The sequence below is a fragment of the Brachyspira hyodysenteriae ATCC 27164 genome, from assembly GCF_001676785.2.
In the GTDB taxonomy this organism is placed as follows: domain Bacteria; phylum Spirochaetota; class Brachyspiria; order Brachyspirales; family Brachyspiraceae; genus Brachyspira; species Brachyspira hyodysenteriae.
Window position 1 is genome coordinate 2,883,576 of record NZ_CP015910.2, and the last position, 115,343, is coordinate 2,998,918.

Consider the following 115,343-nt stretch of genomic DNA (forward strand, 5'->3'; position numbering starts at 1 on the left):
TTTGGATACTTCTAACCAAGATAATATATATGTTGGAAGAATAAGAGAAGATATCAGTGCTAAAAATTCATTAGTATTCTGGTGTGCAGGAGATCAAATAAGAAAAGGCGCTGCTACAAATGCTGTACAAATAGCTGAGCTTCTTTTACCTGAATTAGATAAAAAATCTGATGATAAAGCAGTAGAAAAAAAAGCTGTAGAAAAGAAATCTGCTAGAAAACCATGCGTAAGAAAATCAACAAAAAAACAATAATAATAAAATTATGAATTAAATATAGAGGTTCTGTATATTACAGAGCCTATTTTTTATTGCAATAATTAAATTAATTAGAATTACGATTTTTTAATTGTAAATCATAAAAAAACAGAGAGATAAAAAATCCCTCTGTTTGTAACATCTAAAAATAATCAATTAATTAAATATAAATTAGCCTAAAAATCCTTGTATTATAGGCATAAGTATTTTAATTAAAAGAAGCGCTGATAATATCCAAGTCAATAATGATATATCTTTACTTTTACCTGAAACAAATTTTAATATAGTAAATGACAATACTCCGAAAGTAATACCCTCAGCTATACTATAAGCAAAAGGCATAAATATTATACATATAAAAGCAGGAATTGCTTCTGTATAATCATTGAAATTAATTTCCAATATAGGAGTCATCATAAATAAACCAACTATAATCAAAGCAGGTGCAGTAGCAGCAGAAGGTATAGCTAAAAATATATGCGATAAGAATAATGAAACAGCGAATAATATAGCAACAACAAGAGAAGTTAATCCTGTTTTACCGCCTTCAGCAACACCAGATGCACTTTCAACATAAGTAGTAACAGTAGAAGTACCTAAACAAGCACCTACAACTGTTCCTACAGCATCAGCAAATAAAGCTTGCTTACATCTAGGAACTTCTCCGTTTTTTGTAAGCATATCTGCTTTAGTACATACTCCAACCAATGTACCTACTGTATCAAACATATCAACAAAAAGGAAAGTAAAGAGTACTATAAACATATTAGGGGTGAATATATTTCCGAAATCAAGTTTGAAGGCTATAGGTTCTAATGAAGGAGGTATAAGACTTGCATCAGGAGACATTTTTGTAAGTCCCATAGGTATTCCTATTATAGTAGTAATAAGTATTCCTAAAAGTATTGCACCTTTTACATTATATGCTAATAAAATTGCTGTTATAAGAAGTCCTATAATAGCAAGTAATGCACTTCCTGAAGTAATATTACCAAGTCCAAGCAAAGTAGCATCATTATTTACTATAATTTTAGAATTCTGAAGTCCTATGAAAGCTATAAATAATCCTATACCTACTGAAATAGCTCTTTTCATATTAACAGGTATGCTATTAACTATAGCCTCTCTCACATTAAAAATAGTAAGAACAACAAATATAATACCTTCTATAAATACGGCTGTTAAAGCTGTTTCCCAACTATAACCCATACCCAATACTACAGTATAAGCAAAAAAAGCATTAAGTCCCATACCAGGTGCTAAAGCAAAAGGAAGATTAGCAAGCAAAGACATTATCAAAGTTGCTATTATTGCAGATACTACTGTAGCTGTGAATACTGCTCCTTTATCCATACCTGTTGCACTAAGTATACCTGGATTTACTGCTAATATATAAGCCATTGTCATAAAAGTAGTAAAGCCTGCTATTATCTCTGTTTTTACATTAGTACCATACTCTTTAAGCTTGAAAAATTTTTCCATAAATATATTCCTTATAACAGTTTTTTTATTCATAACCATTTACTATTATGAAAGCTATAATATATACGAGATTATAATTTTTGCAATATTTTTTATAATAAAATTACTTTACATATTGTAATATATTAAAATATTTTTATTAATTATTTATATTCTTATAAAGAGTGTACTTACCGCCTTTTTTTGACTGCCATATCAATTGAAACTTATTTCCATATTCATCTTCTATAATATAATTCTCATCTTGAACTATATAACTATCATAAAAAAGATATTTATATTTAGAATTATCATTAGTGTAAAATTTATAAAAATCAATATATTCATATCCCCATTTCTGATTTTTAAATATATAATTTAAAGTTCCCTGCGCCATAATACTCATAACAGCTATACTAGCATCATCTTCTATATTAGGGTAATCTGTACTATAGTCATATGATTTAATATTCGTAAAAAAATTAGTTATATTATCTGTTAATAACATAGTTTTCACAATACTTATTAATAATAATGATACTATCAAAAAAGTTTTGATATTCAAAAATATATTTTTAGATTTAAAATATTCATACAATAATGATATAGAAGATATTGATAAAATTAATAAAGGATAAATAAAATATCTATTTTCTCCTTTTGATGGTGTATAACCTAATAATACCAATCTTGTAGTAGCCAAAGTACAAATCATAAAATATATAATACCTATCAAAGATAATTTTTTTAATTCTATATTTAGATTTTTTTTGGTAATCAAAAATAAAGAGATAATTGAAAATACAAAAAGAGGAATTGTAGAATCTCTAAAAAATTTAATAACAATTAAAAAAGCACTCATTATATTGGATAAAGTTAAATTTGATATATTAAATACTACTAAATAATCACTTCCCTCTACATTATTGCTATTAATAAATAAATTTAAAACTAGCTGAAACAATATTATAGATACTATCAATACAGAATAATATTTAATATACGATATTATACTTTTTTTACTGAATAAACTTTTAAAGCTATTATTATACTCCAATAATAATGGTATAAATATTCCTAATGGTAATGCTAAAGAAGATCTAAAGAAATATGCAATGGCCATACATATTGCTGATATAAATATTTTGCTCTCTAAAATAAAGTATATTGATAAAACAATAAACATAAGAAGCCAACCGTCTGTATATGCTTGAACCAAAATATACGATGTTTCAAACGATAATATAACAAATAAAATTAATAAAATAGATACAGATATATTTTTATCAATAAATTTGTTTAATAATTTATATGAAAACACAACAGTCAATACAGTAGGAATTAAACTTATAATAATTAAATAAGATAACTGAGTATTTCCAAATAAAAACATAGTAGTAACGGTAGTTATAATCGAAAATATAGTAGCAGGATATTCAAATAATTCTCTTTTATAGAATATATCTATACCTCTTGATATATAATTAATGGCATCCCATACTAGCAACCCTCTATCAAGAAATATCAGGTATATAAATATAATTATCATAGAAAATATTATAAAGTAATTATTGTATATAAAATCTTTAAACCTATCAAATAAATGAATATTAGTTATGGAAATGAGTATTAATATAATTGCTGCAAATAATGTATATATCTCTTTTTTTATTTTTAAATAATAGTATACATTATCTATTTTACCATCTTTTATTTCATTTGAAGTTACAATTTTACCAAATGGACTGCCATATCCTGTAAATGATATATCTATAACATTATCAGGTAATTTTTTCTTATTTATGTAAACACCATATATATCACTATTTCTAAATATTTTATCATAATATTGTATTCTTACAGAATAAGAATATCTTGTATCATTTATTCTTTCTACTAATTTCATATCACCAAAAGAACATTTTCTATCAATTCTGCCAAGTATATAAAATATTATTAATAATAATGTTAATACAAAAATTATACTATATACAATGTACTTATTAACTTTCATATTTAATCCTATTTTTATAAAATAAATTATAGTTTTTTAAATATTATATATAAATTTTAAAAATTTATAAGTGTTTTAACTTTACAATTTAATTTTTTACAACAAACTATATTATAAAATTATAAAGTCTAAATAAAAAATGAGGCAGAATTCTCTACCTCATTTTATTTATTAATTTTAATTTTTAATTATTATATTACCATTTAAGTATAAATTCAGTATAAATCTCACCATCTTTAATTGACTTTGTAATCTCCATACTAGATCTAATATGAGTAATAGACTCAAGTAAAAGACTAGACCAAGCAAGTATAGCAAGTTCAATAACTTCAGGATCTTCATTAAAGTTTGTAAGATGAACTACTAATAATTTTCTTCTAGCCTTAATTAATTCTATTTTAGCCGGATCAAATAGATCAGGGAATATATGTTCAGCTGCATAGCTTAAAGTAAAATGCTTAGGTATAAAGAATAGTAAATGTGTCAAATATTTAGGTATTATCTGTCTGTAATGATATTCAGAAATCTCTTTAATACCTGTATTAGCACCGGAATAGAATAAATCACATACCAACTTATAAGGCTTATGGAATGAAGTCATATAAGGATACCATTCCTTACTTGATATTTCATTTTTATATATTAAAGCAGATGAAGGCTCCATAGCTGTTACCCATTTTTGATATCCTTCTTCTCCGAATTTTGTCTTTATAAATTCTTTTAATATGATTAATGTTATACCTCTTACTCTTTGAGTAACTGTATCTTTCTTAGTTTTTATATCTCTTATCTTATACTGAGATATTTCTGTTTCAAGTTCTGACAACAACTTATTATTATCATTAGCAAATTTATTCATAACATTTGCAGAAGTAGAAAGATCATTTGAACTATCAGAAATACTTACAACACTTGTATGTATAGACTCAGATATATTTTTGAGTTTATTCATAGTTTTTGATGTAGATATAGAAATATTATGAAGAGATTCAAGACTATTTTTTATATTTCCAAGTTTATCAGCCATATCAATATATTGGGTTTTAATATGATCACTTGACTGAGAGATTTTAGTAATAGAGTCTACTATTTCATTAATAGCCTTTAATTGCTCTACAGAAGATACATGCACTGTGTCCATAATCTCTGTAACTTCCTGTACATCTTTAGTAAGTATATCAAATTGTTCAGTAGATTCTGTTAAGTCATTAGTAGTGATAATGATTTTTTCTTCTATGTTTTGAAGAACTTTATTAGCATTATCAGCCTGTTCGTTAGAAACCTCAGATAATTTACGTATCTCTTCAGCAACTACTGCGAAACCTGAACTGTATTTTCCGGCATGTGCAGCCTCAATAGCAGCATTCATAGCCAAGAGGTTTGTTTGATGCGCTATGTTTCTAATAGAACTTACGAAATTGGAAATGAATCCTAATGCATTTCTCAAATCGCCTGTAGCCATAGAAGTTGCCTGCATCTTCTCTTTACTTTTTACAGAAGCTAATGATAAGTCCTTAGCTTTGTTTGTAGCTTTAGAAATAATAGAGTCTATGTTTTCAATAGTTTTACTCATTTCCTCAACTGAAGCGGCTATCTGTTCTATATTTTCACCTTCTTCAATGATTTTGCTTTGAAGTTCTCTAGTATCTCTTTCAACCGAATCAATATTATTAGTATTGGCAGATATATATTCCTGCATATTTTGGTTGCTGCTTTCTACTATTTCTACCTGATTCAATTCATCATTAACATTATTTTTAATAACTTCTATGTTATTATTAATTCCGTATATTATCTCTAAGTTATCGCTGATTTTCTGAGAAAGCGTATCACTTTGTTTTTTAGAAGTTAAAATAGTTCTTTTTACACTTGAAAGCACCGACTGCAATGAATTATTTAAAAGTCCAACCCATTTAGTCATTTCTCCTATTTCATCACTTCCTGAAATAGCAGGTATTTTAACTGTTAAGTCTTTATTATCAACTGAATTACCTATAGCATCTGATATTTTTGTTATTGAACTAAATAACAATTTAATAAAGAAGATTATAGTAACTATAGCCATTAAGAATGCTATTATAATAGTATAGAATATAGCATTATTCATATCTTTTATCTGTGCTGTATAATATGAATTAGGGATAAGCATTACTATATTTATAAGTCCTGCAATATTAGCAACATAGGATTTATATAATGTATTATTTATTTCTATATCATCAGTTCTGCTGTATCCTGTAGATAAATTATAATTAAATATTTCATAATACTCTGGGAATAAAACATCTATTCTTGAATTTACTATATCAGGATTTTTAGAATTAATAATGGCTGAATTTTTCTTATCAATTACCATTATATCTGCACCTTCTATATCAAGTATATCTTTTATATTTTCTGTAGAATAATTAAAAAGTACTCCTACATTTGCAAGTCCTATAATTCTTTCTTCATTTTGCATATCCGGTATTGTAGATGATATATTAAAAGTTATACCGATATGAGGACCTTCACTAATCATATAAGGCTTTAATATTTGTCTGCGTAATATGCTTTTATAAGTCTGTCCATAAGTATTTGTTAAAGTATCCCACATAGCTTTATTTGTGGTATTTATTTTAGTGAATTCTTTATTGAAAGTGGAATATCTATAAATTGTAAAAGGCTCATTACCATCGCCCATAACTGCAGGGTGAAATAAAACACTAACTATTCTATTAAAATATAATTGAGATTCATTTACAGTAGCTGATAGAAAATTTCTAAAATATTCATCTCTTTCTTCAATTGGATAATTTTTTATATTATTATAATCAACTGAAAGCGTTGTAGATATTTTTGCAGCTTCTTCTCTTGCTGAAATTATATTATATTCAAATTCTTTTTCTATTAATTTAAATCTATAATCCAAACTTCTTTCTATAATAGCAGAAAAAGTTTCAGTATTTAAAGTATTACTCAAAAAGTTGGTACTGAAAGCCACTAAAACCATAACTCCAACTATTATCAAAATTATACGAATCTTTATACCCATTTCAAAATGCTCCTGTTTAATTAATATCGGCATTGGAAGTATATATTTTAAAGAATTATATCTATAATATATTTAAAACTAATAGCTGTAAAGAGATATTAATAAAAAAATTAGTTTTTAAATTTTAAATATAAAAATAGGCGATATCAAAAAATATAGATACCGCCTCAAAAAAAATATATATATTACTTACACACCCATTCTATTTATTACAACATCTAGAAGCTGATCCATAACGCTTACAACCCTAGCGGAAGCATTATAACCATGCTGATACATAGCCATTTGAGCAACTTCTTCATCCAAGTTAACACCAGATACTGACTGTCTTAATTTTTCAAGATATTCCATAACAACTGTCTGTTTTTCAGTTTCAGCATTAGCAGTTTCTGTTCTTGATGCTATTTTTGCCAAACTTCCTGTATAGAAATCATTGAATGTAGATTTGCTGTCTACCATTATCTCTTTAGTTTTCAAATTAGCTATAGCCAATGCATTAGAACCATCGCCTATTCCGTTCCATTTATCATTAAAGCCGTTTCCTGTAGTATCTATACCTTTAGATGCTGCTATGTAATTTATATCGTTTCTAATGATATCATTAACGGCAATTGCTGAAGCAGGATGTCTGTCAGGTGTAACTGTAAAGTTTCTGAAATCACCGGCTAATTGGTTAACTTGATCTATTGTCTGCCAATTATAAGCACCAGCTGCACCAGACTGATTCAATACGCCTGTAATTCCTACAAGGAAATCTCCTGAATCTTCTATATGCTTAATGAAATATGAAGGCCTCATATAATCATCAAAACCTCTTGCTTTAAGAACAAGTCTGTTTTTATCATCTAAATAAGCTGAAACATTAGCCTCGCTTGAATTGATTTTATCTATTAACTCACCTACTTTCATTTGAGCAGTATAATCTATAGCTACATCAGCGCCTTCTCTGGATTTATTACCGAATACTAAAGTTCCGCTGCTTCCTATGCTTGATGTAGAATCTACTGAATTAATACCGCTTACTTTAAACATTATAGTAGAATCTTCCTGTCCGTCATTATTAATATCAAAATTACCTATTACAGAAGGAGTAGTTTTTGTAACTGTAAAGAAATCAATACCTGTTTCCTGATTAAGTCCGAAACCGCTTCTATGTATTTCGTTTACACTGTCAGCCAAATTCATAGCAAAAGTATCTAAATCATTTATAGCATCAACAGTATCAACATCTCTAAGCTCCATTAAAGCCTTTAATTCTCCGCCTTCAAACTGAACCTGAACATGATCTTTTTTCCAATAAATATCATACATTCCTTCATTATTTATATTTCTTTCAACACTTAATTCACTTACAACATTACCTTGAATCAATGCTCTTCCGCCTATATAAATCATAGTTTCATCAGGATCAACAGATTTTATATCAACATTAGCAAGAGAAGAAAGCTCATCAACGAGTAAATCTCTTCTATCTAATAAATCATTAGGGCTTTGTCCTAATGCCTGCTGTTTTACTATTTCTACGTTTAAATCTCTTATAGAATTTGATATATCATTAATTCTCTTAACCTTATTTTCAACTAAGTTATTCAAATTATTACGCATACCGTTCATTTGATTAAACATTTGATTAATAGAATTATTTATTCTGTCGGCTCTCTCTACAAGCACCATTCTAGTGCCTCTTTCAGCCGGATTAGCAGCCATTTCCTGCCAAGAATCCCAGAAAGCATCTAAGTCATTTCTTAAATTAGCATTGCCAGGTTCATTATATATAGCTTCCAACTGCTTTAAATAGTCTGATTTTGTTTTCCAATAACCGTCAGTACCAAGCTCCATCATTATTTTAGAGTCAATGAATTGATCTCTTATTCTTTCTACTGTAGTTATTTCAGCACCCTGTCCTATTTGACCGGCACGTTCAGCTCTATTCAAACTAGGCTGTTCTAAAGGCTTATCAAATGTACGCATTACTACTCTTTGTCTGCTGTATCCTTTAGTTGCAACATTATTTATATTATGACCTGTAACTTCCAAAGCTGTTTTGAAGTTTTGGAGAGATCTTTTACCTAATTCTATACCGAAAAATGAGCTTGTTGACATTATTATGCTCCTTAAAAATAATAATTTTTTATTGTTGCTAGGGATAAACTCGCTAAGACATAGCTGACAACTTCCTTCGTCAGTTATCAGCTGCTCGTTTATCACTTAAAAACATAGTAACTTAATTAATATATAATTTTTATTAGTTAATTAACAACTATAATAAATAATAATTTACTTATTAGAATTATCGTATTTATAAAAAAAATAATTACATTTTTTTTATTATTATTGTAACAAAAGGTAACATAATAATAAAATATTATATATATGCTTTATATTTATTAGAGATTCTCTATTTCTTCTATACTAAGACCAGTATTTTCACTTATTATATTTATGTCTATACCTGCATTTTTTAAATTTTTAGCTATAGTAATCTGCTCAGATTTTTTACCTTTCTCCACACCTTCTTCCATCCCTTTTTTTATACCTTCTTTTATGCCTTCTTCCCGCTCTCTCTTAAGCATAACCTTTTGACCATATAAAAAAGCATCTCTGGCATTATAGACTTCCATTTCATCTTCATTTGATATGAAACGTTCATATTTATTAATTACTTTAGACATTATGCAGTTTGCCTCCTTTAACCTTTCCTTTACTTCATATAAATCTTTTGCTGTAAAAAACTCTATCCAAGATAATATTTCATTTCTCTTTATATCTTCAATACTAGAAACATATAAAATATTTTTAAATCTTGGAACTTCCAATATATGCATCTGTACCATATCTAAAACAACATTAGGATTTTTTATATCTATTAATTTAAAACATCTATGAGGCTTACCTTCATCATTAAAATCCATATTGAAATTAACGAAATTAATACTTATAACCTCACTAATTATATCATATGGTTCTTTTTCATCCACTTCACTTACTATATTTCTAGATATATAATAATATATTCTCTTCAAAAAATCTATATTGCCTGATAATTGTATTTCTATAATTATTTTTTTATTACTTTTTGTAATGGCTTTAACATCAAGTACAGATTCTTTTAAATTAATATTTTCAGGAAGATTATGAGGATTAATGATATGCAAATTATGAACTTCTTCAAATCCTAAATCTTTAAGTACAGAGTTTACTATATTTTCAAGTATGTCCTCATTTCCTTCAGATGCTAACAGGTATCTAATAAAATAATCATTCATTCTGTTTATGTTTCTCATTTTTAATTATATCCCAAAATTATAATATTAAGCAGATAAGATTAAGTTTTAATATTAGTTAAACAAATTCTTTTTATAAAATAAGCCTAAAATAATATATTTTTTAAACATAAATTTTGTTTGATGAAATCATTTTATTAATTGATAAGTTTTTTTGGATGTTGTAATTTTTAAGTATCAAATTCTAAGTTATAATAAGAGTCATAATAAAAAATATGCGGGCAAAAACATATAATTTCTGCCCGCTTTATAAATAATTTTATTTAGTTCTTAAAATCATTCTTGTCATATTCATCATCTGTAATCTTATAAACATAATCATCTTTATTATATTGTCTCTCTCCTAATCCTATATCTGATATCTCCATTTTAGGATAATTCTTCCAATCAGAACCTGCTACTCTCCATTTATAAATTTCAGAAATATAATCATTTGACTCAAGATATACTCTAAAAAGCTTTTTATCTTCAGATAAACTTATAAGTGTATATCCATCTACGAGTTTCTTTCCCTCTCGTATTTTTCTTGTATATACAGCATAGTTATTGTACATACCTATAAAAATTAAATCACCTTGTAGAACAGGCTCATGGTAACGGCTTGCTATATCTCCATTATCCTTAAAATACCCAGCAGGAAATCCTCTTATAGATCTTAAAGGTACAATAGCTTTTCCTTTAACTGCCTTCAAAAACTCATGAGCTTCTTTAGTATTTTTCTCAACTCCAGGTACTGAAACTTGCCCTTTTGCATTTGCAGCGCATGCGGCTATAAAGACAATAGAAAGAATAATTAAAAGTTTTTTCATTTTTACCTCCTAATTTTTTTATAAATAAAAAAACTTTTTCAATGCTACAATACAATATATAACTTGTCAAGTTTTTTAATATACAATACATAGGTATTGTATATTAAAAATATTAATTATTGGCATTAAAAAAATAATAAGCTGCCTTTTTAAAAAGACAGCCTATTATTTTTTATTATAATTTTATATTTTTAAAAATTTATACTTTAAAGAAGCTCATAGCATTAACTAATTCTTCAGCCTGAGTAAGCAAAGAACTAGATGATGCAGAAGTATGCTCTACTAATGCGGCATTTTGCTGAGTTACTGCATCCATATCTGTTATTGCTTTATTAACCTGCTGAACTCCGGATTGCTGTTCTAATGCTGTTGTACTTATATCGTCCATAAGTTTTGAAGTTACATCTATTTTATCTTGAATATCTTTAAATATCTCTTGTGATTCTCTTGCTGATTCTGTAGCTTTAGTAATTTTTTCATATGCACTATCAACTAAGTTAGTGATATCTTTTACTGATGACTGAGTAGTCTGAGCCAAATTCCTAACTTCACTAGCTACAACAGCAAAACCTTTTCCCTGATCTCCGGCACGAGCCGCTTCTACTGCAGCATTCAAAGCAAGTATATTAGTTTGGAATGCTATATCTTCTATTATTTTTGTAATGTTTTTTATTTTTGTACTAGCTTCATTAACTTCTTCTATATTTTGAACTGTATCTAAAATTATACTTCCTGCATGCTCAATAGAAGCTTTTGAGTTAATCATCATTTTATTTCCGTCTACTGATTTATTTGTAGATGATATAATAGTTGAAGCCATCTCTTCCATTGATGAAGCTGTTTCCTGCAAACTAGATGCTTGAGTATCTGTTCTTCTTGATAAGTCTTCACTGTCTTTTGAAAGAGCTCTAGCACTATTAGTTATTTCATCAGCAGACACTCTAACTTTCATAATAATATCAAGAAGTACATCACGCATATTAAAGAAAGAATTTGCAAGCATACCTAATTCATCCTCTCTATTAATATTCTGATGTTCATAAACCAAATTACCCTGTGATATTTCTTTAGCAAATAATACAAGCGAAATTAATGGTTTGGTTATAGTCTTTATATAAAGAGAAACTATAAAGCATGCTAATATTATAAAAAATGGTCCTATTGTAGATGTTCTGAAAATTATACCTGTTATATCTTTATAAATTTGACTATTATAATTTGCAAATATAACAGACCAAGGCATTATAGTTATATTTTTATAAGCAGCAGAACGTTTATTTTTATTATTCCCAAACACATAAGATTCTATAACACCCTCTGATGTAGTCTTTGTTATCTCATAAACTTGAGGTAATGAAGTACCGATTCTGTTATGATCGGACGAAAGCATGATAATACCTTTATCATTTGCTATTGTTATATCGCCGTCAAAATTAATATTATCAATGAAATCTTTATTAACTTTTCCTAAATCTATATTTATATAAACAATACCCATCAAGTTTCCTGCAGAATTGAATAATCCTTTACAAAGAAGTATAGATTGAGAATCTTTTGTAGTAACATCAGCATAAGTACCATTATAATTATTTGCTTTTAATCTTGTAAATAATTGAGGGTCAGAATCAGATATAGATGTACCTTCAAGAGACGGATTATCACTATCAACTATTACCTTTCCATTAACATCTGCTAATCCCATATTAAGGGCATATCTATTTACAGAAGCAAAATCTTTTAATCTATTTATACTTTGCTGTTTCACATTTACATCATTAGTATAAAGAATATTAAATACTGTTGATGATTTAGAATATGTATCAATAGCCAACAGCTGTTCATGCAGCACCATATCTATCATAGAAGCATATCCTGAAACTGTAGATTTAAAACCATTTAAAGTTGCTCTTTTTACAGCCCTTGTAGATGATAATACTGAAAGCGTACCTAATATAAAAATTGTAGCAAAAATAATAATACTTATAATAAAAGGAACTTTAAAAGATAAGCTTTTGAAACTATTCATTTTTCTCATACATAAAAACCTTAATAAAAAAATAATTGTTTTAATATATATTTAATTCGAATAATTTAAATATAAAAATAGAAAAAAATTACAATTTTTTATTAAAAATTAGAATTTAAATATTTTTTATTATATTTATCTAACATAAAAAGTACAAAAAGGGTTACTTCCATTAGGAAATAACCCTTTAACATATGCATTAAAATGAAATATTAAACTTTGAAAAAGCTCATAGCATTTACTAATTCTTCAGCCTGATTAAGTAAAGAAGTAGATGAAGCTGAAGCCTGTTCTACTAAAGCGGCATTCTGCTGAGTTACTGTATCCATATCTGTAACTGCTCTATTAACCTGCTCTACACCTTCATGCTGTTCTACTGCTGTTGAGCTTATATCCTGCATTATTTTTGCTGTATTTTCTATTTTTCCCTGAAGCTCGCTGAATATATCCTGAGAAACTCTAGCAGATTCTGTAGCTTTATTTATCTTTTCATAGGCATTATCTACCAAATGAGTAATATCTTTCACTGATGACTGAGTAGTTTGAGCCAAATTTCTAACTTCACTAGCTACAACCGCAAAACCTTTACCCATATCCCCTGCTCTTGCTGCCTCTACTGCCGCATTCAAAGCAAGTATATTAGTTTGGAAAGCAATATCTTCTATTATTTTAGTAATATCTTTAATTTTAGTGCTGGCATCATAAACTTCTTCTATATTTTTAGTAGTATCAAGTATTATTTCACCGGCATTTTGAATAGCTTCTCTTGAATCTATCATCATTTTATTACCTTCTATTGACTGATCTGCAGATGATTTTATTGTAGAAGCCATTTGTTCCATTGATGAAGCAGTCTCTTCCAAACTTGCAGCCTGCGCCTCTGTACGTTTTGATAAATCAACACTTCCTGAAGAAAGCTCCTTAGCATTTATTCTTATTTCATCCGCTGAAGTTCTTACTTTAATAATAATATCTGAAAGTCTATCTCTCATATCGAAGAACGAGTTAGCTAATACGCCTAATTCATCTTTACGTTTTATATTTCTATGAGTAGATGTTAAATCTCCATTAGAAATTTCTCTTGATATAAGAACTAATTCATCTAAAGGTTTGGTAATACTCTTAATATACATGAATATTAATATAGTACATAATATTATAAAGAGAGGTCCGATTATCACAGTACGAAGAATAGTATATTTTATTTCTTTATATATTTCACTGTCTGATTTTGCAAATATAACAGCCCAAGGCATTAAAGAAACATTTTTATAAGCTGCAGAACGTTTGCCTTCATGACCTTCATAATCAAAAGATTCTATTATTCCTTCATTTGATGTTTTTATTATACTGTAAACATCAGGTAAATTCCCACCTATACGCTTACTATCTGATGATAATATAATGTTTCCATCTCTATTAGCAACTGTTATGCGTCCGTTAATATTTAAATTTCCTATAAAGTCTTTATTTACTTTTCCTAAATCCAAGTTGATATAAACTAAACCTACAAAATCTCCTTGAGAATTTTTCACTCCTCCGCAAAGTAATAAAGCCTGTCCGCCTGTTGTAGATGATATGCTTGTATAATTATCAAAAGAAAATTTATAATTATTAGCCTTCATAAACGAAAATAAATGTTTATGAATTTCTGCTATAGATGCTCCTACAAGTTTAGGATTAGAACTATCAAACAAAACTTTTCCATTCATATCTGCTAATCCTATATTTATGGCATAAGTATTTACTGAAGCAAAATCTTTTAATCTCTTTAAAGCTTCATTTTTTAATACAGGATCATCTATACCTGTTATACCGTTAGCTAATGTACCTGATTGGGCATAAGTTGCTATCGCTAATTTCTGCTCATGAAGCACCATATCTATCATATGTGAATAACCTGAAACTGTAGCAGAAAAACCTTCTAATGCTGCTTTTCTTATAGCTCTTGATGAAGACCAAATTGAAATAGAAGCCAATGTAACTATTGTAATAAAAATGATGGAACTTATTATAATTGGTACTTTAAATGATAAACTATGTATTTTTTTCATTCTTTAAAAAACCTCTATGATTAAAATTATTTAATTGCATTTAATTTAAAAAATATGTTTATTAAGAAATATTGCCAGTATTAATATAACAATAAAAATGACGTTGTCAAATTTTTTTTTTTAAAAAAAGAAAATTTCTTTGATTTTTTTTAAGATTTAACTGATAAATGTATAATAACCAATACATATTATACATTTATATAAATATAAAAATATTATATTTAATAATTTTTTAATTATTCTATTGTCATATAATTAAATATTATATATAATAATACTACTAACAAAATTGCATTAAGTATAAAAATAAGGATTTTTTATGAAAAGTTTTCTAAGTGATAAAGCTAAATCTATAGAACCATATACTCCTGGTGAACAGCCTAAAGATAAAAATTACATAAAATTAAATACAAATGAATCTCCATATCCTCCATCTCCTTATGTGAAAAAAGCTTTAATTGAAAGCAATTTCGATGATTTAAGATTATATCCTGATCCTAATGTATCAGATTTAAAAAAAGAAATTGCTGAATTATACAATATAAATACAAATAATATTTTTATAGGAAACGGATCAGATGAAATATTAGCCTTTTGTTTTATGGCTTTCTTTAATAGAAGTGATAAAATTTATTATCCTAATATTACATACAGTTTTTATTCTGTATATTCTTCTCTTTTTGATCTAAATGAGGTAAAAATACCATTAAAAGATGATTTTACAATAGATATTAATGATTATAAAAATTTAGATTCAGGAATATTTATAGCCAATCCTAATGCTCCTACAGGACTATTACTCACTTTAGATCAGCTGGAAGAAATTATAATAAACAACAAGGATAATATAGTTATAATAGATGAAGCATATATAGATTTTGCTGCAATAGAAAGTGCTTATAAACTTACAAAAAAATATGATAATCTTCTTGTTGTACAAACCTTTTCAAAATCAAGATCATTAGCAGGAATTCGTTTGGGTTTTGCTATAGGAAATGAAAATTTGATTCAGGGGCTTAAAAATATTAAATATTCTTTTAATTCATATACTATTAACAGACTTTCCATAATAGCAGGAATTGAAGCTATAAAAGATAATCAGTATTTCAAAGATACTGTTAATAAAGTGATAAATACAAGAGAAAAAACAAAAATTAAATTAAAAGAATTAGGATTTAATGTTCTTGATTCAAAGTCTAATTTTATATTTATATCACATAAGAACATATTTGCTGAAGATCTTTATTTAAAATTAAAAGATAAAGGTATTTTAGTAAGATATTTTAAGTCTGATCTTATTAATAATTATATAAGAGTAACTATAGGAACAGATGAAGAAATGGATATATTTGTAGAAAAAATAAAATATATAATAAAAAATTAAATAATAATGTGATAATTAATAATCAAAATCAAAAAAATTATTTAAACTTTCTAGTTTTTGTATATACTATTATAGTATAAAAAAATGGGGCGAAAATATGAATAATAGTACATTATATATCATAATAGCGGTAATATTTATTATTATATTAATATCTACAATCATAATGATAAAAAATATATTCAGCAAAAAAGTTCATAAACCTTCAAAAAACACAAAGAAAAAAATGCATGAATTAAGAAAAACAGTTTCTTTAAATCCTAAAGATTTAGATTCTCTATATGAATTAGCTCTCATAGAAGAAGAATATCAGGAATTATCAGGGGCATTGCCAAAATATGAGTTTTTATTAAGCAAAAGATATTTTAAAGATAATGATATAAATGAAATAGAAATATATAAAAAACTAGAAGAAGGATATGATAAACTTGAAAATAAAGAAAATAGCTTTAAATATGCTATGATGATATCTAAGTTAGAACCAAATAATATTGATTATGCTGTAAAAATAGGAAATGTTTTAGGACAGGAAGGAAAATATAAATTAGCATCTGAATATTTTAATAAAGTTATAATAGCAAAAGAAAATCTAAGCATAGAAGAAGCTAGAACAGCTGCTTTATCTTTTTTCATGATTAAAGATTATAAAAAATCTATAATATTTTTAGAAGCACTGTATAAAAAAATATTAAATAATAAAGAAACTGACATATCAGAAATTTATAATATTGAAATATTACTTATTTCTTTATACATATCAGCAGATGAACTTAATAGAGCAATAACATTTTTAGAACAAATATTGTCCAATAAGAACATAAAAGAAGATCATAAGATGTATATTAACAGGATATATATGTATATATTATATAAACTTTCTGATAATGATAAGTTTCTTTCTAAATATAAAGAATTAAAAGCATATTATAAACTAGATGAAGCAAAAGAAGAATATGCTCCATTAATATTTGATTTTGCCTTTTATTCATATTTCTTAAAAGATATAGACACTTCTATAAGCTACTTTAAAAAATTAAATTCATTTCATAAATTGGAATATAGTGTTTATTATTTGGATCAAATACTAGAGTATCTTAATGAGGTTAATAAAGCATTTACTCAATTAACTAAATTAAGAAACGCTATGAAATTAAATGATGAAAAATATAAGAATGAAAATTATGAAAAATACATAGATTCTGAATTAATAGATATTTGGGAATTAGTATTAAGTTTGTGGCAGGGTACATTTATTAAATTTGATTACATTACTTCTAATACTACTCAGAATCCAGAAAATAAAATGGATATAGATAAAATTTTGGCTGAATTAAATAATGCCTCTAATGAAAATGATAATATTAAAAATACTAATCTAAATGAAATAGATAAAATATATTCTTTAAATTTAAATAATTTTAAAAAACTATGTAAGAATTTAATTCAAAACAAATTATCGTATTCTATAATGCAGGAATATACTGATAATGTAATAAGTTATAATTACGGAGATGAAGTTAATTACTTAGCATATCATATAACAAAAAGCAGAAAAGACTTAACATTAATTTCCGTAAAAAGATGGAAAAATACTGAGGTAGGAGAACTTATAATAAGAGATTTTTTACTTATGGTAAATGAATCGGGTGCCAAAAATGGTATATTAATTCTGCCTGTAAGATTATCTAATAGTGCTAAAAGCTATGCCAAACATAATGATAAAATTACAGTTTATACAAGAAGCCAATTTAATTCATTTTTGAAAAGTAATTTTACAAACTAATAAGAAATAGCTCTCATACTTACATATTTATTGAATATTATTATCAATAACAGCTAAAATTATCCGAAATATTATTTTTTATGAACAGAATATATTTAAACTTTTTTAGTTTTTGTATATAATATAATAAATAATATAATAGAAAAGCGGATAAATATATGAGCAATAGTACATTATACATCATAATAGCTGTAATATTCATTGCTATATTAATAGCTACAATTATAATGATAAAAAACATGTTCTCTAAAAACAAAAATATTCCTGAACGAAATACTAGAAGAATGATGGAAGAACTAAAGAAAAAGATAGCAGAAAATGAAAATGATTTTGACTCTCTTTACAAATTAGCAATGTTAGAAGAACAATACGATGATATAAGCAGTGCATTAGGAAAATATGAAAAGCTTATAGCAGAAAGATATTTTTCTGAGCATAATATAAATGAAGTAGAAATATACAAAAAATTAGAGCCGGCATACTATCAATTAGGGGATAAAGAAAAAAGCTTTAAATATTCTCTATTAATTTCAAAAGCCGAGCCTAATAATATTTATTATGCTATAAAATTGGGTACTACATTGGGAAAAGAAGGTAAATACAAACTTGCCTGCGAACATTTCAATAAAGTAATAGTATCAAAAGAAAATATAGATATAGAAGAAGCTAAAACAGCTGCTTTATCTTTTTTTATGATTAAAGATTATAAAAAATCTATAATATTTTTAGAAGAATTATATAAAAAAATATTAAATAATAAAGAAACTGAAGCTTCAGAAATTTATAATCTTGAAATATTGATGATATCTATGTACATATCAGCAGATGAACTTAATAGAGCAATAACATTTATAGAACAAATATTATCCAACAAGTCTATAAGCGAAGATCATAGATTATATATTAATAAAATGTATATGTACACATTGTATAGACTTTCTGATAATGAAAGATTTAGAGAGATGTTTAATAATATAAAAAATTCATATAATTTGGAAGATGCTGGCTATAAATATGCAACTCTTATATTTGATTTTGCTTTTTATTCATATTTCTTGAAAGATATAGATGCTTCTATAAGATTCTTCACAAGATTAAATTCTTTCCATAAATTGGAATATAGTGTTTATTATTTGGATCAAATATTAGAGTACCTTAATGAAGTTAATAAAGCATTTACTCAATTAACTAAATTAAGAAACTCTATGAAATTAAATGATGAAAAATATGTAAATGAAAGATACGATAAATATATAGACGGTGAATTAATAAAAATATGGGAAAAAGTATTAGATTTATGGGAAGGAAATTTCTATAATTTTGAATATATTAATTCTCTAGTTGAAGTTGAAAACACAATCGATGTTGATAAAATATTAAGCGAATATAATATGCAAAAACAACTAGATGATAATAATAAACAAAATAGAAATACAAATATAGATTCTATATATTCATTGAGTATGAGTAATTTTAAAAAACTTTGCCAGAATATAATTCAGAATAAATTATCATATTCTATAATACAGGAATATTCTGACAATATAATAAACTACGAATACGGCGATGATGTTAACTATTTAGCGTATCCTACTGGTAAAAGCAGAAAAGACATAACATTAATCTCTATAAAAAGATGGAAAAACACAGAGGTAGGAGAACTTATAATAAGAGACTTTTTGCTTATGGTTAATGAATCAGGGGCAAAAAATGGAATATTAATTCTTCCTGTAAGACTATCAAATAGTGCAAAAAGCTATGCAAAACATAATGAGAAGATCACAGTCTATACAAGAAGCCAATTTAATTCATTTTTGAAAAGTAATTTTGTAAATTAATTATAAATAGGAAAAAAATATGTTAGATTCTTACATTTATATAATTTTTGTTCCAATATCTATAATAATATTATTAGGTATTATTCTATTTTTTAAAACCGTATCAGGCAGCAGCGGAATATATAAACCAAAAAACATAAAAAAGAAAATAGGAGAACTTGAGAAAAAAATAGAAATAAATCCTAAAGATTATAATTCTATATATGAATTAGCTGTAATAGAAGAACAGTATAACATGCTTGAAAAGGCTTTAGAGAGATATGAAAAATTACTTAATGTTAAATATTTTGAAGGTGAAGAATTAAGCATATATAAAAAGCTTGAAGAAATATACAATAAATTAGACAATAAAGAAGAAAAATTAAAATACACTTTGAAAATAGCACAAATAGATGTTAATAACACATACTATTCTATAAAAGCAGCTACTGAACTAGGAAGAGAGGGTGCTTATAAATTAGCAACTGAATATTTCAACAGAGTTTTGAACAATAAAAGTGATTTTGAAATATATGAACTTAAAATAGCTGCTATATCATATTTCATGAATAAAGAATATAGAAAAGTTATAAGCATGTTAGAAGAACTTCATAAAAGATTAAATAGAAATATAAGTAATATTGAAGAAGACTATGATGAAATGATATTAGTAGAAAAAATACTTATATCATTGTACATTATAACAGATGAAATAAATAGTGCTAGAGATTTCACAGAAACAATATTATCATCAAGAACAATTAGAAATTATCCTGAATTTCATTTCTTTATAAATAGAATATATTTATATATATTATATAAATCTGATGACAATGAAGCATTTATAAATTTATTCAATCAATATTCAAAGCAGTATAAAATAAATGAAATAAAAAAAGAAGAAAGTATTATTATTTTAGATTTTGGCTTTTATAATTATTTTATAAAAGATATTAATAGTGCTATGAGCTATTTTGAACATATAAGATTATTTAATGATCCGGAATTTAACATATATGATTTGGATAATATATTTAATTATTTATCTGAAATTGCAAAAGCTGAAGTACAATTAAAGAAATTAAGAGAAGACATGCAGCTAAACAACAACGATAAATATCTAAAAGAAAATTATGAAAAATATGTAAATGCTCAATGTATAGAATCTTGGGAAACCTCTGTAAGATTATGGGAAGAATCTTTTAATAGTTTAGATAGTATATTAAATTTAATAGAAATAGAAAGAAATGTAGATATTGAAAAAATATTATTAGAATGCAACATAAATGAAAACAATGCTACTATAGACACAGTAAGCAGTAAAAAAGTAGATAAAATATATGATATAAGTTTGGCATCTTTCAAGAGCATATGTCAGGATATAATACAGAAAAAACTTTTATATTCAGCTGTACAGGAGTATAATGAAAAATTAATAGATTATGATTACGGAGATGAAGTTAATTATTTAGCATTTGCTGTAAATAAAAGTAAAAAAGATTTAACATTAATATCTTTCAAACGTTGGAGAAATACAGAAGTAGGAGAACTTGTAATCAGAGACTTTATGCTTCTTATTAATGAAGCTGGAGCAAAAAATGGAATACTAGTTTTACCGCTTGAACTAACAAATAGTGCAAGAAGTTATGCCACTCATAATAATAAAATTAAGGTTTACACAAGAAATCAATTTAATTATATGCTTAGAGACAGCAGAATATAAAAAAATAACTGATAATAAAAATTATCAGCTATTTTTATATAAAAATTTATTCATTTTCTTTGTTAGTATCTTTAGACTCTTTAGTCTCATCTATAAGTCTTATAAGTTCATTTGATCTGGAAGCTATGCTCTCTTTTAAGGCCTGTAATGTATCTTTTCCAGCTTTACTATTAGCCATTTCTCTTTTTAAAAGATCTGCTATATTAAGACAAGCGAGTATGGCTATAGTATCTCTAGGATAATTAGGACCATAATGTTCTGCTATATCATTCATGCTTTCATTAACAAATTCGGCAACCTCTTTTAAATATTCAGCATTACCGTCCTGAGATTTTATGCTTAGCATTCTGCCGTATATATTAACTTCTACAATAGTAACATTATCCATAATTATTTACCTATTATTTCGATTCATTATCAAAGAAAAATTCTTCATCTTCATCATCGCCGAACATATACTGATCATCTTCATTTATATCAAATTCATAATTATCTTCTTTATTACTTTTTGTATTATCATCTTCTTCAATATTTTCTTCTACTGCTTCACTGCTTTTATTTTCTTTTTCTTCGTCCTTTATATCATTATCCCAACTAGCATCAGAAGCATTACTGAAAGGATCCTCATCTTCAGTAACTTTGACATTTGAAACTTCTTTTATTTCCTTTACTTCGCTGCTTTTATTATTAATATTATTTTCAGATTTATATTCTTCATATTCATCACTAGATGAGTTCTCACTGCTGAAAGGATCTTCATCATTAATTTCGAATTCGTCTCCCAAACTCTTTGCTTCTTCTTTGATTTCTTTACTTATCTTTTCTTCAACAGCTTTTTCTTCTGCAATTTTTTCCTCAATAACTTTTTCTTCAGAAGCAATTACATTATCATTAACAGCAGCATCACTATAAACTGTATTATCTGCATTATGAATCATAGCTGAATGATGAGATTTTTTAGACTCAAAACTAGATTTTCTGACACTATCTATTCTTTCTATTAAAATACCTAATTTCTCTTTAAGCTCATTATTTTCTTTACTTAGAGAATCTATAGCTCTTATTGCTTTTTCCAATTCTTTTTTAAGATTATCATTTTCTTCTATTAATGTTACAGAATCTTTCTCTGTATTTTCCAAATTAGATTTAAGAGTATCTCTTTCTATTCTAGTAGCTTCTAATTGTTTTATTAAATTATCTTTATCTTCTTTTATAGAATTATAATTATCTGTAACATTTCTTTTATCAGCCTCAAGTATAGTTTTTTCTTCTTTTAGGAGATTAAAACTATCTTTTACATTTTTCAAAGTATTTATTAATTCTTCTTTTTCTGATTTAAGCTGTTCTATAACTTGATGCAATTCTTTATTATCGAATGAAATTAATTGATATTCATCTAAAAAATCTTTCAATTTTTCTTCTAAAATTGTGAATTCTTTCAAATTGCCCCCCAAAAAAAACGTATATTAAAAATTATATCACATATAAATTCAATTGTCAATTTTTTATTTATATGATACAATATAATTTATAAAACATAATAAAAAACAGGTTTTTATGAAGAATATATTAAAATTAATTGTGCTGAATTGGGTACTAGCCTGTACAATAGTATACGGACAATCCCCATATACAGATAAAGATCAAAAGGTCTTAAAAGGTGCTATAGATGCATGGCCATATATAGGTATAGAATATGAAAGACCTACAGAAAGTTATATGCCTTTTGATTATATACATGAAAGTCATAAAAGAGAAAATAGATTAAAAAAATCATTTCCTTCTAGACTATTATACGAGCTTTCTACTATAGAACTTCATATGAACACATTAATAGGAGTTAATTTAAGAGAAGGACATTTTAGTATGCCTAATATGTATCTCTCTCTTGGAAAAAGTTTTCACTTTGATTGGATTTTTTCAGCTACTCCTTTTGTAACTATGACTTCTAAATTTGATGTATTCAATAAAGATTATGCAACAGGAAGTATAGGTATATATGATGCCGGTATAGAAACAGTTACTTTGACTAGAATATTACTATCTTTCAGAATGAAGGCTGTTAATGATATTAATGGGTCTACGTTTATGCTGCTTCCGTCTGTTATTGACAGTGAATCTGCAAGTTTTGCTCCGCATTGGTATATTCCTAGAGTAAATAATGAAATGGGGTTCAGAGCCGGATTTATAGGTTCTTATTATGAATTATCTTATTCTCAAGGTTTTTCAAAAGATTCTAATCCTTTAGCAGCGGTATTTAAAATTAATGGAGACTATTTCAGGGCTCAATTACTTTATCAATATAATAATAAAAATTCTCTATCTCCTGAAAATTTTATAAGCAGATATAATAAAAATAATATTCATAATAAAAAAGAATATTATACTCATCATTTAGTGCAATTATCTGGTATGGGAAGAATTCCTTTTCTTGACAAGGAGTTATGGCTTAATTTACTTGGTGAATATACTTGGAGAGATAATGATGCTCATTATGTAAGACTTGAACTTGGTCTTGAATGGAAAATGCTTAATATTGCCATACGTCCTTTGTTCTATATACCTGCTAATTATGATGATGATGACGATGACAATATATATGCATTTGATCCTAAGAAAGATTTATTCTGTTTAGAATATTCTGTTTATGTAAAATTTGATCCTATATATTTTGGATTCCAAGGCTCTACTGATGGAAGATATTATATTGCTATGAAGGCTGTATTTTAATTAAAAAAATTAATAACTTAAACGCACGGTAAATAAATTTAAAAAATTAAATTAATTATCAATACAACTTTATTTAAATAATAAAATTGATTAATCGTGCGTTAAATAGATTTTAAATCTAATAAATTTTTGGGCGGGTGTTAACATTTCTAAATAAGCATCAAAAAAAATTCAAATTAAAATTTTCAAAATACACTATATAGAATAAAGGGCGGGATTCATAGTAATTTTTTTATTATTTTTTAACTTAAAATTATTATAAAATAATAAGCATAATTATAAATAAAAATTAAATACTATTAATAAATCTATATATCATAATGTGATAATTAAATAAGTTTATATTTAAAAATTTAATTACACTTCCCTCCCTTTAGATTTATTATCTTATTTTGCAATTTTTATAAAATTTTTATTTTTTATTTATACTGTTATTATAACAACCCACCCAAGCTGTTTTTAAATTAGCAATTAGCACAACGCACGAAAAACGAAATAATGAATATAGTATTAATTATAAATGCATTTTTATTATATTATAGTAAATAATTAACCGTGCGTTATAATATTTAATTATAATCAGTATAAAATCATAATGCTTTTAAATATGATGTATTGACATAAAAATTAAGTAATATATCATTCAAATAAAATATTAGTAATGGGGAATAATAATTGAGAAATTTAAATCTTGATGAATCAATATTGAACGAATATTTATTAGATGATTTTAATATAGAAGATAGCTCTATAATAGGAAATGAATTGGAAAAAAGATTATCAGGTTATGATGTAAGAGAATTAGAAATAGGCTGCGGAAATGGAAAATTTATAGTTGAGCTTGCTATGAATAATAAAGACAAATACTTTATAGGTATAGAATATTCATATAAAGCTGCTAAAAAAGCTGTATCAAAAGCGTATAAAAGAAATATAAAAAATCTTACTATTATATTTGGTGAAGCTAATAATATTATAGATAAATATTTAAATGGAAAATATTACTTTGATAAAATATATTTAAACTTTCCAGATCCTTGGCCAAAAAAGAAACATGCCCATAGAAGAATATTTACAAAAGATTTTTTAAAAAAAATGTATCCTTTATTAAAAGATGAAGGAATATTCTATTCTGTAACAGATGATGATAATTATGCATTGGAAATAATGAATCCTATATATCAAGAAGCAGATAATTTTAAAAATATTTTAGATAATGATTATGTTCATAAATTGGAAGGATACGGAGTTACACTTTATGAGGAGAAAATGAGAGCTATTGGGCATAATATATATTTCTTTGCTCATTCCAAAAATATATGACAATGATTAATCAATTAAAAATTATATTGCTAATATTAACTCTTTTTGCAGTTTCATGCAGCAATGAAGAAAGTTCAAAAAATACCACTATTGTAAGCATAATAAAAGAAAAAAATACAAGAAGATACAATGCTATAGAAAAAGGTCTTTTGGATCAAATACATTCAGATAAAATGGATGTTCAGATTAATTTTTATACATTAGGTAATGATGATTTATCAACTATAAAAACTGCTAATAATGTACGTGATGATAATTCAAGTATAGCTATAGTTATAGGCGAAAATGCAACTTTACTATCTATGAATATAATAGTTCCTCAAACAATAGTGTTTGCAGGATGTTTTGATGACTTATCTTTAAGTAATATAGCCAGAAATAGAATACAAAACAATAATATAACTGGTGTTTATATAAATTTGGATATTACCAAATATGTAAAAATAATTTCTGAAAAAGAAGTTAATAGTATAGGCTATCTTTATACAAAAAATTCTGAAATGTCAGCTAATATCTCTAAATATATAATGAAATATTGCAGTAATGAGAATATGACATATTATCCTTTAGTAATAGGAGAAAATTTAAATACTCTTGATATAGAAAATACCTTAAAATCTAGAAATATAGACTATTTAATTCTTGCAAATGAAGAATATATAAATAACAATATATATTCTATAAACCATTTATGCGATAAGTATTCTATACCATTGATAAATACAGATATATCAGATGCAATAAACACAGCAATATTATTCTCTCTAGACTTTAATTATTATTATATGGGCAGACAATTAGCATTACTTCTTAATGATGTAATAAATAATAATGGAAAAACAGAAGGACTTAATTTTGTACGGTTATCAGATTCATATAAAATTCTGCTTAATGAAGACATTGCTAAGGAATATAATATAAAGTTTACAGAAGAAATACTGGATAAAAGTTCATTATTAATCAAAGATGGTCAGCTAATAAAAAAATAGATTACATATTATGTTAATTCTGCTTGACAAATTTCATTCTTCATAGTATGATAGTTTAAACTTTGTATCGTATAATAGCGATAATTATCTTAATTTTAATAATTATCTTTAATAAATTAAAGGAGAAAAAAATGGCAGTACCAAAGCATAGAAAATCGAAAGCAAAAAAAAGATCAAGACAAGCAGCTAATGATAAAAGATTTTTAGGTTCTTTATCAATCTGTCCACAATGCGGAGCAGAAAGAATGCCTCATAGAATCTGTCCAGAATGCGGTTTTTATAAAGACAGAGTAATAAAAGCTCCAAAAACTCAAAATGCAGGTTAAAAAACAATAAAATAATTTTAGGAAGTTATTATGAACTTAGCCATAGATGTAGCCAGCGGAGAGAAACCTCTCGAAGAATTAGTGTCAGGTGCTATTAGTGCCCTACAAGAAAATAAAGATATTAATTTAATTTTAGTAGGCAATGAAAAAAATATATCAAAAGCCATATCTAAAACTAAATATGATCATAATCGTATAGATATTAGACATACAGATGAGATAATAGATATGAATGAAAGCCCTGCTAATGGTATAAAACATAAGAAGAATGCTTCAGTTTTATTGGCCGCACGTTTGGTTAGGGAAAAAGAAGCCGATGGTTTCTTCTCGCCTGGAAATACAGGAGCTACTTTGGCAGCAGCTCTTACAGAGATAGGACGTTTAAAAGGTGTTATGCGTCCGCCTCTTATATCCACACTTCCAAAATTAAATGGCGAGTTCTGTATGTTGGATATGGGTGCCAATGTAGATTGTACCACAGATTATATAGTTCAATTTGCAGTTATGGGCAGAGTATTTGCCAAAAGATACTTAAAAATAGATAATCCTAGAGTAGGACTCCTTAATATAGGAGAAGAAGACTCTAAAGGAAATGCTAATACCAAAAAATCATTTGAACGTCTCCAAAAAATGAAAAAAATCAATTTTATAGGCAACATAGAACCTAACGATATGTTAAAATCAGATTCTGTTGATGTAGTTGTAGCTGACGGATTTGACGGCAACATAGTATTAAAAACAATAGAAGGAACAGCTTCTTTTGTTGTTAATCTATTAAAAGAAGAAGTAAAAAAGAATCCTGTTAGTGTAATGGGCGGACTTATGATGAAACCTGTATTCAATAATTTAAAATCAAAAATGAGTTCCGATTCTTATGGTTCTGCTATATTATTAGGCTTAAATGGCGGAGCTTTTGTAGGTCATGGTAAAACTAGCGGCGTTGGTATGAAAAATGCCGTATTAAATATGTACAAATTTCTAGATGCCAAAATAAACGAAAAAATAGCTAAAGAACTTTATGATTCAGGAGCTAAAAGAAGAATTTTTTAAAGGAATTTTGTAATGGTATATATTAAATCTTGTAAAGGCACTTATAAAAATAATAAAACAAATATGGCAGCCTCAGATTTAGCCTTACTATCAATAAATGAAGTAATCAAAGATATAGATCCCAATAATATAGATGCTATTCTATGTGCTACAGTTACTAAAGATTATGTTTATCCTTCTACAGCTTGTATATTGGCAGGAAAAATTAAAGCTTCTAATGCTTTCTGCTTTGATATAGAAAGTGATTTCACAGGCTTCTTATCAGCATTAAGATTGGCTTATGCCTTTGTAAAAAGCGGAAGATATAAAAATATTTTAGTAGTTGCCGCAGAATCTTTTTATATATGCGATGATGAAAATAGATTCGATGATGCAAGTGCTGCTGCTTTAGTAACAAATGAAAAATCAGATATTCAAATAGATTTTATAGATTCAGTAACAGACGGAAACGCATTAGAAAATTGTTATATTCCTATGGGCGGAACAGCTAAACCTTATACTAAAGAGGGCGTACTCAATAAAGAACATTTCATTTCTATAAAAGATAATAATATTTTTGAAGAAGAAGCAAAAAAAGCCGGAGTTTATGTTAAAGATATTTTATCTACTAATAATATAAAACCGGATTTATATATACCTTCCTACTCAAGCCCTAATGCATACAATGCCTTTGTTGATGCTTTATCTGTCAGCAAAGATATGGTATACTCTAAAATGGAAAATGCACACTCATCTTTAAGTGCTTCATCAGGAGTGGCATTCTCTATGGCTTTGGAAGATGGTTCTATAAAGAAAAACAGTAAGGTAGCTATATGCAGTTATGGAAGCGGTTATACCAAATCTGTAGCTGTTATTTCTATAAATTAAAATTACAATAATTAAACATTTATGTTTGATTGTTTAATTGAGTGAAGGATTGATAATATGAACTTAGGTAGATTTCGTTTTGGCGGAGTTCATCCGCATGACAGCAAGGATACAGCCGATATCTCTTCATCAGCTCTATCAAATGCCCCTAAAACCGTCCTAATATCTATGGCTCAGCACATTGGTGCTCCAGCTAAAATTTTAAAAAACAAAGGCGATAAAATTGAAAGAGGCGAACTTATTGGAGAGGCAGGCGGTTATGTATCAGGTAATGTTCATTCTTCTGTTACAGGAACAGTTGCATCTGTAGAAATTGCTCCACCTCCTTTGGGAAGGGGAGCTAATGCTTTGCTTATCAATGTAGATAGCAATGCTGACAACTTGGCTTATTTTGAAAGTTCTGATTATATGTCCATGTCGGCAGAAGAAATGTCCAAAAAAATACAGCAAGCCGGTATAGTTGGTATGGGTGGTGCTACTTTCCCTACTCATGTTAAGGTTGATGGCGCAGCTAAAGGAAATGCTGATACCTTAATCATTAATGGTGTAGAGTGCGAACCTTACATCACTAGCGACTACAGACTTATGATCGAGTATGCTCAAGACCTTTTCAAAGGTATTGATATCTTAAGAAAGATCGTACCTTCTGTAAAAAGAACTATTATCGGAATAGAAAATAACAAGCCTAAAGCAATAGAAGAAATGGCTAAAATAGGAAAAGAGCATAATGTTGAAGTTATGGCTTTAAGACTTCGTTATCCTCAGGGTGCTGAAAAAATGCTTATAGAAGCTACTACAGGAAGAATAGTACCTGTAAGTAAGCTGCCTATGGATGTTGGTGTTATAGTTGTTAATATTGCTACTCTATATGCCATATATGAAGCTGTTGCTAAAAATAAGCCTCTTATGGAAAGACTTGTTACAATATCAGGAGATGCTATAAAAGAACATAAAAATGTATGGCTTCCTTTAGGTACTCCTATTTCGCATGTTGTTGAAGAATGCGGCGGAATTACTGCTGAAAATGTACTTATACTTTCCGGCGGTCCTATGATGGGTGCTGCTATCCCTAATCTTGAACAATGTGTTAACAAAGGTACTAACTCACTTCTATTCTTGGATAAAGATAAATTAGCTAAAGAAGTTGAATATCCTTGTATTAAATGCGGAAGATGCGGTAATGCTTGTCCGCTTCATTTATCTCCTACTGAGCTTGCTCATACTGCAAAAGCTAAAATCAAAGATAAATTGAATGATTTAGATATAGCAACTTGTTTTGAATGCGGCTGCTGTACTTATATATGTCCTTCAAAAATTCCTTTGGTTCAGTGGATTAGATTTGGTAAAGATTTATTAAGAAGATAGTTTAAGGAGATAATAATGAAATTTTATACAGAATCATCTCCGCACATAAAAGACGGAGATACTACAAATAAGATAATGTTAAGAGTTATTATAGCTCTTTTACCTGCTGTTATATATAGTATCGTACTATTTGGTGCTAAGGTTATAGTTTTATACTTGGCTGCCATTATTACTTGTATACTTTCTACTGTAATAGTAAAAAAAGTAAGAAAAAAACCTTTGTTGCCTGATTATGCTGTTATTGTTACTGCTATACTTCTAGTTATGACTCTTCCTCCTTCTTCAACTATAACTATGGTTGTTATAGGAAGTGTTATTGCTATAGTATTCGCTAAAGAGGTTTTCGGAGGTTTGGGTTCTAACATATTCAACCCTGCTTTAGTTGGAAGAGCTTTCTTACAAGTAGCTTTCCCTGCTCAGATGACTATATATGCTGCTCCTACAAGAGTGCCTTTCTTGGATTTATTCGCTCCAGGACTTCATAATTTAGTAAATACTGTTACAGGCGGTACTCAGTCTATAGATATGATGAATGCTTTGACTCAGTCTACTCCTTTAACTTTTATGAAATTCACTTACAATGCTAATATAAGCACTTCATTAGCAGAACAAATAGGGTTTGAATCACATTATTATCTTCAAATGTTATTAGGTAGTACTTCAGGTGCTATAGGTGAAACTTCATTCTTACTTCTTTTAATAGGCGGAATATACTTGCTTGTTACTAAGACTATAGATTGGAGAATACCTTTGGGTATGTGTTTATCTTTAATGTTTGTAAGTCTTTTACTTTGTTTAGGAATGCCTGGAAAATTCCCTTCTCCTATATATCAAGTATTAGCAGGTGGTTTCGGTTTAGGTGCTTTCTTTATGGCTACTGATATGGTTACTTGCCCTTCAAGTCATTTAGGTGCTTGGATATATGCTCTTTTAATAGGTGCTGTACTTGCTATATTAAGAGCTTTCGGTTCTTCTCCAGAGTATATGATGTATTCAATACTTATAGGTAATATGTTTATGCCTTTAATTGCTATGCTTACTCGTCCTATGCCTGTTGGTAAAAAAGAGCTTCTTGCTATTAATAAAGCTAATGCTCAGAAAGAAGGAGGTAAATAATTATGAAAAAAGAGGTTGGTTATACTGCCGTTATTTCGGTTACTATTACTGCATTGTTGGCTGGTTTTTTACTTTCATTTGTATATTCTTCTTTTGAAAAAGATATTTTAGCTAACAATGAAAAAACAGTACTTAATGGTGTTAAAACTGTTATTGAAGGTGCTGATGAATTGGAAGGTCCTTTAACTGAAAATTCAACTTATCCTTACTATATTGGTAAAAAAGCTGATGGTACTGTTGTTGGTTATGCTATGCTTTCTTCTGCTGGCGGATATAATGGTGAAAATAAAGTGCTTGTTGGTTTAGATGCCAATGTTGAAACTATTACTGCTATAGTAGTTACTGAACAAGCTGAAACTCCTGGACTTGGTGCTAAAATTACTGAGCCTGCTTTTAGAGATCAATTCAAAGGTCAAAGCACAATCGTTTCTTTATCTGTTGTAAAAGGAATTAAACCTGAAGAAGCAGGTGATGCTCAAATTGCTGCTATAAGCGGTGCTACAATTTCTTCTACTTCTGTTGTTAATGCCGTTAATAGTGCTAAAGATGAAGCTGTTAATTTATTTAAAAATCAATAAATTAATTAAATAATTAGAATATAATAAAAGGCTTATAAATGTTAATCATTTTATAAGCCTTTTTTATTTATAAAATAATAACGCACGGTAAGCAGATTTTTATTTTTTAATTTAAATTATAATTCACAATTCACTCATACTCAAAATTTTACTCTGCGTGCGGTAATAACGATTCAAATTTTTAAAAAAATATTGGGTGGGAAGCAGAAATAACATAAAAAATTAAAAAGAAAAATAGTACAAAAATGTCTGTACTAATAAAAAGTCTAGAGGGCGGGGAGTGAAAATAAATTTTCATTATTTAAAACTTTTATTCTATATGTTATAATCATAAAAAATATTATGGAAGTAATGAATATGCAGGAATTCAAACTTATAGAAAAAATAAAAGAATTAACAAAATCTGATAATACAGATAATTTGAATATAGGCGATGATTGTGCTGTTATAAAAAATATGAGTACAGATAAAGATATTTTAGTAACTGCTGATATATTGGTAGAAAATATACATTTCTCTTTGAATTACTATTCTTTTTATGATATAGGATATAAGTCAGCTCAGGCAAATATTAGTGATATTATATGTAAGGGAGCAAATCCTAAAAATGTTTTTATATCTCTTTCAATACCGAAAAAAATTAATGATGAAAATATTTTAGAATGGTATAGAGGTTTTTTAGAAGCCTGTAAGCCGTACAATATTGAAATATCCGGAGGAGATACCACTTCATCAAATGACTTTTTTTTCATTTCTATAACATTGATTGGTACTATAGAAAAAAATAAAGCAATATTAAGAAGCAATGCTCAAGTTAATGATAATGTATATGTACTTGGTTTTGCGGGTGAAAGTGATTTAGGACTTAAAAAACTTTTATCTGGAAATTATGATTATAATGATGAAAGTATTAAAACTCATTTAAGGCCTAAACTTTTTTATGATAAATGGCAGAAGATAATTAATAAATACAAAATAAACTCATCAATAGATATAAGCGACGGACTTTTACAGGATGCTTCTCATATTGCTGAAAAATCAAATAAAACTATAGAGATATACGAATCTTCTAATTGGAATTTAGTTAATAGATTTTTTTATAAAGATAATAAAGACAATAAAGAAATATTAAAATCTATTCTTACAGGCGGAGAAGATTATGCTATTATTTTTACAAGCACAGATAATATACAAGAAGAAAATAATTTAATAAAAATAGGTAAAGTTAAAGAATATTCAAATACATTTATAAGATTCATAGATATAAATAATAAAGAAATACATTTTGACTCATTAGGATTCGTGCATTCTTAAATTAAGAATCAATTTGATATTTTTTATTAAAACTTATATTTATTAATAATTTTGATTTAAACAATATATAAAAGTATATTTAAAGTATTTTGATTAGTTTAATAGTAAAAAAATTATAAATAAACTTGTAAAAATAATTTTAAATTACTATACTATAATAAAATAGTTCACATTTCAGAAAAATAATCTAAAATAAAAATATTTTTTATAAGGAGAAAATATGAGAGAAATAGTAATAGCAAGTGCTGTTAGAACACCAGTAGGTAAATTTTTAGGTTCATTTTCAAATGTATCTGCTGTAGAATTGGGTACAATAGCTGTAAAAGAGGCTTTAAAAAGAGCAAATATCAAACCTGAACAAGTTGATGAAACTTATTTTGGATGTGTTATACAATCAGCGCTTCTTTCAAACGTAGCAAGACAGATTTCCGTTAATGCCGGAATACCTGTAGAGAAGCCAGCATTAACTATCAATATATTATGCGGTTCTGGACTAAGAGCAGTATCTATGGGAGCACAGATGATTAAAGCAGGCGATGCTGATATAGTAGTTGCAGGAGGTACTGAAAATATGAGTATGGCTCCATATACTTCTTCAGCTATGAGAATGGGGGCTAGAATGGCTGAGACAAAAATGCAGGATACTTTACTTAATGATGCTCTTATATGTGCATTTGAACGTTATCATATGGGTGTTACTGCTGAGAATGTTGCTGAAAAATGGGGCATCACTAGACAAGAACAAGATGAATTTGCATGCAGAAGTCAGAATAGAGCTGAGGCTGCAGTAAAAAGCGGAAGATTTAAAGATGAAATAGTACCTGTTACAATTAAAACTAAAAAAGGTGAAATAGTAGTTGATACAGATGAACACCCTACTTTCGGTACTACTATGGAGTCTTTAGCTAGATTAAAACCTGCATTCAAAAAAGACGGTACTGTTACTGCTGGTAATGCTTCTGGTATCAATGACGCTGCTTCTGCTGTAGTTATTATGTCTAAAGAAAAAGCAGATGAGCTTGGAATTAAACCTATGGCTAAAATTTTAGGATATGCTACACATGGTGTTGAGCCTAGAATAATGGGTATAGGACCTATAGAAGCAAGCAGAAAAGCTTTGAAAATGGCTAATCTTGCAGTTGAAGATATGGACTTAATAGAAAGTAATGAGGCTTTCGCTGCTCAGTCTATTGCTGTTGCTCGTGAATTAAAATTCGATATGGATAAAGTTAATGTTAATGGAGGAGCTATTGCTATAGGACACCCTATAGGAGCTTCTGGAGCTAGAATACTTACTACACTTCTATATGAGATGAAAAAACGAGGTTCTAAAAAAGGACTTGCTACACTTTGTATAGGCGGCGGTATGGGTACTGCTTTAGTTGTAGAAATGTAATTTACAATTAATATTATAAAATATAAGGGGTTAAAGCTTAATACTAAGTTTTAACCCTTTTTTATTATTAATGAATTTTAAACTTAAAAATATATTATCATTATAGCTGTTTATCATAAAATCAAATTCAAGAAAAATATAAAATTAATATATAAATAATAATAGCAATAAATCCTATTAACTGTGTTTAGTATATGCCTAAACAATTATATTTTGTCAAAATAAAGTTGTTACATTGAAAATATTTGGAGGGCTTTTCTCATTTTATTCAACTTTTTGCGTCGGGAAAAAGTTGAATAAAAAAATTGACAAACTTAAAAATTTTCAGTATATATGAAATATTTATTCTTGTTTGTGCATAAAATTATTTATCTATTTATTAAGTCAGTGATTATATAAACAAAAAAATAGTAAATTTTAGTACCTTTTCTATTTGTTAACATTTATAAAAAATATAAAAGAGAAAATACTTGTTAAAATTTCAGCTGTTGGAAAAGAAAGCCATACTCCTGTCATATTAAAAATATTTGATAAAATAAATATAGAAGGCATTATAAATATAAAACCTCTTAATATAGATATTATAAATGATGGTTTGGCTTTATCCATAGCAGAAAAATATACGCAAGTTATAATATTATATCCTACAAATATAAATGCTGTAAAATATATACGAAGTCCATTAATTGATATTTTTTGAAGCTCTTCAATATTATCCCTATTAAAAATTGAAGTTATTTCATTAGCAAATACATAAGTGATTATATAAACCAAAATAGAAATACTAGATGCTGAAATTAAAGCATATTTATATATTTTATTAATATTAACAGCATTATTATAGTTCATACTTATAATAGGCTGCACTCCCTGCCCCATTCCTGTAAATATTGCTATAATTACTAATGCTATATTTGCTGTTATTCCATAAGCAGCAACTCCTACATTGCCTGCTATATTTAATATTATTATATTAAAAGCTATCATAACAAAACCAGATGATAATTCTGTTATCAAAAAAGATATTCCAAGAGAAGATATTTCAAAAAATTTCTTAAAACTAACATTAGGCTTAACAATAAAAAATGTATTTTTCTTTTTTATAAATAATGTTGCCAATACAAGTATGCTTACAATAGGAGAGAAAACTGTTGCAAGTACTGCTCCAAATATTCCCATATTAAAAGGAAATATAAATATATAATCAAAAACTATATTAAATAAACTTCCCATAAGCATAGCAATCATAGCAATCCTTGGATGATTATCATTTCTAACAAATCCTAAAAGTACATTATTAAGCATAAACATAGGTGAAAATAAAAGTATCATCTTTATATAAGTATTTGTCATACTATGTATATCATCTCTGGCACCTAGAATATATGCTATATGCGATGTAAATAAAATACTTACAATAATAAATAAAACAGATATTATTAATATATAAATTAAAGAATTAGTAAATATAATATTAGCTTCATTATTTTTACTTTGAGTTTTTAATATAGCGTATTTAGTAGCAGAACCCATACCAAGCATCAAACCAAGTCCATTAACAAAATTAAAAATAGGTATAGCTATATTCAAAGCAGTTAATCCGTCAGAGCCTATTCCTCTTGCCACAAAAAAAGTATCAGCAAGTATATAGCATGATAATCCTATCATACCTAGTACATTAAGTGATACATATTTAATAAACATATTTAGTACATTCATAAAAAATACACCATAATAAAAAAACGTCTGCGTTCATACTTTCTAAGGCCTACGGTATGAATACAAACGTTTTAAAAAAATTTATCCGGCGACAAATTTTATTATTTTTTCATAGATATTTATGTCTATTATTATATACAAAAAATATTATAAGTCAAATAATAATACTTTAATTACATACCCCGCCCTTTTATATTTTTTACTTATTCTAAAATTTATAATTTAATTTTTCTTTTTTGTTTTTATTTATAAAAGCACACCCGCCCAAGTTTTTATTAAATTTAGAATTTATCCAACGCACGGTTAAAAGGCTTTAATTATAAAATTATTTGCAATTATAATTTTATCAATATTCATAGTTTTACTCACCGTGCGGTATGAGAATAATAAATTTATTTTAAGCTTGGGTGGGAAGCTATAAATTATAGTTCTATAATAAAATAATTGAAAATAAAAATTGCAGATTATAACTAAAAATATAAAGGGCGGGGAATTAGAAAAACATTTTTATATATTATATGATGAATGTATTGAAATATATTCCTGAGTCAAATCAGTGAAATAATAATAATCTTCGTATTTTGTGTTATATCCTAAATCTATAGTTATGTAATTTTCTTTTCTTTCTGTATAATTTTCATTTTTGCTAATTATACCATTTTTATAAATATCTTCATCATTTACTGATAATGATATATTATTTATATTAATATTACAATTTCCTAAAACAGATAAAATCTTTTCAAAATTAGGATTCTTAGAAAGAAATAAAATTTTAACTAAATTTGATGTAGCTATTTTCTTAGCTATATTGAAAGCATCATTTTGGGTCTTTGCTCTTTTCACAGAAACTATTATAGTCTTTGTTATGCCTTCTCCATCAAGTATTATCATTTTAGCAAGATAAGCACATATTTCATCTAATTTATATTTTAAATCTTTAAATAACTTTTTATTTTTTTCTGTGATAATTTTATTATTTAATGCCCCATTAGCCATAATAAGGGCCATATCATTTGTAGAAGTTTCTCCATCTACAGATATTCTATTTAAAGTTTTATCTATTGATTCTCTGAATGCTTTATCCAAAGTTTCTTTTTCTATATTTAAATCAGTAAATATAAAAAGAAGTACTGTAGCCATATTAGGGTGTATAATAGAACTACCCTTTGCAACAGCATAAAAATTAGCAGTCTTTCCTGAAGATACTTCTAATTGGGTAGTATATATTTTATCAAATTTATCTCTAGTTTGAATTGCCTTAGAAATATTATCAAAACTATTATTAAAGTATTTATTGGATATATTAATAGCTTTTTTAATCTTTTCTGTTTCCAGAGGTACACCTACAATTCCTGTAGAAGCCATCAATATATTATCTTTCTTTATATTATAAATTTCACCGGCATATTTAGCTATATCTAAAACATCATCATAGCCTTTTTTTCCGGTTAAGGCATTAGCTATTTTACTATTAACTATTAATAATTCTATATTATTTTTATCATTTTTTTTAGAAAATATAATAGGAGCAGCCTGAAAATTATTTTGAGTATATACAGCAGATACAACACTTGGAGGATCGCTTTTAATTATTGCCAAATCATAATCATTATTTTTAAGCCCTGATTTCATTGCAGCAGAAGAAAATCCCAGCGGCATATCATACATTAAATAAATCCTCCTCTTCCGGATCTGCATCATCCTCTATTCTTTTTACTTTCCTATTTTCATAATTTATTCTCTTTCGTACAAAAAATCTAGTGTTCTTGCCGTTTTGTCTTTCCTGTATAATTCCAAAAGTTCCAGAACCAAGATAAACTATTTTATCTTCTTCTTCCATATCAGCAATATTATTCTCTTTAATTTCATTCAATATACACTCAAAATGAGCTAATTCTCCGCTGGCATTATGTCTTATAGCTTCTTCTATTATATAAATAGGTTCATTACATATAGGACATATAGGTCTTTCAACGTCCTCTTTCATACGTCTTTTAAGATAACTTTTTTCATATTCCTCTATGCTTTTTTCCTGATATTTATATTGGTTATTATATTTTTTCTTATAGAAGTTATTTTTATTTTTTTTATTATTATAAAATTTCTTATTGTTTTCTTTATTGTTGTTATTAAATTTTTTGAATTTCTTCTCTGACATTCATAAACCTTTTTTATATAAAGCAACACTATAATAGTATTGCTTTATATATAAAATATTAATTATTCATCAAAATCATCGTCATAATCATCTTCATCGTCATAATCATCGTCGTAGTCATCATCATCGTCATCGAAGTCGTCATCAAAATCATCATCGAAGTCATCGTCAAAGTCATCTATATCATCATCGTAATCGTCGTCATCGTCAAAGTCATCATCATAATCGTCTTCATCATCATAATCATCGTCAAAATCATCATCATCATCGAAGTCGTCATCGTCGAAGTCATCATCATCATCAAAATCGCCTTCATCGTCATAATCATCTTCATCATCATAGTCATCATCATAATCATCATAATCGTCATCAAAATCATCATCATCAAGTTTTGCAAAATAACCGTTATTTAATATATTGAGTTCGTCTAAAAAATAGATAGATTCTAATTCTTCCATCATTTGCTCCATAATTCGTAATTTTAAAGCTATAATAATACATAAGTTTTTTTTGTCAAGTATAAATGTATTTAATTTTTAAAAATTATTTAATATATAAAATTTACGGATTTTTTCATAATTTCATATCAAATATAGTTAATATATTATATTTGATTTATTATGTAATAAAATATATACTTTAAAAATATAATATTAAGGATAGTATTATGGATGATAAAAAACTATTAAATTTCATAAAAACAACTTCAAATTTACCATTAATAAAAATAGATAGAGATAAATATTTGGCAAAAGAATTCGCTGTAGAGTATCCTAAATTATTGCCATTAGTTTTGGAGAAAGGAGCTTATGATGCTGGAATACCTGATGATTATATAGAAAAAGTATCTAAAAATGCTATTAAATATGAAGTAAGTAAATCTACAACAATGTCTTTCTTATCAGGATTACCTGGAGGACTTGTAGGCATTGGAGCTATACCTGCTGATGTGGCTCAATTTTTAGGACATGCTATAAGAATAGCACAAAAGCTATGTTATATAGCTGGAATGCCTAGCTTTTCTTTTGGTGATGAAATGACAGATGAAGAGGCCTATTTAGTAGCTATATATTTAGGTGTTATGTTTGAAGATAAAGAAGCTATTTTAGCTTTAAACACAATAGGTAAAGTTCTAGGTACTGCTGCTGCTAAAGTTAACTTTGCGGTAACATCTATAATAGGCTATTCTGTGATTACTTCTTTACTTCCTAAATTGGCAGCTAAACTTGGTTCTGGTGTTTTTGCTAAAACTTTTGTGAAGGCTTTTCCTATAATAGGAGGCGCAGTATCCGGAGGAATTACTTATGTCAATTTAAATTCAATGTCATATAAGCTATATAAAAAATTAAAAGAAAGCAAAGCATCTATAGGACAACAATAAAAACTATCTAATATAATAAAAAATATTTTGATAAAGAATTTGATTTAAGTTATTCAAAATTATTTTCTGAGATATTGTATAAAGCTAATTATAATGCAGTAGTTACAATTTAAGTAATAGATAAAAAATTTTTATATATCAATATTATTTACTGCTTATATTGTAATACTGCGATAACAGGAATTCTATTCCTTTTGTTATACAATCAAAATAATTCTCTAAAAACTTTTATCAGAGGCTCACTATTTTGATTTATTATAATATAACTATAAATTATTACTTATCTTGTAATGCTGCGATTCCAGGTAATTCTATTCCTTCTATTATACAATCAAAATAGTTCGATAAAAAACCTCTGACAGCTAAAGCTATCAGAGGCTCACTATTTTGATTTATTATAATATAACTATAAATTATTACTTATCTTGTAATACTGCGATTCCAGGTAATTCTATTCCTTCAAGGAACTCTAAAGAAGCTCCGCCGCCTGTAGATACATGAGTCATCTTATCAGCAACGCCAGATTTATTAACAGCAGATACACTGTCTCCTCCTCCGATGATGCTTACAGCACCAGAATTAGCTATGAATTTAGCTACTTCAAAAGTACCTTTAGCAAAGTTAGCCATTTCAAATACACCTAATGGTCCATTCCAAACAACAGTTTTTGCTTTTTTAAGTATATCTTCAAGTTCTTTCAAAGTTTTAGGTCCAACGTCCATACCCATCCAGCCAGCAGGTATAGCATTAGAATCTACTGTTTTAATATTAGCATCATTGTCAAATTTATCAGCTATAACATTATCAACAGGTAAATATAAAGTTTTATTTAATTCTTTAGCCTTATCCATAATTTCTTTAGCTGTAGCAATATAATCATCTTCGCATAAAGAAGTACCTATTTCTAATCCTTTAGCTTTGAAGAAAGTATAAGCCATACCTCCTACAACGATTAAAGTATCTACTTTGTTAAGTAAGTTTTTAAGTACAGAAATTTTTGAAGAAACTTTAGCTCCTCCGATTATAGCTACAAAAGGACGCTCAGGATTAGCAACAGCATCACCTAAATATTGTATTTCTTTTTCCATTAAGAATCCAGCTACAGCAGGCATACCAGCTTTAGCAGATACTATACCAGCAGTAGAAGCATGTGCTCTGTGAGCAGTACCGAAAGCATCATTAACATAAACATCAGCTAAATCAGCTAATTGTTTAGAGAATGCAGCATCATTTTTCTCTTCTTCAGCATGATATCTTAAATTTTCAAGAAGTAATACATCACCTGCTTTTAATTCAGCAGCTTGTTTTTTTACCTCTTCACCTATACAATCATTAGCAAAAGAAACTTTATTGTTAGGAAGTTTAGTTTTTAAATAATCATAAACAGGTTTTAAAGAGTATTTAGGATTTGCTTCGCCTTTTGGTCTTCCTAAATGGCTCATAAGTATTAAACAAGCACCTTGAGAAAGTATATATTCAATAGTAGGCATAGCAGCATCTACTCTTGTAGTGTCTGTGATTTTAGAGTTTGTTTCTTTATCAAGAGGTACATTGAAGTCAACTCTCATTATGACTTTTTTACCTTTAATGTCTATATCTTTTACTGATTTTTTCATTATGAACTCCTTTATTATTGCTATGCTCGCCTCCACCTATAATTAGCAAATGAATAAATTTATTTACTTGTATGTGCCCCTATGGGGCGGCTTTGGCTCGCTTTTTTTATTATTGCTATTATTAATAAAAATTTAAAGGGTGCTATAATGAAATATAACACCCTTTTATTATAGCTTAACAATTATAATTATTACTAATTATTATTTTTTGTTATACATATATAATAATAAATCAATTACTCTGTTAGAATAACCCCATTCATTATCATACCAAGAAACAATTTTGAAGAATCTTTTTTCATCTTTCAAGTTGTTTTGAGTAGTAGCTAGAGAGTCATATATAGAACTTCTAGAGTCATGTATAAAGTCGCTAGATACTAATTCTTCGTTACAATAACCTAAAATGTCTTTTAAGTAAGTTTCAGAAGCTTTTTTCATTAATACATCGATTTCTTTAATAGAAGTTTCTTTTTCACTTCTGAAAGTTAAGTCTACAACAGATACGTCAGGAGTAGCAACTCTGAAACTCATACCTGTTAATTTACCTTTAGTAGCAGGTAAAACTTCTCCAACAGCTTTAGCAGCACCAGTAGTAGAAGGGATAGTGTTACAAGCAGCAGCACGTCCGCCTCTCCAGTCTTTTTTAGAAGGTCCGTCTACTGTTTTTTGAGTAGCAGTATAAGAGTGAATAGTAGTCATAAGACCTGTTTCTATTCCGATACCTTCTTTAAGAAGTACATGTACTATAGGAGCTAAACAGTTAGTAGTACAAGAAGCATTAGATACTACATGATGATTAGCAGGATCATATTCTTCATGGTTTACACCATATACAAAAGTTCTTAAATCGCCTTTACCAGGAGCTGAAATGATAACTTTTTTAGCACCTGCAGCTATATGACCTTCAGCTTTTTCTTTTTCTGTGAAAAGACCAGTAGATTCTATTACATACTCAACACCTAAAGCTTTCCAAGGAAGATCTTTTAATTCTTTAGTAGCACCTATACATTTAATTTTGTTGCCATTAACTACTAATACATCTTCGCCTTCTGTTGTGATGTCAGCTTTCATTCTGCCATGAACAGAGTCATATTTTAATTGATAAGCAAAATACTTAGCATCAGTACTAACATCTACTACACCAACTACTTCTATTTCTTTACCTAATAAACCGCGTTCTACCAATGCCTGAAAAACTAGACGTCCGATACGTCCGAAACCATTTATTGCTACTTTTACAGCCATAAATATACTCCTAAATTAAAATAATATCCTATACGCGAACATATAAAATTCACCTATTATGCTACCATAAATAAACGATTAAGTCAAGATTTTTTGTTTAATTTACTATTAAATATAAGAAGTTATTAATTATTTTTTTATTATAAATAATATATAATATATACTTTGATAATTAATAAAATAAAAAAACATCATTCTATTGAAAAAAAATCAAAATTCGTATAAAATAAACATAATATTTTAAAAATTACTTTAATAATTAGGATTAATAAATATGGAATATGAAGCAGTCATAGGATTAGAAGTGCATGTTCAGCTTAATACTAAAACTAAAGCATTCTGTTCATGCCCAAACACTTTCGGTGCTCCTGCAAACACTCTTACTTGTCCAAGATGTCAGGCTCACCCTGGTACTTTGCCTATAGTTAATAAAGAAATGGTGCATAAAACTATCAAAGCAGGACTTGCTACTAACTGCACTATTCAAAAGAAAAGCAGATTCGCTAGAAAACATTATTTCTACCCAGATTTGCCTTCTTACTATCAGATTACTCAAATGGACGAACCTATATGTACTGAAGGTCATCTTGATATAACTGTACTTAATGATGATGGTTCTTCTTATAATAAAAGTATAAGAATAAATAGAATACATATGGAAGAAGATGCTGGTAAACTTGTGCATGATGATACAGGAAGACCTTTAAGCTATGTAGATTTAAACCGTGCTGGTTGCTGCTTGATTGAATGCGTAAGTGAGCCGGATATTTCTACTGGTGAAGAAGCTTATCAATATTTAACAGAGCTTAAAAAAATATTCAAATATATTGATGTTTCTGACTGTAATATGGAAGAAGGTTCTTTAAGATGCGATGCTAACGTTTCTATACGTCCAAAAGGAAGTACAGAACTTGGTACTAAAACTGAAGTTAAAAACATGAACAGTTTTAGAAATGTAAGACTTGCTATTGACTATGAGATCAAAAGACAAATTAAAGCTTTAAACAATGGCGAGAAAATCTTACAAGAAACTAGACTTTACGATGCTAAAGAAAACACTACTAAAGGTATGCGTTCAAAAGAGGGTGCTGCAGATTACAGATATTTCCCAGACCCAGATATACCTCTTTTAGTTCTTAAAGATGAAGAGATTGAGCAGGCTAAAAAAGAGCTTCCAGAACTTCCTCAGCAAAAACGTGAAAGACTTAAAAAAGATTATGATTTACCGGATCAGGATATAGTTGTATTAACAGAAGATGCTGCATTAGCTGATTATTATGAAGCTGCAGTTAAAGCTTATCCTAAACAGCCTAAGAAAATAAGCAACTGGATAATGGTTGAAGTTAATGCATACTTAAACAAAAAACTTCAAACTATAAAAGATTTCAAACCTAAAGCAGAACATATTGCTGAAATATTCAAACTTATAGATGAAGGTGTTATAAGCGGTAAAATAGCAAAAGAGATTTTTGAAGATATGTGCGAAACAGGAGAAGCTCCTTCTGCTATAGTTGAGAAAAAAGGTATTAAACAAGTTAGCGATACTGGAGAACTTGAAACAATAATCAGAAAAGTTTTAGAAGAAAATCCTAAATCAGTAGCAGACTTCAAGGCAGGTAAAGAAAAATCATTCGGATTCTTAGTAGGTCAGACAATGAAAGCTACTAAAGGTCAAGGCAACCCTAAACTTGTTAATGAAGTTTTAAGAAAAATTTTAAGCGAATAATAAAAAGTTTTTATATTACAAAACCTCTAACAGATAAAACTATTATAGGTTTTGTAATATTTTCAATTTACTCACTATTTATACTAATAAAGTTTATTATATAAATATTTCATAACATTTATATAATTTTAAGTTATTAATTTTTTGATGAAAAAATAACAACTCTAGCACAACTTAATCTTTTTAAAACTGGAGTTTTTTCAAATATTGGTGCTATAAAATTAAGTAAATGAGCAAACCAATTAGGACAAAACATTGGAACTATATCTATATATTTATAATTTTTAATTTCCATACCTGCATTTTTTATCCATAATCTCAATCTATTCAATGTAAAAGATTTCTCATCATGTTCTCTATGATATTTTGATATTTTTTCTAAAATCTTCAATGCTGGAGCATATCCATTATTTTCTATAATCAATAAATTATCAGAATAATTAGAAGCTATAGAAATAGCTTTTTCCGGATCTGGCAAATGATGTAATACAGAAATTATAACAATACAATCAAATTTACTATTAATTTTCATATCATAAACATTCTGCACATCAAAAGCAATATTATTTATTCCTAAATCATTTTGTAATTTTTTAGCAGCACTAATTGCCTCTTCTGAAGGCTCAGTTGCCAATATGTTAGTTGTAGGATTTCTTTTAGCAAAATCTAATGAGAAAGTTCCATCACCGCACCCAATTTCTAAAATATTCTTACCTTCAAAATTGTACATTGATAACATCGTATCCATATTTTTTTTTTAGTAATAAATTCTGATACAGAACCATTGTTATATAAATAATTTCCACCTGTTTTTTATATCATAATTATATTTATCTATTATTTTTTATTATATATTAATATTCCTTCCGTAATTATACATTAATATAAACAACAGTTAAAATCATCTTATTATACTTCCTAAATAATAAGAATGATCTATATTCTTTTCTTTCTCTATATATTCTATATTTTCTTTTATATTAAAAATATTAATAAAATAATTATATATTTCTTTTGATAAAATACTTTGTAAACATATATTATTACCTTCACATGGAGCTTTTTTAGTCAAATATAAACATGGAGAACAGTAAATATTTGAATTTAATTTTATTTCATTTTTATAATTTGAAGCACCATAATGATTATGAGAACCTGGACCCCATATTGATATTATATTCACATTCTGAGCATAAGCAAAATGAAGCGGTCCTGAATCAGTTGTAATAAATAAATCAAATTTAGAAAGTAAATATATCGAAGCATTTAATGAAAATAATCCGGCTGTTATATATACATTGTTTACAATATTTTTATCCAATTTACTATATATTTCATTTTCTAAATAATTTTTTTCAGATGGGGATCCTATTAAAAATATATAAATATTTTTCTCTTTTATTTTTAAAATATTTTCTATAAGCTCTACAAAATATAAAGGAGGATATCTTCTCTCCAATGCAAGTTCACTAGCATTTGCATTAATACCAATATATATATCATTACTTTTTTTATTCAATTTATTTTCTATAAAATATTTTTCTATTTCCTCTTTATATACATCTTCAAATGAAAAACTAGGTAAAGTTTTATCATATATACTGCTATTAGTAAGATAATTGGAAATTTGCAAATAAATATCAGTTATATTCTTTTGATTATTAAAATAAAGCATATGAGTATATACTCCTATATGCCAATGAATATCATGTCTGAAAAATCCGTATCTGTTTCTTGAACATGACATTAAGGCTATACAGCTAGAATATCTTGAATAAACTTCCAAATCAATAAAAGCATCAACTTTCAATTTTATTAATTTTATAACCAGATTAAAAGTTGATAAAGCCATACTGAATATTCCATTATCATCAATTGTAAATATATCATCAACATTTCTTATTATATCAAATATATTCTTATTTTTTAGAGTTGTTAAATAATAAATCTTAGCATTAGGAAAAGTATTTTTTATATCTTTAATTATTACTTGAGATCTTACAATACTGCCAAGCCCTAGATATTTAGCAATTACAACATTTTTCACATTATCTTCTGTAGTTGTATGATCTCTTTTTAGAAATTTTCCAATAATAAATGATAATCTATCCAATATATATTCTAAACTTCCAAATAATCGCCTATCAACTTTTTGTTTAAAATCCAAAGAAAACATACTAAACCTTTTTAAGTATAACCAAAGATTCACCTAACATAACATTAAATCTAAAATTATTTATAACTGGTATTGAATTTACAATATTAAATATTTGAGTAATTGGAAATAGTTTATATACATTAAATTGATTTCTCATATATTTTATAGTCATAGTTTTAACAGCTGGCTTCATATATATAATTTCAAATCCTGTTTTTTTAGCTATAATTTCCATATTTTTTCTATTAAAATAAAATAGATGCTCTAATTTATATTGGGTCCACTTCTTTTTCATAACATTATGACTAAAAGAAACAGTATCAGGAATAGTAATCAAAATATACCCCCCCCCCGTATAATTTCTTAATAATTTGTTCGAAATTTTTAATATTGAAACAGGATCTTGTACATGTTCTAAAAGATCTGTCATTGTTATAACATCAAAAAAATTGTTCTCAAATGGAGCTGTTTCTAAAGTACCATTATATATTCTATCTTCACCAAATTTTTTCTTTGCTATAGAGCTTGAATATTCTGATATTTCTACACCATATGGCTCAAACCCCATTTCTTTTGCTTCCTCAAGTAAAAAACCGGACGCTGTACCTATATCTAATATATTTCCAGATTTCTTATATGGAAGTATTTTTTTTAACATATTTCTAAATGTAGATTTTTTCATCAATGCTACTTCATTATTTTCACCATCTTCCATACCCCAAGCTTTATAATAATCATTACTGTATATAGATTTTATCTCTTCAAAATTAGGCTGATTATATATAAACTCCAACTTACAATTTGGACAGCAAACAATATCTCTACCATTAACTTTTGATTTTATTTTCATATCACCTTCATAATCACACAAATAACATTTATACATATAACCCTCACAATATATTTTTTAATATTAATACAAAATCACCTGTAAAAAAAGGAAAATTAATTTTATTTATTATTGGTATCATATTAAATAAATAAATTAATTTAGAAATATTATTACCATTTCTATCTAATTGATTATATAAATAATCTAATTTTATGGATTTCATTAATGATGAATAATAAAGTATATCAAACCCTGTCATACTACATATTTTTTTCATACTTTCCAAATTAAAATAAAATAAATGCTCTGTATTATAATGAGGCCATTTCTTACCCATTATTTTATTAGTATATGAATCTGTATTAGGAGTAGTAATTAAAACATACCCATATTTTTTATCATTTTGATGGAGCATTTTTTTTGCTATATTTAGCATATCTATTGGATTTCTAAAATGTTCAATAACATCTATCATAGTAATGACATCAAAATCATTATTAAATTCGCATGTTTCTAAAGTACCATTATATATTCTATCCTCACCAATTCTTTTTTTTGCTATATCACTAGCATATTTTGATATCTCTAACCCATAAACATTAAAACCTAATAATTTTGCTTCTTCCAATAAAATTCCGCTTGAACATCCTATATCCAATAAATTTCCACTGCTGCAATATGGAAGTATTTTTTTTAAGATACCATTAAAAGTTTTTCTTTTCATTTTTATTATAGTATTTTCATCCATACCATTATCAAAACTGCAAGTAGGGTAATTATTACTAGAATATATCTCACTTAATTCTTCATCACTTGTTTGAGGATACATAAATTGTAATTTACAAGAAGGACATAATAATATATTTCTACCATTAACTTTTGATTTTATTTTCATATCACCTTCATAACCGCATAAATAACATTTAAACATATTACTCCCTTGTTAAACATACCTTACATATAGGAAGTTCTGCTATATTATCTTTAAGCAGTTTTACTCTCAAATCATGATAAGAATTCCATATTTCCAATATACTTTTTTCCATTACATTTCCCATAATGTATTTTTTAAAATAATCCTGACAGCAAAGTATAATGTCCCCATCTTTTGAAATGGTCAAACTTCTTATAGACTGGCATGTTTTATAAGGAGCTCTCCTTTTTTCATCTTTTATTTTTACAGCCCCACCTCTATTTTCTAAATAAAGTTCATTTGAAGTTTGAAGACGCATTTTTTCTTTTAATAATTCTTTTACAGGTTTTAATCTTTCTAAATTTCTTTCAGGATTTTTGTCATGTACAGTTATCAAAAATTTATCAACACCAGCATCAGATAATTCTTTTGCATTTTCAAGATTAAGTAAATCCCCATTACTTATTAAAAGCTGAGTTACTTCTGGAAGCTCTGACTTAATATATTTTGTAAATTCTATAAATCTATCATCAAATAGAGGTTCATTATATAATGTTAAATACAATACACCTGAATATTTAATATCTTTTAAATCTGATATTATTTTTTTAAAAATCTCCCATGACATAAATTCCTTAGGTGTTTCATAATCTTTATTTGGACAATAATGACACTTTCTATTACAATAGGTAGATATTTCTATAGCAACATTATGAAAAAAATATCTATCTTTATGTTTTATTAAACTTGAAATTTCTGAAAACTTTTTATAACCATCATAAGTAACCCTCCTATATAAATCAGGACTTATTTTCTCCAACTTTGTCAGAAAATATTTATCTAAAAACATTTTTAATTTTTTCATTATAAGTTTACCTTTTAAATAAAATTTTATTATATAATCTTTTTAGTCCTCCAACACTATATACAAAACTTATAAATGATATCAATGAAATTATTGAAACATATATAATAGGAGCAAAATACCTGCTTATAGGTGCCGGACTAAATAAAGTTACTATAACAAATGTAGCTATTGCTGAAAAAGAAGAACTAAATGCAAGCAAAAGTATTAAATTATTTTTATACTTTACAATATATAAAATACCTGATATTAAAAATAATAGTGAAGATATTAAAATAAAATATATACTATATATATTTGGCAATATATTAAACAATAATGTATAAGTTTTTTCTCTAAATTTAGAAAATGATATACCTTTATCAGTAAAAATGTAATTTTCTGTATTGAATTCATATCTCGTATTTTTTTCTTGAATAGCATTAGAACTAAATTGCCATATAGGCCAATTAACTAATTTATGAGCAAATAAAATATTATGTTTTATATAGTTTAAAGGATATTTAAATATATATTTAATCCATACTTTTTTTACATCTCTTAATTCTTCAAATTTGAAAATCTGAGTTTTATGACTAGGAAAATAAAATCCATCGGCTCCCATATGGTTTGAATAATTATTAGTATAAAATTCTTTCAAATCTTCAAATGTTTTTCCTTCTGCATACCAATCATTAGGTATTAAACTTCCATCATCAGACAGAACAGAGCATGATGCTATATTTGCTATATACATAAAATTTACTGCTTTTTTATAAGGGGATAAATCCTTAATAAAAATTCTAGGAAATATTGTATGTATCAATATAAGCAAAACAGCAAATATAAGCATTATAGAAGAATATGATAATAAATATTTTATAGTGCTTTGAAACTTTCTATTTTTTAGTATCAAATATGTTAAAACTAAAAACGCCGGATAAATTGTTACTATCATATTATGACGCCATAACAAAGCTAATAGCAGCACTATATATATAGCAATATAAAAAGCAATATTGATTTTTTTATTTTTTATATCTGCAAGCAATTTAAAAAATATCATACTATAGGCTAACCATGCATATATACTTGATGTAGCGTCCTTGGTTTGATCTATATTAAAGAAAAATATATTTGCTATAAAAGATAATAAAAACAATAATATAACTCTTTTTTTATTGAATTTTAAATATAGAGAGATTATTATTAAAGATATACCAGTATAGAAGCAAATTAAATTTATAAGTGTAAAGTAAAATGTATGATATCCGAATAAATGATAAAATATATCAGATGCAATATATAAAATTACAGGATGCCAATTACCATATATTCCCTTTGATGCATCACGCATAATCCCAATATGATCTGCTATTTGATAATAACCGGGAAAACAAAGCCAAAAATGAAATGCAAAAATTATGAATGCTAAAGCTATTGTAATTAATATAAATACTTTTTTATTAATGAAATTATCAACTTTTTCTTTATTGCTCAAATAGTAAAGGATATATAATATTATTAAAGCTATGATTAGTATTAAATATATGTGAGGATTTATATTTGTATAATAATAGGCATTATTTATAGAAGTATCTTTACTAATTTTATTATATGATGTAATTATTATGTTGTTAGAATCTTTTATATATAGATTATCTTCTGTTTGTTCTATTTTTATAGATTCAACTTCAATTTCACCATAAGGGAAACGAAAGTCTATGCGTGAATTATAAATATCTGAAGATGTTTCTATATCTGCAACTGCAGAATATATATTATAATCTTCTGATATATTATCAGTATTAGGTATTACATAGTATCCATTAACACTATCCAAGGCAAAATATATTTTCTTCCCATTTCCGTTAATATTTTTAATATTTAAATCTACTTTGTATTTCTCTCCTTTTGATGTCTGTAAATTATAATCAAAGATATTTTGTTCTGTAGAATTTGAATATATAACATTGTCGTTGCTTGATGAATAGACTTTTGCTAATATAAAATTACTTCCTGTATATATATCTTCTTTATAAGAAATTGGTTTATTTTTTATTTCAACAGAATAGCCATAATTTTTTATAAAATTAGGTTTTTCTTGCAATATTATTGGCTTTTCAGATATGTAAGACATAAAATTATCATAAAATATACTTTCTGAATATAATTTTGCCTTATAAACATATCCTAAGCTACTTTCATCAACTAATGTAAAATCTGATATATACCCTTTATGTTTTTGCATTCCAATAATATAAAATACTATAAATGCAACTATAAGAAATATTAATACTATACTATAAGATATAAATATTATTTTTTTGTTTTTGTCTGATAGATAATTTATAAAAAATAATAATGATATAATCAATAAAATTAATGAATACTTAATTATATCAGATTTAATTTTTAATATATAATTAACATTATCAATTTTTTCTTCAGTTATAATTTTATCAGAAATCAAATTACCAAAAGGGCTTCCATTATCATCAATTTTTATTTCTTTAATAAAATTATTATCTTCTAAAATTTTATTTATATCTAAATAAACACCATATATATCACTATTTCTAAATATTTTATCATAATATTTTATTCTAAATCCATAACTATAATTTGTAATAGAATCATTTGTAAATATAAATTGCTTTATAGATTCCTTGTCCAACTCTCCATCCAGCATAAATTTTTCTTTAATATCTAACAAACCATTTAATTTAAGAGTATAATTTATTTGATATTCATCAAATACAAAATCACCTAAATATCCAATTCTATTTTTATTGCCTAGTACTGAAAGAATTATTAGACTAAAAATACAAAGTATTAATAAAAATAAATATATTTTAAGGAATAATTCTTTAATTTTCATAAACTACTCCATAAAATACAAATATTGTATTTAAATTTATTAAAATATTTTTTGCAACAAATATAAACTGACTTAAGAAAGTAAAACTTGAGAATGTATAGTGTTTGTTTGTTTGTTTGTTTGTTTGTTTGTTTGTTTGTTTGTTTGTTTGTTTGTTTGTTTGTTTGTTTGTTTGTTTGTTTGTTTGTTTGTTTGTTTGTTTGTTTGTTTGTTTGTTTGTTCATAAGAATATCCATATTTTGTATATATTATATAATAATATAATAAATAATCAAGTATAAATAAATTATTACAAATATTCAAAAATTATGTTATATGAATTTAATTATTATTTAATGGAATTGTATTTAAATCTTCTATTTTCTGATATTACTCTTCCTACAGCATTCATTATCAAACCTGTAATTATGCATATACCAGATAATAATATTAAGCCTGTAGCAAGAACTGATGTAGCAACTGGAACAACACCAATATTTATAAATTGAATAATAAGCGGTATGCCATAATAAAAACCGCATAATGCAAATATAAAGGCTATTATCCACCAAAAAATGATAGGCTTTTCTGTCATAAGAAGATAAATCATAAGCCCCAATATTCTAAAACCATCTCTAAATGTATTAAGTTTAGAAAAAGAACCTTCCGGTCTGCTTTTATATTCTGCTTCCATCTCTCCTATTTGCAAACGCATCTGCATAGCAAATATAGTAAGTTCTGCCTCTATCTCAAAACCTTTTGAAGAACATGGAAATGTCTTTACAAATTTATTTGAAAAAACTCTATAGCCGCTCAATATATCATTTACATTATTCCCAAATAAAAACTTTGCAAATGATGTTATCATTTTATTTCCAAATGAATGACCTTTTCTGTATTTTCCAGCCTTACGAACCACTGTTACCATATCTAAATCATTGTCAATTAAATAATTAACTAATTTTGGTATAGCAGAAGCATCACATTCATTATCCCCATCTATAAGTATATAAATATCAGAATCAACTATAGAAAAAGCCTGCCTTACTACTTCACCCTTACCCTGATACATTACTTTTTTTACAATAGCTCCTGCCTCTTTTGCTATATTGTATGAATTATCTGTAGAATTATTATCAAATACATATATTTCACATTCAGGAGAATATTTTTTTATATCTTCAATAACTTGTTTTATAGTAAGCTCTTCATTATAGCATGGAATGATAGCAGAAACTTTCATTTATTTTTTACCTAATTATATTTGTATGAATTATACCATAACAACCTTAATAGTCAATTATACATTAATAATGTATAGTTTATTTAATATATAATATTTTTTAATTATTCATATCCGCTCTTTCAAATATACCCATAAATTGATCACCTATATTTTTGAATGAAAAATACCTTAATAATATATAAACTATATTATTTTTTTGTTTTATAGAGAATTTCCATAAAGAGCTTTCATTATGCAGTGTAAAATTTTTATTAAGCCAATCTCTGCCTAAATGAGAATAAAATGGAAAACCAGCATAAAAAGTTTTTAGTGTTTTAAATCCATTATCATTCATAAATTTTTTCAATTTGACCTTTTTGAAATTTCCTTAAATGTACAATATGAACTTTATAATCTCTTATTTTTCCTGTAGACACTGATATTAATATAATTATTACCATTTTATATCTATATTAAGCTTATTAATTAAAAAAAGATAAAACATTAAAAATAATTTGAACATTCCAATTTTATACAAAAGACGGCATCCCCAAAGTCCTAACCCTTTTATACCATGTTTAGAAAAAGCATGAAATAAGTTTAAATATTTCAGCTTCTTCCAATTACTAAAGTTATTATCAAAATATTCTTTTGTTAGTTTTATATATTCATTAATATTACATAATTTATTTCTGTACACTCTGAAAGGCATAGATATTCCTATATGTATAAATACGAATAGAGTAAGAATATCAATATCAATTAAATTATTTTTTAAATAATCTTGTTTAATATTTACAAGCTCATCTCTGAATTTTTTCATCTCATCAAGTACTAAATGAACATTTATTGTAGAAGAATTATAAACTCTATATCTTATTAATATGTCATTAGTAAATGCTAATTTTTTAGTATACTGATAAATGTCTATCATAAATAAAGGATCATCTACTCCGCATACATTTTTAAATCTAAAATCTTTTATAAAATCATATCTAATTAATTTGTTCCAAAATGCTGTATTAAAAAAAGCTAAATCATCATTAAAGTCTTTTTTTTCTAAATATTGATATTTGTTATTAGTCATTTCTTTGCAGTATACTTTTAATGTTTCTGCATCGAATCTTTCATAACCGCAAAATGTAATATCTGCATTATTATTCTCAGCTGTGATGAATAATTTTTCTAAAAAATTATTTTCTATATCATCATCTCCATCCAAAAATATTATATATTTTCCTGTAATAAGTCCGCTCTCTAATGCTTTGTTTCTAGTATTAGCAGGAGCCCCTGTATTTTGAGGCATAAATATATATTTTATTTTTTCACTAAATTTATCAGCATATTCAAGTATTATTTTTTGAGTATTATCTTTAGAGCAATCATCTACAATAATTATATCAAAATCTTGAAATGTCTGATTGATAAGAGAATCTAAACATCTAGCTATATATTTTTCTGTATTATATGTAGTTACTATTACTGTTATCATATAAAAAATTTATCAAAAATTGTATTTAGCATTGATAATATTATAAATATTATTTTATTATCTAACTCGACTTTAAAATTTATACGTTTAAAATAATATAAATACTAAAAATATAATAGGAAAAAATATCTTCCTTGAACACAACTTATATAATATGAATTAATAGGAGTCAAAGTTAAATATAATCCTGTTAATATTAATGTATAAATTATAAAAGATATTATTTTTAAATCAAGTTTGATTTTTATGCAATAATAATCAACATAGAATAATTCTAACTTTTTGAATTTCTTTTATTTTTCAAGGCATAAAAATACCAATGCAGATATTTAGGCAGCCATGAAAATAGTTTAAACCTAGATTCTCCGCTGGTTCTATCTCTCCAAGTAGATGGTATTTCTGCGATTTTACATCCCATAGCATATGCTTTTACAGTTATCTCCATTCCAAGTTCAAAGCCGCCATTACTTTCAATTGTGATGCTGTCTAAAACTTTTCTGGAATACATTTTAAAACTATTAGATATATCATGAGTATTTATACCTGTTAATATATGAAGGCTTATACCTGCGGTTCTTGACATTAAACCTTTGAAAAATGGTCCACCTATTTGTCTGCCACCTTTCATATACCTAGATCCGCATACTAAATCATAACCTTCCTCTGTTATTTTTTTATACATATTATCAACGATTTCCAAACTATCAGATAAATCAGCCATTATTACTAAAACAGGATTATTATTTTCTAAATATAATCCTGTTTTAATGGCATTTAAAACACCTCTTCCATATTTATTTTTTAATAAATTTATATCAAAATTATACAATTCTTTTATTTTATTAACTTCTTCTAAAGTATTATCTTCATCAAAGTCATATATTATAAATACAGATATAGGTACTTTGATATTATTTTTTATTTCATCAAATAGTTTTTTTATATTATCTTTTTCATTATAAACCGGAACAATAACATTTAACATTTTTATATATTTCCAAATTTAATTTGCTCTTTGATCCAAGGGATAACTTCATCTAACATTTCAGATAAAGTAGTAGTAGCTTCAAAACCTAATATTCTTTTAGCTTTTTCAACAGATGGTACTCTTTTTTGAACATCATATTGATAAGGTTCATCAGATACAAAATTTAAAGGCTTATCCCCATTAATCTTTTTCCATATAACAGCAGCTAATTCTTTAACTGTAGTAGATTGAGCTGTAGATATATTGAAATCTTCATTAATAGCTTTATCACTTTCAATACAAGTAACTATTCCTCTAGCTAAATCTCCTCCATAAGTATAATGTCTTATTTGATTTCCGCTTCCTAATATATGTAAAGGATCTTGTCCTTTTAATACCTTCTGTACTAAATCTGGTACAACATGGCTCATAGCTAATTTCACATTACCTGAATTTATCTCTTTTTCATTTTTAGCTCTTCTTTCACCTATTCCTACACAATTAAATGGTCTTATTATCGTATATGGAAGTTTATACTGTTCATAAGCACCTTTAGTAAAATATTCACAGGCTAACTTTTGAAAACCATAAGTAGATAAAGGAGGAGGACATTTAAATTGCTCGCCTTCTTCTGTAGGGTAAGTAGAAGTGGATTCAAATACCATAGAAGATGATAAAACATTAATTTTCTTTAGTTTTTTATTTTTGAATGCCCATATAGCACTGTCAAAAGTAGAAGCTATAATTTTTTCATTTTCAGCAAGCAAATCATAAGCATACTCATGAAAATAAGTTATACCTCCTATCATAGCGGCTATTGCCACAACTTGATCGCAATCCTCAATTAAATTTTTCATCAAGTTTATATCTTTTACATCACCATCAACTTTTGTAAATTTAGGGTGATTATCATAACTTTTCTCTAAATAACCATATTTACTATAATTGTCTATACCAATAACCTCATGGCCTCTTTCTAAAAGCTGATCAACTAAATATCCGGATATAAATCCAGCTGAACCTGTAATTAAAATTTTCATATTTTATTCCTTTATAATTAATTTTTTTTGCTACAATAAAAAATTGTTTTCCAAATATTTTCCAAAATATTGGAAGTTTTAAATATAGCCATATTAAAAATGTATTCTTGTGCAGTTTAATTTTGGTAGAAAAAGATAAAAATCTATCAACCGCTTTTTAAATAAATTATATAATTCCTCCATTACCTAATAAATTCCAAACATCTACTATTTTTTTATCAGTCTTTATATCCTTATATATCTTATGCGGTGCACCAATTATAAATATATCTGATTTTTCTATAATTTCTTCTAAAGATATTAAATCATTATCTTTAACATAAGGATCTGAACATAATACTTTTTTAGATGAAATAGACAAAATCTTTTTTAATTTGTAACTTAAAGATTCTCTTATATCATCAGATTCTGATTTAAATGCCATACCTAATATTCCAACCGTTAATTCTTTTAAATTATGTTTTAAAGATAAAGATTTAACTATATAATTAGGAAGCCCCTCATTTATAAGCATTGCAGTGTGTCCTAAATAAAAATTACCGTTATTAAAAGCTCCAAGCTGCATTGAGTCTTTAAAAAGACATGGACCTGCTGCAAATCCTGCCTTTGGAAAATCTTTAGTACGAGGATAATTAAATGTCATAGCATCGTAAATCTTATAAAAATCTAAGCCATAATCATTAGCTATCATATAAAATTGATTAGATACCGAGAACTTTATATATCTCCATACATTAGTAAATAATTTAGTAACTTCCGCTTCCATAGGTTCTAAAACTATTATATCTTTTGTCAATAAAGAAAATAATTCCCTGGCTCTTTCCAATCCTTTATCTGTAAATGAAGATATTATTTGCGGAAGATTATATAATTCTTCCATAGCTTTACCTTCAAGAATTCTCTCAGGGCAAAATGCTATATCAGGAGTCAAATTATGCTCTAAAAACCAATCTCTTATTTTTGATGATATACCAGGATAAACAGTGGAACGAAGTATTATTAATTGATCATTATTAATATAAGGTACTAATTCATCTATCATTCTTTTTATATTAGAAAAAGTAGGATTTAAATGCTCATCAACAGGAGTACCAACTATAATTATTACTATTTTTGAATCTTTAATTACATCAGGTTTCAAACTCAAACTTAAAGTCCTATCTTTAAGAACTTTTTTAAGCATATCTTCCATATTTTCCTCATAAAAAGGAATTATACCATTAATAACATCATTATATACTTTTTCATTAATATCATAAATGCAAACTTTTTTACCTTCATTTGCTAATGCTATTGATAATGGAAGTCCCACATGGCCAAGCCCGCCTATTACTGATACATCATACATAATATACTATTCTCCTTTTTCATTATTGTCTTTTAGATAATCATATTTACTGTAAAACACATTAAAGTTATATTTTTCTAATACTGAAAATCTATTTTTTAGATCATTCAAAGTTCCCCATGGATATATTCCTGAAAGATAGTCTCTATTTTGAAAATTTTTATAATTTACAAGTCTATACTGCAGTATTTTTCTTACTCTATATTCATTATATAAACTATTTAATGCCGGTATTGAATTATTCATAAAAATAATGACTGATATAACAAATATAAAATTTTTATATTTATAAAATATATTTGTAAAATTATTGAAATAAAGAATAAATAGTGCTATAGGAAGCAAATTAGTAAATGTTACATATCTTGAAGCTACACCATAAGATGATCTAGAAATTGTTATTGACAATATAAATCCGTATGAAAATATTAATAATAATAAAGGAAATATATTATCAACTATTTTTTTATTAATAATTAAATAAATAGTTATAAAAATACTTAAAAGAAATAATACTATACCTAAAAATAAATTTTTATATATAGAAGATGATATTGCTATAAAAAAAGTATTAGTTATTTGTGATGAAAAAGAGAATTCCTCATTTGATGGTTTATGATAACCATAAAAATATAATATAAAACAACTTATTCCAAATAATAATATCATTATTAATGACTTTTTATTGATATTACTTATTTCTTTAGATAGGAAAAATAATACTAATAAAATCAAAAAAGACATCCATATTATTAAACCTTGAGCAGATGAAAATGATGCTATTATGCCAAATATAATAGTAAATATAATATAAACTTTTTTATTATTTATGGTATAAAGATAATAAAAATAAAAACTTAAAACCGTTGCAGTAAATATTATATACCAAGCTATTTGAAATGACCATATTGTATTTTCTCTTTGTCTTAGAGAAAATAAAATTACAAATAAAAATGACATTAAAATGCTGATATATCTATTATCTTTTTTATAAAAATATTTTATGATAAAAAAACATCCTACTATATATATAATAAAAGATATATATGTTATTACAGTTGTATTCCATTTAGTTAATTCAAGTATAGGAAGAGAAATTATTCTTGAAAAAAATATTCTATGTTCATTATGCTGATTAAATAAAAATGATAAAAGTTCAAATATATTTTTATTAGAATTTTTAATGATATCATAATAATTTACTAATTCCCATTCATCTGCCACAACAATATTTACAGATCCTACTATTAAATATATTAGATAAATTAATATAGATGAAGCAAATATAACATATAAAGAGGCATTTATATTGACTAACAACAATATGATAAATATAGATATTACAGCAATAGTTATTAATTTTTTATCGGGATTAAGATTATAACTAATTTCTAAACTACTATCTTCTAAAGAATTATTAGAAGTAAATACTATATAATCATTTTCCAAATTTAAATTATTATTTAAATTTTCAAGCAATATAGACTTTATTTCTGTAATTCCTTTGGGCATAATAAAACGTAATGAATATGAATTATCAGTATTATAATTAATTTCTCTTGTATCTGTTAATACTATATAATCATTGGAAGAATTTTCTTTAATTGTATTTCTAAATAAATTATTTCCATTAAGACTCCACTTTATTATACTGCTTTCAGGTATTTGCTTTGCTAATATAGTTATTTTATATTTGTCTCCAATAGAGAAATTTGGAAACTCTATATTATAATAATAAATATTATTATCCGCTTCATTGTATATTATAAAACTATTATTATCTGTATAATAAATGTTTGTATTTTGTACATAATGACTTTCTGGTTTATTAGTAATTTCTAAAGAATAACCATAGTATTTTATTATATTAGTATTGTTTAATGCTGCTGTATTAATATGAAATAAGTTACTGAATTTTTTTATTTTAGCTTTATAAATATATCCAACATTACTTTTATTTATAAGTTCTATATCTGTTAATTTTGATTTATGCTTTATGCTTGATGTTATTATTACAAACAATATAAATACTACGGTTAATGATGAATACAATATAATTATATATTTTTTATGATTAATAAAAAAAGAAATAATTATATTAATTATATATAATAATGATTTTCTAAATCTTTCTTGAAAAATCAAATATAAAAATAATAAAAATACAAACAATAATAATAGATTTGTTTTTATTCTTAAAGTATAATAAACATTATCAATATTTTCTTCATTATTAAAGGCTTTAGAAGAAATCAAATCACCATAAGGACCACCATTTTTACGCATTTCAATTTCTTCAATAAAATTATTATCTTTTATAATTTTATTAATATCTATATAAACATTATAAATATCATTATTTCTAAATACTTTATCATAATATTTTATTCTAAAACTATAACTATAATTTGTAATAGAATCATTTGTAAATATAAAATTATTTATGGATTTATAATCTAGTTTCCCATCCACTATAAAATTATCTTTAATATTTAATAATCCATTTATTCTAAGAGTATTATCTATATTATATTCAAAATCTCCTAAATATCCTATTCTATTTTTATTGCCCAATAAATAAAAAATTATTAAACTTAAAATGGAAAGTATTATAATAAATAAATATATTTTAAGGAATAATTTTTTAATTTTCATTTTTTATTCCATAAAATAAAGTTATCAAATTGATATTGAATAAAATGTTTTTTGCAACAAGTATAGATCTGCTTAAGAAAGTAAAACTTGAGAATGTAAAGAGTTTGTTTGTTTGTTTGTTTGTTTGTTTGTTTGTTTGTTTGTTTGTTTGTCATACTTTCTCCGCTATATTCAAATATTTTATCATAAATAAACCTATAGTCAACTATTATAAGCATTCTAATTTAATTAAACATATTATTAATTTATAATAATATATTTTAAAATTATTTTATATCTATTTTATTTCTACTATATCAATATTAATGTATATTTTTTTCTTGTATAATTTCAATCCTTTTCCATAAAACCTTATTGTTTTTACACTATCTTCCATTTTATTATTAAATATACTTTCAAATTCATATAGTGAAGTTGGTAATTTATTTATAATCATTCCATTTTTTAACATAGGAAGCAAAATTCTAAATGAATATTTCTTACCGCTATAAGTTTCTATTTCAGCGGAAATAGGAGGTATTTGATAAACCAATTTTGCTATTTTACCAAAAATATTTAATTTCATATCTGCTTTCAATATCAAATAAGTATTATCATTTGTTATATTTTCAATATTTATTTTATCTTCATAAATATTTATTTTCTGTGTATAATTTGATTGTAAATTATTATTTAATTTAATCTCTCTTTTTTTTAACAGCATGTATATGCCATCATATATATCATAGACATCATAATTATTGTATATTTTTTGATAAGTTAATGGGGTATCCGTTAATGTAAGTCTTCTATCTATAGTTCCCCATTCAAATATGATATATTCCGGAGAATTTTCATTATCAAAAAAATCAGAATTCAATTTATCTAAATATGGAGTATAAATTGAATATGACTGAAATATAGGCATAGGTTTAAAATTCAAGTTATTATTACAAACATAAGATACTTCAATTGGATATATTGTAACTGTATTAGTTGATATCTCACTAAGCATTTCATTAGGAAGTTTTATTAATCTATCAGATTCGTATTGCTTATTATCATTTAATTTATTTATACTATAAGCTATACTATCATATTTTCCTGTAAATAAAAAATTAAATATATTAACTATATTAACATTATTAATTATCGAAACAGCAAAAATCATGATAACTATAAATAGTTTTAATTTTGTTTTCTCATTTATTGTAGATAATACTAGGATAGAAGAAATAAACAAAAATGGCGGAGCAAAAATCCAATCATGTCTTACAAATGCATGTTTGAAATTCAAATAAAATAATATACCGCATAAAGACATATAAAGCCACTTTTGATCTTTTTTACGAAAATAATAAATTATTAAATACACATATATTATTGCAAATATATACCCTATTAAAATATTGTACCATTTTTTACTTTCAACGCTCATTGAATATATATAGCCAGAACTTATTTCAATAGAAGATTTAAAATAATTATAAAAATCTAATATATTCCTGTTATATATCAGATATATAACAGGAATTAAAATTAAACTAAATAATAGTATAACGCTGTAATTTATAATGGATTTTTTATCTCTATAAATTATAACATATACTAAATATATTATTAGCATAGATACATTCAACAATCCGCTGGATACTTTAATAAAAAATGCTATAGCCATTAATATACCTGCTATAATATATGGAATATATTTGTAATTACTTTTACTATCTATTATTAATAATATAGCTATTAAAAATGATATATAATAATCAAATAAACTATAAAATATACCAAGACTAAAATAATATAGAAAAGGCATAATTAAAAACATTATATTTAAATTATCATATTTTTCTATTAATTTATAAATAGCAAGTATAAATATTATATAAATAATAATTTTAAATATAAAACTTATTATTAAATTATTATCAAGATTAATCGGAGATATTAAATATCCTAAAAATCCATAAGTAAATACTATATCTTTTCCGAATTTAAATCCTAATTTATCAGCAGCATTAATGAAATACATCCAAGATGGATCTAAACCATTCGCTACTAATATATTACTAATAGTTGGAAATGAAATAAAAGAGAATATTAGTATAAAAATATATTTATAATATTTTTGAATAAAGTTATTTTTACTAAGAATTAAGCAAATAAATATTAAATAAAAATATAATATAATATTAACAATATTTTTTAAAATATCGTTAATATCTATACTATATTCTACAGTGCTATTAGAAACCGTTTTAATATCTATATTATTTTCTAATCTTAATATCAATTCTTCATCTTCAATACTAAAGCTAGATTTATCTTCATAATCAATAATACTGATACTTTTTAGATTAATATTAAATAAATTACTATCCGTATAATTATCTATTTTTACTTTATAAATACTATCAAAATTATTTTTCATTACTAGATCATAATATGATAATCTGCTTTTAAATTTATAATTTATCAATAATAAATTTGACACTATTAATAAAATAATAATTGAAGAAAATAAAGTAAAAATTAATTTAAAATATTTATAATTTATAAAGAAATTATAAAATATTATTAATTTTTTATAAAAAGTTAAATACAAATACATTAATATCATTATTATAATTGTAACTGTAATAACATTTCTAACTTTTAAAGTATAACTTATATTATCAATTTTTTCTCCATTTATTATTTTATCAGAAATTAGTTCTCCATACGGACTTCCATTTTTTTGCATTTTAATTTTTTTAATAAAATTATGTTCTTGAAAAATTTTATTTGTATCTAAATAAACACCATATATATCACTATTTCTAAATACTTTATCATAATATTTTATTCTAAAATCATAACTATAATTTGTAATAGAATCATTTGTAAATATAAAGTTTTTTATAGATTTTTTGTCTAGAATTCCATCTATTATAAAATTATCTCTGATGTTTAACAAACCATTTAATTTAAGAGTATTATTTATTTGATATTCATCAAATATAAATTCTCCTAAATACCCTATTCTATTTTTATTACCTAATACTGAAAGAACTATTAAAGATAAACTGCAAAGTATTAATAAAAATAAATATATTTTTAGGAATAATTTATTATTTTTCACAAACTACTCCATAAAATACAAAGATGTATTTAGATTGATAAATTTTTTTTTGTATATTTAGATAAATTAGACTAGAAAATAAATTTAGGCTTGTTGCTTGTTGCTTGTTGCTTGTTGCTTGTTGCTTGTTGCTTGTTGCTTGTCATAAGAGCTCCGATTTTAAATCATTATATAGTATATAAAAAAATAATCAAGTATATATTAATAATAATCGAATAATAGCATATGTTTATAAAAGAGTATTAATTTATGGAACTCTTTTTTATTTTGATATATAATAAGAATATCATAGTGTAAAGGGTTATTTATGTCTGATGAAAATGCTATAGAATTATTAGATGAATCTCCTTCTGAAGAATTAAGTGATTCATTACCTCATAAACAAACATGTAATAATATTTTAAATATAATTAATAATAAAAAGTTATTAAGAAAGGTAATATTATTAAGCGGAGTTAGAGGAGCAGGAAAAACTACAATAATACAAAAACTTATAAAAGAAAATGAAAAAGATAAAAATAAAGTATTTATAACAATAGATGCATGGAATGCTCCTGAAGATGTTCTAAAAAAAGAATTTTTAAGATGTTTATATAGAGGAATAAACAATAATGGTAATAAAAAATTGCAAAAGAAAATAGATTATAATATAAAAGCTATAAATACAATAAAAAAAGAAACTACTGCAAATATCAGCAGTTTTACAATAATAATTTATTCTTTTATATTTATACTAATTCCTATATTCATTCCTATTTTGACAACTGATAAATTATTATCACTAATATTAGAAAAAATAAAATATATTGATATAAATAATATTATCACTTTTTTTATAGAACATTTTTCAATAGCTGTATTAATATCAATTATTTTATTTATTGTATCTGCTCTATTTTTTTATATGATTATTTTTCCATCAAAAATAACAAAAATATTATTTCCTTTTTTATATGGTTCTTCAGATAGTTATTCAGAGTATGAAGAAGGAAAAGATTTTACTCCTTATCAATTTGAAAAATTTATAAAAGATTTTTATAAATTATATTCAGATTTTTTTGATAAAAAAGATATAGTAATTGCGGTTGATAATATTGACAGACTTTCAAAAGAAGAAGAAGAAAAATTTATTTCATCATTATATACTTTTATGGACTGTATGCAGAAAAAATCTAATAATATCAATACTTGGTTTATATTAGCTATTGATAAAAAAAGTATAGGAAAAAATGACAATAATGTAGATAATTCATTTTATGATAAATTAAGTCCTTACGAAGAATCAATACCAGAAATGAATAAAGATATAGTAAATGACTTCTATTTTAATAAAATTAATAATAAATACAATGGTATTTTTAGTAATGATATGCTTATTAATTTAAGAAATTGCGATACTAAAAGTTTTTTAGATTGTATAAAAAATTATGAGCCATAAAATAATAGGGATATATTTATGGAATACTATTATACTCCAAGATTAATAAAAAAATTTATAAATCAGATTGAAATTAATTATAAAGAAAATTTAATTAACGTAGATTCAAATAAAAATAAAGAAACTATGTTTTTAGCTTCTACAATAGTATCGGCTATGCAGATTTTTAATAGAGAAGATATTAGAGATAATATAATAAATTTGATTGATGATTTACCGCCAATATTTAATTATACAGAAAAATATCAAAAACAATTTAGTATTTTTTCAAAAAATAATGATGATAATAATAAAAAAAATGAGCAATACAAAGAAATAATAAATAAATATATTGAAGATTTTTCAGGAAAAAATATTTATATAGACAGAAAGCTGCTTAAAGAGTACATAAAAATAATTTTTTATAAAGAAAAAATACCAAATAAAGAAGCTTTTTCTAATTTAATATCAAAATATTATGAAGGAAAAGAAAATATGGAAAATATTATTACAAAAATAAATAAATATTTTTCTATTTTTTCATCAGATATTTTATTAAAAAACTTGCAAGATGCTATTTTAGAAATTATTGATGATAAAAATATTTATCACATAGCAAATATATTAAAAGAACTAAATGAATCATTAAAAAAATATGAAATTAATTTCTTAGAAAACAGTCAAAAATTAGCAGATAAGATTTTGCAATACAATGCTGATAAATATGATACTTATTATATTAATGGAATCAATAATATATTTTATATTTATGTAAATTTCATTAACAAAGATATTTATAAAAATATTATTGGAGATATATTTAATAATGTTTTGCATCAATATCAAACAAATAAATATAATTATAATAAAGTTACAAATTTACTATTTGACTTTATAAAAATAATAGTATCTAATAATAAAAATTTTAATATAAATGATTACGACTTTTTAATAGATTACATAAATAAAAATAATGGTTATATTTATTTATTATTAGGTAATTATGAAAATTCTATTAATAGTGAAGGTAATTGTTATTATTTATTTAGCGTATTTAATATGGAAATTAAAAAAAATATATTTAACTTATTTTATAATGAAAATATAAGTAATATCATTGATATTATGTTGAAAGGACTTACAACAAATACTTTGCATAAAACAATAACTACAAACAACATAAATATAAATGATATAGTTATTGCTAATGGAGATATATGGATTTTGCTTTTTAATGATTTATATGCATCAGAAAAGATTGATAAAGATAATTCGTATAAATTAATAAATATTGGTTTTGAATTAATTTCAAAAGAAAAACAATATATATTATATTTTATAGCATTTGATTATTTTTATAGATATAAAGAATTTCCAATAGATAATGAAAAAATGAAAAAACTTAAGCCAAGAAACTATGTATATATAATAATTATGTGTATTTATAAATATATAAATAAAGATAATATCATATATGATAATATAAACAAAACAGTGATAAAAAATATCATTTATAATTTTAATCAATTTAGATTAAATGAGTTAATGGTAAATAGTTTTAATATTATAGATTATATTATAAATAATATTTATAATGAATCAGAGAATAAAGAAGATGATGAATATTATCAAGATTTAAAAAAACTAAAAGATGATTTTAAAAATAATATAAATCATTCATAGGATCAATAATTAATACAAAATTTGAAAATTTACATTTTATTTACTATATTTAAAATATATATTAATTATAAGGACTATTAATGACTATAGAAAAATTATCAAAAATGATTGAAGTATCAAGCGGAAAGGTTTTGGCTGATTTGGTAATAAGAAACTGTAAGGTAGTAGACCCAATATCAGCTACTATTACAGATGCAGATATTGCCATTGTTGATGATTATATTGTAGGGGTGGGTTCTTATAATGGAAAAGAAGTTATTGATGCTAAAGGCTCTTATGCTACAAGCGGACTTATAGATTCGCATGTACATATAGAATCATCTTTATGCACGCCTGTTAATTTTGCTGAAGTGGTTATTCCTTTCGGCACTACTTTAATTGTAACAGACCCTCATGAAATTGCCAATGTATGCGGTATTGACGGTATTAAATTTATGATAGAGTCTTCCAAAAAAAGTCCATTAAAATGTAAGTTTATGCTTTCTTCTTGCGTGCCTGCTGTTGGTTTTGAGGATTCTGGAGCTGTACTTGATTCTAAAGTAATAGAGGAGTTTATAAATGATGAAGATATATTTGGGCTTGCTGAGATGATGAATGCTCCCGGAGTATTATCTTGTGATAAAGATGTACTTAAAAAATTACTTGCGGCAATCAATGCTGATAAAATTATAGACGGGCATGGTGTTATGCTTGGAGGAAAGACAGTAAATGCTTATAGAGCTGCCGGAGTTTATACTGATCATGAATGCGTATCTGCTAAAGATTTGAAGTCAAGAATATCCAATGGAATGTATGTACTTTTAAGGCAAGGTTCTGCAGCACAGAATTTGGCTTCACTTTTACAAGGAGTTAATCAAAGCAATGCAAGAAGATGTGCAATGTGTACAGATGATAAGCATTTGGATCATATTATTGAAAACGGGCATATATCTCATAATTTAAAAATAGCAGTTGAACATGGTCTTGATGTATTTAATGCTATTGCTATGGCTACTATTAATGCGGCAGAATGCTACAGACTTAAAAATATTGGTTTAGTTGCTTCAGGATATAAGGCTGATATTGTTTTATTTAATGATTTAAAAGATTTCAAAGCTAATAAAGTTTTTATAGACGGAAAATTAGCTGCAGAAAATAGAAAAGCTTTATTTAAAGTAGAAAAAGATAATTATAATGATAATATTTTTAGTACAATTAACATTGCTCCTATTACAGTTGATGATATACAGATAAAATTAAAATCTGATGAAGCTAATGTTATAAGGATAGTTAATAAAGATTTAGTTACAGAGAAAAGCGTAAGGATAGTAGGATTTGAAAACGGATATTTTAAATACAGAAAGAGTGTTGATATATTAAAATTGGTTGTTGTTGAAAGGCATAAAGCAACTGGTAAAATAGGTTTAGGATTGATAGAAAATTACAAATTAAAAAACGGTGCTATTGCTACAAGTGTATCTCATGACTCTCATAACATAATAGCGGTAGGCGACAATGATGAAGATATAATACTTGCCATAAAAGAAATAGAAAAATGTTCAGGCGGAATAACTGTTGTAAAAAACGGAAAAGTTCTTGATACATTACAATTAAAAATAGCAGGCATTATGTCTGATGATTCTCCTTATGAGATAGTAAAGAAAATATATTCTATGCATGAGCTTGCCTACAATGAACTTAATATTAACAGAGAAATAGATCCTTTCATGACTTTATCATTTATGGCATTGCCTGTTATACCTGAAATAAAACTTACAACAAACGGGCTTTTTGATGTAAAAGAGTTTAATTTTATAGATGTAAGTGCATAATTTAATTATTATTTTCATTACCGCACGGTGAGCAGATTTTTAAATATAATAAAATTTGTATTATTAATTAACTCATATTTTAAATTTCGTTTAACGTGCGTCATATGAATTCTAAATTTAAAAAAACTTGGGCGGGTGCTAACAAATTCTAAACTAGTCAATAAAAAAATAAAAAACAAAATCGCAAATTAAGATTATAAAAAATAGAGGGCGGGCAAATGTAATTAAGTTTCATATGCTCACACTCTATTAATTTATTTTTTATATCTAATAAAATATACTGCAATAATTACTGCATATGCTTCCAAATGTTATTAAGTTTATCCTGCATAATAAGTGAAGATATATTAACTGCATATATTAATCCAGATGGAATGATATATATAAATGAAGTTATTAATGCTTCATCTGAAGTATATGATTCATAACTTATAACAAGTAATAATCCCCTAAATATCATACCTCCCCACCACATTAAAGCAATAATTATATCTATTACTACTAAAATAATTGTTTTATCTTCGGTATTATTCATACCTGCTTTTGCTGGAAGTTCTTTATAAACAATTTTTCCATATTTATAATACCAATATTTGAAATAAAGTCCGCATGTTATTATACCAAGCAGTATTTCGAGTGTAGGATTTAAATCTTCTCTTTCGCTGCACATCTTTATTTCAACTGATGTTTGATAAATCCAATAAATATAGTATATTCCGCAAGTTACTATATTTAATAGAAGCATTATTGGTATAGGTCTTATTGTTCCTTTTTTCATGGTAACTCCTATTATTGCTAGTCATAAACTCGCTTACAGTAGCTGACAACTTCCTTCGTCAGTTATCAGCTGCTCGTTTATGACATTGGTATTGCTAGTCATAAACTTCTTATTATATATAAAAAAATCTCGCTTTAAAGTCTCTATCAGCTAAAACTGATAGAGGCTCGATTTTTTTATTTTAAATAGCTGACAACTTACTTCATCAGTTATCAGATGCTCGTTTATGACATTGGTATTGCTAGTCATAAACTTCTTATTATATATAAAAAAATCTCGCTTTAAAGTCTCTATCAGCTAAAACTGATAGAGGCTCGATTTTTTTATTTTAAATAGCTGACAACTTACTTCATCAGTTATCAGATGCTCGTTTATGACATTGGTATTGCTAGTCATAAACTTCTTATTATATATAAAAAAATCTCGCTTTAAAGTCTCTATCAGCTAAAACTGATAGAGGCTCGATTTTTTTATTTTAAATAGCTGACAACTTACTTCATCAGTTATCAGATGCTCATTTATGACATTGGTATTGCTAGTCATAAACTTCTTATTTTTTTAATATTTTATTAATTCTACCAATCTTTACTCAAAAAGATTTAATAATCCTAAAGCACTTACATTGTCTTTAGAGTTTTCTGTAATGCTCTTTAATTTTCTAATTGCTTCCTCTGTATTTGATGAACCCATTATATCATTAATAGCTTCTTCAATATTGCCATACTTATTTAATAATAATTCAACCATAGAATTAGAAGCTATAAAATAATTATAATTCTGATTTCTTCTAGCTCCCTCAATAGTGATATAATGTCCGCCGCCTGCACATGCACAATTTTCTAATGCATTGCCTTTCATATGATCTCTGCTTATTTGAAATACTTTGTTCCTATTAATTGCATAAACTTTACTATCGCCTGCATTAAATACAAATACTCCTGCAAACTTATGATATAAAACGCCAGCGATAGAAGCTCCTGCCATAGCTTTTTCTTTATCATCAGCAGAATCTCTTGCAGCAACAACTTCAAGTTTTATAAAGTTATGCATTATCCAATTCATTATTTCCTGCTCGCCTACAAGTTCAAGCAAATCAAGAAAATTTTCATTATAAACATCTATAGCGAGTTTTGATGCAAAAGTATCGCCAAGCCCGTCAGCAATCATTGAAACGGCTGTTCCTTCCATATTATCTATAAAATGACTATAATTATTTTGTTCATTAATAAGAAGCGGATTTCCTGATACGGATTCGCTGTTAAAAAGAATAGTGTCTGTGTTTATTTTTGTATCTGTGCCTTTATTTGTAAAAGCAAATATATTCATATTTAATCCTTTATTATTTATTTTATTATATTTATTTTATTATTTATAGTTAATAATAAAACATTATGAAATTTAATCAAGCATAATTTAATCTGATATTGTAAATATATTTTTTATATATAAAAAGTAAAAATTAAAATAATTAAATTTAAAAAATTACAAGATAAAATGAATATTTTGCTTAATATATTCAATTATTTATCGAAAATTAACGGATTTATTGAAAATAAAAAACATACATAAAATAATTGAAATAAAAAATACTTTATGTTATTATGTATAGTAATTTATTCAATAAATTTTACTATATACGGAGGATTTAAGTAAGATGAAAGTAGCAAAATTTGGTGGCTCTTCTGTAGCAAATGCAAGTCAAATAAAAAAAGTAGTAGACATAGTACTATCAGATAAAGATAGAAAAATAGTAGTAGTATCTGCTCCTGGCAAAAGACTTAAAGAAGACACCAAAGTAACCGATTTGCTTATTACTCTTGCTGAAACTATCATTGCCGGAAAAGATGGAAAATTAGAATTAAAAATCATTATAGAAAGATTTAAAAATATTATAGATGAACTTTCTCTTTCACATGAACTTTTGGAAGAAATTCAAAATGATATATTAAAAAGAATAGCGGAAGACAAATCACTTCCTACAAAATTTATAGACGGCGTTAAAGCATTGGGTGAAGACTTAAGTGCTAAAGTTATAGCAGCATATATTAATTCTATAGGTGTTAAAGCCAAATATGTTAATCCTAAGGATGCAGGACTTTTACTGTCTGAAGAATTTGGTAATGCCACTGTATTAGAAAAATCTTATGATAATTTAGCTAAATTAAAAGATGAATCTGCTTTAGTGATATTCCCAGGATTTTTCGGATATACTGAAAAAGGAGATGTAGTAACTTTCCCTAGAGGCGGAAGCGATATCACAGGAGCTATTTTAGCAAAAGCAGTTAATGCTGAAGTTTATGAAAACTTTACTGATGTAGACGGAGTATTTGCCGCAGCTCCTAATATAGTAGATAATCCAAAACTTATAGATGAGTTTACATATAGAGAAATGAGAGAATTAAGTTACGGTGGATTCAATGTTCTTCATGCTGAAGCATTACAGCCGGTTTATGAAGCTAATATACCTGTTCATATACTTAATACAAATAATCCTTCTGCCAAAGGTACTAAAATAGTTGCAAGCAGAAATAAAAGCATTAATCCTGTAGTTGGTGTTTCCGGAGAGGCTGATTTCTCTTGTCTTTATGTAAGTAAATATTTGATGAACAGAGAAGTAGGATTCGGTAGAAAACTTTTAGAAATAATAGAAAATGAAAATATACCTTATCAGCATGCTCCTTCAGGAATAGACAACATTTCTGTAATAGTTAGAAATTCTGCTATTACTCCTGAAAAAGAAAAACGTATATATGAAAGAGTAAGAGATGAACTTCATGTTGATAATATTTACTTTGAGCATGGACTTGCTTTGATAATGCTTGTAGGCGAAGGCATGCAGCAATGTGTAGGTGTTTCTGCAAGAGCTATGCATGCTATGGAGAAATGCAATATCAACATAGAAATGCTTAACCAAGGTATAAGCGAAGTAAGTATTATGATAGGCGTAAAAGACGATGATTTAAATAAAGCTATAAAAAGTATATATAAAACTTTCTTTGAAGAGCAAAATTTATAATTACATTTTTTATGTAAGTTCAAATTTATTAAAAATTAAACAATAATTCGTAAAATATTTTTTATATTATATTGTATATTTTTTAAAATCAATATACAATATACCATTATAAAAATATATGATGGAGATTAAAAATGAAAAAAGGCACAGTTAGAAGCGTTCCTATGCTAGTACTTTTAAGTATAGTAACATGCGGTATTTATTACCTTTATTGGATTTATAAAACTACAGATGAAATTAAAAACTTTATGGGTAGAGAAGATATAAATCCTGCTTTAGAACTTATACTTGTTTTAGTAACTTGTAACATATACAGTTTATACTGGTACTATAAATATGGTAAAATAGTTTATTTAGAAATGACTTCAAAAGCAGGAATGGATAATAGTGAAGACAGCACTGTATTATTAGTGATATTAGGTTTATTGGTTTATGTTGTAGCATGTGCAATAATGCAGGATAAATTAAACTCTATATGGAATAGCATAGATGATTCTGAAAATACTGCATCTAGTACAGAAAATAATTAATTAAAAAATTAATTTTATATATTATTAAAGGCTTGCTTTTATAGCAGGCCTTTATTTTTTTACATAGTTTTTATGAACTGTTTTTCATTATTTTTCCGATACTAATTATAAATATTATAATTTTGTAAGGAGCTGTAATGATGAGAAAATATTTTATACTGATTATATTTCTATTCAATATATTTATTTTAAATGCCAGAGAATACAGCACTTTAAATGAAGTATTAAAAACTCCTGTAAGTTATAATATATACAAAGGCAATAATAAAGAAAAATCATTCAATGCCGTGAGATATATAAAAAATAACTATTCAAAAGTAACATTCAAAGCAAAAAATATATACTCAACATCCAAAATAGATATATTCTTAGAAAACGGATTAGAAATAAATGAAAGAGAATTAGAAAATATAGTATTGGAAACTTCTAAGATATATGAAATGGAAGAATATTTATACGGAAAATTAAATGGAAAATTAACTCTATTAATAATGGATATTAACGGAGGATATACAGGAGATAAGCCTTATATGCAAGGATATTCCATATTAGACGGACTTGATGAAATAAAAAATGATACTCAGAATATAATATTCTTGGATTATATAAATGGCTGGGAAAATCCTGAATCAGTTGTAAATACTATAGCTCATGAACTTCATCATGTTATACATTACAGTCAATTAGAAAATAAAAGCAGTAATGAATTTGATGTATGGGTTGATGAGGCATTATCAGAAGCAGCAGTAATTTCATATAGAGGAAAAGTTCCTTCAAACAGACTTAATTATTACAATACAGATTCTATGTATTTAATAACTAAAGGGGATTATTTTATTAATTGGAATCAGGGATATACTGTTCATAAATATGCAACTGTTTCATTATTTATGTATTGGCTAGGACTTCATTCTAAAAATGGTTTTGAAATTTATAAAGATATAGCAAATGCCCCAGAAGAATACAGAGGCACTTATAAAGCTATATTATATGCCGCTAATAAAAATATTAGAGAGTTTCAGGATTGGAGCGAGCTTTATGCTACTTGGCTTGAGGCTAATTATAAAAATGATCAAAGCGGACTTTACGGATATAAAGGATATATAGAAACAAAACCGAAAATCATCACTACTCAATATAATTGTCCTATGGCTCCTGGTTCTGCTATCTATGTTAAGGGCGATTTTATGTCTGATGATACTCTATTAAGATATGTAGAGCTTGGCGATGATATTTATATTGTTTATAATCCTGATGTAAATACCAAAGGAAAGGACAGATATTTGATAGTTAATTCATCTTTTTATTAATGAAGAAATCTTCAGCACTTTAGCTATTTTATAACTCCTAAAAAAATGAGTATATGGGAAAAAGCTAATGCATATCTATGGCTTAGGTATGCATTAGCTTTTGCTTATTATATTTACAAATAAAAATTTTTTAGTCTTCTGTGAGATCTACTTCTACATTAGATATTTTTTCTAGTATTTCATCATAGGTCATTTTTGCTAAAGAGCTGTCGCTTCCGCAGGCTATATAAAGTGCATCAAATCTTTTCATACTTTTATCAACTAAAACATCAATATCTTTATCTATACCGAAAGGGCATACCCCTCCGAATGTAAATCCTGTTAATTTGAAAGTATCCTCAGCATTAGCAAAGCTGGTTTTACAGTCGAAATATACACGCATTTTTTTTGATGATATCTTTTTATCACCGGAAGCTATAATCATAGCAAAATTTCTTTTTGAAGGCTTTACAAGTATAGATTTTGCAACCTGCCCTCTTTCTATATTAAGAGTTTTGGCAGCATCATCAACTGTTTTTGTAACTCCTGCCTCTTCAAATTCTTTATATTCTATATCAAGTTCTTTTAAAGCATTAAGCACTTTTTCATTCATAGTATATCCGAATCAAAAATTAAGCGGTTCATAATTATTTGTTTTTACATATTCTATCAAGCTTAAAATACGATCTTTACATCCGCCGCATCCTGTAGATGCTTGAGTTTTTTCTACTACCTCTTCCAATGTTGTCATTTTATTATCAGCTATAGCCTTATATGCATCTCTATATGAAACATTTTTACAATAGCACAGGGTTTTATCATAATTAATTGAAGTTTGGTTTTTTAAATACTCTACATCATATTCCATCTGTATACCTCCTATTTTATTTATTTATATTATATAAAATAAATAAAACAAAAATATGTAAAAATAATACTGATAGTAATAGTCTTTTAACTATAGATAGCATTATATATAATTTTTTACAGTTTTTCAATATTATTTATTCTTGCTTTTAATATAAAAAATTATATAAGTCTGTATTTTTCTATTGACAATAACAGAATATAATATAATTTATTATATAAAAAATATGGGATTATATATGGACAGTAATTCTGAAAAAAATACAAATTCTGATGATTCTTCAAATTCTATTAAACCTACTTGGTATACAATGTTTTTTTCTTTCTTTTATATAGGTCTTGTTACCATAGGAGGCGGTCTTGCTATGCTTCCTATAATGGAAGAAGAATTCGTCAATAAAAGAAAATTCATAACTAAAGATGAGATCATAGATATATTTGCTCTTGCTCAAAGCATACCGGGAGTTATTGCTGTAAACTCTTCTCTTCTTACAGGGTTTAAAGTAGCAGGTATATTTGGGGGCATAATGGCTGGTATTGGAGTTATGGCGCCGTCTTTTATTATTATACTTATAATAGCTCCTATATTTGAAAGATTTCAAAATACTGAATATGTTAATAAAGCTTTTTTAGGTATTAAAGGGGCAATTGCAGGACTTATACTTTTATCTGCTTTTGGTATGGGTAAACAGGTAATAAAAAATAAATTCACAGCAGCACTTTTTATATTGAGTTTTGTCTTAGTTGTGTTTTTACATTTCAATGTTATATATGCTTTGCTTCTTGCGGCATTGATTGGATGGCTTTATTATCTTATTAATAAATACATTATAAAAAAACAATCTTAATTTGGATTTTTAATTATGATATATGCTAGACTTTTTTATGTATTTGCAAAACTAGGATTTTTTACTTATGGAGGAGGATATGCTATAATTGCCCTTCTTCTTGGTATATTAAAAGAATATAATTGGATTACAGATTCAGAATTTTCTAATCTTGTGGCAATATCTCAAATAACACCTGGTCCTATTGCTATTAATGCAGCAACATTTGTAGGATATAAAGTAGCCGGAGTTTTAGGATCTGCTGTTGCAACATTCGGTATATTTATACCTGCATTCATTATTACTATGATAGTATCAAAATTCTTCTATGCTGTAAAAAACAATGAGCAGTTTAACAATATAATGAATGCTTTGAGAGTATGTGCTGTTGCTTTGATAGCTTCTGCGGTTGTAACTTTCACTAAAGATGCTTTTTTTGTAAAACTTACTGAGACTTCTATTTTAAGAAATATAGATTTTATTCAGAGCATTTTTAAATATGTAAGTCCTATAGGAATATTTATATTTGCTTTATCAATATTTTTAAAAATAAAAAAAGTTCCGATTATTGCTATAATATTAATATCTGCTGTTTTGGGTATAATTTTGTATTAATAGATTTTGTAAGCTTTTTATATATTTAGTATATACTGAAAATTTTTAAGTTAGTCAATTTTTTTATTGTTCTTTTTCCCGCCGCAAAAAGAACCAAAAAGTGCAAATGTAAAATTAGTACTAAATCATACTAACTTTGTTTTACATGTAATATTAAGCTCAAATATAGCCTTTAGCCATAGGCGGGCTGTGCCTGCTCCTCACCGTAGGGGGCTTCTCCTGTGGCAATACCACAGGCAACTCCATACTGTCATGTGGACTGGCACGACTGTATGCTTCGCGGCAAATCCCCAAATATAAAAACAAAAATTAAATTTATTTTGACAAAATATAGTTATTTAGGTATATCAAATAGTTCATTAAAAGATTTTTATTTTAAATGCATTAATCCACCTCTAGAGTAAAGCTAAAAATATATATTTATTTGCAATTCAATTTTTATTATATTATAAATTTAGTTAACCGTGCAGTAAACAGATTTTAAACTTAATAAAAACTAGGGCGGGCATGCTTTTTCTTATTTAATTATAAAAAATAAATAAGGTTAGAATTTCAAATTCATATAAAAAGAATAAAGGGGGGTATGTAAATAAAGTTTTAAAACTTAATTACATTTTCCCACCCTCTAAATTTAGAGTTTTAATTTGCCATTATAATTTTTAATTTCTTTAATAATTTACTTAGAATTTATAGGTGCCCACCCAGGCTTTTTTTAAATTTATAATCGTAAGCACCGCACGAATAACGAATTGAAAACACACAATTATTTTGTATAATAAATTATATGATGAATAAAATTTCATTTACCGTGCGTAAGAAATAAAATAACTTAATCAACTTTTTCTTTAACAATACCGCTTCGGTATGCAGATAAAAGCTCCAATAAATCATTAATTCTCTTAGAAAGCTGCTTTCCTATATCCGTTTCACCTACAGTAACTCTCTTAATGAATCTCTCTACGATTATAGATTTAGGACTCAATTTAAATCCGGATTCAACTACTTCAGTAAAAGGTCTGTGCTCTGCAATAGCCATCATATTTGAATTTGATATTAAAGTATATCCGCCTATTCCTGTACTTTTATGATAAGCTTTTGAAAGTCCTCCGTCTATAACTAAAAGAAGTCCTCCTCCTTTTATAGGGCTTTCTCCTTTATGAGTCTTTACAGGTACATGCCCATTTATTATATGAGATTTATTTGTATCAAGTTCAAATTCTCTTAATATATTCTGACAATATTCTTTATTATCTATATGATAATAATAAGGATTATAACTTTCTTTATGAATTTCTTTATCATCTATAAAATATCTTTCAAAAGTAGTCATTTTATTTTTACCGAATAAAGGAGATTTAGGACCGCACCATAAATACCAACAGTAATCTAAAGCATTAAGCTGTTCCTCGCTTCCAATTTCACAGTAAAATGCTTTTCTTACTTTATCTTCTACCTGATTAAGATATTTTCTTCCTGATAAATATTTTCCGTCTATATAAACTTCATCAAATTCTCCCTCTGCTTTTGTAGGTATGCATCCATGATAAAGAAGATTTCCATTAAATACTTTATATATTCCACCCTTAGCATACATGTAATTCATATGCCTTTGAAGTGTAGGACTATTCATAAAAGAGAATGCCAAAGTTTGTATTAATGTATTTTCTCCTTCACTTAATTCAAAAGGATTATTTTTATCTATTGTAGGGAAATTTTTATCTCTAAGCTCATAAGTTTTTCCATCTAATGTTATAGTTCCTTTATCATAATCTATTTTATCAAGAAGTATTCTATCATCCATTCCATAATTAGGATGTCTTTTTATAAGCTGGCATTCTAATTTAAATTGTATTATAGATATAGCCTTATGCATTTTAGCAGCTAAATCTTTATCAACTTCATCATAAATATTTTTATCTAGAGTATTTGGCTTGAATACTTCGCATGGATCATCTTTATAAATATCATTAGCAAATGAGGATAATGATCTTAAATTAATACCATAGCTATATTCTAATAAGTCAAAATTATTGTATCTAACAGCCAAGCGAACAGCATTAGCAACGCATATTAAACTTCCTTTAGCAGCTCCAAGCCAATGTATATCATGATTACCCCAAGCAATATCAACTTCATTAAAAGTCATTATGCTATCCATAACTTTATCAGGGTGAGGACCTCTGTCATAAATGTCTCCTACTATATGAAGTCTGTCAACACTGCATTGACGAATAAGCTGACATAATGCTATTATAAATTTATCTGCAGCAGATATTTCAATAATTGATTCTATAATAGAGAAATAATAATTTTCTTTATTTTCTTCAGCATCAGTTTGAAGAAGTTCATCCAATATATATGCAAAATTAGCAGGCATTTTTTTTCTTATTTTAGATCTTGTGTATTTGCTTGTTACAAGTTTGCATACTCTTATAAGTCTGTATATAGTTATTTTACACCAATCTGCAAAATCATTTTCATTAGCTTTTTTAGTTATCAAATTTTTAGTATCTACTATTAATATTTGGAGTTCAACTCTGTCATGTTCAGGTAAAGTATTTTTAAATAAAAGTTCAATTTTTTCTCTTATTACTCCCGAAGAAGTACCAAGTAAATATTCAAATCCGTCGGATTCACCATGTATATCGCTTAAAAAATATTCTGTACCTTTAGGTAATTGAGATATAGCCTTTAAATTTATTATTTCTACAGAAGCATCGTCTATTGTAGGGTATTTTTTAGATAATAATTCTAAATAATCTTTATCTCTCATAAAATAACTCCAATATATAATATTAAGTATATAGTTAAATATTATATACAAAAATATTTGCAAATCTATATATAATCTGCATATAATAGTAAAAATGATTATATTAAAAAATAATGTTGACAAAAAATATAATTAGTATATAATTAGCAAACATAATTTAACGGGATGTAGCGCAATTGGTTAGCGTACCTGCTTTGGGAGCAGGGGGTTGTGAGTTCGAGTCTCACCATCCCGAATGCGCTAGTAGCTCAATTGGATAGAGCAACTGCCTTCTAAGCAGTAGGTTACAGGTTCGATTCCTGTCTGGCGCGCATATAAGCCGTCTGTCAGCGGTTTTTATTATATGATAAAAAATAATAACTCTTTTTAATGTTTAAATGGCGAATGTAGCTCAGTTGGTTAGAGCGCCAGATTGTGGATCTGGATGTCGCGGGTTCAAGTCCCGTCTTTCGCCCATTTTTTATATCAAAATAATATTTATATATTCTTATAATTCATTATAAAGTTTTTGATTTATTAAATTTTTATTTAACAAAATCTATTGACTTTAAGATAAAATATTATAACTTAATATATATAACCTTTTTACATATGTATAAATTATATTAAAAATATTTTTATGGAGAATAAAAAATGAAAAAAATCACAAAATTATCATTAGTAATTATTTTAATATTATCTGCTAATATTAAAGTATTTGCTGCAAGCGGATTAGAATTCTCTGTAAATGTACCTCTAGGAATATCTTTTGGTCTTCTACAGGGCGATATTCCAATGCAATATCCAATAACAGAAACAACATATTTTAATAGTATGAAATTAAGTTCAGCTGCAGGATTTGATTCGGGATTGCATATTCAAATAGGATATATGTTCGATTTCAGCGGTTTCGGATTAAGCCTTTTGGGTGATTTAGGATACAGTTTCGATAGTTACAGACTTTCTATTTCAGGAAGTCAGATAGTTTATCCTTTTAATATACAAGCTAAAGGCGATATTGGATTATATATGCATAGCTTTCAAATAGGTATTCTTCCTAAATTTAATTTTGGAAGCTTTGCCTTAGGTATAGGAGGAGGAGTAAAAATACCTTTTTCCGGTACTATAGAAGGAAATGCAGATATAACTGCAGGATCACAAACAGTAAAGATATTTGATTATAAAACTAATTATAAATCTTCTGATTTCAAAGCACCTATTATACCTTATATTAAAGTTACATTCGATTATTCTTTCTTCTTTGATGATAATATGGCTTTTGTTGTAGGAGGATATATAGGATATGACTTCGGGCTTATAGATGATAAATCATATACAGAAGAAGTTAGAATTGATAGCTTCGATATAGGAGCTCAGTTAGGATTCAAATTTGGTGCTAGAGCTGGTTATTAATATTTGATTAGAATTTTAAAAAGTCTGCTGATTCATATGTCGGCAGACTTTTATTTTTTACTTTATATATTAGTTATATTGGATTTATTTATGAAAAAAATACTGCTGATTATCATCATTATAACATTTGATATAAAATTATTTGCAGAAGGCGGTTTTGAAGCTATATTAAATGTGCCTTTAGGAGCATCTTTAGGAATATTTAATGGAGAGGTTGAATCAATAGGAAGCGAACCTCAAATAAATACTAAAGCAGGATTTGATGCCGGAATAAATATACAGATTGGTTATATGTTTGCTTTTGGAAAATTCGGATTAAGTATTTTAGGTGATTTAGGCTACAGTTATGACAGCTTTAAATATTCATTATATCATAATGTTTCTGCATTTGCAGGAAGTGAGGAATATAATATATACAACAACATATATCTGCATAGCTTTCAGATAGGAATTATACCCAAATTAAATATAGGCAGTTTCTCTTTAGGTTTAGGCGGAGGAATAAAAATACCTTTTGCTGGAATAAGCGAAAACAAAACAATAAAAACTATAAATATATTTGGAGATACAATAAAATCAGAGGATAATATCAAAAAAGATTATAAATCTTTAGACTATTTATCATATATCATGGGATACATTAAAATTACATTCGATTACTCTTTCTTTTTCACTGGAAAATTAGCATTAAATTTAGGAGCATATTTTGGATATGATATAGGACTGCCGTATAGAGAAGAAAATTCAAAAGGGAATAATAGAGTTGATAGTTTCGATATAGGATTTCAAATAGGACTTAGATTTGCCCCTAGATTATAGTACAAAAATATATATTTTATATAATTAGACTTGAATACAGCTTGATATTTTAATTTATATTAATATACTATAATGTATATTTAGGAAAATATTTTGAATCTATAGTATACATTATATTTTATAATATAAATAGCTTTCAATATTGTTAATTATATAAAAATTATAGTTTTAAATCTATATACAGTATTTCAATTATAATTAAGATTTGCATCTATATAAAAGATATAAGCAGTATTGACATAACTTACAAATATATAATAAGCTGCTCAATTAAAGCTTATATTTAACCTCTAAATTGTAAACTATAGTTTGTAATTGCCGATAATGTTAATAATATTGAGAGCGTCTGTGGCTCAATTGGATAGAGCAGCGGATTTCGGTTCCGCCGGTTGGGGGTTCGATTCCTCTCAGACGCGAATAAAAATTGATTATTTGGATAAATATGTTAAAATATATGTAATAGTAAAAGGTTTTTTACAAAAAATGAAAGAAAAAACTATAAAAAAACTCAACTTAGTTATATTAATACTATTTCCTATAATGCTTTTAGTATTCTCTATTACATATAATATCTATAGTGTAGGTACAGAAAATAGAATAAAAAGAGAACTAGAAAATTTTACTAATTCTCTTTCTTTAAGAATGGAAAGTAAGTATATGGACATGATGACTTTATACTTCAAAGAAGAATTAAATAATTATGCCATAGCAAATGAGTTTACTAATTTAGTTAAAGAACAGGTAAGATTGGGAATTACGCCGCATTTTAATTCACTCAAATTTTCTATAGATTATACAATGAAAAATAATGTAAGAACTACTACCTATGCCTTATTATTTATAGCAGTTCTTATGTTTATATTGACTTTGGTAATTAACTTTACAAATAACAATATGACTAGTAGCTCATATGCTCATAATACGGTCAATAATGTATCTACGAATGTACAAGAAATTCAAGATAAACCTTCCAATGCTATAGGAAGTGTAATTGATTCATCTTCTAGTGAGGCTATAAGGCTTGAAATAGAAGAAATGTATAAACATTTAGTAAAAGAAATGAATAATTCCAGAGATGAGCAGGCATTGGAAATAATAGAAAAAATGTTCCAATTAGATGATAGAAATTATTTAGCTTTAAATGGTGCCGGAGTTTTATATACTAAAATGTACGGAAGAGAAAATAAAGATGAATATTTCAAAAAAGCTAATGAATATTTCCAATATGCTTTATCTTTATATACTAATAATGAAAATGTTTCAAACAATAGAGCTATACTATATTCTATAAGATATGAGCTTAAAAAATCAGAAGAAGATTATGAAACTGCCTTAATGATGCTTAATGATACTTTATCTGCCAACCATTTAGATGTTGAGCTTCTTAATAACAGAGCCACATTATATGCAGTAAAATATAAAATAAGCGGCGATGAGAATATATTTGCAAGGTCTATAAATGATTTTGATGAACTTATAAAAATCGATTATAATAACATATATGCGCTAAATAATAGAAGTGCTTTGTATTTTACTAAATATAAAAATTCCGGTGATAAAAAATATTTTGATAAATCTATAGAAGACTGCAACACAGCATTCAAAATCAATTCATCTGAAGCACTTTATGATAATAGAGGATCATTATATATATATAAATATTAATTATTAAATTATATTTATATTCTTTTTTGAAAGTCCGAGTCTGTTTTTTCTATATTCTTTTTCTAAATTATTAATAGTTAAATTATTATTTAATTTGCTGAAATAATCCATTCTATAAATACTGCTCATATTATTTTCTTTATTTGTAATAAAGTAATTATAAAGCATAGTACCTTCAATACTCATAAGAGATGAATCATGTGTAGAAAGTATAAGTTGAGAAGTATCTGTTTCTATTGGGTGAATTTTATTAAAAAAATTACTGCTGAATAAATTTATAATAAACTCTAATAATTCTGATTGTATTCCATTAAATTCATCAACTATAGACAATGTACCATTAATAAGAGAAACCAATATATAAATTAAATTAATAGCATAAATTTTACTTCCTTCAGATTCAACCTCATCAAAATCATTTTTATAACTATCATGTTTGGATATAAGTCTTTTATTATCAATGATAAAAGAGAATTCATTTTTAGATATACCTTCTTCTATATTCAAATCATCTATATCAATAAAAGATAATAGTTTTTTATATATATACCATATATTATACTTATTGAAATAATCGAAAGCCTCTACTATAGCATAAGATGAGAAGTCTGCTTCATTTGTAAATGGAAATAAAAAACATAAATTCTTAAATAATGAAAGATAATAATTTACTTCTTCTCTGTACTCATCTATTTTATCATCATTTATGAAACTTAAAAATGTATTTGTATCAGGAATATATTTATTATAATTAAATATACCTTCTTTTATATAATTCAATTCTCTTTCAAATATTATAATATCATTATTTTTTATCAATTTTTCTGAATATATTCTTTTATTTTGATTATCCAATACTAATTCATATAAATATAATACGCATTCATCATTTGAATAAAACTCCAAACAGAATCTGCTTTTATCATCTTTACCATAAATCATATTAGGATCTAAAAGTTTTTTTATGCTGTCATCGCTTGAAGTTATATATCCATTATTAGAATAAAGAATAAATTTTAAGGCATTAATTAAATTACTTTTACCAGAACCATTATAACCATATAAAAGACATAATTTTGATATATATTCATCATTTATTTTTTTTATAAATCGGCATTCTTTTTCTTTAGCAATATCAATAGTTAAATCTAAAACAGCCTCATCATAAAATGATCTGTAATTTGAAATTGTAATTTTTTTAAGCATGTTATTTTATTTTTATATATTTTCTATCTAATTTTATAAAAACAAAATATATTTAAATATGTAAAGATTTCAAATTTTAAAAAACTATAATGTATGTTTAGATTTATATTGATAATATGATTAATACAAATAAGCAAGTTATAGTAAAATTTTAAATTATAAAATATTTGATTTTTTGATTATTTATTTATATTATTATTATATGAATGATAAAAATAATATAGATTATAAAAATATAACAAGATGGCGTTTAGTGCTTGGAAGTTTTGCTGAGGATAATATAGAACTTGACAGTGCATATTCTGAAACAGACAAAGCATTAGGTTTTTTATACGACAGAGAATACAGCAAAGAAGCAGGATATGCAGATTTTGAAAGTAAAGAAAATAGAGGCGGAAAAAATAAAAGTGATTTAACTGTTCCTACTTGGGTGGCAAAGGTAAAAAAATTATTTCCTAAAAAAACTGTTGAAATCATGCAAACTCATGCTTTAGAAAAATATAATCTTACAGAAATGATTACTGATGAGGATATTTTAAAAGAGATGGAGCCAAATATGGAGCTTTTAAAAAATATTCTCACATTTAAAGATATGATGAACGGCAATGTTAAAAAACTTGCTTATGATATTGTCAGAAAAGTTGTCAATGATATAAAAAATAAAATGGAAACTGATATAAAAAAAGTTTTCTATGGAAAAAAACTTCCTAACTCCACAACTCAAAATAAAATATTTAAAAATCTTGATATAAAAAAAACAATAAGAAATAATTTAAAAAACTATAACATAGAAGATAGAACTATATTTGTAGATAAATTATATTTCAATCAAAATATAAAAAAATATAATCCTTGGCATATAATAATACTTATAGATGAAAGCGGTTCTATGCTTGACTCTGTAATATACTCTTCGATAATGGCTTCTATATTTTCAAATCTTCCTTATTTATCTATTAAACTTGTAATATTTGATACTTCCATAGTTGATCTAAGCGATAGTGTAAAAGATCCTATAGATGTATTATTTAAAGTACAGTTAGGAGGAGGTACTGATATTGTTATGGCTTTGGAATATGCAAAAAAGATTACAACAATTCCAGATAAAACTATAGTACTTCTTATAAGCGATTTATATGATAGCAATGATTACAAGCATATGTATAAAAGTGCAAGAGACATAATAGAAGCAAGATCAAAACTTTTTGTACTTCCTGCTTTAGACTATAATGCAGATTCTAGTTATGATAAAGAAGCAGCCAAACAGTTTGCAAAAATCGGTGCTAAAGTTGCAGCTATTACACCAGATGAGCTTTCCAAATGGATAAGCACTGTAATATCATAAAAAATAATAACATATATGATCGTACTTCATTAGCGCACGGTGAATAGATTTTTATCCATTATTTAAATTAGAATTTTTAATAATCATATATTTTAAACTTTGCTCATCGTGCGGTTAATAAATATTAAAATTTAAATAACGCTTGGGCGGGCAGTTAAAAAATCTAATTTGATAATAAAAAAATAAAAAATAAAAATTTCTTAGTTAATTAATAAAAATAAAGGGCGGGGAATGAAAATAAATTAAAAAACTTTATTTACATACCCTACCCTTAGACTTATTAATAATATAAAAGTCTATAAAAATAATTTTCGCTTTTATATTATTATCATGATATTTTTTCAAAATCTATTTTAAATACAACCCCAAACTCATTTCCATTACTTGAATCTTTAAATTTAACTGTAAACTCTTTATTCTCTCCTCTTTTAATTGATAAATTGCTGTCAACTTCTATTTGCTTGTTTCCTTTTACACTGCTGTATTTAAAGCTGTCAGAGTCTTTATCATATTTTAATACAAGTATAGGATCTGTTTTATCAAAGTATACTAAAGGACCAGTACCTGCTGTACCTTGATCAACATATCCTGTATTTTCATCATTTTTAATTAGTTTTAAACTTAATTCTATAAATGTATCTTTAGTATCAATACCATATAATTCAAAAGACTTAGATCCTTCTTTTACCAACTCTCCTCCGTCTTTATCTATTTTAGGTACAGTGCTTATTCTTGTAATACTGCCGTAATGCTCTCCTTTATTTATATCAGATATCATCTCTACAGATTTGCTGCTTTCATTTTGATAAGCTGCACCATAGGAAGCATAGGCAATATAAGCATAAGGAAGTTTTTCTTCTTTCATACTAGGCGGAAATATTTGTATACTGTATTTATAACTGAAAACTGTATAATTTATTAATTTTGTAGTACTTATAGTTATTTTAGTTTTATCTTTTTGTGCTAAAGGCGAATAGAATGCATAAGGAGAACGTCCTGTAGTTGAAGCAGAAGGATTAGTATTAGGATTAGGAACAATAGCTCCTTTAGGATCACTTTTTATAGGATCATTATTATGATTTCCTCTTAATCTGTTTGCAAACCAATCAAATATAACAACTGTACCATCGCTTTTTACATATCCTACAGGATCATATTCATAAAAAGGATAATTCTGCCCCTTATCATTTATACCTTCATCTATAGATATCCAATAACCTGTAGGAGAGTATTTATCAACCAAATTACTAGGCTTCTGCCAGCTTGGAGGATTTGGATAATCGCTTTGAGGTCTTCCATAGTAAAATAATAGTTTTGAGTATGTGTCTACAGCTATTAAGCAATTTTCTAAAAATTTAGCCATTTCCGGAGTACCTGTAAAATAATAAAAATAGAATCTGCTTATCTTATCTTTTCCAGGATATACATTATGATAATCTCCGTCATGAGTGAAAAATCTTGCATTCAATCCCTTATATTTTGTATATGTTACTCCTGTTACATTTGCTACTGGTTTTATAGATACCCCGGTAACTGCTGTAGTATTGCATACTTCTCCTTGATCTAAATATGCCTGAGATTGTTCATTAGAAACTACCCAAACATGTCCTGCTTTTTCTTCGCTTTTTGTTAAAAATCTGTAACTTGGATAATCATTTGCTAAAAATTCAACTTTCAAAAACCAACTGTCTATATCTGAAGCATTAAATCCGCCATTATTAGGATCATTCCACCACTCAGATGCATATTTAGGTGCTGTAAAAGGATCTTCATCTTCACCAGGCTGTATATATATTCCTGAATTACCTCCTGAGCTTCCAGAACTCCCATTATTCTCTACTTTACTTTTAAAAAAATAGTATTTAGGATTAAAATAACTTCCGCATGAATAAATAAATAAAATTACAGCTATAAATATAAATAATGAATATAGTTTTTTCATATGATTTCCTAAACAATAATAAAAATAGACATATTATCAAATATGTCTATTTTTATTCTAACATATATATACATTTTGAGAAATACATATATTAATTAAAATTATAAAAATTTATAAAAAATATATTACATATACTCCTACAATACATTTAATACATAATATATTATTAAAGCAGTAATAAAATTTTTATAATTATAAAATAGTATTTAGAATAAAAAATTGATTATACTTTATATAAAAAAGGATTTAAAAATAATATCAATATTATTTTTTTCTAAGTATAACAATATGCTCATTACACATAGTTTCTGATTTTTTACCAACTGTATTTGTAGGTGAGTTTAATGAAGGCATAACTTTATTAATTATATTTCTATCAATTGTATAAACATAACATAAATCATATTGACTTGCAATTTCTTTTATTATTTTATCTGTTTTTAAAAGTTCTCCTTTAACAGTTCTATTTCCGACAACCCAAAATTGATATCCGCCTGTTTTAGTCTTTTTAGAAATAGATGATATTGCTTTTTCTAAATCCAAATAAAAACTATATACATCTCCTGCACGTTCCAAACTATTATTTTTAATAGCCTCCAAAGATTTTTTTAAAGTTTTACTTGGAATAGAAAATTCAAATCCTTTTCTAAATTTAGTTCCACCCATCAATGTTTTATCAATCATCATTATTTCTTTTTCAGAAAGTCCGGATAAATCTATCCATTGAAGTGATAATCTGCTGTATTCTCCATAGGCAACCGTTGTTCTGCTGTCTCCATATGGAGGAGATGTAACTACTAAATCAACAGATGAATCAGGAATATCAAATAAATCTATAACATTATTATTAAATATCTTAACCTTTGAAGTTATGCCATTTTTATTACAAGCATCAGTAAAGCTATTCATTTTTTCTATATTTTTATCTAAAATGTCAGTGAATTCTTTTAATACATTAGGCCTAAAACTTTTCACTTTTATAGGCTTCATTCTAAACATTTTAAACTCTCCATTTCTGCGATTGGATACAAGTCTAATTGTTTCACTAAATGCCACAAATAAAAAATTTCTTATATTTTTATCTTCAATTTTTAAAATATTATTTTTAATCATTTGAAGCTGTAATATTGCTCTAGGCTTAAACCAATAGCCTATATTTTTAAAATTAGGTATTTCAAAATTATTTTTTTGGGAATCTATATATTTTTTAAGATATTCAGGAGCATTATTTCCCCAACCATCTTTTGATGTAAGATCAATACTTTTTTCAAAATACTCATCTGCCAATTCATAAAAATTAATATTTTCATTATAATCATCATTAATTTGTTCTAATAAAATCGAAGCTTCTTTTTTAAGCTTATTTATATTAAGTTTATTAGTTTTTACTTTTGAAATAAATATTGCAAGAGGATTAATATCATTTCCATATACATTTTTAATATTAGCAAGCATCCCTTCAACAAGAACTGTACCAGAACCAGAAAAAGGATCAAGTAAAGAATCTACTTCCATAACTTGCTTAACTATATTAATAATATTTCTGCTTATAGGAGCAACCATTACAGCCGGATAACTATGCATACTATGAGTATATTCTTTTGTATTCTCATATTTAAAATCCCAATAATTATTAGGCAATTTTTTTAGTATAGATATTAATTTTTTATCTGTTTCTAGATGATTGATTATTGATTTTTTATTCATAGTTTTATTATAAAAGACTGCTTAATATATTGTTTGCATTGTATTATTAATAATAAATAAAATCAATAAAAAAGATGCAGAATGATTAATCCTGCACCTTTTATTATATTTTATTATAATATTTTTTATTTACTTTTTTTGTTTGTTTTTTTAGATGATTTTTTGTTTTCTGATTTATTTGCTTTATTTAGCTTATTCAATTTAAACATAAAGTCAAACACCTCTTTAACATCTTTTACAGGGTGGAAAGTTAAACCCTTTTTAACATTTTCAGGAATCTCATCTAAATCCCTAATATTTTCATGAGGTATTATTATATGCTTAATGAATCCAAGTCTTTTTGCCGCTATAGTCTTTTCTTTTAATCCGCCTATAGGTAAAACTTTTCCATTTAATGAAAGCTCTCCTGTCATAGCAGTATCATTTCTTATAACTTTATTCATAGAAAGTGAAAGCAAAGCAGTAGCCATAGTAATGCCTGCTGAAGGGCCGTCTTTAGGAGTAGCTCCTTCAGGAATATGCAAGTGAATCATAGCATCATTAAAATAATTTTCAGGAACACCATAATCTTTGGCAACGCTTTTTACATAACTGTAAGCTATCTCTACACTCTCGCTCATAACATCTCCAAGCTGTCCTGTTACCTGTATGTTTCCTGAATCTTTTTTCTCTGATACCTTTATTGATTCTATAGTGAGAGTTGCACCGCCTAAAGATGTCCAAGCTAAGCCTATAGAGTTTCCTGGCTTCAAATCCTTCTCTGTGAAGTCTTCTGTGAATATTGGCTTTTTAAGATACTTCTCTAAATCTTTTTCATCTACTATATAGCTGTAAGTTTTTTTATTATGCTCTACAATATCAGCAGCTATTTTTCTGCATATTCTCTCTATTCTTCTTTCAAAATTTCTAACTCCAGCCTCTCTGGCATAACCGTCTATTATTGCACTTATAGCTTTATTTGTGAAGTTAATATTTTTTATATCAAGACCATGAGCTTTAACTTGTCTAGGTATAATATATTTAGAAGCTATTTTTAATTTCTCTTCCATAATGTAGCCTGAAAGTCTTATAACTTCCATTCTGTCAAGCAAAGGTCTAGGAATTGTATCAAGTGTATTTGCAGTAGTAATGAATAAAACATTTGATAAATCGAAAGGCAAATCCAAATAATGATCTCTAAATGATGCATTCTGTTCCGGATCTAAAACTTCCAGTAATGCACTTGAAGGATCACCCTGAAAACTTGTTCCCAATTTATCAATTTCATCAAGCATAAGAACAGGATTTTTTACTTTTACTATCTTTAAAGCCTCAATAATTTTTCCAGGCATAGCCCCTATATAAGTTCTTCTATGTCCTTTTATTTCAGCTTCATCTCTCATACCGCCTAAAGAAAATCTAAAGAAAGGTCTGTCTAATGCCTCAGCAATGCTCTTACCTATAGAAGTTTTACCAACCCCCGGAGGGCCCACAAAACATAGTATAGAAGATTTTTTCTCAGGATTTAATTTTCTCACTGCTAAAAATTCGTATATTCTCTCTTTAACATCTTCAAGTCCGTAATGATCTCTGTCTAATATCTTTTTGCTTTTTGATATATCTTCTCTTTCTTTATTTTCCTTATTCCAAGGCAAAGCAAATAAAGTATCCAAATAATTTTTAGAAACTGTATATTCTGGAGAATGAGTATCTATTGTAGAAATCTTTTCTATCTTCTGCTCCATTCTCTCTCTAACTTCCTCTATAACATTAAGCTCTTCAAGAGTTTTTTTGTATTTCTCTATATCTCTTTGTTTAGGATCTGTATCATAACCTAATTCTTTTTTTATTTCTTTTAACTGTTCTTTTAAGAAATATTCTCTTTGCTGTTTTTGTACCTTTGAATTGATGCTGCCTTGAATTTTCTGCTGTATTTCAGATATTTCTCTCTCTTTCTGAAGAAGAAGATGAACTTTTTCAAGTCTTTCCTGAATATCAAAAGTTTCAAGTATTTCCTGCTGACTAGCTCTCTCTACATTAAGCATAGAAGTGACAAAATCAGCTAATCTTCCAGGATCATCAACATTAACCATAGTAAGACGCATTTCTTCAGTGAAAAGAGGATTATTCTCACTTAATGCTTTCATATCTGAAAGTAAAGCCCTAGTATAAGCTTTAATTTCTTTAGCTTCTTTCTCATTTCTAAAAGGATCTATATCAGGTATATAAAGAGGTTCTGCTCTTATAACAGGATCTGTAGTTACAAATTTTATAACCTTATATCTTCGTATAGAATTTATAAGAAGATTAAGTCCTCCGTCAGGTAAATTCAATTTTTTGAATACTTTTACAACAACACCTACTTTATAAATTTCATCAACAGAAGGTGTTCTCTTTTCGGATGGAGTATCAGAAATATATAAATTAAGCCCTAAGAATCCGTCATTCTCTGCTATTGCTTTATTTACAGCATCTGCATGATGAGCAGGTATTGGAAATGGAGCATAAAGCCCTGGAAATAAAGGCTTTCCCATTACAGGTATAATTATCAATCTTGAAGGTAATTTATCTTCCACTATTGCAACTATATTATCCTCTTTTTTATTTTTATTATTATCGCTATTTTTATTATTATCTATATCTTTATTTACTTTGTTTTTATACCTAGCCATTAAAAAAACTCCTAATAATATTGTATAGTATAATATAAAATATACTTATAAGTCAAATATAATCATATTAAGTATATCATGCAATAATTATGCCAATAAATAATGTTTTTATTAATATTTTATATATAAAAATGAACTTAAAATATTTTTTGTTCAAAATGTATTCTTATTTTTTTATAAAATATATGCTAATTTTTAACAAAAATTGATTAAAGAATATAGATAAAACAATATAAAAGCAGGTATATATAGATAAGTAAATAAAAATACAAAATAAAGTATATTTTCTACAAAAAATAAAAAGTGTTTTATTATATTTGTTTAATAATAAAACACTTATAATTATATATTGTATTTAATTTATACTAGTATGTAAGCAGCAAAAAATTATCTTAATTTAAAGAAATCAATTAATTTATTCAAATTCTTAGCTTCATTAAGAAGTAATTGAGATGAAGAACTAGCCTCTTCAACCAAAGCTGCATTTTGCTGAACTGAAGAATCCATTTCATTTATGGCGATATTAATCTGCCCTATACCATTTTCCTGCTCTTTCGCAGCTATATTAACTTTCTGCATTAAATCAGAAACTTTATCCATTCTATCTGCTATATCATTAAAAATATCCTTAGATTCATTAACGCTAGCAGCAGCTAAATTTATTTTATCATTACTATCAAATATAAGAGAAGTAATATTTTTTACGGATTCCTGTGTATTCTGTGCTAAATTTCTAACTTCGCTGGCTACAACAGCAAAACCTCTTCCCTGCTCTCCAGCCCTTGCCGCCTCTACTGAAGCATTAAGTGCAAGTATATTTGTTTGAAAGGCAATAGATTCTATCATTTTAGTTATATCCATTATTTTAGAACTTGACTCATAAACAGCATCCATTTTATTAACGCTTTCTTCTATTATCTTACCTGCCTTACCTACATAATCCTTTGCTTCAACAACCATATTTGTGCTATCATATATATCAGAAACGGCAAATTTTACATTAGAAGCCATTTCATTCATAGTTGATGCTGTTTCCTCCAAGCTGGAAGCCTGCATTTCTGTTCTATTAGATAAATCATTATTTCCTGAAAGAACTTCATTGGCAGCACTTTCAACTTGTTCTGATGATTCTTTAACTGTATTCATAACATTATTTAAATTATCTAATATGCTTTTTATTGCTCTTGCTATATCTCCCCATTCATCTTTAAGTTCTGTAAATCCTGGAGGAGTATCCCAAGATATATCTCCTTTAGATAATTTAGTTAAATCCTGAGCAAGTAATTTAATGATAAATACAACTTTCTTCTTTATTATTAGAGGGGTAATAATAAATACTATTACTAATATTACAGCTAAAATTATAATCATAATATTTCTGATATTATTACTATCTTCAAGTATTACATAATTAGGAACCAATATTTTCATACCCCAATTCTGACCTGTTTCAAGTTTTATAGGTACAAATATATATGCAGATTTAGTATTTAAAGAGGTACTGAAATCCTCAAATATCACAGTTTGACCTGTTTTTATACTTTCTAATACATTATTGTCTTTATAGTAAGGATATGCTTCATAAATATTTTTACCCACATGAGTTTCATTTTCTTTATTATAAAGAAGCGTACCATTATGATCAAATAAAGAAGTGAGAGTATTTTCAAAAGGATTAATATTATCCATTATCGGAGCTAATGATTCTATAAATATATCAACACCCGCAACGCCTATAATTTGACCATTATTTTTTAAAGGTATAGACCAAGTATTCATTTTTACCATCTTACCGCCTACTTCAAAATCATATATAGATGTAATATTAATGTTTCCTGTAGTTACAGGCACTGAATAATAATCGCTTTTTAATTCTTCGCTTGTCATACCTCTGTCGTCAGCAGAACCATTATTTCTATATACATAATCTGAGAACATTCCTCCTGCTTCTGAATATTTAGGATCATTTATATAATCAGCATCATTGCCCATTACATTATTTTTAAATACAAGAAACAAAGCTCCTGTACCTTCAGGTAAAGTTTCAAAAAAATCTTTAGTTGTATTTTTATATACTTCTCTGTTTCTCTCTCCTGATCTGTATAAATTATCTACTGTATATTCAAATGTACTTAAACTATCGAATGCTTCCTGAACAAGGGCCTGTACTTTAGCTGCCTCACCTTTAGCACTTTCCTCCAATACCTTATATGAAAGTTTTTTAGTAACATTATTAACAGAAAATATGTTAAATAAATTTGATATAATAAGCATGATAATAAAAGGAACAACTATAACCATACTTATTTTAAATTGCAGGCTGTTAAAGATCTTCATTAAGGTATCTCCCAAAATATATTATAAATTATATTTACATTATTATACAATAATATGTATTTATATACAATTGTTGCTAATAAAAATTGTCAAACTTGCAAAAGCACATATATAAAAGATTTACATATATATAAAGTGATAGATGATTAAATTTAAAAAACTTATTTACATACCCCGCCCTTTATCCTTCATTATACAATATGTAATTTTTACTTTATTTTATATTTTTGCTTTATTAGAAATATAGCACCCGCCCAAGATTTTATTAAATTTATAGTCAATTCAGCACGCGTTTAGTTGGATGTATATAATATAGTAATACTATAATAACTGTTTTTAAATATAATATAACCTAACCGCGTGTTAATAAAATTTGTTATTTAATGAATTTTAATATATAATTACAAAAACTATGGATAAAGAAAGCATAACAAATGCTGAAGAAAACTCTTATGATAAGCCTAATAATAATATAAGACCTCAGGGTTTTGATGATTTTTTAGGACAGAATAATATAAAATCAAAATTGAAAGTCTTTATAAATAGTGCTAAAAAAAGAGAAGTTTCTTTAGATCATATACTATTTTACGGTCCTCCAGGACTTGGAAAAACTACATTAGCCCAAATAATAGCAAATGAAATGGGAAGCAATATAAAAGCAACATCAGCACCTATAATAGAGCGTCCCGGAGATTTGGCTTCTATACTCACTACTTTGGGGGAAAAAGATATACTATTTATAGATGAAATACATAGACTTAGAACTGTAGTTGAAGAAGTGCTTTATTCAGCTATGGAAGATTTTTTCGTAGATATAAAGGTGGGAGAAGGAACATCTGCTAAAAGTTTCAGAGTGAAATTACCTCATTTTACTTTGATAGGTGCTACAACAAGAAGCGGTTTATTAAGTACGCCTTTATATGATAGATTCGGAATAGTAGAAAGACTGGAATTTTATACCAATGAAGATTTGGCTAATATAGTAAAGAGAAGTTCTGATTTTCTCAATATAAATATTACAGATGAGGCTGCAATTTCTATAGCATCAAGATCAAGAGGAACACCTAGAATAGTTAATAGGCTTTTGAGAAGAGTTTTTGACTTTGCTACGGTACATGATGTTTTAAAAATAGACGAGAAGTTTGCCTGTGATTCTCTTGAAAAATTAGGGATAGATAAAAATGGCTTTGAGGCACTTGACAAACTTTATTTAAATACTATCATTAAACATTATAATGGAGGTCCTGTAGGAGTAGATACTTTATCAGTGTCTTTATCCGAACAGATAGAAACTATAGAAGATGTGATAGAGCCTTATCTTATACAATGCGGCTTTATAAAAAGAACACCAAAAGGAAGAGTTGCTACAAATAAGGCTTATGGTTATTTAAATCTTTCTTCAAAGTATGACGATAATTATAGTAACGAAGAAAGAGGTTTATTTGACTTTTAAGGAGTTTATTATTTTAATTACAGACGATACTACAACCACAAAAGAAAAAAAGTCCAATGCTCAGTTGGATAAATATTATTTGGAAGAAACTTCAAAAGATGTAAAAAATTTAGCTAAAAAATTTGTAGGAAATTTTAAAGATGCTAATAAATCTGCTGATAATTCAAATTCCAGATTCGATATAAGCTATAAAAAAAATGTTCAATTAAAACCTACTTCAAGATATAAAGCCCCAAGAGCAAAAATCAAATTCAATAGAACTAAGAAAGTTTTTAATAAAATATATAATGCTACATACGGAATAAGACATATATTTAAATTAGTTATAGATGCAATAAAAAGAAAAGGAAATCATGAAAGAAGCATACTTATATTCTACGATGATGAAGAACATGGTATAAGACTTCCTATAAATAACTTTATGATTTTATTTCTTTTCTTGGTATTCTCTGCTTTAATATATACAGGTTATGATGCCTATAATAAACAGAAAGAAGCTAGAGAATTTTATAATACTCTTTCAGCAAGAGAAGCTAAAACTTATACTTTAATAGAAGATTATAAAAAGTCTTTAAATAGATTCTCTAAAGCATTAACAGAATATAATAATACTATGAAATCTATATCATATACAATAGATTATAATGACTTGGGTACATTTAATAATAACAATAATTTGAATAATAATGAATCCGGAAATATTGAAAAAATGCTTAGCGAATTGGATTCATACCAAAAGAATGTACTTTCATTTATGGAAGTATCTCCAAAAATACATAGAGAAATTCCTTTAGGCTGGCCTGTTGCAGGAGGCGGAAGAATATCAAGCGGATTCGGAGCAAGACTTTCTCCTTTCAATCAGGAAAAAAGCTATCACTATGGAGTTGATATAGCTGGTCCTTATGGCACTCCTATACTTGCTGTTGCTGACGGTGTGGTTACATTTGCCGGATGGAGAAACGGATATGGTTGGTTCGTACTAATCACTCATGCTAATGGATATCAAACTGCTTACGGACATAATTCTAAACTTCTAGTTGATTATGGTCAGAAAGTAAAAAGAGGCGAAAGAATAGCTCTTATAGGAAATACTGGAAGAACTACAGGAATACACTGCCATTTCGAGGTTAGAGTCGGAGGAGATCATAAAAATCCTATGCCTTATTTGAGTGCTAGGTTCTGATTAACTTTTTATAATATCTATTTATTATATGTTATATGAATGAACATGATTCTAAAAAAAGATATTTAGGAGAGTTTTATACTCCTTTAAATTTTGCTGAAAAATCTTTATCATATATATTTAGTATAATAGATAAAAAAGAATTAGACAGCGGTAAATATAGAATATGGGATATGGCCTGCGGAACTGGAAACCTAGAATATTATCTTGATGAGAAATATCATAAATATCTATATATGTCAACAATAGATAAAAATGATATAGATTACTCAAAAGAAAAATTTAAAAATGCCTGTATGTTTCAATATGATTATCTAAATGATGATATAAATGATAATAATTTTGAATATAATAAACTCCCTCAAACACTTAAAGATGATTTAAATAATAAAAATATAAAATGGATTATATTAATCAATCCGCCTTATGCTACAAGTCAAGTGGCAGGTACAAACTCCAAAAGTAAAAAAAATGTCAGTGCAAGTAAAATTAGAGATATGATGCATAAAGAAAAACTAGGAGATGCTTCTAGAGAACTATATTCACAATTTATGTTTAGAATACATAAAGAATTTCAAGATAAAAATAAAGTTTATCTTGCCATATTCTCCAAAACTAATTATATAAAATACAATAATAACGAAAAATTTAGAAATAAAGTATGTAATTATAAATTTATAAGCGGATTTATATTTTCTTCAGTTAATTTTGATAACACTTCAAAAACCACTCCTTTTCCTGTGAGTTTTATAATTTGGGAAATAAATAATAAACACAATATTAAAACAGAAAATATCATACTTGATGTGCTTGATAATAACTGTAATTTAATAAATAAAAAAAGCTACAATGTAATAGATAGTGATAATCTTCTTAATAAATGGATAAAAAGGGTAAAAACTTCATCAACATTCGTACCTCTTTCATCAGCCATAAAAGTAAAAACTTCGGGAAAAGATATAAGAGATAAAATATGCGAAGGATTCATAGGTTCTCTTATGAGCTGCGGCAGTGATTTACAAAAGCAAAATCTCACTGCTGTATTTTCTGCTCCACAGGCTTCGGCCGGTTCTCTTTCAATCACTAAAGAAAATTTTGAAAAAGCTATGATAATACATGCTGTTAGGAGAACTGCTAAAGTAGATTGGCTTAATGGAAGCGATCAATTTTGTATACCGCAAAATGAATTGGATAGAAAATTTATATTGGATTGTGTTATATGGACTTTATTTTCAACTTCCAATCAAACATCTGCTATGGATAATATATTCTATAAAGAAAAATATTATACGATTATAAATCACTTTTATCCTTTTGATTATAAAAAAGTATATTGCGGATGTACTTTTTTCAAATACAATAACGAAAAAAGATTCTGCTTTGAATATTTAGAAAAAAATAATCAACATATATCAAACGAAGCATTTGATTTAATAAATGCTTCAGAAAGACTTTATAAATACTTTTATTCAAATATAGAAAAAGTTAATAAAGAAAAATTTAAAATATCTCTTTGGGACAGCGGATTTTGGCAGATAAGAAAATCATTAAAAGATGCAAAATTAGCTTCAGATATATTGAAAGAAATCAAAATAAAAAGAAACATATTAAAAAACAATATATCAAAAAATACAAATTATTTTGTTTTTTGAATTTATCCTTACGCACGCTAAATTAATCAAAAATATATAAATCAATTAATAATACAATTTTATTATATTTTAAAAGTCAACTTACCGTGCGGTAAATAGGCTCAAAATCTAATAAAAACTTGGGCGGGCATACTTTTATACTTTGAGTTTTAAATATAAATATATCTATTATTTCTAAATAAAATAATAAAATATAAAGGGCGGGGTATGTAAATAAAGTTTTAAAATTTACTTTCATTCCCCACCCTTAAGTATTATAATTTAAATTTAAAATTAAAATTTTTAATTAACTAATTACAAAATTAGAAATTATAAAAACCCACCCAAGTATTTTTTTTATTTATAGTCTATTAAACCGCACGAGGAATGGAATTTAAATATATAACGATATAAAATTATAATTTAAACTATATACAAGACGAATTTACCGTGCGTAAATTAACTATTATATTTAATACTATTATATTCATCTATAAGAGTTTTATAATCTTCTTCATTCATAAAATTATATGAATAATAAAAAAAATTATATATCATAAAATTCCTTAAATATAAGGCAGTGCATATTAATATACACTGCCGTAAAATTGGGGTAAAAATTAGTTTGATTTATTATTATGAGATTTTTTCAAAATTACTTTTAGGCTCTCCGCATATAGGACATTTCCAATCACTTGGCAAATCCTCGAATGGTATATCTCCTTTATATTCAAATCCGCAAGTTTTACATTTATATACTGATTTAGTTTTCTGAGCTTCTTCTTTATTATCTTCTTTTTTATAAGCATTAGCAGTAGATGCATTTGCAGGTGTATTACCCTTAATGACATTATGATAATAAGCATAAGTCATAGAATTAGTTTCATTATCAAATATATCAGCATCTATTAGCTCACCTATGAATATAGTATGAGTATGAACTTCTAAACTATCTATTACCTTACAAATTAAATATGCATTTGCTGCTTTTATTACAGGCAAGCCTTCTTTCATCTCATAAGCAACATTTTCAAATTTATTATTATCTCTTGAGCTTCTGAATCCAAAACCTCCTATCAATGTAGGATCACTTTTTTCTGAAAGTATAGACAAAGCAAATTTACCATGTTTTTTTATACATTCATTAGTATAATTATTTTTATTAACACTGATCATAATAGTTGTAGGAGTAGCTGTTATTTGAGTAGAAGTATTTATAGTACAGCCTACAGGTTTATCACCATCAATAGTTGTCAAAATGTACATTCCATAAGAAAGTTTAGTCAAAGCAAAAGTGTTCATAATATATAGCATCCTTATTGATAATAATTACTAATTATATAGTATATCTATAAAAAATCAATACTAAATAATAAAAAATCATCAATATTTTATGAAATATTAATCTTTCATAATAGTAGAATTAGGATCTTTTATGTAATCATTAGTGAGCTTTGCTATTTTTGGAGAAAGTATTAAAAGACCAACCAAATTCGGTATAGCCATAAGACCATTTAAAGTATCCGCTATAGCCCATATCAAATCCAATTGACTTACAGCACCAACTATACCTATAATCAAAAATATTATTCTATAAGAATATGAAGCTATTTTATTTCTTCTTGTAAGATATCCTAAAGCAACGACACCATAATGAGACCAACCTACGAATGTAGAAAAAGCAAATAATATTAAAGATATTGTAAGTATTATAGAACCTGCATGTCCCAAATTATTTCCGAAAGAAGCAGATATAAGCTCAGCACCATTTAATTTAGTACCTTGATTAGCATCTAAAAATATTATAGCTATAAGTCCTGTTAATGTACATACAAAGAAAGTATCTATAAGCACCTCAAATATTCCCCATAATCCCTGCTCTATAGGATTTTTAGAATTGCTGGCACCATGAGCCATAGGAGCAGTACCCAAACCAGCCTCATTTGAGAATACACCGCGAGCAAATCCGAATTTCATACCCATCATAATAGTATATCCCATAAATCCTGCACCAACTTGTTTTAAAGAAAATGCTTCTTCAAATATTCTCTGAAATGCATAAGGTATTTTTTCCATATTCATAAATAGTATCACTATTCCAGAAACTATATATATAACACACATAATAGGTACTAATTTTTCAGTAACAGTAGCTATTCTTCTTATTCCGCCTATAATAATTATAGCAGTTAAAAGTACAACTACTACACCTGTAACTATATGAGGCACTCCAAAATTTTGATAAACAACACCAGCCATAGCATTAGTTTGAGTCATATTGCCCGCACCGAAACAAGCTAAAGCAGCAAAAGCAGCAAATATACTTCCAAGCCAAGGCATATTAGCACCTTTAGATATATAATACATAGGACCGCCATGATGATGTCCTAAATCATCTTTAACCCTATAATGAACTGCCAAAATAACTTCAGAATATTTTGTAACCATTCCAAAAAAAGCAGCAAACCACATCCAGAATAAAGCCCCAGGTCCTCCTGCTACTATTGCTGTAGTAACACCTGCAATATTTCCTGTACCTACAGTACTTGCCAAAGCTGTACTTACCGCCTGAAAAGGAGTAATATTATCATCTAAATCATGTTTTTTTGCCAATGCTCCGAATGTATGCTTAACCCATAAAGGTATTCTTGTTATTTGTAAAAAACCTGTTCTTATACTTAAATATATACCCGTTCCTACTAATAATGTAAGCATTATTGGTCCCCATACAAAACCATTAACAACATTATTTATTTTAGTTATCATCTCTATCATAATGCTCTCCTTGATATTTTTTTAATTGTTTTTATTCATTTATATATACTCTTTTTACCCTTTCCCCTATATTAACAAGTACTTCATGACTTATGCTGTCTATTCTAGCAGCCAAAGTATCAGCATTAAGTTTTTCATCATTTCCAAATATTAATACCTCATCGCCTATTTTTACACTATCGTTTCCTATTTCTGCAATAATAGAATCCATACATATTCTTCCTCGTAAAGGATAATATTTTCCATTAATTTTAACTTCCCAATTATTAGATAATTTTCTTGGTACTCCGTCTGCATAACCTATAGGTATTACAGCAACTCTAGTATCTTTATCAGCAGTCCAAGTCATTCCATAAGAAATGCTTTCTCCTTTCTTTATAGTTCTCACTAAAACAACATGAGATTTTAAACTTAGTATAGGTTTAATACCCAAAAAATCATCATTATATCCATACAATATGATTCCGGCACGCACCATATCAAAATATGTATTTTTATATGATATTATTGCAGCAGAATTAGAAGTATGAGCATTTTTTATTTTTATTCCATTCTCATTCAAATCATTTAATACATCATTAAAAACTTTTATCTGTTTATTAGTAAAACTTACAGAATAATCATCCTGCATATCAGAAGCAGCATAATGAGTGTTAATACCTTCTATATTCAAAGTACTATATGATAATACTTTTTTTGCTAAAGGAACAACATCTTCAGGTTTAGCTCCCATTCTGTTTAATCCTGTATCAACTTTTATATATAGATTTAAATTACCACCATTCTTTTTTAAAAACTTGTCATAATACTCCAAGCATTCATCATTACTAATAATAGGACTTAAATTATATTTACATACCAAATCAGATTCATCTTTAAAATGCTGAAATAAAACTAATATAGGCAATTTAACTCCTACCTCTCTTATTTTAATGCCCTCTTCAACATTAGCAACACCTAAAGCATCAGCACCAAATTTTTCTGAGGCTTTAGATATTTCTATCAAGCCATGTCCGTAAGCATTTGCCTTAACAATATTTAGAAGTTTAACATCTTTTATAATAGATTTTATAATCTGCATATTTTTATTTAAAGCAGATAAATCAATTTCAGCAATAGTATAATTTGACATAATCTTAACCTACTTATTTTTTGATAATTAAAACTTTATTATTTAGAGAACTTATAATTTTTAATAAAGTCAAAAATATAAAAAATGAGATATTATATTATAGATATAATATCTCATCATTAAAGCCATAAATATAATATTTACATACTAAACATTTCCGGATTTTTAAAGTCTTCTTTAAGCATTTCTAAGACATCATCATCTTTTTTGAATTCATCATTGTCCTTTTTAAATTCTTCTTCAAGACTCTTAAGTTCCATATCCATTCTTTCATCTACAGAATAACTATTAGGATCCTTATTAGAAATGCTAGCATTCTTAGCTTCTTCTATATTATCAGCATTAGTAATAAACTTACTCATAAGCTCATTAAATCTTACAAAGATTTCATTTAACTTACTTGTAGCAGTATAGAATTCTTTATTACCTTCTACTGTTTTTACAGAAAGTTCATTTAAGAAACTCATAGCATGCATAACTTCTTTAGCACCGGAACTATTAGCTTCAATTATATCAGAAACCTCTCTAGTAATCTGGTCAAGCAAAGTGATTTGGCTGTCTACCACATCACCGCTATTCATCTGCTCTTTTACACTATCTTTAACACCTGTAGTAATATTATTCAAGTGTCTTATAGTTTCAAGTATATCTCTTCCTCCAACCTCTAATTCGCTGTTGGCAGTATTTATTTCAGAAACAACTCTTGCAGTATTTTCTGACATATCAAGTATGTTATCAAGAGATTTACCACTATTACTTGCAAGCTCCACTGTTTCTTCTATTCTTTTAGTGATAGCTTTAATAATGTTTGTAATGGATTTAGTGTTATCAGCAGTGTGCTCTGCCAAAGATCTAATCTCGTCAGCAACAACAGAGAAACCTCTTCCTTGCTCTCCGGCATGGGCTGCCTCAATAGCTGCGTTCATAGCTAAAAGGTTAGTTTGCTCAGCAATACCCTGAATAACGTTAACTATCTCTTTAATTTGGTCAGAACTTTCCTCAATACCTCTAACAGCCTCAATAACCTCATCTACTGTATCACCTCCGTCATGAGCATCAACAAGAAGTTTTTTAGAGAAGCTGTCTGCTTTATTAACGCTTCTTGCCACAGATGTAATGTTGGATATCATCTCTTCAATGGAAGCTGATGTCTGTTCTACAGCTGATGACTGACGTTCCATATTATCATTAATCTTATAAATTGTCTGTAACAATTCTTCTACAGCAATAGAAGCTGATGAAAAAGCATGTCTTTGCTGATCTGTAGAATTAGTAACATTCTGTATAGAAGTAATAATGTTATTAACACTTGCTACACTTTCAGTAATGCTGGAGCTTTGATCATTTATTCTATTTGTATTTTCATCAATAATTGTTTCTATTACTTTTATCTCTTCAAATACCTTATAACTTTCTACTTTTAAATCTCCTATAAGATTATCCAAACTAGATAAGAATAAATTGAAGTTATAAATTAAAACTCCTATTTCATCATTGTTTTTAGATAATATTCTTTTTCTTAAATCTCCATTTCCGCCTAAAAGCATTTTTGTAGATTCATTTGCTCTGCTTATTGAAGATAAAAGTATTTTCAAAATAATCAAATAAATACCAAAGAACAAGATAAATATTGATATAAATAAAAATATAAAATTAAATATAATTGAATTTATATCAGAATCTTTTATTATTGTATTTATATCTTTGTAATATAAGCCTATAATTTTTAATTCTTCTATATATGAAACTACAGCAATAGATTTTTTACCTGCTATGTTAATAGGATAGAATATTTCAAATGATTTATTATTGCCAAATGATTTTTCAAAATTTTCTATATTTTCAGCAAGCTCTGGCGATGATGATAATATTTCAGATGAACTTTCAGCTATATATCTGCTGTCTGAACTTAATATTACATCTCTTTTTACTGATACATAATAGATATAAGACCATTTTGAAAGTATATTATCATTTTTTATCATATTATCTATATTGCCTATACTAGATTCAGATATAATATATCCGATATCGCGTCCGAATAATCTTAAAGGGGCATAAGCAGATATAAATATATTATTTCTATCATAAACATCTATACCTAAAGTAACTAAATTATTTTCTATATCATTTTCCAAGAAATTATGAATAGTTAAAGCATCTGATGCTCTGGTTGTATATCTGTCTGTAGCAGAATCTTTTGATATTGTTACAGAATAAGGAAGATCTGTATTAAGATAATCCTGATTGATATTGATAGATACTGTATTATATTTATTTTTTAAAGTATCATTTATATATGCCAATCTATTAACGAAATTAGTTTGTATATCATCTCTTGAAATTATATTCTTATTAGAATAAATATTAAGAACTGCTTCAGAATAATACATCATATCTGATTTAATATTATTATCAAATTTTTTCATATTATCAGATATAGCCATCATTTCAGTTAATACTAAATTACTATAATTATTTAAATAAACATTCTCCTCTACGGATACATGGTTCATAAGAAAAGCTAATATTATAGTAGAGAAAAACAAATATACTATAAGTCCTAATTTAGCTATAAGAGGTATATAAAATGTTACTATATTCTCATCTAATTCAAAATTCTTAGATAATAATTTAAATAACATCATAAATACGCATGATAATAATGAAGCATTTATCGTAGCATTGAATATTGCCAATGTCATAGTATATAAAAATACTTTATTTATAATAGAGTATGCTATTATTTCTATAATACTTCCCACCAGAGAAATAGTAAAGAATATAAATATGACTCTGCTTGCTAATCTTATATTAGAATTAGTATTCCACATCTTTAAATATTTGAAAAAGAATATAAAAGAAATTGCAGAAAAGAGTATTTTCAAACCATATATAGGCGGAATTTCCTTATATATAAAAAATAATGCTATATTCCAAATAACGATATCTACTAACAAATAGATTGGAATAGTTAAAATTTTAAGCCTTCTAATAACATGTTGTTTTATCTTTTCTGAAGCCATAATATCCTCTATTAAATAAATGCGATTAATATAATATTATACATTATCGTTTATTTTTTATCAAAATTTATTCATAAAAAATTACACTCTTCCTACTTCATTAATTACTCTGCCAACCAATGTATCATGAGTAGATATAGTTTTGGAATTTAATTCATAAGCACGTTGAACTTCAATCATTCTAACCATTTCATTTATAGGATTTACATTACTCATTTCTAAAAACCTTGATAATACTTTAGGTCTATTAACACCCTTTTCAGCTATAAAAGCAGGACCGCTAATATCTGTATCTACCCAGAAAGATTCGCCTTCTTTTTTCAAATATCTTTCATTATCAAATCTTACTATTTTTAATGTATCAAGTATCTCTTCATCTTCCCATTCATTATCATTAAACTGTACAAATGTATTGCCGTCTTGATATCTTCTGTTAATACTTACTCTTCCTTCTTCATCTATATTGAAATTATTAGTTTTTATCTGAATATATCCATTCTCACCCATAACTTTATAGCCATGCTTAGTTACAAGATAATGATCTTTATCTATTAAAAAACTTCCATTTCTTGTGTATCTTTCGCCATTAGGAGTTTCTATAGCAAAGAATCCTTTATCACCCAAAGCTATATCAAGCTGATTTCCTGTTTCTCTTAAAGAGCCCTGCTCCCATTCTGTGAAAACTTCATTAACTTCAACACCTGTTCCCATTCTTCCTACATAAGGTCTTACATCTGTAGAACCAAGAGGAAATATTACCACTCCGTCGTCTTCTGTTCTTGCAGCCATCATTTCTGGAAAAGCTTTGAAACTTACTGTATCTCTTTTAAATCCAGGTTTATCAACATTAGCCAAGTTATTAGCTACAACATCAAGTCTTGCCTGCTCAGCCATCATACCGCTGGCACCTGTATAAACACCTCTTACCATTTATAATCCCCCTAATTTTATATTCTTATTAATTATAAAATATCATCTTTTTCTTTTTTTGTTTCTATATTAATACTTTTTAATTTATCTTCTAAATTTTCATATCCTCTTTCTATATGATAGATTCTATGAACATTAGTTGCACCTTTAGCAATAGCACCAGCAGCAACCAAAGCAGCACCAGCTCTTAAATCACTAGCCTGTACATCAGCCCCTGATAATTCCTTGCCTCCATTTACAACTATATCTGAAGTATTTAATTCTATGTCAGCACCCATACGAATAAGTTCCGGTACATGGCTGAATCTATCAGGATAAATACCCTCTATAAGCTCGCTCTTTCCATTGATTGTACAAGCTAATGTAGTATAAATAGCCTGCAAATCTGTAGGAAAACCAGGATATGGTAATGTTTCAACTTTAAAAGGTTTTAATTCTTTATTTCTAGCATCTATTTCTATAGTATTTTCTGTTGTTTTTATATCACATCCTATATCTGAAAGCAAATCTAATACATAAGTTAAATGTTTAGGCTCTGCATTTTCCAACTTTAACTTACCTCTTCCGGCAGCAGCTATTGCTAAGAAAGTACCTGTTTCTATTCTATCTGGTATTACTGTAAACTCTGCCCCATGAAGAGCTTCAACTCCTTCTATAGTTAGAATATCAGTACCGCCTCCTGTAATTTTTGCTCCCATAGCATTAAGCAAATCAACCAAGTTCGTACATTCCGGTTCTTTTGCTGCATTTCTTATTATAGTAGTACCTTTAGCCAAAGCAGCAGCCATCATAACATTATCAGTACCCAATACTGTAGGGCCGAATTTACCTGATAAATCCATATCAGCACCTACCAAATTACCTTCTACTTTAGCATCTATATATCCTGCTGTTATATCTATTTTAGCACCTAATGCTTCCATTCCTTTCAAATGCAAGTCTATTGGTCTTGGGCCGAAAGCACAGCCGCCAGGGTATGATACTCTACAATGCTTTCTCTTAGCAAGTAATGGTCCTAGTACTATTATAGAACCTCTCATTTTCTTAACCAATTTATAAGGGGCTTCCTCACTTTTTCCATTATGAGATATTATTACAGTTGTATTATTTTTAAAATCTACTTTCTTCCCTAAAGGCTCTAATATATCTATAAGAACATGCACATCTACCAAATCCGGAACATTATGAAGTATAACTGGTTCATCTGTTAAAATAGATGCAACTAGCAAAGGCAATGATGCATTTTTAGAACCTGATACTTTTAATATTCCCCCAATATTGTTTGAACCTTCTATCACATATTTATACATATAGTTTCCGCCTTTAAAGAATAAAAATTCCGCTTTCTTTATGTTCGGAATAATAAAAAAACGCTTGATAAATTTTATCTATATATTATGTAAATATTTATCAATAACAAATAAAACGCACGGTAAATAGGCTTAAATATATAATTTAAATTACAATTATCCATAATCATATATTTTAACTCTCATTAACTCGTGCGGTATATCGACTATAAATTTAAATAAAACATGGGTGGGAATTATCAATTCTAAATTAAACAATAAAAAAATATATAACAAGAATAACAAAATAAATTAAAGAATATAAAGGGTGGGCAAATGTAATTTAACTTTAAAACATTAATTACATACCCCGCCCTTTTATCTTATATGCTTAATTTTAAAATTATAATTTAAATTTATCTTAATAATTTAATAATAAAAAGCATACCCGCCCAAGCTTTTATTAGTTTTTTAACTTATTTAACATATTAACATAATATTTTTTTATAAATTTAGTTTTAATAAAAATATAATTATGATATAATATTAACTATAATTTTATTAGGAGTGGAGATAGAATATTATGACATACATTAAATTGAACAAAGAATATAAAGATGAAATAGTATATGAGACTATGCTAAAAATGGGATTTCTCCATTATTTTAATACTAACTATTATTATAATAATAAAGGTATTCAATTCAAAAATGATGCTGAATATACATTTATAGGGTTATTTCTATCATTTGATAATAATATACTTACTGTAAATCACAATCACAGCTTTTTGTATTTATCAGAATTTTTAACTAAGCATAATATAACTAAATTAACAGATATAGAACCTTCTTCCTTAATCGATGTAGATTATGAAGGAAAAGATCCTTATTACTGTTTTTCAAAATTAAATAATATTACGCAAAAAGTTATTATTACATTTATTGCTGAATTTGATAGAATTTACAGCGGTATTGCAAAGTAATAAAAATAATAAAAACTAAAAATTATAAGACATACAATTTTTGTCTTCTTCTAACTCTAAAATAAAAATATAATAGCAATATATTAAAAATTATGATATGATTAAATTTCATCATAATATAAAGGCTTAAATAAATGATAAATATCGCTATACTTGGAAGACCGAATGTAGGTAAATCCACACTATTTAACAGATTTGCAGGAAGAAGAAAATCTATAGTTGACCCTATGGCAGGAGTTACAAGGGATATAAGTATAGCAAAAACCTATATTGATGATATAGAATTTAATGTTTTTGATACAGGCGGACTTCTTGATGTAAGCGATGACACTTTAAATGAAAAGGTTAGAGAAAAAGCATTAAAAACAGCTTTGGAAGATTCTGATATACTTTTATTTTTAGTAGATGCACATCAAAGCCACCCAGATGACAGACATTTCATTAATATAATAAGAAAATCCGGAAAGCCTATTATACTTGTAATAAATAAAGTAGATGCTGATTCCCATAATAATCTAGTAAGTGAGTTCTATTCATTAGGTATAAAAGATGTATCTATAATAAGTGCTGAGCATAATAACGGCATTGATGATTTAAGAGAAAAAATACTAGAAGTTCTCGAAAGAAACGGATTCGATTTAGAAGCCGAAAGAGAAATATCTAAAAATAATAATTCTAATAATGATGAAGATAATAATACAATAGAAATTGAAAATATAGATGAAGATTTTGAAGAAGAATATTATGATGATGATTTAGACGAAGAAGATGAAGAAAACTATAATAATAAAAAAGAAAAATCAAAACAATACCGACTCGATGAATATATAGCACAAAAGAAAACAATCAATATAGCAATAGTTGGAAAGCCTAATGCTGGAAAATCCACTTTATTAAACACATTGATAGGAAAAGACAGAAGCATTGTTTCAAATATTGCAGGCACTACAAGAGATGCCATAGATGAAACATTCAATTTCAAAGGAGATGATATTTGTCTTGTAGATACTGCAGGAATAAGAAAGAAAAAAAATGTTAATACTGATGTTGAATACTACAGTGTAAACAGAGCAATAAAAGCCATAGAAGCATCTGATGTTTGTATATTAATGCTTGATGTTTTTGAAGGTCTAACAGATCAGGATAAAACTATTGCCAATCTTATAATAGAAAGAAGAAAAGGAATAGTAATAGCAGCAAATAAATGGGATATAAGAGAGAAAGGAACTACTTGGAATGATTATGAAGCATATATGAAAGATGCTTTTCCTGTTCTTAATTATGCTTTTTATGCCAGAGTTTGCGCCAATAGAAAAAACGATGCAGAAAAACTTTTATCTTTAGCAGTAAGGGTAGCAAAAACAAGAATGCAGAGATTTGAAACGCATGCACTCACAGAAACTATGGTAAGAGCAACCAGAGAATATTCAATATCTGCAGGAGGAAATCCTTTCAAGATTTTCTATGTAGTTCAAACAGGAGTAAATCCTCCGGCTTTTGCTGTATTTTGTAATCATCCTCATAAATTAAATTCGCATTATAAAAGATATTTAGAAAATAGATTCAGAGAGATGTTCGACTTCAGAGGAACACCAATTATACTTAATTTCAGAAAAAGAGGCAAAAAATTTGGAGGTTAAAAATATGTTAGTAAAAATTATAGTAAGCATACTCGTTTCATATATAATCGGAGCAATACCATTTTCATTTATAATAGGAAAAATAAATGGACATGATGTTAGAAAAGAAGGAAGCGGTAATCCTGGAGCCAGCAATGTACTTCGCGTATGCGGTAAAAAAGCAGGAATTGCTGCTTATATTTGCGATATAGGTAAAGGTATGGTTGCTGTTATTGTACCTGCATTTATATTATCAAGCATTATTTCTACTCATAGCTATATATTAGTGGCATGTGCTGTTGCCTCTATACTTGGGCATGTATTTTCTATATTCTTAGGTTTTAAAGGCGGTAAAGGTGTTGCTACTAGTGCCGGTTCTATGTTTATGCTTGCACCTGTAAGTTTAATTATTACTATGGTATTTTTCTTTATTGGTTTATTTGCATCAAGAAAAACTGTTGCTATAGGATCTACTTTTGGAGCTATTGCTTTTCCTATAGTTTTAAGTTTCTTATATTTCAAAGCTAACTTTTTATACAGAATATTTTTTAATATAAACTATATTATTCTTCTTCCTATAGCTATACTTCTTGCTATATTCATAGTAATAAAACATATACCTAATTATAAAAGAATGCTTAAAGGCGAAGAAAATAGTTTTTCAAAAAAATAATAAAATTAGTTGTATATTAAAATTATAAAAGTAATTATTTCTTTTTCGGTAATTACATTATTTATAAGCTGTTCTAATTCCAGTGAAAATAAAAAATCAAATGAGTATTCATTAATAATAACACAGACTGTAATGTAAATGAAACTATTAATTACAGAGCAGAATATATTATTATTGATAATACAATTATAAAAAATTAAATTGTTAAAATACTATTTACAAAATTATAAAAAGTATTAATATTTATAGATAATGAAATTATTTAGGGGCTAAATTATGAAACATTGTATTAAAATTCTAAGTTTATCTTTTATATTATTATTTATTTTAAGCTGCGGAAATAAAAATGATCCTACAGTAAAATTAGATAAATACACAGGAAGATATGAAGGCGTTTTGAATACAATTCAAAATACAAGACAGCTTGAAACAAATAAATGTACTTTAATCGTTAATGAAGATAGTTCTATAGAAATAATTATAGAAGGCGGAAATATACGCGATGATAGAGTAACTATATCAAAAGAAGAATTAACTAAAGTTGAAGATAATTCATATACAGCAGAAAAAAATGGAAAGAAATATTCTTTTACTTTTTATGATACTTACATGAATTTAACAATCAACAATACTGATAATACAACATCAGAAGGTAAACTTTCAAAAATTGGTTAAGCTGATTTTTATTTATTGTTTAATTCATAATTTTTATTAAACATATATTTAAAGCTTTACGCAGCAAATTTAAAATCCGCTGGGGTGGGCAGCAAAAAATTCTAATTAAACAAATAAAAAATAAAAGTTTATATTTCAGATAAGCATTTTAAATATAAAGGGTGGGCAAATGTAATTAAATTTTAAAACTTAATTTACATACCCCGCCCTTTATTCTTTGTTGCTTTATTTTTTAATCATAATTTAAATTGTTTTATTGCTTAATAAAAAAAAGCACCCCCGCCCAAATTTTTATTAAATTTATAATTTATTTAGTATTATCCTGAAGGCTTTTTAAATGCTTTATTTCTATAGCTACCATTATAATAGTAACTAGCAAAGCAGCTCCGTCAGCAATAGGACCAGCATACATTACTCCGTCTATACCGAATATCCTAGGCAGTATTATTATAAGAGGAAGAAGAAATAAAGTCTGCCTAGTTACAGCAAGAAATGCTCCTTTAAATGCTTTTCCTAAAGAACTAAAGAATGTACCAGTTACAGGCTGAGCGGCATTTATTATCATAAGCATCATAAATATTCGCATGTACTTTTCAGAGAACTGAAAATAAAGTTCGCTTCCGTCTCCGAATATAGAGACAATTTGTCTAGGGAAGAATTGAAATAATAAAAATGCAATGAATGTTATAGCACTTGTTATTATGATAGTGTATTTATATGTTTCAATAACTCTGTCATAATTTTTAGCTCCGTAATTAAAACCTATTATAGGCTGACTGCCTTGAGAAGCTCCTATTACGAATGACATTACAAGCATATTAACTTTAGCTACTATTCCAGAAACTGCTAAAGGTATATTGCCGCCGTATATAGAATTACTTCCATAATAGCTAAGTACATTATTCATAACAATTTGAAGAATCATCATAGATAAGTTACTGAATCCTGCGGAAGCACCTAATGCAAATATTTTTAATATTGATTTGAATTCAGGCATAAAGCTTTGTTTTTCAAATTGAATATTTTTAAATTTAAATACATAGGCGAAAGCTATAAAGAAAGATACATACTGTCCTATTACAGTGGCAAGTGCAGCACCTGCAATACCCATTTTAAATACGAATATAAATAAAGGGTCTAAAATAGTATTAACAATAGCACCGCTTAAAACTGAAGCCATAGAATATTTTGGACTTCCATCTGCTCTTATAGTATAGCTCATAACCATAGAAAATATATAAGCTGTAAATCCGAAAGAAGTTATATCGGTATATATTACAGCATAATCCAAAACCTCTTTTGTAGATCCGAATGCTATCATCAATTTTGTATTAAATATCTTTACTACTATTGATAATATTATACCGAATACAAAGGATAAAGTAATACTGTTTCCTATGATAACAGAAGCATGTTTATTTTCACCTTTTCCTAGCAGTATGCTGTAAAGAGAAGCTCCTCCAACACCTAGGAACAATGATATAAATATGCATATTATGGTGAGAGGGAAAGCCACATTAGTTGCGGCATTCCCATTGATTCCCACTCCCTGACCTATAAATATTTGATCTACTATATTATAAAGAGAACCCACAAGCATTGATATAATACTTGGAGTTCCATATTTAAAAAGAAGCCTATGTATCTTTTCATAATACAAAGGATTAGATGAAACAGACATATATAAATCCAATAAATATATTAAATAACCTCAATAATTATAAAGTATATTTATTTTTCTTACATTTGCAACTTTTTTCAATTACTTTTATTCTTTTCAAGTATTTTTAATTTTTTTATTTCTCTGCTTACCAATATAACAGTAACTATTAAAGCAGCTCCGTCAGCAACAGGTCCTGCATACATTACTCCGTCTATACCTAATATTCTAGGAAGTATTATTATAAGAGGAAGCAAAAATATAATCTGTCTTGTCATAGATATAAATGCACCTTTGAATGCTTTTCCTAAAGAAGTAAAGAATGTACCAGTTACAGGCTGAATACCATTTATTACCATTAATGCCATATATATTCTCATGTATTCTTCAGCAAAATGAAAATACAATTCGCTTCCGTCCCCAAATATTCCTACAATCTGTCTTGGGAATAATTGAAATAAAAGAAAAGCTATAAAAGCCATGATTGTTGTTATTGTTATAGTAAGCTTATATGTTTTTATAACTCTGTCATAATTCTGAGCCCCATAATTAAATCCTATTATAGGCTGACTGCCTTGAGATGTACCTATTATAAAAGCCATTACAAGCATATTGACTTTTGAAATAATACCTGCTACAGCCAAAGGAATATTTCCTCCGTATATCGAATTAGTACCATAATAGCTAAGTACATTATTCATGGTAATTTGAACTGCCATCATTGCTAATTGATTAAAACCTGATGATGAACCTAAAGAAAATATTTTCAATATGTTTTTAGGATCAACTTTAAAATTATCTTTTTCAAAAGTTATATGTTTGAATCTGAATAAATATCTGAAAACTATAGCAAATGAAATGAACTGTCCTATTATTGTTGCAAGTGCCGCACCTGATATACCCATATCAAATTTAAATATTAAAACAGGGTCTAATATAGTATTGACAATGGCACCTGTAAGAACTGACATCATAGAATATTTAGGGCTTCCGTCTGCTCTTATTATATGGCTCATCATTGTAGAAAATATAAATGGTATAAATCCGAACGCTGTTATATTTGTATATTCTATTGCATAAGGCAAAACCTCTTTTGTAGAGCCGAACATAACCATAAAATTTTTATTAAACAGTTTTACTATCAGTGTAAATATAAAACCCAATGCCAAAGCAGATACTACAGCATTTCCTATAAAAGTAGCAGCTCTTTTATTATTACCTTGTCCTAATAATATGCTGTACATTGAGGCACTTCCAAATCCATGAAACAATGCTATAGACATACAAATTATAGTAAGAGGAAAAGCAACATTAGTGGCGGCGTTTCCATTAATACCTATTCCCTGACCTATAAATATTTGATCTACTATATTATATAAAGAACCTACAAGCATTGATATAATACTTGGAGTGGCATATTTAAAAAGAAGTTTATATGGTTTCTCATAGTATAGAGGATTAGAAACTACATCATTATTCATAAATAAAATCCGTTATATAAAAATAATTCTATTAAGTATATTTTATTTTTCTGTTTTTTCAATAATGTAATTTTCAAACTAAATATATAAATAATTTTCTTTATGCTTTACGAAATATATTTTTTGCTATATAATTTTATAAATTAAATTAGGTGTTTTTATATGATAACAAAGAGA

86 protein-coding genes and 4 tRNA genes (2 of these 90 cut by a window edge) are annotated in these 115,343 nt (G+C 26.5%); 42 read left to right on the forward strand and 48 right to left on the reverse strand.

Annotated elements, in window-relative coordinates; genetic code table 11:
- Positions 1–253: the 3' end of an aspartate-semialdehyde dehydrogenase gene (locus tag BHYOB78_RS12575; protein ID WP_020064689.1), read on the forward strand. It extends 845 nt beyond the left edge of the window; 253 of the gene's 1,098 nt are visible here — the last part of the coding sequence; its start codon lies off the left edge, out of view; its stop codon occupies positions 251–253.
- 174 nt (positions 254–427) lie between these two features.
- Here the strand turns inward: BHYOB78_RS12575 and BHYOB78_RS12580 are convergent, their stop codons facing one another.
- The 8 genes from BHYOB78_RS12580 to BHYOB78_RS12615 form a co-directional block, all read right to left on the reverse strand.
- On the reverse strand, positions 428–1,738 hold the full coding sequence (locus tag BHYOB78_RS12580) for an NCS2 family permease (RefSeq protein WP_020064690.1): 1,311 nt from the start codon (positions 1,736–1,738) through the stop codon (positions 428–430).
- 139 nt (positions 1,739–1,877) lie between these two features.
- Positions 1,878–3,731 (reverse strand): glycosyltransferase family protein, encoded by a 1,854-nt coding sequence (locus BHYOB78_RS12585; protein ID WP_012671162.1) that lies wholly within the window; start codon positions 3,729–3,731, stop codon positions 1,878–1,880.
- 196 nt (positions 3,732–3,927) lie between these two features.
- Positions 3,928–6,765, reverse strand: a complete 2,838-nt coding sequence (locus BHYOB78_RS12590; RefSeq protein ID WP_012671163.1) for a methyl-accepting chemotaxis protein — start codon at positions 6,763–6,765, stop codon at positions 3,928–3,930.
- Positions 6,766–6,954: 189 nt separating this feature from the next.
- Complete coding sequence (gene flgK, locus BHYOB78_RS12595; RefSeq protein WP_020064692.1) at positions 6,955–8,868, reverse strand: flagellar hook-associated protein FlgK; 1,914 nt, start codon at positions 8,866–8,868, stop codon at positions 6,955–6,957.
- Between the two features lie 284 nt (positions 8,869–9,152).
- A complete protein-coding gene (locus BHYOB78_RS12600; protein ID WP_020064693.1) occupies positions 9,153–10,049 on the reverse strand; it encodes an Rpn family recombination-promoting nuclease/putative transposase in 897 nt (298 codons plus the stop codon).
- A 263-nt stretch (positions 10,050–10,312) separates the two neighbouring features.
- On the reverse strand, positions 10,313–10,858 hold the full coding sequence (locus BHYOB78_RS12605) for a hypothetical protein (protein ID WP_020064694.1): 546 nt from the start codon (positions 10,856–10,858) through the stop codon (positions 10,313–10,315).
- A 199-nt stretch (positions 10,859–11,057) separates the two neighbouring features.
- Positions 11,058–12,884, reverse strand: coding sequence for a methyl-accepting chemotaxis protein (locus BHYOB78_RS12610; protein WP_028331347.1), 1,827 nt, complete (start codon positions 12,882–12,884; stop codon positions 11,058–11,060).
- 212 nt (positions 12,885–13,096) lie between these two features.
- A complete protein-coding gene (locus tag BHYOB78_RS12615) occupies positions 13,097–14,938 on the reverse strand; it encodes a methyl-accepting chemotaxis protein (RefSeq protein WP_020064696.1) in 1,842 nt (613 codons plus the stop codon).
- A 319-nt stretch (positions 14,939–15,257) separates the two neighbouring features.
- Between BHYOB78_RS12615 and hisC the strand changes: the two genes are divergently transcribed.
- The 4 genes from hisC (at position 15,258) to BHYOB78_RS12635 (ending at position 21,645) form a co-directional block, all read left to right on the forward strand.
- Positions 15,258–16,322, forward strand: coding sequence for a histidinol-phosphate transaminase (gene hisC / locus BHYOB78_RS12620; RefSeq protein ID WP_020064697.1), 1,065 nt, complete (start codon positions 15,258–15,260; stop codon positions 16,320–16,322).
- A 97-nt stretch (positions 16,323–16,419) separates the two neighbouring features.
- Positions 16,420–18,105: a restriction endonuclease gene (locus tag BHYOB78_RS12625; protein ID WP_020064698.1), complete on the forward strand. Its 1,686-nt coding sequence runs from the start codon at positions 16,420–16,422 to the stop codon at positions 18,103–18,105.
- Between the two features lie 158 nt (positions 18,106–18,263).
- Positions 18,264–19,943 (forward strand): restriction endonuclease, encoded by a 1,680-nt coding sequence (locus BHYOB78_RS12630; protein WP_020064699.1) that lies wholly within the window; start codon positions 18,264–18,266, stop codon positions 19,941–19,943.
- Between the two features lie 19 nt (positions 19,944–19,962).
- Complete coding sequence (locus tag BHYOB78_RS12635; protein WP_012671173.1) at positions 19,963–21,645, forward strand: restriction endonuclease; 1,683 nt, start codon at positions 19,963–19,965, stop codon at positions 21,643–21,645.
- A gap of 46 nt (positions 21,646–21,691) precedes the next feature.
- Here BHYOB78_RS12635 and BHYOB78_RS12640 read toward each other — a convergent pair whose 3' ends face one another.
- Complete coding sequence (locus BHYOB78_RS12640) at positions 21,692–22,033, reverse strand: cell division protein ZapA (protein ID WP_020064700.1); 342 nt, start codon at positions 22,031–22,033, stop codon at positions 21,692–21,694.
- A gap of 13 nt (positions 22,034–22,046) precedes the next feature.
- Entirely contained in the window at positions 22,047–23,087 is a 1,041-nt protein-coding gene (locus tag BHYOB78_RS12645) for a coiled-coil domain-containing protein (RefSeq protein WP_012671175.1), read from the reverse strand.
- 115 nt (positions 23,088–23,202) lie between these two features.
- On the opposite strand from BHYOB78_RS12645, the gene BHYOB78_RS12650 reads away from it, so the two are divergent.
- The 11 genes from BHYOB78_RS12650 to BHYOB78_RS12700 all read left to right on the forward strand — a co-directional run bounded on the left by BHYOB78_RS12650 (position 23,203) and on the right by BHYOB78_RS12700 (position 34,699).
- A complete protein-coding gene (locus BHYOB78_RS12650) occupies positions 23,203–24,375 on the forward strand; it encodes a hypothetical protein (RefSeq protein WP_020064701.1) in 1,173 nt (390 codons plus the stop codon).
- A 675-nt stretch (positions 24,376–25,050) separates the two neighbouring features.
- Positions 25,051–25,698 carry a tRNA (guanosine(46)-N7)-methyltransferase TrmB gene (gene trmB, locus BHYOB78_RS12655; protein WP_020064702.1) on the forward strand — a complete coding sequence of 216 codons (648 nt, stop codon included), beginning with the start codon at positions 25,051–25,053 and terminating at the stop codon, positions 25,696–25,698.
- Entirely contained in the window at positions 25,695–26,687 is a 993-nt protein-coding gene (locus BHYOB78_RS12660) for an ABC transporter substrate-binding protein (protein ID WP_020064703.1), read from the forward strand. The genes trmB and BHYOB78_RS12660 overlap by 4 nt, the downstream gene beginning before the upstream one ends.
- Before the next feature lie 131 nt (positions 26,688–26,818).
- Complete coding sequence (rpmF, locus tag BHYOB78_RS12665; RefSeq protein WP_008721874.1) at positions 26,819–27,013, forward strand: 50S ribosomal protein L32; 195 nt, start codon at positions 26,819–26,821, stop codon at positions 27,011–27,013.
- Between the two features lie 30 nt (positions 27,014–27,043).
- Positions 27,044–28,063, forward strand: a complete 1,020-nt coding sequence (gene plsX / locus BHYOB78_RS12670) for a phosphate acyltransferase PlsX (RefSeq protein WP_012671179.1) — start codon at positions 27,044–27,046, stop codon at positions 28,061–28,063.
- Between the two features lie 12 nt (positions 28,064–28,075).
- Positions 28,076–28,930, forward strand: coding sequence for a 3-oxoacyl-ACP synthase III family protein (locus tag BHYOB78_RS12675; RefSeq protein WP_012671180.1), 855 nt, complete (start codon positions 28,076–28,078; stop codon positions 28,928–28,930).
- A gap of 57 nt (positions 28,931–28,987) precedes the next feature.
- Entirely contained in the window at positions 28,988–30,295 is a 1,308-nt protein-coding gene (gene rsxC / locus BHYOB78_RS12680; protein WP_012671181.1) for an electron transport complex subunit RsxC, read from the forward strand.
- Between the two features lie 15 nt (positions 30,296–30,310).
- A complete protein-coding gene (locus tag BHYOB78_RS12685; RefSeq protein WP_020064704.1) occupies positions 30,311–31,411 on the forward strand; it encodes an RnfABCDGE type electron transport complex subunit D in 1,101 nt (366 codons plus the stop codon).
- 2 nt (positions 31,412–31,413) lie between these two features.
- Complete coding sequence (locus BHYOB78_RS12690; protein WP_012671183.1) at positions 31,414–31,989, forward strand: RnfABCDGE type electron transport complex subunit G; 576 nt, start codon at positions 31,414–31,416, stop codon at positions 31,987–31,989.
- A 357-nt stretch (positions 31,990–32,346) separates the two neighbouring features.
- Positions 32,347–33,303: a thiamine-phosphate kinase gene (gene thiL / locus BHYOB78_RS12695; protein WP_020064705.1), complete on the forward strand. Its 957-nt coding sequence runs from the start codon at positions 32,347–32,349 to the stop codon at positions 33,301–33,303.
- 220 nt (positions 33,304–33,523) lie between these two features.
- Positions 33,524–34,699, forward strand: a complete 1,176-nt coding sequence (locus tag BHYOB78_RS12700; RefSeq protein WP_020064706.1) for an acetyl-CoA C-acetyltransferase — start codon at positions 33,524–33,526, stop codon at positions 34,697–34,699.
- Positions 34,700–35,128: 429 nt separating this feature from the next.
- Here BHYOB78_RS12700 and BHYOB78_RS12705 read toward each other — a convergent pair whose 3' ends face one another.
- The 4 genes from BHYOB78_RS12705 to BHYOB78_RS12720 form a co-directional block, all read right to left on the reverse strand.
- On the reverse strand, positions 35,129–36,418 hold the full coding sequence (locus tag BHYOB78_RS12705) for an MATE family efflux transporter (RefSeq protein WP_028331348.1): 1,290 nt from the start codon (positions 36,416–36,418) through the stop codon (positions 35,129–35,131).
- A 507-nt stretch (positions 36,419–36,925) separates the two neighbouring features.
- The gene (gene argJ / locus BHYOB78_RS12710; protein WP_020064707.1) at positions 36,926–38,089 is read right to left on the reverse strand and encodes a bifunctional ornithine acetyltransferase/N-acetylglutamate synthase; all 1,164 of its coding nucleotides are present in this window, start codon (positions 38,087–38,089) and stop codon (positions 36,926–36,928) included.
- Entirely contained in the window at positions 38,082–38,579 is a 498-nt protein-coding gene (locus BHYOB78_RS12715; protein ID WP_012671188.1) for a hypothetical protein, read from the reverse strand. The genes argJ and BHYOB78_RS12715 overlap by 8 nt, the downstream gene beginning before the upstream one ends.
- A gap of 62 nt (positions 38,580–38,641) precedes the next feature.
- Positions 38,642–39,037, reverse strand: a complete 396-nt coding sequence (locus BHYOB78_RS12720; protein ID WP_028331349.1) for a hypothetical protein — start codon at positions 39,035–39,037, stop codon at positions 38,642–38,644.
- A 209-nt stretch (positions 39,038–39,246) separates the two neighbouring features.
- On the opposite strand from BHYOB78_RS12720, the gene BHYOB78_RS12725 reads away from it, so the two are divergent.
- Entirely contained in the window at positions 39,247–39,960 is a 714-nt protein-coding gene (locus tag BHYOB78_RS12725; RefSeq protein ID WP_020064709.1) for a hypothetical protein, read from the forward strand.
- 416 nt (positions 39,961–40,376) lie between these two features.
- Here BHYOB78_RS12725 and BHYOB78_RS12730 read toward each other — a convergent pair whose 3' ends face one another.
- Both BHYOB78_RS12730 and gap read right to left on the reverse strand, forming a co-directional pair.
- Entirely contained in the window at positions 40,377–41,576 is a 1,200-nt protein-coding gene (locus BHYOB78_RS12730) for a phosphoglycerate kinase (RefSeq protein ID WP_028331350.1), read from the reverse strand.
- A gap of 201 nt (positions 41,577–41,777) precedes the next feature.
- Positions 41,778–42,821 (reverse strand): type I glyceraldehyde-3-phosphate dehydrogenase, encoded by a 1,044-nt coding sequence (gap, locus tag BHYOB78_RS12735; protein WP_012671192.1) that lies wholly within the window; start codon positions 42,819–42,821, stop codon positions 41,778–41,780.
- A gap of 274 nt (positions 42,822–43,095) precedes the next feature.
- Here gap and gatB point away from each other — a divergent pair, with 274 nt between their 5' ends.
- Positions 43,096–44,547, forward strand: a complete 1,452-nt coding sequence (gene gatB / locus BHYOB78_RS12740; RefSeq protein ID WP_020064710.1) for an Asp-tRNA(Asn)/Glu-tRNA(Gln) amidotransferase subunit GatB — start codon at positions 43,096–43,098, stop codon at positions 44,545–44,547.
- A gap of 136 nt (positions 44,548–44,683) precedes the next feature.
- On the opposite strand, the gene BHYOB78_RS12745 is transcribed toward gatB, so the two are convergent.
- The 14 genes from BHYOB78_RS12745 to BHYOB78_RS12815 form a co-directional block, all read right to left on the reverse strand.
- Entirely contained in the window at positions 44,684–45,277 is a 594-nt protein-coding gene (locus tag BHYOB78_RS12745) for a class I SAM-dependent methyltransferase (protein ID WP_020064711.1), read from the reverse strand.
- Between the two features lie 171 nt (positions 45,278–45,448).
- Positions 45,449–46,723, reverse strand: coding sequence for a glycosyltransferase family 9 protein (locus BHYOB78_RS12750; RefSeq protein WP_020064712.1), 1,275 nt, complete (start codon positions 46,721–46,723; stop codon positions 45,449–45,451).
- A gap of 1 nt (position 46,724) precedes the next feature.
- Positions 46,725–47,591: a class I SAM-dependent methyltransferase gene (locus BHYOB78_RS12755; RefSeq protein ID WP_065203226.1), complete on the reverse strand. Its 867-nt coding sequence runs from the start codon at positions 47,589–47,591 to the stop codon at positions 46,725–46,727.
- 7 nt (positions 47,592–47,598) lie between these two features.
- Positions 47,599–48,468 carry a class I SAM-dependent methyltransferase gene (locus tag BHYOB78_RS12760; RefSeq protein WP_020064715.1) on the reverse strand — a complete coding sequence of 290 codons (870 nt, stop codon included), beginning with the start codon at positions 48,466–48,468 and terminating at the stop codon, positions 47,599–47,601.
- Position 48,469: 1 nt separating this feature from the next.
- Positions 48,470–49,315, reverse strand: a complete 846-nt coding sequence (locus BHYOB78_RS12765; RefSeq protein WP_020064716.1) for a radical SAM/SPASM domain-containing protein — start codon at positions 49,313–49,315, stop codon at positions 48,470–48,472.
- A gap of 7 nt (positions 49,316–49,322) precedes the next feature.
- Positions 49,323–52,175 carry a glycosyltransferase family protein gene (locus tag BHYOB78_RS12770; RefSeq protein WP_020064717.1) on the reverse strand — a complete coding sequence of 951 codons (2,853 nt, stop codon included), beginning with the start codon at positions 52,173–52,175 and terminating at the stop codon, positions 49,323–49,325.
- A gap of 328 nt (positions 52,176–52,503) precedes the next feature.
- Complete coding sequence (locus BHYOB78_RS12780; RefSeq protein ID WP_020064981.1) at positions 52,504–53,397, reverse strand: glycosyltransferase family 2 protein; 894 nt, start codon at positions 53,395–53,397, stop codon at positions 52,504–52,506.
- Positions 53,398–53,497: 100 nt separating this feature from the next.
- The gene (locus tag BHYOB78_RS12785) at positions 53,498–53,734 is read right to left on the reverse strand and encodes a hypothetical protein (protein ID WP_020064982.1); all 237 of its coding nucleotides are present in this window, start codon (positions 53,732–53,734) and stop codon (positions 53,498–53,500) included.
- Between the two features lie 99 nt (positions 53,735–53,833).
- Positions 53,834–54,871 (reverse strand): glycosyltransferase family 2 protein, encoded by a 1,038-nt coding sequence (locus BHYOB78_RS12790; protein ID WP_020064983.1) that lies wholly within the window; start codon positions 54,869–54,871, stop codon positions 53,834–53,836.
- A gap of 274 nt (positions 54,872–55,145) precedes the next feature.
- Entirely contained in the window at positions 55,146–55,856 is a 711-nt protein-coding gene (locus BHYOB78_RS12795; protein ID WP_012671202.1) for a glycosyltransferase, read from the reverse strand.
- Between the two features lie 2 nt (positions 55,857–55,858).
- A complete protein-coding gene (locus tag BHYOB78_RS12800; RefSeq protein ID WP_020064984.1) occupies positions 55,859–56,878 on the reverse strand; it encodes an NAD-dependent epimerase/dehydratase family protein in 1,020 nt (339 codons plus the stop codon).
- Positions 56,879–57,044: 166 nt separating this feature from the next.
- Complete coding sequence (locus BHYOB78_RS12805) at positions 57,045–58,226, reverse strand: nucleotide sugar dehydrogenase (protein WP_020064985.1); 1,182 nt, start codon at positions 58,224–58,226, stop codon at positions 57,045–57,047.
- 6 nt (positions 58,227–58,232) lie between these two features.
- Positions 58,233–60,881, reverse strand: a complete 2,649-nt coding sequence (locus BHYOB78_RS12810) for a hypothetical protein (protein WP_020064986.1) — start codon at positions 60,879–60,881, stop codon at positions 58,233–58,235.
- A gap of 277 nt (positions 60,882–61,158) precedes the next feature.
- Positions 61,159–63,984: an ArnT family glycosyltransferase gene (locus tag BHYOB78_RS12815; protein ID WP_020065014.1), complete on the reverse strand. Its 2,826-nt coding sequence runs from the start codon at positions 63,982–63,984 to the stop codon at positions 61,159–61,161.
- A gap of 307 nt (positions 63,985–64,291) precedes the next feature.
- Between BHYOB78_RS12815 and BHYOB78_RS12820 the strand changes: the two genes are divergently transcribed.
- The 3 genes from BHYOB78_RS12820 (at position 64,292) to ade (ending at position 68,895) form a co-directional block, all read left to right on the forward strand.
- The gene (locus BHYOB78_RS12820; protein WP_012671207.1) at positions 64,292–65,422 is read left to right on the forward strand and encodes a P-loop NTPase fold protein; all 1,131 of its coding nucleotides are present in this window, start codon (positions 64,292–64,294) and stop codon (positions 65,420–65,422) included.
- Between the two features lie 18 nt (positions 65,423–65,440).
- The gene (locus tag BHYOB78_RS12825; RefSeq protein WP_012671208.1) at positions 65,441–67,084 is read left to right on the forward strand and encodes a hypothetical protein; all 1,644 of its coding nucleotides are present in this window, start codon (positions 65,441–65,443) and stop codon (positions 67,082–67,084) included.
- Positions 67,085–67,164: 80 nt separating this feature from the next.
- Positions 67,165–68,895: an adenine deaminase gene (ade, locus tag BHYOB78_RS12830; RefSeq protein ID WP_020064998.1), complete on the forward strand. Its 1,731-nt coding sequence runs from the start codon at positions 67,165–67,167 to the stop codon at positions 68,893–68,895.
- Positions 68,896–69,184: 289 nt separating this feature from the next.
- Here the strand turns inward: ade and BHYOB78_RS12835 are convergent, their stop codons facing one another.
- Positions 69,185–69,673: a DUF4234 domain-containing protein gene (locus tag BHYOB78_RS12835; RefSeq protein ID WP_020064999.1), complete on the reverse strand. Its 489-nt coding sequence runs from the start codon at positions 69,671–69,673 to the stop codon at positions 69,185–69,187.
- Between the two features lie 585 nt (positions 69,674–70,258).
- Positions 70,259–70,999 carry a PP2C family serine/threonine-protein phosphatase gene (locus BHYOB78_RS12840; protein WP_020064678.1) on the reverse strand — a complete coding sequence of 247 codons (741 nt, stop codon included), beginning with the start codon at positions 70,997–70,999 and terminating at the stop codon, positions 70,259–70,261.
- A 328-nt stretch (positions 71,000–71,327) separates the two neighbouring features.
- Between BHYOB78_RS12840 and BHYOB78_RS12845 the strand changes: the two genes are divergently transcribed.
- The 3 genes from BHYOB78_RS12845 to BHYOB78_RS12855 all read left to right on the forward strand — a co-directional run bounded on the left by BHYOB78_RS12845 (position 71,328) and on the right by BHYOB78_RS12855 (position 74,529).
- Positions 71,328–72,689, forward strand: coding sequence for an aspartate kinase (locus tag BHYOB78_RS12845; RefSeq protein ID WP_012671212.1), 1,362 nt, complete (start codon positions 71,328–71,330; stop codon positions 72,687–72,689).
- Positions 72,690–72,823: 134 nt separating this feature from the next.
- Positions 72,824–73,219 (forward strand): DUF4234 domain-containing protein, encoded by a 396-nt coding sequence (locus BHYOB78_RS12850; protein ID WP_012671213.1) that lies wholly within the window; start codon positions 72,824–72,826, stop codon positions 73,217–73,219.
- 140 nt (positions 73,220–73,359) lie between these two features.
- Positions 73,360–74,529 (forward strand): peptidase M30, encoded by a 1,170-nt coding sequence (locus tag BHYOB78_RS12855; protein WP_038369869.1) that lies wholly within the window; start codon positions 73,360–73,362, stop codon positions 74,527–74,529.
- Between the two features lie 130 nt (positions 74,530–74,659).
- Here the strand turns inward: BHYOB78_RS12855 and BHYOB78_RS12860 are convergent, their stop codons facing one another.
- Together BHYOB78_RS12860 and BHYOB78_RS12865 are read right to left on the reverse strand one after the other, a co-directional pair.
- Positions 74,660–75,121 carry a YbaK/EbsC family protein gene (locus BHYOB78_RS12860; protein WP_012671215.1) on the reverse strand — a complete coding sequence of 154 codons (462 nt, stop codon included), beginning with the start codon at positions 75,119–75,121 and terminating at the stop codon, positions 74,660–74,662.
- A 12-nt stretch (positions 75,122–75,133) separates the two neighbouring features.
- Positions 75,134–75,376, reverse strand: a complete 243-nt coding sequence (locus BHYOB78_RS12865; RefSeq protein WP_012671216.1) for a (2Fe-2S)-binding protein — start codon at positions 75,374–75,376, stop codon at positions 75,134–75,136.
- A 238-nt stretch (positions 75,377–75,614) separates the two neighbouring features.
- On the opposite strand from BHYOB78_RS12865, the gene BHYOB78_RS12870 reads away from it, so the two are divergent.
- Positions 75,615–76,223, forward strand: coding sequence for a chromate transporter (locus tag BHYOB78_RS12870; protein WP_020064676.1), 609 nt, complete (start codon positions 75,615–75,617; stop codon positions 76,221–76,223).
- A gap of 15 nt (positions 76,224–76,238) precedes the next feature.
- Positions 76,239–76,817, forward strand: coding sequence for a chromate transporter (locus tag BHYOB78_RS12875; protein WP_020064675.1), 579 nt, complete (start codon positions 76,239–76,241; stop codon positions 76,815–76,817).
- Positions 76,818–77,646: 829 nt separating this feature from the next.
- Here the strand turns inward: BHYOB78_RS12875 and BHYOB78_RS12880 are convergent.
- A complete protein-coding gene (locus BHYOB78_RS12880; protein WP_012671219.1) occupies positions 77,647–79,590 on the reverse strand; it encodes a fructose-bisphosphatase class III in 1,944 nt (647 codons plus the stop codon).
- Positions 79,591–79,751: 161 nt separating this feature from the next.
- Here BHYOB78_RS12880 and BHYOB78_RS12885 point away from each other — a divergent pair.
- The 7 genes from BHYOB78_RS12885 (at position 79,752) to BHYOB78_RS12915 (ending at position 83,466) form a co-directional block, all read left to right on the forward strand.
- A tRNA-Pro gene (locus tag BHYOB78_RS12885) sits at positions 79,752–79,825 on the forward strand.
- A gap of 2 nt (positions 79,826–79,827) precedes the next feature.
- Positions 79,828–79,901 (forward strand) — tRNA-Arg (locus tag BHYOB78_RS12890).
- A 68-nt stretch (positions 79,902–79,969) separates the two neighbouring features.
- Positions 79,970–80,045 (forward strand) — tRNA-His (locus tag BHYOB78_RS12895).
- Positions 80,046–80,223: 178 nt separating this feature from the next.
- Positions 80,224–80,982 (forward strand): hypothetical protein, encoded by a 759-nt coding sequence (locus tag BHYOB78_RS12900; RefSeq protein WP_012671220.1) that lies wholly within the window; start codon positions 80,224–80,226, stop codon positions 80,980–80,982.
- 90 nt (positions 80,983–81,072) lie between these two features.
- Entirely contained in the window at positions 81,073–81,801 is a 729-nt protein-coding gene (locus BHYOB78_RS12905) for a hypothetical protein (RefSeq protein WP_020064674.1), read from the forward strand.
- Between the two features lie 342 nt (positions 81,802–82,143).
- A tRNA-Arg gene (locus BHYOB78_RS12910) sits at positions 82,144–82,217 on the forward strand.
- 67 nt (positions 82,218–82,284) lie between these two features.
- A complete protein-coding gene (locus BHYOB78_RS12915; RefSeq protein ID WP_028331343.1) occupies positions 82,285–83,466 on the forward strand; it encodes a tetratricopeptide repeat protein in 1,182 nt (393 codons plus the stop codon).
- A 3-nt stretch (positions 83,467–83,469) separates the two neighbouring features.
- On the opposite strand, the gene BHYOB78_RS12920 is transcribed toward BHYOB78_RS12915, so the two are convergent.
- Entirely contained in the window at positions 83,470–84,672 is a 1,203-nt protein-coding gene (locus tag BHYOB78_RS12920) for an AAA family ATPase (RefSeq protein ID WP_012671222.1), read from the reverse strand.
- A 202-nt stretch (positions 84,673–84,874) separates the two neighbouring features.
- On the opposite strand from BHYOB78_RS12920, the gene BHYOB78_RS12925 reads away from it, so the two are divergent.
- Positions 84,875–86,017 (forward strand): VWA domain-containing protein, encoded by a 1,143-nt coding sequence (locus BHYOB78_RS12925; protein ID WP_020064672.1) that lies wholly within the window; start codon positions 84,875–84,877, stop codon positions 86,015–86,017.
- A gap of 328 nt (positions 86,018–86,345) precedes the next feature.
- Here BHYOB78_RS12925 and BHYOB78_RS12930 read toward each other — a convergent pair whose 3' ends face one another.
- From BHYOB78_RS12930 to BHYOB78_RS12945, 4 genes are all read right to left on the reverse strand, one after another.
- On the reverse strand, positions 86,346–87,959 hold the full coding sequence (locus tag BHYOB78_RS12930; RefSeq protein WP_020064671.1) for a hypothetical protein: 1,614 nt from the start codon (positions 87,957–87,959) through the stop codon (positions 86,346–86,348).
- Positions 87,960–88,223: 264 nt separating this feature from the next.
- A complete protein-coding gene (locus BHYOB78_RS12935; protein WP_020064670.1) occupies positions 88,224–89,666 on the reverse strand; it encodes a TRM11 family methyltransferase in 1,443 nt (480 codons plus the stop codon).
- Positions 89,667–89,791: 125 nt separating this feature from the next.
- Complete coding sequence (gene lon, locus BHYOB78_RS12940) at positions 89,792–92,317, reverse strand: endopeptidase La (protein WP_020064669.1); 2,526 nt, start codon at positions 92,315–92,317, stop codon at positions 89,792–89,794.
- A 387-nt stretch (positions 92,318–92,704) separates the two neighbouring features.
- Positions 92,705–94,654, reverse strand: coding sequence for a methyl-accepting chemotaxis protein (locus BHYOB78_RS12945; protein ID WP_020064668.1), 1,950 nt, complete (start codon positions 94,652–94,654; stop codon positions 92,705–92,707).
- A gap of 412 nt (positions 94,655–95,066) precedes the next feature.
- Between BHYOB78_RS12945 and ruvB the strand changes: the two genes are divergently transcribed.
- Genes ruvB through BHYOB78_RS12960 form a run of 3 tightly spaced genes read left to right on the forward strand, consistent with a single transcriptional unit; the run spans position 95,067 to position 98,942 of the window.
- Entirely contained in the window at positions 95,067–96,107 is a 1,041-nt protein-coding gene (gene ruvB / locus BHYOB78_RS12950) for a Holliday junction branch migration DNA helicase RuvB (RefSeq protein ID WP_020064667.1), read from the forward strand.
- A complete protein-coding gene (locus tag BHYOB78_RS12955; protein ID WP_012671229.1) occupies positions 96,097–97,290 on the forward strand; it encodes a M23 family metallopeptidase in 1,194 nt (397 codons plus the stop codon). Before ruvB ends, BHYOB78_RS12955 begins: the two co-directional genes overlap by 11 nt.
- A 35-nt stretch (positions 97,291–97,325) precedes the next feature.
- Entirely contained in the window at positions 97,326–98,942 is a 1,617-nt protein-coding gene (locus tag BHYOB78_RS12960; protein ID WP_020064666.1) for a hypothetical protein, read from the forward strand.
- A gap of 615 nt (positions 98,943–99,557) precedes the next feature.
- Here the strand turns inward: BHYOB78_RS12960 and BHYOB78_RS12965 are convergent.
- From BHYOB78_RS12965 to murA, 6 genes are all read right to left on the reverse strand, one after another.
- Positions 99,558–100,223, reverse strand: a complete 666-nt coding sequence (locus tag BHYOB78_RS12965) for a flavin reductase (RefSeq protein WP_012671231.1) — start codon at positions 100,221–100,223, stop codon at positions 99,558–99,560.
- 99 nt (positions 100,224–100,322) lie between these two features.
- A complete protein-coding gene (locus BHYOB78_RS12970) occupies positions 100,323–101,696 on the reverse strand; it encodes an alanine/glycine:cation symporter family protein (RefSeq protein ID WP_012671232.1) in 1,374 nt (457 codons plus the stop codon).
- Positions 101,697–101,727: 31 nt separating this feature from the next.
- Positions 101,728–102,828, reverse strand: a complete 1,101-nt coding sequence (gene alr / locus BHYOB78_RS12975) for an alanine racemase (protein ID WP_020064664.1) — start codon at positions 102,826–102,828, stop codon at positions 101,728–101,730.
- Between the two features lie 140 nt (positions 102,829–102,968).
- Positions 102,969–105,854: a methyl-accepting chemotaxis protein gene (locus tag BHYOB78_RS12980; RefSeq protein ID WP_020064663.1), complete on the reverse strand. Its 2,886-nt coding sequence runs from the start codon at positions 105,852–105,854 to the stop codon at positions 102,969–102,971.
- A gap of 81 nt (positions 105,855–105,935) precedes the next feature.
- Positions 105,936–106,784: a flagellar basal-body rod protein FlgF gene (flgF, locus tag BHYOB78_RS12985; protein WP_012671236.1), complete on the reverse strand. Its 849-nt coding sequence runs from the start codon at positions 106,782–106,784 to the stop codon at positions 105,936–105,938.
- A gap of 32 nt (positions 106,785–106,816) precedes the next feature.
- Positions 106,817–108,094 carry a UDP-N-acetylglucosamine 1-carboxyvinyltransferase gene (gene murA / locus BHYOB78_RS12990; RefSeq protein WP_028331341.1) on the reverse strand — a complete coding sequence of 426 codons (1,278 nt, stop codon included), beginning with the start codon at positions 108,092–108,094 and terminating at the stop codon, positions 106,817–106,819.
- A gap of 562 nt (positions 108,095–108,656) precedes the next feature.
- On the opposite strand from murA, the gene BHYOB78_RS12995 reads away from it, so the two are divergent.
- From BHYOB78_RS12995 to BHYOB78_RS13010, 4 genes are all read left to right on the forward strand, one after another.
- Complete coding sequence (locus BHYOB78_RS12995) at positions 108,657–109,058, forward strand: hypothetical protein (RefSeq protein WP_020064662.1); 402 nt, start codon at positions 108,657–108,659, stop codon at positions 109,056–109,058.
- 134 nt (positions 109,059–109,192) lie between these two features.
- Positions 109,193–110,698, forward strand: a complete 1,506-nt coding sequence (gene der, locus BHYOB78_RS13000; protein WP_020064661.1) for a ribosome biogenesis GTPase Der — start codon at positions 109,193–109,195, stop codon at positions 110,696–110,698.
- Between the two features lie 4 nt (positions 110,699–110,702).
- Positions 110,703–111,350, forward strand: a complete 648-nt coding sequence (gene plsY, locus BHYOB78_RS13005) for a glycerol-3-phosphate 1-O-acyltransferase PlsY (RefSeq protein WP_012671240.1) — start codon at positions 110,703–110,705, stop codon at positions 111,348–111,350.
- A gap of 276 nt (positions 111,351–111,626) precedes the next feature.
- Positions 111,627–112,025: a hypothetical protein gene (locus tag BHYOB78_RS13010; protein ID WP_020064660.1), complete on the forward strand. Its 399-nt coding sequence runs from the start codon at positions 111,627–111,629 to the stop codon at positions 112,023–112,025.
- A gap of 307 nt (positions 112,026–112,332) precedes the next feature.
- On the opposite strand, the gene BHYOB78_RS13015 is transcribed toward BHYOB78_RS13010, so the two are convergent.
- A complete protein-coding gene (locus BHYOB78_RS13015) occupies positions 112,333–113,706 on the reverse strand; it encodes an MATE family efflux transporter (protein ID WP_020064659.1) in 1,374 nt (457 codons plus the stop codon).
- A gap of 77 nt (positions 113,707–113,783) precedes the next feature.
- Positions 113,784–115,166: an MATE family efflux transporter gene (locus BHYOB78_RS13020; RefSeq protein WP_020064658.1), complete on the reverse strand. Its 1,383-nt coding sequence runs from the start codon at positions 115,164–115,166 to the stop codon at positions 113,784–113,786.
- Between the two features lie 162 nt (positions 115,167–115,328).
- On the opposite strand from BHYOB78_RS13020, the gene hisF reads away from it, so the two are divergent.
- Positions 115,329–115,343 carry the start of an imidazole glycerol phosphate synthase subunit HisF gene (hisF, locus tag BHYOB78_RS13025; RefSeq protein ID WP_020064657.1) on the forward strand. The gene runs 741 nt beyond the window's last position, so the window shows 15 of its 756 coding nt (coding positions 1–15); its start codon is at positions 115,329–115,331; the stop codon falls past the right edge of the window.

Coding starts and splice junctions, on each gene's coding strand:
- BHYOB78_RS12580 (WP_020064690.1), bottom strand. CDS start 1,738: ATGGAAAAATTTTTCAAGCTTAAAGAGTATGGTACTAATGTAAAAACA.
- BHYOB78_RS12585 (WP_012671162.1), bottom strand. CDS start 3,731: ATGAAAGTTAATAAGTACATTGTATATAGTATAATTTTTGTATTAACA.
- BHYOB78_RS12590 (WP_012671163.1), bottom strand. CDS start 6,765: ATGGGTATAAAGATTCGTATAATTTTGATAATAGTTGGAGTTATGGTT.
- flgK (WP_020064692.1), bottom strand. CDS start 8,868: ATGTCAACAAGCTCATTTTTCGGTATAGAATTAGGTAAAAGATCTCTC.
- BHYOB78_RS12600 (WP_020064693.1), bottom strand. CDS start 10,049: ATGAGAAACATAAACAGAATGAATGATTATTTTATTAGATACCTGTTA.
- BHYOB78_RS12605 (WP_020064694.1), bottom strand. CDS start 10,858: ATGAAAAAACTTTTAATTATTCTTTCTATTGTCTTTATAGCCGCATGC.
- BHYOB78_RS12610 (WP_028331347.1), bottom strand. CDS start 12,884: ATGAATAGTTTCAAAAGCTTATCTTTTAAAGTTCCTTTTATTATAAGT.
- BHYOB78_RS12615 (WP_020064696.1), bottom strand. CDS start 14,938: ATGAAAAAAATACATAGTTTATCATTTAAAGTACCAATTATAATAAGT.
- hisC (WP_020064697.1), top strand. CDS start 15,258: ATGAAAAGTTTTCTAAGTGATAAAGCTAAATCTATAGAACCATATACT.
- BHYOB78_RS12625 (WP_020064698.1), top strand. CDS start 16,420: ATGAATAATAGTACATTATATATCATAATAGCGGTAATATTTATTATT.
- BHYOB78_RS12630 (WP_020064699.1), top strand. CDS start 18,264: ATGAGCAATAGTACATTATACATCATAATAGCTGTAATATTCATTGCT.
- BHYOB78_RS12635 (WP_012671173.1), top strand. CDS start 19,963: ATGTTAGATTCTTACATTTATATAATTTTTGTTCCAATATCTATAATA.
- BHYOB78_RS12640 (WP_020064700.1), bottom strand. CDS start 22,033: ATGGATAATGTTACTATTGTAGAAGTTAATATATACGGCAGAATGCTA.
- BHYOB78_RS12650 (WP_020064701.1), top strand. CDS start 23,203: ATGAAGAATATATTAAAATTAATTGTGCTGAATTGGGTACTAGCCTGT.
- BHYOB78_RS12660 (WP_020064703.1), top strand. CDS start 25,695: ATGACAATGATTAATCAATTAAAAATTATATTGCTAATATTAACTCTT.
- rpmF (WP_008721874.1), top strand. CDS start 26,819: ATGGCAGTACCAAAGCATAGAAAATCGAAAGCAAAAAAAAGATCAAGA.
- plsX (WP_012671179.1), top strand. CDS start 27,044: ATGAACTTAGCCATAGATGTAGCCAGCGGAGAGAAACCTCTCGAAGAA.
- BHYOB78_RS12675 (WP_012671180.1), top strand. CDS start 28,076: ATGGTATATATTAAATCTTGTAAAGGCACTTATAAAAATAATAAAACA.
- rsxC (WP_012671181.1), top strand. CDS start 28,988: ATGAACTTAGGTAGATTTCGTTTTGGCGGAGTTCATCCGCATGACAGC.
- BHYOB78_RS12685 (WP_020064704.1), top strand. CDS start 30,311: ATGAAATTTTATACAGAATCATCTCCGCACATAAAAGACGGAGATACT.
- BHYOB78_RS12690 (WP_012671183.1), top strand. CDS start 31,414: ATGAAAAAAGAGGTTGGTTATACTGCCGTTATTTCGGTTACTATTACT.
- thiL (WP_020064705.1), top strand. CDS start 32,347: ATGCAGGAATTCAAACTTATAGAAAAAATAAAAGAATTAACAAAATCT.
- BHYOB78_RS12700 (WP_020064706.1), top strand. CDS start 33,524: ATGAGAGAAATAGTAATAGCAAGTGCTGTTAGAACACCAGTAGGTAAA.
- BHYOB78_RS12705 (WP_028331348.1), bottom strand. CDS start 36,418: ATGAATGTACTAAATATGTTTATTAAATATGTATCACTTAATGTACTA.
- argJ (WP_020064707.1), bottom strand. CDS start 38,089: ATGTATGATATGCCGCTGGGATTTTCTTCTGCTGCAATGAAATCAGGG.
- BHYOB78_RS12715 (WP_012671188.1), bottom strand. CDS start 38,579: ATGTCAGAGAAGAAATTCAAAAAATTTAATAACAACAATAAAGAAAAC.
- BHYOB78_RS12720 (WP_028331349.1), bottom strand. CDS start 39,037: ATGGAAGAATTAGAATCTATCTATTTTTTAGACGAACTCAATATATTA.
- BHYOB78_RS12725 (WP_020064709.1), top strand. CDS start 39,247: ATGGATGATAAAAAACTATTAAATTTCATAAAAACAACTTCAAATTTA.
- BHYOB78_RS12730 (WP_028331350.1), bottom strand. CDS start 41,576: ATGAAAAAATCAGTAAAAGATATAGACATTAAAGGTAAAAAAGTCATA.
- gap (WP_012671192.1), bottom strand. CDS start 42,821: ATGGCTGTAAAAGTAGCAATAAATGGTTTCGGACGTATCGGACGTCTA.
- gatB (WP_020064710.1), top strand. CDS start 43,096: ATGGAATATGAAGCAGTCATAGGATTAGAAGTGCATGTTCAGCTTAAT.
- BHYOB78_RS12745 (WP_020064711.1), bottom strand. CDS start 45,277: ATGTACAATTTTGAAGGTAAGAATATTTTAGAAATTGGGTGCGGTGAT.
- BHYOB78_RS12750 (WP_020064712.1), bottom strand. CDS start 46,723: ATGTTTTCTTTGGATTTTAAACAAAAAGTTGATAGGCGATTATTTGGA.
- BHYOB78_RS12755 (WP_065203226.1), bottom strand. CDS start 47,591: ATGTATAAATGTTATTTGTGTGATTATGAAGGTGATATGAAAATAAAA.
- BHYOB78_RS12760 (WP_020064715.1), bottom strand. CDS start 48,468: ATGTTTAAATGTTATTTATGCGGTTATGAAGGTGATATGAAAATAAAA.
- BHYOB78_RS12765 (WP_020064716.1), bottom strand. CDS start 49,315: ATGAAAAAATTAAAAATGTTTTTAGATAAATATTTTCTGACAAAGTTG.
- BHYOB78_RS12770 (WP_020064717.1), bottom strand. CDS start 52,175: ATGAAAATTAAAGAATTATTCCTTAAAATATATTTATTTTTATTAATA.
- BHYOB78_RS12780 (WP_020064981.1), bottom strand. CDS start 53,397: ATGAAAGTTTCTGCTATCATTCCATGCTATAATGAAGAGCTTACTATA.
- BHYOB78_RS12785 (WP_020064982.1), bottom strand. CDS start 53,734: ATGAATGATAATGGATTTAAAACACTAAAAACTTTTTATGCTGGTTTT.
- BHYOB78_RS12790 (WP_020064983.1), bottom strand. CDS start 54,871: ATGATAACAGTAATAGTAACTACATATAATACAGAAAAATATATAGCT.
- BHYOB78_RS12795 (WP_012671202.1), bottom strand. CDS start 55,856: ATGTTAAATGTTATTGTTCCGGTTTATAATGAAAAAGATAATATAAAA.
- BHYOB78_RS12800 (WP_020064984.1), bottom strand. CDS start 56,878: ATGAAAATTTTAATTACAGGTTCAGCTGGATTTATATCCGGATATTTA.
- BHYOB78_RS12805 (WP_020064985.1), bottom strand. CDS start 58,226: ATGTATGATGTATCAGTAATAGGCGGGCTTGGCCATGTGGGACTTCCA.
- BHYOB78_RS12810 (WP_020064986.1), bottom strand. CDS start 60,881: ATGAAAATTAAAAAATTATTCCTTAAAATATATTTATTTATTATAATA.
- BHYOB78_RS12820 (WP_012671207.1), top strand. CDS start 64,292: ATGTCTGATGAAAATGCTATAGAATTATTAGATGAATCTCCTTCTGAA.
- BHYOB78_RS12825 (WP_012671208.1), top strand. CDS start 65,441: ATGGAATACTATTATACTCCAAGATTAATAAAAAAATTTATAAATCAG.
- ade (WP_020064998.1), top strand. CDS start 67,165: ATGACTATAGAAAAATTATCAAAAATGATTGAAGTATCAAGCGGAAAG.
- BHYOB78_RS12835 (WP_020064999.1), bottom strand. CDS start 69,673: ATGAAAAAAGGAACAATAAGACCTATACCAATAATGCTTCTATTAAAT.
- BHYOB78_RS12840 (WP_020064678.1), bottom strand. CDS start 70,999: ATGAATATATTTGCTTTTACAAATAAAGGCACAGATACAAAAATAAAC.
- BHYOB78_RS12845 (WP_012671212.1), top strand. CDS start 71,328: ATGAAAGTAGCAAAATTTGGTGGCTCTTCTGTAGCAAATGCAAGTCAA.
- BHYOB78_RS12850 (WP_012671213.1), top strand. CDS start 72,824: ATGAAAAAAGGCACAGTTAGAAGCGTTCCTATGCTAGTACTTTTAAGT.
- BHYOB78_RS12855 (WP_038369869.1), top strand. CDS start 73,360: ATGAGAAAATATTTTATACTGATTATATTTCTATTCAATATATTTATT.
- BHYOB78_RS12860 (WP_012671215.1), bottom strand. CDS start 75,121: ATGAATGAAAAAGTGCTTAATGCTTTAAAAGAACTTGATATAGAATAT.
- BHYOB78_RS12865 (WP_012671216.1), bottom strand. CDS start 75,376: ATGGAATATGATGTAGAGTATTTAAAAAACCAAACTTCAATTAATTAT.
- BHYOB78_RS12870 (WP_020064676.1), top strand. CDS start 75,615: ATGGACAGTAATTCTGAAAAAAATACAAATTCTGATGATTCTTCAAAT.
- BHYOB78_RS12875 (WP_020064675.1), top strand. CDS start 76,239: ATGATATATGCTAGACTTTTTTATGTATTTGCAAAACTAGGATTTTTT.
- BHYOB78_RS12880 (WP_012671219.1), bottom strand. CDS start 79,590: ATGAGAGATAAAGATTATTTAGAATTATTATCTAAAAAATACCCTACA.
- BHYOB78_RS12900 (WP_012671220.1), top strand. CDS start 80,224: ATGAAAAAAATCACAAAATTATCATTAGTAATTATTTTAATATTATCT.
- BHYOB78_RS12905 (WP_020064674.1), top strand. CDS start 81,073: ATGAAAAAAATACTGCTGATTATCATCATTATAACATTTGATATAAAA.
- BHYOB78_RS12915 (WP_028331343.1), top strand. CDS start 82,285: ATGAAAGAAAAAACTATAAAAAAACTCAACTTAGTTATATTAATACTA.
- BHYOB78_RS12920 (WP_012671222.1), bottom strand. CDS start 84,672: ATGCTTAAAAAAATTACAATTTCAAATTACAGATCATTTTATGATGAG.
- BHYOB78_RS12925 (WP_020064672.1), top strand. CDS start 84,875: ATGAATGATAAAAATAATATAGATTATAAAAATATAACAAGATGGCGT.
- BHYOB78_RS12930 (WP_020064671.1), bottom strand. CDS start 87,959: ATGAAAAAACTATATTCATTATTTATATTTATAGCTGTAATTTTATTT.
- BHYOB78_RS12935 (WP_020064670.1), bottom strand. CDS start 89,666: ATGAATAAAAAATCAATAATCAATCATCTAGAAACAGATAAAAAATTA.
- lon (WP_020064669.1), bottom strand. CDS start 92,317: ATGGCTAGGTATAAAAACAAAGTAAATAAAGATATAGATAATAATAAA.
- BHYOB78_RS12945 (WP_020064668.1), bottom strand. CDS start 94,654: ATGAAGATCTTTAACAGCCTGCAATTTAAAATAAGTATGGTTATAGTT.
- ruvB (WP_020064667.1), top strand. CDS start 95,067: ATGGATAAAGAAAGCATAACAAATGCTGAAGAAAACTCTTATGATAAG.
- BHYOB78_RS12960 (WP_020064666.1), top strand. CDS start 97,326: ATGAATGAACATGATTCTAAAAAAAGATATTTAGGAGAGTTTTATACT.
- BHYOB78_RS12965 (WP_012671231.1), bottom strand. CDS start 100,223: ATGAACACTTTTGCTTTGACTAAACTTTCTTATGGAATGTACATTTTG.
- BHYOB78_RS12970 (WP_012671232.1), bottom strand. CDS start 101,696: ATGATAGAGATGATAACTAAAATAAATAATGTTGTTAATGGTTTTGTA.
- alr (WP_020064664.1), bottom strand. CDS start 102,828: ATGTCAAATTATACTATTGCTGAAATTGATTTATCTGCTTTAAATAAA.
- BHYOB78_RS12980 (WP_020064663.1), bottom strand. CDS start 105,854: ATGGCTTCAGAAAAGATAAAACAACATGTTATTAGAAGGCTTAAAATT.
- flgF (WP_012671236.1), bottom strand. CDS start 106,784: ATGGTAAGAGGTGTTTATACAGGTGCCAGCGGTATGATGGCTGAGCAG.
- murA (WP_028331341.1), bottom strand. CDS start 108,094: ATGTATAAATATGTGATAGAAGGTTCAAACAATATTGGGGGAATATTA.
- BHYOB78_RS12995 (WP_020064662.1), top strand. CDS start 108,657: ATGACATACATTAAATTGAACAAAGAATATAAAGATGAAATAGTATAT.
- der (WP_020064661.1), top strand. CDS start 109,193: ATGATAAATATCGCTATACTTGGAAGACCGAATGTAGGTAAATCCACA.
- plsY (WP_012671240.1), top strand. CDS start 110,703: ATGTTAGTAAAAATTATAGTAAGCATACTCGTTTCATATATAATCGGA.
- BHYOB78_RS13010 (WP_020064660.1), top strand. CDS start 111,627: ATGAAACATTGTATTAAAATTCTAAGTTTATCTTTTATATTATTATTT.
- BHYOB78_RS13015 (WP_020064659.1), bottom strand. CDS start 113,706: ATGTCTGTTTCATCTAATCCTTTGTATTATGAAAAGATACATAGGCTT.
- BHYOB78_RS13020 (WP_020064658.1), bottom strand. CDS start 115,166: ATGAATAATGATGTAGTTTCTAATCCTCTATACTATGAGAAACCATAT.